This window comes from Companilactobacillus kimchii DSM 13961 = JCM 10707 (assembly GCF_001435445.1).
Taxonomy (GTDB): domain Bacteria; phylum Bacillota; class Bacilli; order Lactobacillales; family Lactobacillaceae; genus Companilactobacillus; species Companilactobacillus kimchii.
This window is the reverse complement of the sequence record NZ_AZDH01000017.1, coordinates 1-115343: the sequence shown is the minus strand read 5'-3', so window position 1 is coordinate 115343 and position 115343 is coordinate 1. Positions and strand designations below refer to the sequence as shown.

General features: G+C 34.0%; 120 protein-coding genes and 1 pseudogene. 32 read left to right on the top strand and 89 right to left on the bottom strand.

Annotation, left to right across the window (positions count from 1 at the left end):
• Positions 1-17: 17 nt before the first annotated feature.
• From FC97_RS07560 to FC97_RS07530, 7 genes are all read right to left on the bottom strand, one after another.
• Positions 18-2588 carry a glycoside hydrolase family 38 N-terminal domain-containing protein gene (locus tag FC97_RS07560; protein ID WP_054642150.1) on the bottom strand — a complete coding sequence of 857 codons (2571 nt, stop codon included), beginning with the start codon at positions 2586-2588 and terminating at the stop codon, positions 18-20.
• Complete coding sequence (locus FC97_RS07555) at positions 2588-3709, bottom strand: PTS fructose transporter subunit IIC (RefSeq protein ID WP_054642149.1); 1122 nt, start codon at positions 3707-3709, stop codon at positions 2588-2590. The genes FC97_RS07560 and FC97_RS07555 overlap by 1 nt, the downstream gene beginning before the upstream one ends.
• Positions 3710-3739: 30 nt before the next feature.
• The gene (locus tag FC97_RS07550; protein WP_054642148.1) at positions 3740-4057 is read right to left on the bottom strand and encodes a PTS fructose transporter subunit IIB; all 318 of its coding nucleotides are present in this window, start codon (positions 4055-4057) and stop codon (positions 3740-3742) included.
• Positions 4057-4521 (bottom strand): PTS sugar transporter subunit IIA, encoded by a 465-nt coding sequence (locus tag FC97_RS07545; RefSeq protein ID WP_054642147.1) that lies wholly within the window; start codon positions 4519-4521, stop codon positions 4057-4059. Before FC97_RS07545 ends, FC97_RS07550 begins: the two co-directional genes overlap by 1 nt.
• Positions 4522-4524: 3 nt before the next feature.
• Positions 4525-6441 carry a BglG family transcription antiterminator gene (locus tag FC97_RS07540; RefSeq protein WP_056968016.1) on the bottom strand — a complete coding sequence of 639 codons (1917 nt, stop codon included), beginning with the start codon at positions 6439-6441 and terminating at the stop codon, positions 4525-4527.
• 287 nt (positions 6442-6728) lie between these two features.
• A complete protein-coding gene (locus FC97_RS07535) occupies positions 6729-7547 on the bottom strand; it encodes a tyrosine-protein phosphatase (RefSeq protein WP_056968014.1) in 819 nt (272 codons plus the stop codon).
• Positions 7548-7550: 3 nt separating this feature from the next.
• Positions 7551-8825 carry a PTS sugar transporter subunit IIC gene (locus tag FC97_RS07530; protein WP_082397468.1) on the bottom strand — a complete coding sequence of 425 codons (1275 nt, stop codon included), beginning with the start codon at positions 8823-8825 and terminating at the stop codon, positions 7551-7553.
• Between the two features lie 245 nt (positions 8826-9070).
• Here FC97_RS07530 and FC97_RS07525 point away from each other — a divergent pair, with 245 nt between their 5' ends.
• Positions 9071-9844, top strand: coding sequence for a MurR/RpiR family transcriptional regulator (locus FC97_RS07525; RefSeq protein WP_056968012.1), 774 nt, complete (start codon positions 9071-9073; stop codon positions 9842-9844).
• A 57-nt stretch (positions 9845-9901) separates the two neighbouring features.
• Here the strand turns inward: FC97_RS07525 and glyS are convergent, their stop codons facing one another.
• From glyS to rpsU, 8 genes are all read right to left on the bottom strand, one after another.
• Complete coding sequence (gene glyS / locus FC97_RS07520; RefSeq protein ID WP_054642142.1) at positions 9902-11962, bottom strand: glycine--tRNA ligase subunit beta; 2061 nt, start codon at positions 11960-11962, stop codon at positions 9902-9904.
• Positions 11955-12863, bottom strand: a complete 909-nt coding sequence (gene glyQ / locus FC97_RS07515; RefSeq protein WP_034544297.1) for a glycine--tRNA ligase subunit alpha — start codon at positions 12861-12863, stop codon at positions 11955-11957. Before glyQ ends, glyS begins: the two co-directional genes overlap by 8 nt.
• Positions 12864-13090: 227 nt before the next feature.
• Positions 13091-13849, bottom strand: coding sequence for a DNA repair protein RecO (recO, locus tag FC97_RS07510; RefSeq protein ID WP_054642141.1), 759 nt, complete (start codon positions 13847-13849; stop codon positions 13091-13093).
• Positions 13849-14763: a GTPase Era gene (gene era, locus FC97_RS07505; RefSeq protein ID WP_054642140.1), complete on the bottom strand. Its 915-nt coding sequence runs from the start codon at positions 14761-14763 to the stop codon at positions 13849-13851. Before era ends, recO begins: the two co-directional genes overlap by 1 nt.
• Position 14764: 1 nt before the next feature.
• Positions 14765-15211 (bottom strand): cytidine deaminase, encoded by a 447-nt coding sequence (locus FC97_RS07500; RefSeq protein ID WP_304515790.1) that lies wholly within the window; start codon positions 15209-15211, stop codon positions 14765-14767.
• 95 nt (positions 15212-15306) lie between these two features.
• Positions 15307-15777: an rRNA maturation RNase YbeY gene (gene ybeY, locus FC97_RS07495; protein WP_054642139.1), complete on the bottom strand. Its 471-nt coding sequence runs from the start codon at positions 15775-15777 to the stop codon at positions 15307-15309.
• 15 nt (positions 15778-15792) lie between these two features.
• Positions 15793-16770 carry a PhoH family protein gene (locus tag FC97_RS07490; RefSeq protein WP_054642138.1) on the bottom strand — a complete coding sequence of 326 codons (978 nt, stop codon included), beginning with the start codon at positions 16768-16770 and terminating at the stop codon, positions 15793-15795.
• A 105-nt stretch (positions 16771-16875) separates the two neighbouring features.
• Positions 16876-17058: a 30S ribosomal protein S21 gene (gene rpsU, locus FC97_RS07485; RefSeq protein ID WP_010019742.1), complete on the bottom strand. Its 183-nt coding sequence runs from the start codon at positions 17056-17058 to the stop codon at positions 16876-16878.
• Positions 17059-17180: 122 nt separating this feature from the next.
• Here rpsU and FC97_RS07480 point away from each other — a divergent pair, with 122 nt between their 5' ends.
• On the top strand, positions 17181-18002 hold the full coding sequence (locus FC97_RS07480) for a pyruvate, water dikinase regulatory protein (protein WP_054642137.1): 822 nt from the start codon (positions 17181-17183) through the stop codon (positions 18000-18002).
• 19 nt (positions 18003-18021) lie between these two features.
• Here FC97_RS07480 and FC97_RS07475 read toward each other — a convergent pair whose 3' ends face one another.
• From FC97_RS07475 to hisS, 7 genes are all read right to left on the bottom strand, one after another.
• Positions 18022-18921 (bottom strand): deoxyribonuclease IV, encoded by a 900-nt coding sequence (locus FC97_RS07475; protein WP_056968010.1) that lies wholly within the window; start codon positions 18919-18921, stop codon positions 18022-18024.
• Positions 18922-19124: 203 nt separating this feature from the next.
• Positions 19125-21356 (bottom strand): BspA family leucine-rich repeat surface protein, encoded by a 2232-nt coding sequence (locus FC97_RS07470; RefSeq protein WP_158163555.1) that lies wholly within the window; start codon positions 21354-21356, stop codon positions 19125-19127.
• Between the two features lie 521 nt (positions 21357-21877).
• A complete protein-coding gene (locus FC97_RS07465) occupies positions 21878-22756 on the bottom strand; it encodes a YitT family protein (RefSeq protein WP_025086126.1) in 879 nt (292 codons plus the stop codon).
• Positions 22757-22822: 66 nt separating this feature from the next.
• The gene (msrA, locus tag FC97_RS07460; RefSeq protein WP_054642135.1) at positions 22823-23341 is read right to left on the bottom strand and encodes a peptide-methionine (S)-S-oxide reductase MsrA; all 519 of its coding nucleotides are present in this window, start codon (positions 23339-23341) and stop codon (positions 22823-22825) included.
• Positions 23341-23781, bottom strand: coding sequence for a peptide-methionine (R)-S-oxide reductase MsrB (gene msrB / locus FC97_RS07455; RefSeq protein WP_054642134.1), 441 nt, complete (start codon positions 23779-23781; stop codon positions 23341-23343). The genes msrA and msrB overlap by 1 nt, the downstream gene beginning before the upstream one ends.
• Positions 23782-24067: 286 nt before the next feature.
• Positions 24068-25837 (bottom strand): aspartate--tRNA ligase, encoded by a 1770-nt coding sequence (gene aspS, locus FC97_RS07450; protein ID WP_054642133.1) that lies wholly within the window; start codon positions 25835-25837, stop codon positions 24068-24070.
• Positions 25838-25839: 2 nt separating this feature from the next.
• Entirely contained in the window at positions 25840-27111 is a 1272-nt protein-coding gene (gene hisS, locus FC97_RS07445; RefSeq protein WP_054642132.1) for a histidine--tRNA ligase, read from the bottom strand.
• Between the two features lie 374 nt (positions 27112-27485).
• Between hisS and FC97_RS07440 the strand changes: the two genes are divergently transcribed.
• From FC97_RS07440 to FC97_RS07430, 3 genes are all read left to right on the top strand, one after another.
• Positions 27486-28778 (top strand): N-acetylmuramoyl-L-alanine amidase family protein, encoded by a 1293-nt coding sequence (locus FC97_RS07440; protein ID WP_056968008.1) that lies wholly within the window; start codon positions 27486-27488, stop codon positions 28776-28778.
• Positions 28779-28864: 86 nt separating this feature from the next.
• Positions 28865-29383: a histidine phosphatase family protein gene (locus tag FC97_RS13240; RefSeq protein ID WP_082397465.1), complete on the top strand. Its 519-nt coding sequence runs from the start codon at positions 28865-28867 to the stop codon at positions 29381-29383.
• Between the two features lie 64 nt (positions 29384-29447).
• Positions 29448-29750, top strand: coding sequence for a hypothetical protein (locus FC97_RS07430; protein WP_054642131.1), 303 nt, complete (start codon positions 29448-29450; stop codon positions 29748-29750).
• A 352-nt stretch (positions 29751-30102) separates the two neighbouring features.
• Here FC97_RS07430 and FC97_RS07425 read toward each other — a convergent pair whose 3' ends face one another.
• The 9 genes from FC97_RS07425 to FC97_RS13520 all read right to left on the bottom strand — a co-directional run bounded on the left by FC97_RS07425 (position 30103) and on the right by FC97_RS13520 (position 36732).
• The gene (locus FC97_RS07425) at positions 30103-30501 is read right to left on the bottom strand and encodes a hypothetical protein (protein WP_054642130.1); all 399 of its coding nucleotides are present in this window, start codon (positions 30499-30501) and stop codon (positions 30103-30105) included.
• Positions 30502-30517: 16 nt separating this feature from the next.
• Positions 30518-31141, bottom strand: a complete 624-nt coding sequence (locus FC97_RS07420) for an HAD-IA family hydrolase (RefSeq protein WP_054642129.1) — start codon at positions 31139-31141, stop codon at positions 30518-30520.
• A gap of 2 nt (positions 31142-31143) precedes the next feature.
• A complete protein-coding gene (gene dtd / locus FC97_RS07415; RefSeq protein WP_054642128.1) occupies positions 31144-31581 on the bottom strand; it encodes a D-aminoacyl-tRNA deacylase in 438 nt (145 codons plus the stop codon).
• The gene (locus tag FC97_RS07410) at positions 31582-33813 is read right to left on the bottom strand and encodes a RelA/SpoT family protein (RefSeq protein ID WP_056968006.1); all 2232 of its coding nucleotides are present in this window, start codon (positions 33811-33813) and stop codon (positions 31582-31584) included.
• 183 nt (positions 33814-33996) lie between these two features.
• Positions 33997-34338 carry a hypothetical protein gene (locus FC97_RS07405; RefSeq protein WP_054642127.1) on the bottom strand — a complete coding sequence of 114 codons (342 nt, stop codon included), beginning with the start codon at positions 34336-34338 and terminating at the stop codon, positions 33997-33999.
• 11 nt (positions 34339-34349) lie between these two features.
• Complete coding sequence (locus FC97_RS07400) at positions 34350-35099, bottom strand: RsmE family RNA methyltransferase (protein ID WP_054642126.1); 750 nt, start codon at positions 35097-35099, stop codon at positions 34350-34352.
• Positions 35080-35997, bottom strand: a complete 918-nt coding sequence (gene prmA, locus FC97_RS07395; protein ID WP_054642125.1) for a 50S ribosomal protein L11 methyltransferase — start codon at positions 35995-35997, stop codon at positions 35080-35082. Before prmA ends, FC97_RS07400 begins: the two co-directional genes overlap by 20 nt.
• A gap of 63 nt (positions 35998-36060) precedes the next feature.
• The gene (locus FC97_RS07390) at positions 36061-36462 is read right to left on the bottom strand and encodes a hypothetical protein (RefSeq protein WP_054642124.1); all 402 of its coding nucleotides are present in this window, start codon (positions 36460-36462) and stop codon (positions 36061-36063) included.
• Between the two features lie 99 nt (positions 36463-36561).
• Positions 36562-36732 carry a hypothetical protein gene (locus tag FC97_RS13520; RefSeq protein WP_167593942.1) on the bottom strand — a complete coding sequence of 57 codons (171 nt, stop codon included), beginning with the start codon at positions 36730-36732 and terminating at the stop codon, positions 36562-36564.
• A 156-nt stretch (positions 36733-36888) separates the two neighbouring features.
• Between FC97_RS13520 and FC97_RS07385 the strand changes: the two genes are divergently transcribed.
• Positions 36889-37395 carry an aminoacyl-tRNA deacylase gene (locus FC97_RS07385; RefSeq protein ID WP_054642123.1) on the top strand — a complete coding sequence of 169 codons (507 nt, stop codon included), beginning with the start codon at positions 36889-36891 and terminating at the stop codon, positions 37393-37395.
• A gap of 49 nt (positions 37396-37444) precedes the next feature.
• Here the strand turns inward: FC97_RS07385 and FC97_RS13785 are convergent, their stop codons facing one another.
• On the bottom strand, positions 37445-37576 hold the full coding sequence (locus tag FC97_RS13785) for a hypothetical protein (protein ID WP_087721244.1): 132 nt from the start codon (positions 37574-37576) through the stop codon (positions 37445-37447).
• A gap of 157 nt (positions 37577-37733) precedes the next feature.
• Between FC97_RS13785 and FC97_RS07380 the strand changes: the two genes are divergently transcribed.
• The gene (locus FC97_RS07380) at positions 37734-37913 is read left to right on the top strand and encodes a hypothetical protein (RefSeq protein ID WP_054642122.1); all 180 of its coding nucleotides are present in this window, start codon (positions 37734-37736) and stop codon (positions 37911-37913) included.
• Between the two features lie 68 nt (positions 37914-37981).
• Here FC97_RS07380 and FC97_RS13385 read toward each other — a convergent pair whose 3' ends face one another.
• A complete protein-coding gene (locus FC97_RS13385) occupies positions 37982-38155 on the bottom strand; it encodes a hypothetical protein (RefSeq protein WP_156314057.1) in 174 nt (57 codons plus the stop codon).
• A gap of 99 nt (positions 38156-38254) precedes the next feature.
• On the opposite strand from FC97_RS13385, the gene FC97_RS07375 reads away from it, so the two are divergent.
• On the top strand, positions 38255-39475 hold the full coding sequence (locus tag FC97_RS07375; RefSeq protein ID WP_054642121.1) for a M20/M25/M40 family metallo-hydrolase: 1221 nt from the start codon (positions 38255-38257) through the stop codon (positions 39473-39475).
• A 194-nt stretch (positions 39476-39669) separates the two neighbouring features.
• Positions 39670-39972: an ABC-2 transporter permease gene (locus FC97_RS07370; RefSeq protein ID WP_200958246.1), complete on the top strand. Its 303-nt coding sequence runs from the start codon at positions 39670-39672 to the stop codon at positions 39970-39972.
• Between the two features lie 84 nt (positions 39973-40056).
• Here the strand turns inward: FC97_RS07370 and FC97_RS07365 are convergent, their stop codons facing one another.
• Entirely contained in the window at positions 40057-40626 is a 570-nt protein-coding gene (locus FC97_RS07365; RefSeq protein WP_056968003.1) for an LOG family protein, read from the bottom strand.
• A gap of 82 nt (positions 40627-40708) precedes the next feature.
• Positions 40709-41224 carry a MarR family winged helix-turn-helix transcriptional regulator gene (locus FC97_RS07360; protein ID WP_054643732.1) on the bottom strand — a complete coding sequence of 172 codons (516 nt, stop codon included), beginning with the start codon at positions 41222-41224 and terminating at the stop codon, positions 40709-40711.
• Between the two features lie 148 nt (positions 41225-41372).
• Here FC97_RS07360 and FC97_RS07355 point away from each other — a divergent pair, with 148 nt between their 5' ends.
• On the top strand, positions 41373-42308 hold the full coding sequence (locus FC97_RS07355; RefSeq protein ID WP_054643731.1) for an ATP-binding cassette domain-containing protein: 936 nt from the start codon (positions 41373-41375) through the stop codon (positions 42306-42308).
• Between the two features lie 17 nt (positions 42309-42325).
• A complete protein-coding gene (locus tag FC97_RS07350) occupies positions 42326-43102 on the top strand; it encodes an ABC transporter permease (protein WP_054643730.1) in 777 nt (258 codons plus the stop codon).
• Between the two features lie 66 nt (positions 43103-43168).
• Here the strand turns inward: FC97_RS07350 and FC97_RS07345 are convergent, their stop codons facing one another.
• Positions 43169-45367, bottom strand: coding sequence for a Tex family protein (locus FC97_RS07345; protein WP_054643729.1), 2199 nt, complete (start codon positions 45365-45367; stop codon positions 43169-43171).
• A gap of 164 nt (positions 45368-45531) precedes the next feature.
• On the opposite strand from FC97_RS07345, the gene FC97_RS07340 reads away from it, so the two are divergent.
• The gene (locus FC97_RS07340; RefSeq protein WP_054643728.1) at positions 45532-46065 is read left to right on the top strand and encodes a GNAT family N-acetyltransferase; all 534 of its coding nucleotides are present in this window, start codon (positions 45532-45534) and stop codon (positions 46063-46065) included.
• Positions 46066-46253: 188 nt separating this feature from the next.
• Complete coding sequence (locus tag FC97_RS07335) at positions 46254-47024, top strand: hypothetical protein (RefSeq protein WP_054643727.1); 771 nt, start codon at positions 46254-46256, stop codon at positions 47022-47024.
• Positions 47025-47071: 47 nt separating this feature from the next.
• Here FC97_RS07335 and FC97_RS07330 read toward each other — a convergent pair whose 3' ends face one another.
• The 3 genes from FC97_RS07330 to FC97_RS07320 all read right to left on the bottom strand — a co-directional run bounded on the left by FC97_RS07330 (position 47072) and on the right by FC97_RS07320 (position 49540).
• The gene (locus FC97_RS07330) at positions 47072-48445 is read right to left on the bottom strand and encodes an MFS transporter (protein WP_054643726.1); all 1374 of its coding nucleotides are present in this window, start codon (positions 48443-48445) and stop codon (positions 47072-47074) included.
• Between the two features lie 174 nt (positions 48446-48619).
• A complete protein-coding gene (locus FC97_RS07325) occupies positions 48620-48916 on the bottom strand; it encodes an ArsR/SmtB family transcription factor (protein ID WP_054643725.1) in 297 nt (98 codons plus the stop codon).
• Between the two features lie 57 nt (positions 48917-48973).
• A complete protein-coding gene (locus FC97_RS07320) occupies positions 48974-49540 on the bottom strand; it encodes a winged helix-turn-helix domain-containing protein (RefSeq protein ID WP_054643724.1) in 567 nt (188 codons plus the stop codon).
• A gap of 113 nt (positions 49541-49653) precedes the next feature.
• Here FC97_RS07320 and FC97_RS07315 point away from each other — a divergent pair, with 113 nt between their 5' ends.
• Positions 49654-50877, top strand: a complete 1224-nt coding sequence (locus FC97_RS07315; protein ID WP_056968001.1) for an MFS transporter — start codon at positions 49654-49656, stop codon at positions 50875-50877.
• Between the two features lie 29 nt (positions 50878-50906).
• Here the strand turns inward: FC97_RS07315 and FC97_RS07310 are convergent, their stop codons facing one another.
• A complete protein-coding gene (locus FC97_RS07310) occupies positions 50907-51290 on the bottom strand; it encodes a VOC family protein (RefSeq protein WP_054643723.1) in 384 nt (127 codons plus the stop codon).
• A 114-nt stretch (positions 51291-51404) separates the two neighbouring features.
• Between FC97_RS07310 and FC97_RS07305 the strand changes: the two genes are divergently transcribed.
• The gene (locus tag FC97_RS07305) at positions 51405-52400 is read left to right on the top strand and encodes an ROK family protein (protein ID WP_054643722.1); all 996 of its coding nucleotides are present in this window, start codon (positions 51405-51407) and stop codon (positions 52398-52400) included.
• On the opposite strand, the gene FC97_RS07300 is transcribed toward FC97_RS07305, so the two are convergent.
• The 4 genes from FC97_RS07300 to FC97_RS07285 all read right to left on the bottom strand — a co-directional run bounded on the left by FC97_RS07300 (position 52397) and on the right by FC97_RS07285 (position 58072).
• Positions 52397-52711, bottom strand: coding sequence for a bacteriocin immunity family protein (locus FC97_RS07300; RefSeq protein WP_054643721.1), 315 nt, complete (start codon positions 52709-52711; stop codon positions 52397-52399). The genes FC97_RS07305 and FC97_RS07300 overlap by 4 nt on opposite strands.
• A gap of 108 nt (positions 52712-52819) precedes the next feature.
• Positions 52820-55021 (bottom strand): alpha-galactosidase, encoded by a 2202-nt coding sequence (locus FC97_RS07295; RefSeq protein WP_054643720.1) that lies wholly within the window; start codon positions 55019-55021, stop codon positions 52820-52822.
• Between the two features lie 10 nt (positions 55022-55031).
• Complete coding sequence (locus tag FC97_RS07290; RefSeq protein ID WP_054643719.1) at positions 55032-56549, bottom strand: glycoside hydrolase family 32 protein; 1518 nt, start codon at positions 56547-56549, stop codon at positions 55032-55034.
• Positions 56550-56566: 17 nt separating this feature from the next.
• Positions 56567-58072, bottom strand: a complete 1506-nt coding sequence (locus FC97_RS07285; RefSeq protein WP_054643718.1) for a PTS transporter subunit EIIC — start codon at positions 58070-58072, stop codon at positions 56567-56569.
• A 134-nt stretch (positions 58073-58206) separates the two neighbouring features.
• On the opposite strand from FC97_RS07285, the gene FC97_RS07280 reads away from it, so the two are divergent.
• On the top strand, positions 58207-59028 hold the full coding sequence (locus FC97_RS07280) for an AraC family transcriptional regulator (protein ID WP_056967997.1): 822 nt from the start codon (positions 58207-58209) through the stop codon (positions 59026-59028).
• Positions 59029-59135: 107 nt separating this feature from the next.
• Positions 59136-60305, top strand: a complete 1170-nt coding sequence (locus tag FC97_RS07275) for a CAP domain-containing protein (protein ID WP_054643717.1) — start codon at positions 59136-59138, stop codon at positions 60303-60305.
• 77 nt (positions 60306-60382) lie between these two features.
• On the opposite strand, the gene FC97_RS07270 is transcribed toward FC97_RS07275, so the two are convergent.
• The 6 genes from FC97_RS07270 to FC97_RS07245 all read right to left on the bottom strand — a co-directional run bounded on the left by FC97_RS07270 (position 60383) and on the right by FC97_RS07245 (position 65737).
• On the bottom strand, positions 60383-61213 hold the full coding sequence (locus FC97_RS07270; protein WP_056967995.1) for a metallophosphoesterase family protein: 831 nt from the start codon (positions 61211-61213) through the stop codon (positions 60383-60385).
• Between the two features lie 356 nt (positions 61214-61569).
• A complete protein-coding gene (locus FC97_RS07265; protein ID WP_054643716.1) occupies positions 61570-62085 on the bottom strand; it encodes a hypothetical protein in 516 nt (171 codons plus the stop codon).
• A 72-nt stretch (positions 62086-62157) separates the two neighbouring features.
• A complete protein-coding gene (locus tag FC97_RS07260; protein WP_054643715.1) occupies positions 62158-62799 on the bottom strand; it encodes an NAD(P)H-binding protein in 642 nt (213 codons plus the stop codon).
• Positions 62800-62916: 117 nt separating this feature from the next.
• Positions 62917-63894, bottom strand: coding sequence for a helix-turn-helix domain-containing protein (locus FC97_RS07255; RefSeq protein ID WP_054643714.1), 978 nt, complete (start codon positions 63892-63894; stop codon positions 62917-62919).
• Positions 63895-63915: 21 nt separating this feature from the next.
• A complete protein-coding gene (locus FC97_RS07250; protein WP_054643713.1) occupies positions 63916-64728 on the bottom strand; it encodes an oxidoreductase in 813 nt (270 codons plus the stop codon).
• Positions 64729-64861: 133 nt separating this feature from the next.
• Positions 64862-65737, bottom strand: a complete 876-nt coding sequence (locus tag FC97_RS07245) for a LysR family transcriptional regulator (protein WP_054643712.1) — start codon at positions 65735-65737, stop codon at positions 64862-64864.
• Between the two features lie 127 nt (positions 65738-65864).
• Between FC97_RS07245 and FC97_RS07240 the strand changes: the two genes are divergently transcribed.
• Entirely contained in the window at positions 65865-66608 is a 744-nt protein-coding gene (locus FC97_RS07240) for an SDR family oxidoreductase (protein ID WP_056967993.1), read from the top strand.
• 15 nt (positions 66609-66623) lie between these two features.
• A complete protein-coding gene (locus tag FC97_RS07235; protein ID WP_054643711.1) occupies positions 66624-67004 on the top strand; it encodes a DUF2255 family protein in 381 nt (126 codons plus the stop codon).
• Between the two features lie 37 nt (positions 67005-67041).
• On the opposite strand, the gene FC97_RS07230 is transcribed toward FC97_RS07235, so the two are convergent.
• On the bottom strand, positions 67042-67890 hold the full coding sequence (locus FC97_RS07230; RefSeq protein WP_054643710.1) for an NmrA family NAD(P)-binding protein: 849 nt from the start codon (positions 67888-67890) through the stop codon (positions 67042-67044).
• Positions 67891-68022: 132 nt separating this feature from the next.
• Between FC97_RS07230 and FC97_RS07225 the strand changes: the two genes are divergently transcribed.
• Positions 68023-68595, top strand: a complete 573-nt coding sequence (locus tag FC97_RS07225) for a TetR/AcrR family transcriptional regulator C-terminal domain-containing protein (protein ID WP_054643709.1) — start codon at positions 68023-68025, stop codon at positions 68593-68595.
• A gap of 19 nt (positions 68596-68614) precedes the next feature.
• Here the strand turns inward: FC97_RS07225 and FC97_RS07220 are convergent, their stop codons facing one another.
• From FC97_RS07220 to FC97_RS07205, 4 genes and pseudogenes are all read right to left on the bottom strand, one after another.
• Positions 68615-69634 carry a LacI family DNA-binding transcriptional regulator gene (locus FC97_RS07220; protein WP_054643708.1) on the bottom strand — a complete coding sequence of 340 codons (1020 nt, stop codon included), beginning with the start codon at positions 69632-69634 and terminating at the stop codon, positions 68615-68617.
• 73 nt (positions 69635-69707) lie between these two features.
• Positions 69708-71084 carry an SLC45 family MFS transporter gene (locus FC97_RS07215; protein ID WP_054643707.1) on the bottom strand — a complete coding sequence of 459 codons (1377 nt, stop codon included), beginning with the start codon at positions 71082-71084 and terminating at the stop codon, positions 69708-69710.
• Positions 71085-71104: 20 nt separating this feature from the next.
• Positions 71105-72781: pseudogene (locus FC97_RS07210) on the bottom strand (glycoside hydrolase family 13 protein).
• A gap of 223 nt (positions 72782-73004) precedes the next feature.
• Positions 73005-73370, bottom strand: coding sequence for a helix-turn-helix domain-containing protein (locus FC97_RS07205; protein WP_054643706.1), 366 nt, complete (start codon positions 73368-73370; stop codon positions 73005-73007).
• 319 nt (positions 73371-73689) lie between these two features.
• Between FC97_RS07205 and FC97_RS07200 the strand changes: the two genes are divergently transcribed.
• From FC97_RS07200 to FC97_RS07190, 3 genes are all read left to right on the top strand, one after another.
• Positions 73690-74826 carry a hypothetical protein gene (locus FC97_RS07200; RefSeq protein ID WP_054643705.1) on the top strand — a complete coding sequence of 379 codons (1137 nt, stop codon included), beginning with the start codon at positions 73690-73692 and terminating at the stop codon, positions 74824-74826.
• Between the two features lie 319 nt (positions 74827-75145).
• Positions 75146-76438, top strand: coding sequence for an SLAP domain-containing protein (locus FC97_RS07195; protein ID WP_054643704.1), 1293 nt, complete (start codon positions 75146-75148; stop codon positions 76436-76438).
• A 178-nt stretch (positions 76439-76616) separates the two neighbouring features.
• Positions 76617-77393, top strand: a complete 777-nt coding sequence (locus FC97_RS07190; protein ID WP_054643703.1) for a Cof-type HAD-IIB family hydrolase — start codon at positions 76617-76619, stop codon at positions 77391-77393.
• Here FC97_RS07190 and FC97_RS07185 read toward each other — a convergent pair.
• From FC97_RS07185 to FC97_RS07150, 9 genes are all read right to left on the bottom strand, one after another.
• The gene (locus tag FC97_RS07185; RefSeq protein ID WP_054643702.1) at positions 77390-77968 is read right to left on the bottom strand and encodes a helix-turn-helix domain-containing protein; all 579 of its coding nucleotides are present in this window, start codon (positions 77966-77968) and stop codon (positions 77390-77392) included. The genes FC97_RS07190 and FC97_RS07185 overlap by 4 nt on opposite strands.
• A gap of 162 nt (positions 77969-78130) precedes the next feature.
• Entirely contained in the window at positions 78131-78952 is an 822-nt protein-coding gene (locus FC97_RS07180) for a Cof-type HAD-IIB family hydrolase (protein WP_054643701.1), read from the bottom strand.
• A gap of 93 nt (positions 78953-79045) precedes the next feature.
• Positions 79046-80938, bottom strand: coding sequence for a M13 family metallopeptidase (locus FC97_RS07175; RefSeq protein ID WP_054643700.1), 1893 nt, complete (start codon positions 80936-80938; stop codon positions 79046-79048).
• Positions 80939-81270: 332 nt separating this feature from the next.
• Positions 81271-82440, bottom strand: coding sequence for a family 8 glycosyl hydrolase (locus FC97_RS07170; RefSeq protein ID WP_054643699.1), 1170 nt, complete (start codon positions 82438-82440; stop codon positions 81271-81273).
• Between the two features lie 15 nt (positions 82441-82455).
• On the bottom strand, positions 82456-83754 hold the full coding sequence (locus FC97_RS07165; protein ID WP_054643698.1) for a glycosyltransferase family 2 protein: 1299 nt from the start codon (positions 83752-83754) through the stop codon (positions 82456-82458).
• Positions 83744-83899 carry a hypothetical protein gene (locus FC97_RS13380; protein WP_156314119.1) on the bottom strand — a complete coding sequence of 52 codons (156 nt, stop codon included), beginning with the start codon at positions 83897-83899 and terminating at the stop codon, positions 83744-83746. Before FC97_RS13380 ends, FC97_RS07165 begins: the two co-directional genes overlap by 11 nt.
• An 11-nt stretch (positions 83900-83910) precedes the next feature.
• Complete coding sequence (locus FC97_RS07160) at positions 83911-84777, bottom strand: diguanylate cyclase domain-containing protein (RefSeq protein WP_082604733.1); 867 nt, start codon at positions 84775-84777, stop codon at positions 83911-83913.
• A gap of 222 nt (positions 84778-84999) precedes the next feature.
• Positions 85000-85236 (bottom strand): bacteriocin immunity protein, encoded by a 237-nt coding sequence (locus FC97_RS07155; RefSeq protein WP_143442703.1) that lies wholly within the window; start codon positions 85234-85236, stop codon positions 85000-85002.
• 96 nt (positions 85237-85332) lie between these two features.
• On the bottom strand, positions 85333-87036 hold the full coding sequence (locus tag FC97_RS07150) for an MFS transporter (RefSeq protein WP_054643694.1): 1704 nt from the start codon (positions 87034-87036) through the stop codon (positions 85333-85335).
• A 136-nt stretch (positions 87037-87172) separates the two neighbouring features.
• On the opposite strand from FC97_RS07150, the gene FC97_RS07145 reads away from it, so the two are divergent.
• Together FC97_RS07145 and FC97_RS07140 are read left to right on the top strand one after the other, a co-directional pair.
• Positions 87173-87499, top strand: coding sequence for a TetR/AcrR family transcriptional regulator (locus FC97_RS07145; RefSeq protein ID WP_054643693.1), 327 nt, complete (start codon positions 87173-87175; stop codon positions 87497-87499).
• Positions 87493-87735 carry a TetR-like C-terminal domain-containing protein gene (locus FC97_RS07140; RefSeq protein ID WP_054643692.1) on the top strand — a complete coding sequence of 81 codons (243 nt, stop codon included), beginning with the start codon at positions 87493-87495 and terminating at the stop codon, positions 87733-87735. The genes FC97_RS07145 and FC97_RS07140 overlap by 7 nt, the downstream gene beginning before the upstream one ends.
• A gap of 67 nt (positions 87736-87802) precedes the next feature.
• Here FC97_RS07140 and FC97_RS07135 read toward each other — a convergent pair whose 3' ends face one another.
• From FC97_RS07135 to FC97_RS07070, 14 genes are all read right to left on the bottom strand, one after another.
• A complete protein-coding gene (locus FC97_RS07135; RefSeq protein WP_054643691.1) occupies positions 87803-88525 on the bottom strand; it encodes a hypothetical protein in 723 nt (240 codons plus the stop codon).
• Between the two features lie 85 nt (positions 88526-88610).
• Positions 88611-89432, bottom strand: a complete 822-nt coding sequence (locus tag FC97_RS07130) for a Cof-type HAD-IIB family hydrolase (RefSeq protein WP_054643690.1) — start codon at positions 89430-89432, stop codon at positions 88611-88613.
• 128 nt (positions 89433-89560) lie between these two features.
• Positions 89561-90370 (bottom strand): aldo/keto reductase, encoded by an 810-nt coding sequence (locus tag FC97_RS07125; RefSeq protein WP_054643689.1) that lies wholly within the window; start codon positions 90368-90370, stop codon positions 89561-89563.
• Positions 90371-90457: 87 nt separating this feature from the next.
• On the bottom strand, positions 90458-91102 hold the full coding sequence (locus tag FC97_RS07120; protein WP_225868780.1) for a DUF2812 domain-containing protein: 645 nt from the start codon (positions 91100-91102) through the stop codon (positions 90458-90460).
• 9 nt (positions 91103-91111) lie between these two features.
• On the bottom strand, positions 91112-91420 hold the full coding sequence (locus tag FC97_RS07115) for a PadR family transcriptional regulator (RefSeq protein WP_054643688.1): 309 nt from the start codon (positions 91418-91420) through the stop codon (positions 91112-91114).
• Between the two features lie 99 nt (positions 91421-91519).
• A complete protein-coding gene (locus FC97_RS07110) occupies positions 91520-92008 on the bottom strand; it encodes a P-loop NTPase family protein (RefSeq protein ID WP_054643687.1) in 489 nt (162 codons plus the stop codon).
• Positions 92009-92020: 12 nt separating this feature from the next.
• Positions 92021-93598: a hypothetical protein gene (locus FC97_RS07105; protein ID WP_054643686.1), complete on the bottom strand. Its 1578-nt coding sequence runs from the start codon at positions 93596-93598 to the stop codon at positions 92021-92023.
• Positions 93591-94355, bottom strand: coding sequence for an ABC transporter ATP-binding protein (locus FC97_RS07100; protein WP_054643685.1), 765 nt, complete (start codon positions 94353-94355; stop codon positions 93591-93593). Before FC97_RS07100 ends, FC97_RS07105 begins: the two co-directional genes overlap by 8 nt.
• Before the next feature lie 201 nt (positions 94356-94556).
• Positions 94557-95126: a hypothetical protein gene (locus FC97_RS07095; protein WP_143442704.1), complete on the bottom strand. Its 570-nt coding sequence runs from the start codon at positions 95124-95126 to the stop codon at positions 94557-94559.
• 103 nt (positions 95127-95229) lie between these two features.
• A complete protein-coding gene (locus FC97_RS07090; protein ID WP_056968097.1) occupies positions 95230-95967 on the bottom strand; it encodes a LytR/AlgR family response regulator transcription factor in 738 nt (245 codons plus the stop codon).
• Between the two features lie 5 nt (positions 95968-95972).
• Positions 95973-97247: a GHKL domain-containing protein gene (locus tag FC97_RS07085; protein WP_054643682.1), complete on the bottom strand. Its 1275-nt coding sequence runs from the start codon at positions 97245-97247 to the stop codon at positions 95973-95975.
• A 37-nt stretch (positions 97248-97284) separates the two neighbouring features.
• Positions 97285-97725: a hypothetical protein gene (locus FC97_RS07080; RefSeq protein ID WP_054643681.1), complete on the bottom strand. Its 441-nt coding sequence runs from the start codon at positions 97723-97725 to the stop codon at positions 97285-97287.
• A 342-nt stretch (positions 97726-98067) separates the two neighbouring features.
• Positions 98068-98634, bottom strand: a complete 567-nt coding sequence (locus FC97_RS07075) for a hypothetical protein (RefSeq protein ID WP_054643680.1) — start codon at positions 98632-98634, stop codon at positions 98068-98070.
• 9 nt (positions 98635-98643) lie between these two features.
• Complete coding sequence (locus tag FC97_RS07070) at positions 98644-99060, bottom strand: cytidine deaminase family protein (RefSeq protein ID WP_054643679.1); 417 nt, start codon at positions 99058-99060, stop codon at positions 98644-98646.
• 175 nt (positions 99061-99235) lie between these two features.
• Between FC97_RS07070 and FC97_RS07065 the strand changes: the two genes are divergently transcribed.
• Complete coding sequence (locus FC97_RS07065) at positions 99236-100135, top strand: ATP-binding cassette domain-containing protein (protein ID WP_054643678.1); 900 nt, start codon at positions 99236-99238, stop codon at positions 100133-100135.
• A 2-nt stretch (positions 100136-100137) separates the two neighbouring features.
• Entirely contained in the window at positions 100138-100890 is a 753-nt protein-coding gene (locus FC97_RS07060) for an ABC transporter permease (RefSeq protein WP_054643677.1), read from the top strand.
• Positions 100891-100940: 50 nt separating this feature from the next.
• On the opposite strand, the gene asnB is transcribed toward FC97_RS07060, so the two are convergent.
• The 5 genes from asnB to FC97_RS07035 all read right to left on the bottom strand — a co-directional run bounded on the left by asnB (position 100941) and on the right by FC97_RS07035 (position 105763).
• The gene (gene asnB, locus FC97_RS07055; RefSeq protein WP_056967989.1) at positions 100941-102839 is read right to left on the bottom strand and encodes an asparagine synthase (glutamine-hydrolyzing); all 1899 of its coding nucleotides are present in this window, start codon (positions 102837-102839) and stop codon (positions 100941-100943) included.
• Positions 102840-102889: 50 nt separating this feature from the next.
• Positions 102890-103414 (bottom strand): SLAP domain-containing protein, encoded by a 525-nt coding sequence (locus FC97_RS07050; RefSeq protein ID WP_054643676.1) that lies wholly within the window; start codon positions 103412-103414, stop codon positions 102890-102892.
• 326 nt (positions 103415-103740) lie between these two features.
• The gene (locus FC97_RS07045) at positions 103741-104085 is read right to left on the bottom strand and encodes a hypothetical protein (protein WP_054643675.1); all 345 of its coding nucleotides are present in this window, start codon (positions 104083-104085) and stop codon (positions 103741-103743) included.
• A gap of 6 nt (positions 104086-104091) precedes the next feature.
• Positions 104092-104859 carry an ABC transporter permease gene (locus tag FC97_RS13375; RefSeq protein ID WP_143442705.1) on the bottom strand — a complete coding sequence of 256 codons (768 nt, stop codon included), beginning with the start codon at positions 104857-104859 and terminating at the stop codon, positions 104092-104094.
• Positions 104852-105763 (bottom strand): ABC transporter ATP-binding protein, encoded by a 912-nt coding sequence (locus FC97_RS07035; protein WP_054643674.1) that lies wholly within the window; start codon positions 105761-105763, stop codon positions 104852-104854. Before FC97_RS07035 ends, FC97_RS13375 begins: the two co-directional genes overlap by 8 nt.
• 142 nt (positions 105764-105905) lie before the next feature.
• Between FC97_RS07035 and FC97_RS07030 the strand changes: the two genes are divergently transcribed.
• Positions 105906-106577, top strand: a complete 672-nt coding sequence (locus FC97_RS07030; RefSeq protein WP_054643673.1) for a response regulator transcription factor — start codon at positions 105906-105908, stop codon at positions 106575-106577.
• Between the two features lie 13 nt (positions 106578-106590).
• Positions 106591-107484: a sensor histidine kinase gene (locus FC97_RS07025; protein ID WP_054643672.1), complete on the top strand. Its 894-nt coding sequence runs from the start codon at positions 106591-106593 to the stop codon at positions 107482-107484.
• A gap of 44 nt (positions 107485-107528) precedes the next feature.
• On the opposite strand, the gene FC97_RS07020 is transcribed toward FC97_RS07025, so the two are convergent.
• The 6 genes from FC97_RS07020 to FC97_RS06995 form a co-directional block, all read right to left on the bottom strand.
• Positions 107529-107834: a hypothetical protein gene (locus FC97_RS07020; protein WP_054643671.1), complete on the bottom strand. Its 306-nt coding sequence runs from the start codon at positions 107832-107834 to the stop codon at positions 107529-107531.
• Positions 107835-107852: 18 nt separating this feature from the next.
• Positions 107853-108818: a 2-hydroxyacid dehydrogenase family protein gene (locus FC97_RS07015; protein WP_054643670.1), complete on the bottom strand. Its 966-nt coding sequence runs from the start codon at positions 108816-108818 to the stop codon at positions 107853-107855.
• A gap of 86 nt (positions 108819-108904) precedes the next feature.
• Positions 108905-109792: an alpha/beta hydrolase gene (locus tag FC97_RS07010; RefSeq protein WP_054643669.1), complete on the bottom strand. Its 888-nt coding sequence runs from the start codon at positions 109790-109792 to the stop codon at positions 108905-108907.
• Between the two features lie 87 nt (positions 109793-109879).
• Positions 109880-110389: a VanZ family protein gene (locus FC97_RS07005; RefSeq protein ID WP_054643668.1), complete on the bottom strand. Its 510-nt coding sequence runs from the start codon at positions 110387-110389 to the stop codon at positions 109880-109882.
• A gap of 140 nt (positions 110390-110529) precedes the next feature.
• Positions 110530-111252, bottom strand: a complete 723-nt coding sequence (locus tag FC97_RS07000) for a GntR family transcriptional regulator (protein ID WP_054643667.1) — start codon at positions 111250-111252, stop codon at positions 110530-110532.
• Between the two features lie 17 nt (positions 111253-111269).
• Positions 111270-112511, bottom strand: a complete 1242-nt coding sequence (locus tag FC97_RS06995) for an alpha-L-fucosidase (protein ID WP_054643666.1) — start codon at positions 112509-112511, stop codon at positions 111270-111272.
• Positions 112512-112710: 199 nt separating this feature from the next.
• Here FC97_RS06995 and FC97_RS06990 point away from each other — a divergent pair, with 199 nt between their 5' ends.
• From FC97_RS06990 to FC97_RS06980, 3 genes are read left to right on the top strand one after another with little or no spacing between them, the layout of a single operon-like run.
• The gene (locus FC97_RS06990; protein WP_054643665.1) at positions 112711-113625 is read left to right on the top strand and encodes a PTS sugar transporter subunit IIAB; all 915 of its coding nucleotides are present in this window, start codon (positions 112711-112713) and stop codon (positions 113623-113625) included.
• A 6-nt stretch (positions 113626-113631) separates the two neighbouring features.
• Entirely contained in the window at positions 113632-114435 is an 804-nt protein-coding gene (locus tag FC97_RS06985) for a PTS mannose/fructose/sorbose/N-acetylgalactosamine transporter subunit IIC (protein ID WP_054643664.1), read from the top strand.
• Positions 114410-115228 carry a PTS system mannose/fructose/sorbose family transporter subunit IID gene (locus FC97_RS06980; protein ID WP_054643663.1) on the top strand — a complete coding sequence of 273 codons (819 nt, stop codon included), beginning with the start codon at positions 114410-114412 and terminating at the stop codon, positions 115226-115228. The genes FC97_RS06985 and FC97_RS06980 overlap by 26 nt, the downstream gene beginning before the upstream one ends.
• The last annotated feature ends 115 nt before the right edge of the window (positions 115229-115343 follow it).

Here is a 115343-nt window from a genome sequence, read left to right as displayed (position 1 = left end):
ACGATGGCTTAAATTATTTAAAATTTCATCTTAATAGAGATAACACTCATTGGTGCAATAACGATATCCCCATCAACTTTATGTTCAATGGCATTAACAATTTCATAATTTTCCCCGAAATATTTTGAATCTAGTTTTTGAAAATCATGACTTACATTCTCCAATCGAAGGATAAATCCATCTTGAGCGAAATAAGATGGATAAATCGAACTGACCAGATAATCATTTGGCAAATTTAACAATTCTAGATTCTTTAGATTTTTTTTCTTAACTATTGGAAATTGAATTTTATTATCAAGCCTATTATGAAATAAATTAAGCGTTTGTTCTTGATAATTAGGGACAGACAGATTATCACTATTTGTCATCTGCTGTATCTTAATTTCATCAAATTGGTCTAACACCAAACTAAAGTGTTCAGTAATTGATCCTAATAATTCCGCATCAGGTGTTTGTATCATTATATGTCCTTGCTTTGTCGTATCACCAGAAGCTCTACCAGGACGATAAGCTAAATCCGGTTTACCTAACTCATTAGTAGTTGCCATAATGGTCAGCCAAATAATATCTTTATCTTGTTGATACTCTGAAATGTCCTTGGAAATCACTGAGACACCTTTGTTACCATCTTTTAATGTGACATTACTATCGAATGGATAAATATTAACTGGTACTTCTGTCCAATCATTATTTTTCTGTTCAATAGCAGATCTTTCAATAAACCCAAATGGTACTGAAGCAATATTTGTTGACGATATCATGCCTGTTCTTATTCCAACTCGAACACGATGATCTAAAACTTTATTATCAAATGTAAATTTAAAACGAATACGATCATCGTCAGATAATAATGTGATATGTAGCTTGTAACTTACCGTCTCAAATTGGTTCTGATATTGTTTTTGTACTTGTGACTTAGGTAATTTTTTTACCCCTGATAAAATCATTTCAGAGAAATTATGATGTGTTTTGGTCGTACACTGATCAAATTTCAGCATAAACCTTTGACCATTTCTCAATGGTGAAAAATCATAAGTATCTCCATCATTGGCTACATCTTCAACTAAGATAGCATTCTTCCAAAAATGTTTCTTATTACTGATTTCTATTTGACCGTCCTCGTATTTAATAGAAATTTGTCCATTCCTTATGCTATTAACATTTGATATTTGAACACTATTTTCATTGTTATGTTCAACTAATTTGAACACTTTAAATCCTAGTGCAGGTAATTCTATTTTAACTAGAATATCTGAAATATAATATCCATTTTCTTTAATATAATGATCACCCGTCTCATCTTGTATCAAAATATTTTCACGTGGTTCTATAAATCTTTGAGAAATAATTTCGCTTAAATATCCCTCTAACTTAGGATCATTCGATATCGTTAACAGTTCTAGTTTTTTATAACCTTTAAACACATGTGTGGAAGGATTGAAAACCAGTACTTCGTCTTTATTTAAATCAATCTCTTTAGCAATCAAATTCTCAACGATATTAATGATATCATCGCTAATTTGCATGCCTTCTTTTAGACGATGCATAATATCTTGTTCAACGGAATCCGTCACGCTACCAGCCATACTATCATGTGCCTGACTTTCCAATAATTTCTTCCATGAACGAATTAATAGATTCTGACTGATATCCAATCCCATTGATCTAGCAATTACCAGCATAGGCTCAACTTTCTCAATCAATTCAGATTCAAGTTTTCTTGCAGCCAACTTAATGTTCATACGGCTCGAACTACTAGTACGATGAACTCTAGCCAAAACAGGATCAATGAACTCACCTACATAATTAGGTAAGTCATTTCGTTTAGAAATTTTTTCGGCAAAAGCCTGATAATCTGATATTTCATATTGATATTTTCCTAAGTCATTAATACGTTCAACTTTTTTTTGATAATCTTTAATTATATCTAATTGGTCATTACCTGATGGAATTAGGATATTATCTCCTTGTTCAATTTCACTGATAAACTCAACAGCATTATCCAATCTTTTATCAACATAATCATGATTATCATTCAAGAGCATTCCTGTACTATACCCTTGAGGCATATTAATTGCCGTGACGTGATTCTCTTTTCCTAAAGATTGCCAATTAAAATAATAGCCACCAATTCTCTTAGCATTTATTCCTCTCCAAAAAATGAAACTAGATAGACCTAATTGATTTAAAATAACTGGCATCTGTGAATTAAACCCGAAAGTATCCGGTAAATAACCAACTGATAAATATTTACCATATTTTTGTGAATCTAATATTCCAATCATTCCATTACGAAGTAAAGATTCACCTTTAATGTGCAATGCATCGGGTTGCGTAAACCAAGGTCCTATAATCAATTGATTATTTGCCACTAACTTTTTAATGCGATCCATCATTTCCGGACGAATCTCTAAATAATCATTTAAAATTGAAATTTGTCCATCTAAAGTAAAACTTGCACCTGGATGTTTTTCCAATTCAACAATAGCATCAGTAAACAACTTATCACTTAAAAAGATTGAATCTTCGGCGGAGAAATACCATTCTCTATCCCAGTGTGTATGGTTTACAATACTTACCTTTTTCATTAGCTCTCCCACTCTTCTTCAGAAAAGTCATTATCTTGATCTTCATCAATCTCAGTGGCAGAATTATCCTCTTCTACCACAGCATTCTTTCTAACAAGTAATGTTGCACCAGTAACAAAAGCTGATCCAACAAAGATTCCTAGAACATAAATTGGCCAATTATCAACGGCAAACCATCCATAAAAGCCACTAATAGGTGCTTTGTTGACTGCTCCTAATCCAACAGCTATGGCACTTCCTAAAGCTGAACCAACGACATTAATAGGAATAACCTTCAATGGTGATTCGATGGCAAAAGGAATGGCACCTTCACTAACACCAATCAATCCCATAATAAAGGATGCCTTTCCTGCTTCATTTAACTCTGGACTAAATTTTTTATTGTTAATAATGGTTGCCAATCCTAAACCAATAGGAGGAATAATAATTGCTACTTGAGCAGCCGTATTAGGATCATAGACACCACTAGTTAATAAAGCCATAGCGGTTGTAACAGCGGCTTTATTAACAGGGCCACCTAAGTCAAATCCAACCATACCACCAACAATAGCGGCAAGAAGAACCTTATTAACTCCGGTCATTGATTTTAACCAACTTGCTAAACCAGAATTCAAAGCAGCAAATGGTCCACCTACAACATACTGAATTAAAATCAAAGTAATTAAAGAACCCAAAACTGGTACTAGAAAAACTGGAACAACGGATTTCATAGCTTCTGGTAAATGAATATGGTCAAACATAAATTTAGCAGTATAACCTGCAATTAAACCAGAGGCTAGAGCCCCCAAGAATCCAGCATTCATATTGGCGACTAAAACACCAGCTATCATACCGGGTGCAATACCACCTTTATCGGCAATTGAATAAGAAATGAAACCAGAGATAATTGGAAACATTAATCCTAAGGCTAATCCACCCCATCCATCGTCTGTGTGTAAAAATTGAATAATTGCATTGGAATTTGTTGCCCATTTTTCATCCCAAATATTGGAAATACCGAAAGCTGAAGCACCAATTCTAGAAATAGCCATCAGAACAGCACCAGCAATAACAACAGGAATCATATAGGAAATCCCGGTCATAATATGTTTCTCTAATTCTTTCCAAAATGATTTACTCATTTTTAATACCCCCTTAAATTAACAATTCTATTATTTGTCAGCCAATGCTAAGGCATCCTTGATAACCTTTTTAGCATCCTTAATTGGATCACTGACATTGATATCTAAAATCTTTTTCCCAGCAAATCTTTCAGAATCACGTACCTTTGTATCCGTAGCAAAAATAACGGCCTCACCAATTTGAACATCTTTTTCATTTAAACGGTTACCAATTCCTGTGGCTCCTTGTGTCTCGACTTTAATAAGGACATCCATTTCTTTAGCAGCCTTACGAAGTGCCTTTTCTGCCATATATGTGTGAGCAATTCCTGTAGCACAGGCCGTAACAGCAATCAATTTTCTTTTCATTATTTTACAATCTCCTTATTTTGAAAAATATTAATTATGTCTTCTTTAGTTTTCGCAGTATCAAGAGCTTCTATGACATCGTCATCCATTAAGCGTTGTGCCAACATAGAAAGCACTCGTAAATGTTCTTTGGATTCCGATCCACCTGGTATCGATAGCATAAAAATAGTTGAAACATCTTTGCCATCTAATGCATCCCAATCTACTGGGTGATTCAACTTTGCAAAAGCAATTGACGATGTTTTAACAACATCTGACTTACCATGTGGAATAGCAATTCCTCCGCCAACTCCTGTCGTCCCAGTCTTTTCTCTTTCCATTACTGATTCAACATATTGATCAATGTCTGTAATAACGCCATCTTCCAAAAACATTTTGGCCATTTCTTTTATCACCGCATGTTTTGAGGCGGCTTCAATATTAAAGTTCATTTGATTTTTATTTAATAAATCTAAAATTTTCATTCTCTATTTCCCCTTCAACAAGTTAGATATACTCTTGCTACTACCACTTAAAATAATTTTTTTAATTAATTTTTCATTACTTAAAACATCCCAAAATCGATCATAAATTTCATCCAATTTAGCCTGGGGTACGTCCCCCTTAAAAGCAATAAAGAAAACAACACTAACTAACTGTTCACCCCATACTACTGGTTTTTCCAATTTCAATACCCCAATCTGTGATTCATTAACATATTTAGGATTAGCATGTGGCGTCGAAATATTTTTAAAGGATGTGAACGATAAATGCTCTCTCTTTATAGCACTTTCAATTGAACCTTTTTGTAAAACATTGTTCTTTTCTAATAGGTTACCAAGCATTCTAATTGCTTTTTCCCAAGAATCGACTTTCGAAATTAGTATGTTTCTTTCTGATATAAGACTATTAAACAAAAGGTTATCGTCCGTTAATTCACTCTTGTCATTGATTGCCATCCGAATTTTATTTTTCAATTCTTCAGTTGAAACTACTGGACTTACATAAATTGTTGGTATAACACCCTCATCTAATTCAATTGTGCTGATAATCAAATCAATATTCTTAGCGTCAAATTTCAAATATTCATTATAAGAAAGAATTTCTTTTACTTTTACATTGGAAAATTCACGTTTAATGCGAGCTGCCAATAATTGCGAAGTACCTAATCCCGTGCTGCAAACAATTACCGCTTGAATTATATTATTACTAGCACGTCTTCTTTCTAAGAAAGCCTCAAAGTGCAGTGCTAAATATGCTGTTTCATCATCATTAATCTTTGTATGATACTTTTGTTCATATAATTTCTTTAAATTGACGGCTGCTTCAAATGCATAACTATATTTTTGAATAATTGAATCTTTATAAGGATTTGTTATTGACACTCCTAATTTCCAACGGTTCAATGACGAATTTATATGTAGCAATAATCCTTCATATAATTGCTTGTCATACCCAAAGTCTTTCAAGTAACCGTGTAGTAAAGTGTTTTTACCCAAATCGGTTGCTATTTTATTGGTTCTTTTTTTACCAGCAGCTATTAAATGGAGTTGAATATAATATATTTCTTGCTTGGGAAACTTAACGTTTAATTTTTTCTCTAAATCTTTTGCAAGAACCTTAGATTCCACTAAATAGGTTTCTGAATGTCCCCAATGATCACTATTAATAAACTTTCCTAGTTTGATTCTTTCAATTGCTATTAATAAATGAACTAACAACGATTGATACTCATAGTCGTTTAAAATCATATTCTGTTTATTTGTAAAATTGCTTAATACCTTATCAACCTCAGTAATCATTTCTTTAGATATAGATAGCTTATTATCATTAATAATTCTCAAACTATGTTCATTGATAGTAGTCGTTGCATTAAATAATTGGCGAGAAATAACTTGTGTTAGAATTTTTCTACGTTGATTTTCGTTTAATTCTACCCTTATTCCTTTACCAGACTTCCTTTGAAGATTGATCCCTATTGATTTTAAGCGTAATTCAATATCATCAATATCTTCTAAAATAACTTGACGATTGACGTAATATTTATCCGATAAATCTTGAATAGTAATAAATTCGTCAGAATTAAGTAATTTACTAAAAACTAATTCTCTTCTTGTTTCTTTGTCTAAATATTGACTGTCCTTTTTTAAATCTATGCCAGTTAAAATTTTTAAAAGATTCCTATCACTACCCTTAATATAAATTCCAATTCTAGGTTTCTTAACTAGTTGAGCTTTGTATTGATCAATATAGTCACCGATAACTAGTAAGTCCTTATAAATGGTTTTGGTAGAAACATTTACTTTGCTAGACAACTCTTTAGCACTTAGAGGTAGATAGTCAGGTTCTCTTTTATTTTCAACTAGTATTAAAATCAATTGAATCTGTCTTTTATTTAGGTCCATATCTTTGCCTCCAATGACAATATAGCATTTATGTAATCGGTTCCATATACGTATTTCTTCCACATTAATGTGGAGCATATAGTATTAACCTTTTATTAGCTCGTATATTTGCTAAAATTTATATTCTTTCAGTATCACATGTTGCTTGTTTAAATGGCTATATATAAGAGCATGCCAAATGCATAGCAAAAAAGAGGCCATTTGATTTTGACATAAAATCAAATGGCCTCTTTTTTTAATTAAAAACAAACGCATTTAAAAACGACCTCCATTACTAATGAGTATTTTTAACGTAAATAAATGGATCTAAGATAACTAATTTTATCCTTGTCGAATCCCAATTCATTTTGAATATACTGAATCGGTGAAACTGATATTTTCTTCATTTCGTTAATACCGGCCTCAATAACTTCCTTTCGTGTCGACATAGCATTGGACAAATATTTTAATACGACAGGATCTTTAGTATATTTTCTGTACTCATTCATCCTACGTTTATTTCTATCTGCATTATATTTTGCCGTTAACATATAATCGCTAATCACATCATCTTCTGAAACACCTAAAGCAAGTAAAACCAAAGCTGAACCATAACCTGTTCTATCTTTCCCTCCACGACAATGCTGTAAAATGACATCATTATTCTCTTTTATATGTATTTCTAAAACTTGTCTATAAAGTTTTTGTGTTTCAGAATCTCTGACAAATCCGACCATGCTTTTCTTTAAACCATCTCCGGTTAAGTCCAATTTATTCTGCTTTTTCTTTTCAATTAATTTATCAATTTTTTTCTTATCTGATTTCAAATCTGCACTTGCTAAAGCTGCCGTCTCATCATCTGGAGAAAGGTCATAATATTTTACACCCTTGATTATTTTATCTGGTCGGTTCTTTCTTTCATTAAAGTTTCGGAAATCAATTACAGTAGTTAATCCATGGTCTTCAAACCACTTAATGTCAGAAATAGTGAGTTTATATAAATCGTCAGACCTAAAAAGACGATTTTTTTTGACATATTTTCCAGATTCCGTTTGATAACCACCTAAATCTCTAGTATTGAAAGTTCCCTGCAATGATATAAAATGCGTATTATTTTGTTCAATCATGTCCTACTCCTTTTCAGCTTGAGCAGCTTCTTGTTCTAAGCTTTGTCTATCAAGAATTTTAATAAACGGATAATAAAGAGCCATTGCAATCAATAATTGTAAAACTTGTAAGATGGCCGTACGCCAATCTCCCACAACTAACCCGGAGATTACTGGAATATTCCAAGGGAAGGTAATACCTGTCATACGTGGAATTAAATTTAATGATGTAGCTACGTATGCAAGTCCAACAGATATTACTGGTGACAATGTCATAGGAATAAACAGTATTGGATTAAGAACCATCGGGATACCAAACTTCATAGGTTCACTGATACCAAAGAATGCTGGAACAATGGCAACCTTACCAACCGATTTCATATGATGACTATGACACAAGAATAATAATAGAATTGCTAATGCAAAATGACGAGGTCCTTTCATAACGTCAATAAAGGTTTTAGTTAAAATATTAGGTAGTGCTTGTCCTGCTGTATAAGCTGCTAAATTCTGTAATTCAAGTGGTTGGTATAGAGTATAAATAATTGCTGAAGTAGCCATACTCCCGTGAATACCAAAGAACCATAAGAACTCTGAAAAGAATAGAATGAATAACAAGGCCCAAATTGAACCGCCTAAATGTTCCAGCGGAGTTTGTACGATTGTATAAATCAAATTATGAATATCTCCAAAAGAAGTGGCACGAAGCATTCCATTAATAACAAGTATAATTCCTGCAATTATCCATGCCGGTACTAGAGCTGTAAACGAATTGGATACTGCTGGAGGAACGCTATCTGGCATTTTAATTGTGATATGCTTTCTTTCCAGTAAACAATAAAACCAAGTTACACTAAGCGAAACAATCATTGCAACGAACATACCTTTAGAACCTAAGTATGAAAGATCTAAACCTACAATATCGTTTCCCTTAATCTTAATATTACTGATCGGTGTCAATAAGAAGAAACTCATGACAGATAATAGGATTGAATTAATCTTAGAACCGTTCAACTTTTTGGAAAACTCATAGGCTAAAGAAACCAACACATAAATTGATATGAGGTTTGTAGTCATCTGAACGCCCATTGAAAAGATTGAACCTAACCCAATTTTATTAACATAATCTTGATATCCAGGAAAACCTAGATTACCTAAAATTGCACAAACTGAGCCAACCATCGTAACTGGTAAAAGTCTAATCATCCCATTCGAAATAGCTGACAATAACTTATTAGAAGCAAATTTACCCATAGAACTTTGTACTTTATTAGTAAAAGACTCCATTTTCTTGCCCATATATTATATCCTCCCTAAAAGACATAATGAATTATTTCTTGATTACAAATTCAGAATATCACTACTCATTAGTGATGTAATCGATTACAATAGTTAGTAATGATTGTTCCGAATATATGATAATTTTCCAATTTGGAAAATATTTTATACATTTTTTACTGCATTAAACCAGGTACTTTGATTCATTTATTCGTACTTAACAAAATATATTCCATCTTGGAAAATAGATAAAAGGGATACTCTATATGGCTGTAAACAATTTTGATCAAAGAATAGTTAATTTAACCCACCCACTAACAGAGAACGAGAAGAATGTCATTGAATATATTCACCAGCATCAATCTGAAATAAATGGTCTTACGATTTCTGAATTGGCAAAGAAAATACACTATTCAAGTTCATTCATTTCTAAACTCGTCAAAAAGATTGGTTACACTGATTTTGCTGAGCTCAGATATGATTTAAAATCCAGTATCGAAGAAAAGGCTGATTCCCCTCAATATAGAGTTATAAATCAGCAAAAAATTGATATTTCTAAAACAAATAGTATGTTGATTCAAACAAGTTTTGATTCCATCAATCATTTATTAAAAAATTCTACAGCTATTTATGTCTACGGAACTGGACATAGTCAAGCTAACTATATGCGTGAATTATCAAGAAACTTAATGCTACTTGTTAACGTTCCCGTTATATTTCTTTCAGGACGAAGTGAATTCGAGTCCGTACAGCCTGTTATAAAATCCACCGACTGTATTTGGATAGCCTCTATTAGTGGTGAATCAAGAAATGTAATTGAAGGAACTAAACTATTATGTCTAAATCAGGTTCCTATCATTAGCATGACGCCTTTCTCTGACAACACTCTCGCCTCTTTAGCCACGTATAACTTATTTTATTACTCCACACCAATTCCAAATCCTATAAGAAATCGTGATGTAGTTTCTTATCTTTCATTAGGATATTGTATCGACTACGTAATTAGAGAATATATAGATTTTTTACAGAAACTAAAATAAAGCCACAATGTTCTTAATGAACACTGCGGCTTTATTTAGTTAATACATATTACATTTCTATTTTGTAACGATCTTAGAAAGATCACCAAGCTTAGCAATCAAGTTGTTAGCAATAACCAATTGTGTTAAACGGTTATTCTTAACCTTTTCATCCTTAGCCATGATCATATTCTCATCGAAGTATGAATCAATTGTTGGACGTAGAGCTGCTAATTGTTTGAATAGATCTTCAGCATTATCATCACTAACTTTAGCTACTTGTTCTTTTAACTTAGCTTCTGATGGGTTTTCAAACAATGAATCGTCAACTGTCAAATCGTCTGAATAACCAAACTTAGCTTTCTTAGATAAGTTAACAATTCTACCTAATGCTTCCATGACAACTTTGAAGTCATCATCAGAAATATGATTTTGTAGCACTTTGGCAACGTCAATCATAGCGATTGGATCAACATTTGAACCGCCGGCAACAGCATCGATAATATCTCCACGAACAGCTTGTTGTTTCAATAGTTGACGTACACGGTCGATCATGAAGTCATCAATATCTTTTTCATGCTTGCTTAAGTCTAATTTAGCAGGAACTGTTAAGTTAGCTTTTAAGTAATCTTGAAGATCATTCAAATTCAATGACCATTGATATTGGTTAAGAATTCTAACGATACCATAAGCTTGACGGCGCAATGCATATGGATCATTTGAACCACTAGGAATCAAATCAACTGCATAGAAAGTAACTAATGAGTCTAATTTATCAGCAATAGCTAAAGCTGCACCAACTTTACTTGCAGGCACTTCACCTTCGGCTGAAATTGGCATGTAGTGTTCACGAACGGCATGAGCAACAGCTTCTGTTTCGCCCATAATTTCAGCATACTTTTCACCCATAACACCTTGTAGCTCTGGGAATTCATCAACCATGCTTGTTACTAGATCAAACTTGTAAATATCACTAGCACGTAGCAAGTCTTTAGTTTCAGTTTCATCTAGTTTGAATAATTTAGCCAAATGTTCAGCAATTTGGTGAACACGAGCCATTTTTTCATACATTGTACCGATTTTAACGTGGAAGTTAACTGATTTAAGTTTTTCAACGTAGTCAGCAATTGTCTTCTTTTGATCTTCCTTAAAGAAGAAATCAGCATCTTCTAGACGAGCAACAAGGACCTTTTCATTACCACGAATAACATTTTCGATATGTTCTGTATTACCATTTCTAACACCGATAAAGTAAGGAGCCAATTTCCCACTTTGGTCACGTACGTAGAAGTATCTTTGGTTATCCTTCATTGAAGTGATTAGAACTTCTTCAGGGATTTCCAAATATTTCTTATCGAATGAGCCGTAGAAAGTTGTTGGGAATTCAACTAAATTATTAACCTCTTCCAATAGGTCGGCATCAACGTCAATGTCCCAACTATTGTCAGTAGCAATTTTACTGATTTGGTCAGAAATAATTTGTTTGCGTTCTTTAGCATCAACGATAACAGATTGTGATCTCAATTTTTCAACATAGTTCTTAGCATCATCGATTTCAACATCTTCACCTAAGAATCTGTGTCCACGAGTCATACGTCCAGAAGTGATATCAAGAATCTTAACTGGTACTTCTTCAGTATCAAGTAGAGATACCAACCAGTGAATTGGACGGATATATTCGAAATCATATGAACCCCAACGCATTCTTGTAGGGAATGTGATAGCTTTAATAACTTCATCCATATGGCTCAATACATCTTCAACTTTTTGACCATCTTCATGTTTTTGAATATAGGCATATTCAACACCTTTTAGTTCTTCAAAGAAGATATCATCTGGTGTCATACCTTGTCCACGAGCAAATCCTTGTGCAGCTTTTGTCCAATTACCATCAGCATCTTGGGCAATCTTTTTAGATGGACCTTTAGCTTTAACATCAATATCAGTTTGTTTATCAGCAATACCTTTAACTAGGATTGTCAATCTTCTAGGGGTAGAAAACTTTTCAATTGAATCAAAAGAAATACGATTTTCTTTAAGAAATTTCTCTGCCCTTTGAGCAAATTGATTAACACTCTTAGTTACAACATGGGCTGGCATTTCTTCCAATCCAATTTCTAATAAGTAATTTTTAGTCATTTTCGTTCTCCTTTGCTTGACTGTTTGCTAGAAGTGGGAAGCCACGTTTCTTTCTTTCCTCGACAAAGGCCTTAGCAACCTTATGAGCCATCTTTCTAATACGTGATAAGAAAGCAGCACGTTCAGTAACAGAAACAGCACCACGAGCATCTAACAAGTTAAATGTATGTGAACACTTCAAGATGTAATCATAAGCCGGATGAACCAAACCTAGATCCATCAAACGGTTAGCTTCTTTCTCATATTCATCAAAGAATTTGAAAAGCATATCTTGATTACTTTCTTCAAATGAGTATTTTGAATGTTCATATTCTGGCTCTTTAAAGATATCACCGTACAAAACGCCGTCGCCCCATTCAAGGTCATAAACGGAATTTACATCTTGAATATATGATGCTAGACGTTCAACACCATAAGTAATTTCACTAGTTGTTGGATGACATTGAAGTCCTCCGACTTGTTGGAAGTATGTAAATTGAGAAACTTCCATACCATCAAGCCAAACTTCCCAACCAACACCGGCACAACCCATTGATGGGTTCTCCCAGTTATCTTCAACGAAACGAATATCATGTTCTAGTGGTTCAATACCTAAAGCACGTAATGAATCTAAATAATATTCTTGAATGTTTTCTGGAGCTGGTTTCATAACTACTTGGAATTGATGATGTTGGTATAAACGGTTAGGATTTTCACCATAACGACCATCAGCTGGACGTCTTGATGGTTCAACGTAGGCAGCATTCCATGGTTCTGGTCCAATTGCACGTAAAAATGTGTATGGACTCATTGTTCCGGCACCTTTTTCTGTATCATATGCTTGCATTAACATGCAGCCCTTACTACCCCAAAATTTTTGAAGAGTAAGAATCATATCTTGTATATTTAACTTCTTAACCATGTTTTCTCCCTTCAGGCGAAGCACAAAAAAATCCCTTGCAGTGTACACTTAGGCACTTTCTGCAAGGGACGATTATTCGCGGTTCCACCCTAATTCAGGACAAAGTCCTGCTCTTTTATATTCAAATGAAAATTATACGCCATAAATCTTAGTCAGGGCTTCCACCATCCCCTGTCGCTGTTTTCACATTTACAAATATAACCATTTTCATAAAGATTGTCAATTGGCTAAAAGCGCCAACGCTTCATTTTGTCGATAAAAGTTTTACTTTTAGGATAATATCCAACTGTGCCTAAATAAATAGCATCAATCGCATGTTGAATCAAATCTTTATTATTTTCTTTGATTTCAATCTTGCCGACCTGATCCAAACTGATTTTGCTAAACAGACGCAAAAAGTAGATGATCCGTTTTGGAATATGTAAGCGATGAATATCGTTATCAAAGTGATTTGAACAAATCAATCCACCTAAAAGAACTGAAAAGTCAAAGACTCCTTCAGTTTCACCGCCAACTACACAAGCATCCATATTGGGTTTAACTCCAAAAGCATCCAATAGCTTCATTTGCATGATATTGACAATGATCTGTGCATCATAACCATTATCAATGTACAGCAAAGCCTTAAAAAGTTCTCGATACCATCTATCTGGTACGGGATCATCAATAAAGGCTTCATGGTACAAATCAAATAGAAAAGTAGCATAGGCATTCAATTCAATATCTTGTACGATTTCATCAAATTGTTTGATATTACTAGCTGAATTCAAGTACGACAGACCATCATCCCGAACTACACCTGAGTATTCACCATATGAAAAGGTAATCACCGAGCCTGATATTTTTGATTTAGAATTTTGTGTACTACGAACCAAAAAAGTTCTAAAACCATATTCTTTCGTCAGAATTGTGACCAAAGCATCCCGTTCTTTATAACGTTGACGTCGTACAACAATTCCAAAGAAATTAGTTGCCGTTTGATGCATTAATTATTCAAGTCCTTCAATGAATAACCAGCACTAGCTAAAAAGGCTGGATCATCACGCCAATTTTTCTTAACACGTACCCAAAGCTTCAAATTGATCTTCTCACCTAACAAATGTTCAATCTTAATACGTGAACCAATACCAATATTCTTCAACATAGAACCGCCACGCCCAATAACAATAGGTTTTTGACTATCACGTTCAACGTAAATATAAGCCTCAATTTGAAGTTTACCAGCAGCACTACGTTGATTCATCGATTCAACCACAACCGCAATTGAGTGAGGAATCTCATCACGTGTATCTTCCAAAATCTTTTCACGAATCAATTCACCGACAATAAAGTATTCTGGGTGATCAGTAATTTGGTCATCAGCATAATATTGTGGTCCAACTGGCAAAGCCTTTGTCAAAGAATCGATCAAATCATCAACATTGTTACCATTGGTTGCAGAAATTGGAATAACTTCAGCAAAGTCCATCAAATCTTTGTATTCGTCGATTTGTGGCATCATTTCATCGGGATTGATCAAATCGATCTTGTTTAGAATTAAGAAAACTGGAGCCTTAACTTTCTTTAATTCCTCAATGATAAATTTATCCCCAGGGCCAGCTTTTTCTCCGGCTTCTGTCATGAATAGTACGGCATCAACTTCTTTAAGAGCTGAAATAGCAGCTTTATCCATATATTGATCCAAATCATTATGTGGTTTATGAATTCCTGGTGTATCCAAGAAAATAATCTGACGTTCATCATCAGTAAAAATTCCTTGAATCTTGTTACGTGTTGTTTGTGCTTTAGGTGATGTAATAGCAATTTGTTCTTTAATAATACGATTCATAAATGTTGATTTACCAACATTTGGGCGTCCAATAATTGCTACAAAACCTGATTTATAATTTTTATTATCCATATTAATTCATATCCTCATCACTGAATGCTAGTGGCAAAATTTCTTTGAAAGTATATTTCTTATAATCATTACGATTATTAGCTAAGAAAACAATATCATCTGGTCCCATAAATTCACTCATCACTTGACGACAAGCTCCACAGGGTTTTGACATCTCTTTGGTCCCATTAGTAATTACAATTGCCTTAACCTTCTTAGCACCTTCAGAAACAGCCTTAAAGATAGCTGTTCTCTCGGCACAATTAGTTAAACCAAATGAAGCATTTTCGACGTTAACACCAGAATAAACTTTGTCGTTATCACAAAGAATTGCTGCGCCAACCTGATAATGAGAATAAGGAGCATAAGCATTTTGCATAGCCTTATCAGCAATATCAAATAGCTGCTGTTCGTTAATTTCCACTAGTTTCAGTCTCCTTTTTGTATTTCTACTATGTTTATAATACAAGAGATTAAGCAAACTAAAAAGTAAAAGCTCACTTATTTTTCAAAATAAAAAAATAAGAGCAGGCAATCAAAATACAATTACCCACTCTCCTAATTTTATTTTTCTAAACCATAAGCACCCAAAATCTTTTCTTGTAAACCAATCATGACTTTCTCGTCTTCTTTCTTGATATGGTCATAACCATTCAAGTGAAGAATTCCATGCACAATTGTATAACCCAACTCACGATCAAATGAATGTTCATAGTCTTTAGCATGTTCTGCTACAATCTCAGTACTAATGAACAAGTCACCTAAATCAACTGGTAAATCAGGAATTTGATTCTCTAGATAATCTAGTGAATCCTCACCATCATTAATGGCAAAACTAATAACATCAGTCGCACGATCAACATTACGATACTCTTTATTAATATCATGAATACCATCTTTAGTTACAAAATGAATCGATAGTTGTGTATTTTCCTTTAATTCCAATTGATTAAAAGTAAATTGAACAATATCTTTCACCCAATTTTCTCTATCCTTGTCGATCAAATTATCATCATTAAAAATTTCTAAGTCCATAATAATTCCCCAATATTATTTTTCTTTTTTATCTGAATCCTCATAAGCGTCAATAATTTCAGCAACAACCGGATGTCTCACAACATCAGCTGATGTGAAGTTAACAAATTCAATGTGTGGCAAATTCTTTAAAACTGATTGTGCTTGGATCAAGCCACTACGAGTGTGACCAGGCAAATCGATTTGAGAAATATCACCATTAACAATCATTTTAGAATCAAAACCTAAACGTGTTAAGAACATCTTCATTTGTTCTCTAGTAGTATTCTGAGCTTCATCCAGGATGACAAATGATTCATCCAGCGTACGACCTCTCATATAAGCCAAAGGTGCAACTTCAATCACGCCTCTTTCAAGTAAACGACTAGTATGATCGGATCCTAAAATGGCATACAAGGCATCGTAGATAGGTCTCATGTATGGATCAACTTTTTCTTTAAGATCACCTGGTAAAAAGCCTAAACTCTCTCCGGCTTCGACAGCGGGTCTAGTGAGGATGATTCTTTGAACCTTACCTTGTTTCAAAGCGGCCACAGCCATAACAACGGCTAAATAAGTTTTACCAGTACCAGCAGGTCCAATACCAAAAGTAATGTCATTATGATTAATGGCATTGACATATTGTCTCTGACCAAAATTACGTACACGAACTGGTTTACCACTGAAATCTTTGATTAACTCGTCTTTATATAAGTCACCAAAATAATCCAATGTACCACGTTCATCCATCTTTAGCCCACTTACAATATCGGCTGACCCTAGAGTTACACCACTGTTGATTAATTCCATGAATTTATTTAGAAGATTTACAGCATGCTTAACATTGTCCTCTGCACCCGTAACGTCTAAACGATCGCCAAACGCATGAATTTCAACATTTAATCCTTCTTCAATTAAATGCAAGTTACTGTCATTTACACCAAAAAGGCTGATTGCGTTTTGAGGATTTTTGATTTGAATGCTTTCTTTACTTTGTTCAACTTTTTCTGTCAATAAAAACGAACCTCCATCTTACCTTGAATGATATCACAAAGCTGAATTTTTTTGACAAAAAAAAGGTTAAAACAATTTAAATTGTCTTAACCTTAAAAGAAACTATTAACGACGTTTCTTGTTGCGCTTGCGAGCAGCCTCTGACTTTAACTTTCTCTTGACACTTGGCTTTTCGTAAAACTCACGTTTTCTATATTCTTGAAGTGTACCACTCTTTGAAACAGAACGTTTGAATCGACGAAGAGCATCATCAAGCGACTCGTTTTCACGAACGACGGTTTTTGCCATATGATAATCCCTCCTTCCGCATTCTAACGTAACTGTCTATTGCTCTTGCAGTTCATATGTTATTATAACAAAAAGAAGATAATGTTCAAATCTTTTTTTACATTTTTTTGGAGGAATTTATTATGAAAGAGAAATTAAACGTCTTCGTCCTATCTGATGGTGTCGGTGAAACGGCTCTGAGAGTTGCTAAAGCAGCATTTGCACAGTTCCCCAACATGGATACAACTTATACTAAATATCCATTCGTAAAAAATAATCCGCAGCTAGAGAACATCCTAAATTTGGCAAAAGAGAAGCAAGCGGTCATTCTACACACAATTGTCTCAACTGAAATTTGTAATGTCATCAATGAATTTTGTCAGGACAATCATCTAGTTTATTACGATATTTTAAATCCAATCATCGGTACTTTCTCCCAAATGGTTCATCAAAAGCCTTTGCGTAAAAAGGGACTTTTACATGAATTGGATAAAGATTACTTTGACATGATCTCTGCCATGGAATTCACTGTAACTAATGATGATGGTCAAAACCCCAAAGGTTTCTTAGAAGCTGATTTAGTTCTCTTGGGTATCTCCAGAACCTCTAAAACGCCTCTATCACTCTATCTCGCCAATAAAAACATCAAGGTAGCCAATTTACCAATAGGTCCCTCATTGGCTATTCCAGACGAATTATGGGCCGTTGATCCACATAAGATAGTTGGATTAACTAATGATATGAACGTTTTGCAAAAAATTCGTCGTCAAAGAATGATTGCTTATGGTTTAGATGCTAACACTACTTATTCTGAAGAAGATGAAATTCAAAAAGAATTAGACTACTCAAATAAGATTTATGAAAAATTAGGCTGTCCTGTGATCAATGTGGCTGATCGTTCAATTGAGGAAACAGCTGCTATTATCATGGAACAATTAAATTTCAATGGATATAAGAAGAGCTAACTCAATTGAGTTAGCTTTTTTAATTGTTTTGAATCAGTTTTTCTTTCATTTCTGGATCAAACTTACCTGCACGAAGCATTTCAATTTCTGGCTTGAAAGGTGCGATTCCTTTTTTGTCATTCTCATCTTTTTTAACATAAGGTGTTTCCATAATTTTAGGAACGTTCTCCAGTTGTGGATGATGAGCTACATAATTTAGAGCATCAAAACCAATTGTTCCAAAGCCAATATCTTCATGACGATCTTTATGTGAACCAAGTTCATTTTTAGAATCATTCAAATGAATTACCGATAATTTATCTAATCCAATAATATGATCAAATTCATTAAGAACGCCATCAAAATCATTTTTAACATCATAGCCCGCATCACTCATGTGACAAGTATCCATCGTCACTGATAATTTGCTGTTATTAGCACAATTATCAAAGATTTCAGCCAACTGTTCAAAACTTGTACCGACCTCTGTACCTTTACCAGCCATTGTCTCAATTGCAATGGAAACTTTTTGATTAGGATCAATCGCTTCATTCAGAGCTTGCCCAATTTGTTTAAGCGCAACATCTGGTCCCTGCTTCAAGTGTGCCCCTGGATGAAAGCTTAGCGCCTCAATCCCTAATGCATCAGCACGCTTTATTTCGTCATGCATAAAGGAAATTCCAAATTTAAGATTTTCCGGTTTTACTGTATTGCCCAAATTAACGATATATGGTGCATGACCAATAACATGGTCAATCCCATAAAGTTTTAATAAGCGTTGGCCTTCTGGAATATTCATTTCTGAAACATCTTTACGACGTGTGTTCTGCGGTGCACCTGTAAAAATCATCATTGCATTAGCGCCGTAACTATGGGCTTCTCTAGCAGAACCTGCTAACATTTTAGGTGCCTTCATGGCAACGTGTGAACCAATTATCATTTAAATTTCTCCCTCTTTAACAAATCAGATAAGTTAAATTCTATACCTTATTATTCTCGTATTAAAACACAAGCACCGAACCTAACACAAAAAATAATAACATTAAAAATGTTTCAGTTGAGGGCATCATTTCAGATTCAACAGAATAGAACATCATCGTAGGTTAAAGAATCAAAGATACTCAATTGCTATCAATAAGGATTTTAAATACTACTCGTAAGGGTCCAATCTAAGGTTGTCGAATAATTACCATTCAATGCATACTTATCATTATTCATATTTAGTAAAACACCATGATACCTATCCCACTTCAAATCATTGGTTCCCACACCAATTTTCCCATCATAAATTTCGGTTGGTTCTGATGAAAGAACATTATCATTACCAGTACCCTTAAAAATCAGTACATTATTTAAAGTTTTTGTATTATCAGAAACATCCGTCAGAGGCTTTTCCATTGAAACTGATAAAGATGACTGCATAGCCTCTTCTGGATAATTATCATTCGTGATCTCTATAGAAAATTCATTTATCTTTCGATAAACCAAGCCTGAATAACTTGAAACATTCCCAAACTCTATGTCGGGCACCTCCAAAAATATGTCAGTTTTAGGTTGCTGTTGCCAAACATAAGTGACGGCAGAACTTCCAGGTGAAGAGAATTTCTTCATAATTGCCTCATTAGTTATCAAATCACCGACCGGTACATGATCAGTACCTCCATTCACTTTATCGACCTCTTGCCATCTATCACTATCTGCTTTATAAGATGTACCCGAAATAGCCGTTCCTGAAACCGGCGCAGGAATTCCTGATGACGTTCGTAATACCACTTTTGGACCTAGCTCTATTTTCCAAAGGGAAGTATCATTAGTAAAAATATTATCAACATTACTATTTTCAGTTTCATTAGTTGAAACAACATCGGCAGCTTTAGTAGTATCAAAATTTGAAAGATCTAGTGTTTCCAAACTGGTCATCGAACTAAACATAGAATTAAAATCTTTTGCATTAGAAGTATCCCAATTTTCTATTGGCAAATCAGTTAATGTTTTTGCGTTATAAAAGGTTTTGGAAAAACTTGTAACTTTTGAAACATTCCAATTTTGCAAAGGGATTGTTGTTGCACCACTAAACCCCGAAAACATTGAACTCATACTGGTCAAGGAATTAGTATTCCAATTTTTCAAAAAATTCATATCAAATATTTCTGCGTCAGCAAACATATTATTCATTGATGTTACTTTGGAAGTATCCCAGTCGGCGATATTGAATTCACTAGTATCACTAAGATTGGTCCCTTTGAACATATAATTCATGCTAGTCACCGAGCTAGTATCAAAATCTCCAATTACCTTCTTTAAATTACTTGCACCGATAAAAAGATAATCCATTGACTTAATACTGGATGTATCATATTTAGACAAATCAATAGTCTTAAAACTCGTAAAACTAAACATTCCTGCCATATTGGTAACCTTATCGGTTACCAATGTTTGATACCCTTTTAAATTATCCTCATTTAATAAATGAGAGTTATAAAACATATACCCTGCATTGGAAAGGCTAGTTGTTTTCCATTTAGAAATATCCAGTCCCGTTAAATTAGAATTTCCTGAAAACATATAATTCATATCTTTGACATTAGAAACATCCCAATTTTCAAGAAAAGATAAATCAGTCTCTTTAGTATTACTAAACATACTACTCATACTAGTTACTTTTGATGTATTCCAATCAGCAATATTCTTCACTTTATCAATGTTATTATCACCTGAAAACATACCATCCATTTTGGTTACACTGGAAATATTCCAATTGCTTAAATCTAATGAATCAAAAACTGTATTTTTAAACAAATAATTCATTATATTCACTTTTGAAACATTCCAATTTTTAATCTCATCGGAATCACCCTTTGTGAAATCAACACCAGAAAATGTATAACTTAAGTTTGTTACATTAGAGGTATCAAACTTAGATATATCCATACTAGTCAGTGACTTATCATTTATAAATAAATAGCTCATATCTGTACATTTTGAGGTATTCCAAGTATTCAAACCACTGATTTGAGTTAGATTAGAGTCATTTCTAAAAAAGGCTTTTAAGGTAGTAGCGTTAGAAACATCCAAATTTGTAACGTCAATAGTTTTAACATTAGTCAATCCCGAGAATGGCCCATAATCCCCACTCGTACCTAAAATACTGACCCCTTTATCAACAGAAACACTAGTAATTGAACTAGCATATGAAATCCAGCTTCCTTGACCATCTGCTAAAACCCCAGCATGAATTGTTAATTTACCATCACCATCAATATCCCACGTACAAGTGCCATCTTTACCGCTACTAACAATAGTCGTCGTTAATGGTGTGAGTAATAAAGAAGTCGTACTTTTGTTAGTCGTCAAATCATTATTTATAGTCATCATTTTATGAATGCCAATTGTGGTATCCGCTTTGACTGTTTGATTATTATTTAAAAAAATTGTTGCTATTAAAAAAGTACTAATTAACACAAAAAACAATCGATAATTTACATTATAAATATTTATTTTCTTCCCAAAATAAAACATACAAATATCAATCCCTTCGTCATCAGAAGTATACAACATAAAGAATTATTAAATATCTCTTTTATAAAACATTTTGTAAGTGGCAAATATTTTATAAATTTCATTTGTATGCAGAAAATTTTCTACAAATCAAGATTGCATTGTATATTGATATATCAAGGATAGTTACAACAATATTATTTAATTAATAAAATATTTATTCTTAATCAATCTTTTTTTAATTACAGCGACAAGCAAAAAAGGCACTTTTAATACTAAAATCAATCAATATTATGACATTAACAGCAAATATAAAGTATTATTCTTAAGTCATATCGTCAAACATGGGCAAGTAATTTCGACAAAAAAAAAGACGAAACCAAACGGTTTTGTCCTTTTTAATATATATGAGCCTGGTAAAATCGTCCCATGACTTTGACAGTATCCGTGACACTGACAAACGCATGCGGATCTGAATTAATCATCGCAGTCTCTAAATCATGTAACTCAGCACGTGAGATAACTGTAAACAGAATCGTTTTCTCTTCATGTTTATAAGCACCCTCGGCATCATGCACGATCGTAATACCACGTCTCATTTCATTTTGAATTTGCGTAATAACATTCTTAGGTTTGGAAGTAACAATCATAACTTGAAGTTTTTGATCTTTATTATAGATCATATCGATAACTTGACCGTTAATAAAAATACTGACCGCACTATACAAAGCATGTACCCAACCAAACAAGAAACCAGCACAAGCAACGATAAAGATATTAAACATAATATTAATCGTTCCTACACTTTTACCAGTTTTCTTACGCAAAATAATTCCTAAGATATCAATTCCACCAGTTGAAATACCATTTCTTAATGCCATCCCCGTACCAAATCCATTAGCTACAGCACCAAAAATTGCACACACTAACGGATCAGCAGTGATTTTGATTGGCGGCAACAAATGCATCATCGTACTGGCCAAAGCTACCGCAATCACTGTAAAAACAGTAAACTTGTGATCAATTTTTCGCCAGGATAACACAAACAGTGGCGCATTCAATGCAAAATACATTACCGCCGTCGATAAATTAAACGGCAGCCATCGATGTGAAATTGTTGAAATCAGCTGAGCGGCACCAGTTACACCAGAACCATAAATTCCACCTGGTGTCCAAAACATGTTAACCGCAACCGACACAGCAATTGAATATAAAAATGCTACTGAAACTTTGGATAAGTATTGATGTCTTTCGATCAACTTATCTAATTCACCCATGCTAAAAGTTCTCCTAATTGTCTTAAGTTACCTAAACATATTAGCACAAATGATCAAACATTTAGATTATTTCTGATGTTTTTTAATAAATTCCCCACGACCGCCGCTTTCTTCAAGTTCATATCTTAAAGGATTCTTTTTGTAAAAGTCTTGGTGGTAGTCTTCAGCGTCATAAAATGGCTCAGCAGGAAGAATTTGCGTCACAATAGGATCATCGAATTCTCCAGATTTAGCTAAGTCTTCTTTAGATTTTTCAGCAACGACTTTTTGTTCTTCATTGGCATAATAAATTACTGGGCGGTAGTTGTCGCCACGATCCTGAAACTGACCCATAGCATCAGTTGGATCAGCGACTTGCCAGTATGTTTCAACTAATTGTTGATATGAAATAACATCGGCGTCATAAGTTATCTTAACAGCTTCAGTATGGCCCGTGGTACCAGTACATACTTGTTCATAAGTTGGATTAACGACATGACCACCAGTATAACCGGAAATAACAGAAATAATACCAGGTTGTTGGTCAAAAGGGCTAACCATACACCAGAAACAGCCCCCAGCAAAAATTGCAGTTTCTTTTTTCATTATTCTGCATCTCCCTCTTCGACGTATTTCTTATAGTCTGAGTATCCTTTTTCATCCATTTCTTCATATGGGATAAATTTCAAGGCTGCTGAATTAATACAGTATCTTAAGCCACCTAATTCTTGTGGTCCATCAGTGAAAACATGACCTAAATGAGAATCAGCATTTTCACTTCTTACTTCGGTTCTTTCTCTACTTAATCTAGTATCACGTTTTTCCTTTAATTTAGCAATTGGTTCACTAAATGAAGGCCAACCACAACCAGCATCATATTTTTTAGCTGATGAGAATAGAGGTTCACCACTTGCGATATCAACATAAATACCCTTTTGGTAAAAGTCATCGTACTTTCCACTAAATGGACGCTCTGTTGCTGCATTTTGAGTTACATCTAATTCCTCATTAGATAAACCCTCTAAATTTTTCTTATACTCTGCCATAAAAAACACTCCTTCTCTATTACTACAGGTTTAAGTATAAACATCAGAAATATTAAATCTAGAAATATGCTCAAAAGCATACTCCCACAATTGGTTAGATTGTTAAATTGTACACAATTTAAATAATTTTCTAATATTGTTCTAAGTTTACAACAATAAACTATTATATTGCAATGAAATATCTGGATATAAAAATATTATACTTTCATAGGCTTTTCATTTTCAGTTGAAAACAAATAACCGTGGTAATGATCATTTTAGATCATTACCACGGTTACTTTGCTCTCTAGTCTTTTTTACTTACTTCAATACCTAAATCATCCAATTGTTGTTTTGCAACTTCAAGTGGAGCGTGTGTCATTGGTTCTGTAGCATTTGAGTTCTTAGGGAAAGCAATAACATCTCTGATATTATCCTTACCTGAAAGAAGCATAGCAAATCTATCCAAACCAATAGCCAAACCACCATGTGGTGGACAACCATATTGTAAAGCATCTAGTAAGAAGCCAAATTGTTCATAGGCTTTTTCCTTAGTAAAGTTCAATGCTTTAAGCATCTTCTCTTGAATCTTGTAATCGTGAATACGGATTGATCCACCACCAAGTTCATAACCATTCAAGACAATATCATAACTTTGGGCATAAGCTTTATGAGGATCTTCACCATCATTTAGATAGTGAACATCTTCTTCATTTGGCATTGTGAATGGATGATGAGCAGCAGTCCAGCGTTGGATTCCTTCATCATATTCAAACAATGGCCAGTTAACAACCCAGATAAAGGCAAATTCATTTGGATCATACAAGTGTTGTTCCTTAGCAATTGCTTTTCTCAAATAACCTAAAGCGTCAGCAACAACTTTTTTCTTATCGGCAACAAATAGTACTAAGTCATTATTTTCAAGGCCTAGACGATCAACAAGAGCATCTTTGTGATCCTTGATAAACTTAGATACCCCACCTGTCATATCATCGTCATTGTACTTGAACCAAGCAAGTCCCTTAGCACCAAAACGCTTGATATATTCTTGATAACTTTCGATATTCTTACGTGAATATTTATCAGCGGCATTTTTAACAACGATAGCCTTAACTTGACCACCATTATCAATAGTATTCTTAAAGACTTTAAATTCAGTATCTTTCAAAACATCGTTTAAGTTTTGTAATTCCATACCAAAACGAACATCTGGTTTATCTGAACCATAACGATCCATAGCATCGTCCCAGTCAATTCTTGGGAATGGAGTTTTAACTTCAATACCTTTTTCATCCTTCATGACACGAGCAATAAGTCCTTCAGTAACGGTTTGAATTTCTTTCTTGTTCATGAATGAAGTTTCAATATCAATTTGTGTAAATTCTGGTTGACGATCACCACGAAGATCTTCATCACGGAAACAATGAGCCAATTGGAAGTAACGATCAAAACCACCGACCATCAACAATTGTTTGAACAATTGTGGTGATTGTGGAAGTGCAAAGAAACGTCCAGGGTAAACACGTGAAGGAACAAGATAATCACGAGCACCTTCTGGTGTTGATGGTGTTAGATTTGGTGTTTCAATGTCAATAAAACCATTGTCATATAGATATTCGTTAACTGAATGCTTGATTTGTGCACGAGTTCTGATTGCTTTTTGCATCTCAGGTCTACGTAAGTCAAGGTAACGATACTTTAACTTAGTTTCTTCAGATGAATCGATATCATCTTTAATTTCAAATGGTGGTGTCAATGATTTATTAAGAATTTCAACTTTTTCAACAACAACTTCAACCTTACCAGTTGTCATTTCATCATTTGTAGCACCCTCGCCACGAAGTCTAACTGTACCGATTACATTGATAACATATTCTGATCTCAATGTTTCAGCCACATCAAGTACGTCTTGATGATCAGTATTAAATACTAATTGAACAATTCCTTTATAATCTCGTAGATCGACGAATACTAATCCACCTAAATCACGACGACGTTGAACCCAACCGTCTAGAGAAACTTTTTGACCAACATACTTTTCAGTAATATTGCCACAATAATCTGTTCTTTCTTCCATATTTATCCCTCGATTTTTTTCAATTCTTCGGCTAAGTTTTCCAATGATACACTAACTTGTTCACCAGTTGCCATGTTTTTAACATTAGCTGTATCATTTTCTAACTCTGTATCACCAATAGTTACAGTGTATTTAGCATTCAAATTATTGGCCGTCTTGAATTGAGCTTTAATTTTTCTTTGTAGATAATCCTTATCCGCAACAAAACCTGCTCTACGCAAGTTAGAAAGAATCTTCACTGAAGCACGTTCAGCTTTTTCCCCAATTGTCACCAAGTAAACATCCAAAGTATTTTGACTTGGAATATCCTCATCCTTAAGTAACAACATTAAACGTTCCACACCAAGTCCAAATCCGATACCTGGTGTTTCTGGTCCACCAAGTTCTTCAACAAGACCATTGTAACGGCCACCAGCCAAAACAGTGATTTCTTTATTGTCGAATGCAGGATCAGTTACCATAAATTCAAAAATAGTATGGTTATAATAATCAAGTCCACGAACCATTGTTGAATCAACTTCGTAATTTATATTGAGATCATCTAACAATGATTGTAGATATTCAAAACGACTCTTAGAAGCATCATTCAAGTAATCTAAGATAGACGGTGCATTGGCAACAATTTTCTTGTCCTCTGCATCCTTACTGTCAAGGATACGTAATGGATTCTTTTCTAAACGAACCTTTGAGTCATCGCTCAATTGATCTTTGAATGGTGTGAAGTAGTCGACTAAAGCTTTATGATAAGCCGCACGTGATTCTGGATCTCCTAATGAGTTCAAAGCCACCTTCAAATTCTTAATTCCCAAACGATTTAGGAATTCTAGACCTACAGAAATAATTTCAGCATCTAATTCAGGAGAATCTGAGCCAAAGGCTTCAACGCCAATTTGATGAAATTGGCGTTGACGACCAGATTGTGGACGCTCATATCTGAACATTGGACCCTTGTACCAAACTTTATAAGGCTTGATGTGTTCTGGTCCATATAATTTATTTTCAACGTAAGCACGAACAACGCCTGCTGTTCCCTCAGGTCTCAAAGCAATATGTCTATCACCCTTATCTTTAAAGTCATACATTTCTTTTGAAACAATATCAGATGTATCACCTGACGAACGTTCAAAAACTTCATATGATTCAAAGATTGGTGTTCTGATTTCAGAAAAACGATACTTATTAAAAGTATCTTGAGCAACAGATTCTACATATTGCCATTTTTCTGATTCTCCAGGCAAGATGTCCATTGTCCCTTTTGGTTTTTGATAACGCATAAAATCCTCCTTAATAAAAAAACACCCCTGTCTAATTCAGACAAGGGTGCTTTTTTGCACGGTACCACCTAGTATTTTTGCTGCAGTTAACGCCTGCCAAACGATTAGAATCGTCACGCAATCAATTACTATCTGTTCTCAGCAGCCAGATTCTCTGTAAGGTAATTATCTGATTTCGAATATATTTATAAACTATCCGAAATAACCTTTAAAGTCAAGGCAGATTTAGAATTTATTGGGTATATGTGAAAATTTATCCCTTCTTTTACGAAGTTTTTCCAAAAAATTCACATTGTATCTTTCAAGTTAGCGCTTTTTTCAGTAATATATACATATAGTAGTATCGGTAAATAGACCACAAAGGAATCAGTTAAATGAAAAAAATAATTCAATTATTCATTAAGAACCGGATTCTTGTTGCTATTTTGTTATTACTTGCCTTATCGAGTTGGTCAACGGTTGCTTTAGCTAGTGCCAACTCAGTCGTCGTTCAATCGGACTCAGTTAATGTTCGTGTTGGACCCGGACTAGCCTATGCTAATATGGGTCAAGTCAAAAAAGGTGACAAACTAGCTATCCTAGCTGAAAAAAACAAATGGTATCAAGTAAGATTATCCGGAGATAAAATTGGCTGGATTGCCAGCTGGTTAATCGACAATACCGAAGTAAGCTCAGCCACTAATAAAGTGGGTATTGTCAAAGTACCGAACACGACTGTATTCAAAAATGCTGATGCAAATAGTAATGTTCTCGGAACGATTGAACAATCAGAGAAAGTAACTATCATGTATCAAGAACAAGATTGGACACAGATCCTGTATAACGGTACTGCTGGTTGGGTCAAATCCAACTTCATCCAAGGAACTCAGAAAACTTCTGGGTCCTCAAATACTTCTGACAACGATATTAAAACAGTAACTGTCACACAGCCAAATACTAAAGTTAGAATTGAACCAAATCAAAGCGGACGAGTTGTTAAATCTGTTAAAGTCGGTAAAAAATTTGATTACCTAAGTAAAGATGGTAAATGGTATAAAGTACGTGATTCTGATGGAACAGTTGGTTATGTTGCCAGTTGGGTTGTTACTATTTCAGGAACTAAGAGTGCCGTTAAGTCAGCTGCAACAAATATTTCTGAGGCCACAATTGTCTTAGATCCTGGTCACGGTGGCGACGACTCTGGTGCCGAATCAAAGAAAGATACATTTGAAAAGAACTTTACTCTCAAATATGCCAAGGCCATCAAACAACAACTTGAAAGGACTGGCGCTCGTGTTGTTATGACTCGTTCTGGTGATAATAGTAAGTCTCTTGGTGAACGTGCTCGTCTCTCTAGCAAGATTCAGGCTGATGCCTTTATCAGTCTGCATTTCGATTCCAGTGCTCAAGCTAATTCTGGTTCTGGTGTTACAACTTATTACTATAATCGCAATAAAGATGGTAAATTGGCCGATGACATTAATAGTCAATTGAAGGGCTTGTCTATTGGTAGTCGTGGTACAGCACAAAAAGATCTGTACGTTTTACATTACAATAGTCAACCTTCAATCTTAATTGAGTTAGGCTATATCAACTCAACCAGCGACTATAAGTACATTAATTCTGATAAATATCGTGAACAAGTAGCCCAAGATGTTACAAACGGTTTAAAAGAATATTTTAAATAATTAAAAAGAAAGCTCTTTCAATCTAATTAATGATTGAGAGAGTTTTTTTGGTATAGTAGAAGAAAACACCAAAGAAGATATTAAAAATGAAAATATACTTAATTCGTCACTCCGAACCAGACTTCTCTCAAGTCGACGCCGCAGGTTACACAGGGTTAGCACGTGATTTAACTAGATTGACACCTAACGGTATCAAAATTGCTGACAAAGCCGCTCAAAATCCCGCTTTTAATGAAATACAAATATTATTAATCTCCCCCTACACTCGCACAATGCAGACAGCACAGGAGATTCTTAAATATCATCAAATACCTAATCAAGTCGAACTATTGCTGCACGAATGGCGTCCTGATAAATCTGGTAAAATGGATGTCACTGAAGAACAATTAGCTTTAGCCTACAAAGATTATTTGAATGATACTCACAGGTCAGATTTGGATTTTGAAACACGTGATGAAGTCATGCAACGAGTCAATTCCGTTTTTAACCGCTATAAGGACAAATATTCTTGCATCGGTTGCGTTACTCATGGTGGCGTGATGACTCAATACACAGGTGATCGCATGACTCCTTTTTGCGGAATTTACGAAATTAATTACAAATAATTTATTTAATATATTTTTAATTTTGTTATAATACCTTTAATGAATTACTGAGGGGACCTTTTATATGCGTAATTTCAAAAACTTATTACCCAAAAAGAGCACTGCGGAACTGTACGATCAGGACGGCAAGTTGCCTAAATTATTTAGAACTTACAATAAGCGACAATATTTCGAACTATTTATTGGTTTGGCCACATTGATGATTCGAGGAGTTGGTATTTTATTCTTAATCGCTTCCCTGTTGGATCTTTATGTTTTTTCTTACGTACTCAATGTTCGAAATTTAGACACCGGCAAAACATTTCTCATGGATAAACCTGAATGGAAAAAATATCGACAACAATACAAAAAAATAGCCGAAGAATAAGGGGCATTTCTATATGAAAGTTTATTTGATTCGACATTCAGAAACGGATTTTTCACAGGTCGATAGTCATCACTATGTTGGCCTACGAAACTGGGCCAGAAATAATTGAACGTGTCAGTTCACTACTCGACAAATATAAAGATAAAGATAAATATGATTGCATTGGTTGTGTTTGATCAAGTTATTCGCTGGATGGCAGGTATGGATATGAACTCCAACATGCCATACTGTGGTATTTATCAACTAATGTAAAACAACAGCACCTATCTAGGATAAAACGTAGGCACAAGATTTTAATAATCATGTAACTACGTTCCCAAATAGATGCTGTATTTTTATTTCCAAAAACTATTTACTCGTCTGTACTAGTGTGAATGCAACTGCTCAAGACTAATCTGATTTCTTCCAGATCATCTTTCTTCAATTGATCAGCCTCTTTAATTTTTTTCATTAATTCTGACAATTGATTTCTTTCTGATTCATTATCTAAATCTAATTCACGTCCATTTTGACGTAAGAAGAAATCCAAGGCAACTAATGTTGTCTGTTGATTATATTTCTCAAAAATATCATCACAGATCATCGTACAAACCAAATGGGTTGCATAGAGTTCCAAATCGTTAAACTGATTCAAAAACTCAAGATTACTCTTTAATCTTTTTTCACTAAAAACAATCTCATCGCCAGATTCAATTTGTAAATGTAATGCCACAATTTGATCATACGTTAATTTTACTAATTCAGTATCCAAAAATATATCCTCATGTTTAAATAATTTTTTCAATCTCTAATAAATCGCTAACTCGATTCTCATAATCAAAATCAACTTCTTGATCATTGAGTAAGATAGTATGGGCGCCAACCCCTTTACCAAACTTAACATCAATTTCTCGATCGCCAACTATCCAAAGATCATCTTTAGATAAGCCATATTTTTCTATCAAATATTCCAGCATCTCTGGATTAGGCTTACGCTTATAACCATTTTCAACACTAATAATTTCCTTAAAGTAATGCTCAATTCCCAGTGACTTCGCTAAATCGTAAATAGATTGATCACGATGTGTCACAATAAATTGCATATAATGTTTTTCATCACAATACTCTAAAACGTTCTTGATATGAGGAACCAATGTGATTTTATCGTGATATTCCTTTTCATATCTATGATAGACACTATAGAACAAATCGACAGCTTGCTTAGGATCTTCTTGGTCCTTTAACAATTCAGCTACAAATTGACGAACTGAAGTCTTTTTTGATTCCTTAAAGATAGTATCTTTTGATAAACTAATATCGAAATTTTCTCGTAGTGATCTCTGTGTAGCAGATACGATTCCTGGGTAACTATTAGCAATCGTGTCATCAAAATCCCAAACAATACTTTTCATCTTTATCGCTCCATTAAAATAGTTACTGGTCCATCATTTGTGAGTGATACTTGCATATCAGCTCCAAACTCACCAGTTTCAACTTTTAGATCATAATCTCTCAAAGCTTGATTGAATTGATCGTACTTTTTGCTAGAAGTTTCAAAATTACCAGCTCCCGTAAAACTTGGTCGATTACCATGTTTGGTATCAGCGTACAAAGTAAATTGTGAGATCGATAAGATTGATCCTTGAACATCTTTTATCGACAAATTCATTTTATCATCTGTATCTGAAAAAATCCTCATATTGGCAATCTTACGTGCCACATACTCGATTGTTTCATCATTATCTTCATCAGCAAAAGCCACTAACAAACAAAATCCCTGATCAATTTGACCAAGGATTTTTTGATCTACAGTAACTTTAGCTTCAGAAACCCGTTGTATTACAACTTTCATCTAAGCTACCGTCCTCTTTATCTCATAAACATTTTGAATATTCTTTAATTTAGAAATGATATTATCCAAATGCTCTTTATTATTAACACCAATACTTACGTGAACAATCGCCATCTTCTCTTTATCTAAACGGCCAATAACATTATTCAACGTGTTTGTATTTGAATTGATAACTTGCAAGACTTCATTGATCAATCCATTACGATTAAAGGCATAAATATCCAATTCAGCCGTATAACGTTTTTCCTTAGTAACATTATCCCAACTAACATCAATGAAACGACTCTTAGCCTCTTCACTCTGAACGTTTGGACAATCAGCACGATGAATCGTCAAGCCACGCCCTTTAGTAATGTAACCGACAATATCGTCTCCAGGAATAGGACTGCAACATTTTGCTAAACGAATCAATAAATTATCAATTCCTTGAACAGAGATACTGTTATTGGCATTATTACGTTCTTTTTGAAGCTTGGGACTCTCAGTTTGTGGTTGTTTAGGTTTCTCATCAGTTTCAGTGATGACTTGATCTTCAAGTTCCTTCTTTTCAGCTTCACGTTTTTTCTCAGGATCTTCACTCAAAAGCTTGTGTACCACGTTAATTGGTGAAAGTTCACCATAACCAACTGCATTAAACAATTCGTCAGGTTCAGTATAGTTGAAAATCTTCATAGCAATTTCTAGATGCTTCTTATCAAGATACTTTTTACCAGATAAGGATCGATTCTTCAATTCTTCTTCAATTTGTTCGCGGCCTAGGACAATATTTTCTTCACGATCTTTGGTTCTAAAGTAACGTTTGATCTTATTTCTAGCACGAGAAGTGAAGACAACATTCACCCAATCACGACTTGGAGAAGAACTGGAATTAGTAAGCATTTCAACTATATCGCCATTCTTCAATTGATAATTTAAAGGCACCATTCTGCCATTGATTTTAGCACCAATTGAATGATTTCCGACTTCAGTGTGAACTTGATAGGCAAAATCCAAAGTAACCGCACCCTTTGGTAATTCAATAACTTCACCTTCCGGTGTGAACACATAAACGCGATCATTGAAAATTTCACCTTTAACCGACTTCATAAAGTCAGAAGCATTGTCGGAATTCTCCTGTAATTCAAGTATTTCACGGAAGACATCGATTTTTTGCTCATCGTCATCTAAGTGAACTCCTTCAAAATTACCTTCCTTATAAGCCCAGTGAGCCGCAACACCATATTCAGCAACTTGATGCATGGCAAAGGTTCTAATCTGAACTTCTAGTGGCTGTCCACCAGGTCCAATAATTGTGGTATGCAATGATTGATAACCATTAGCCTTAGGTACGGCAATATAGTCCTTAAAACGACCGGGAATTGGTTTCCACTTAGAATGAATTGAACCCAAAACGGCATAACAGTCTTTCACTGACTCGACTACGATTCGAATAGCTAACAAATCATATAATTCGGAAAATTGCTTATGCTTGTCACGCATCTTCTTATAAATAGAATAAATGTGCTTAGGACGACCATAAATATCATATTTAATATTCAGAGCGTCAACATTCTTCTTAATATAATCAATAGCCTCAGCGATATAAGCTTCACGTTGATCACGTTTACTATTCATCAAATGTACAATCCGGTAATATTGTTGCGGATTGATATAGTGAAGTGAAAGATCTTCTAATTCCCATTTGATCTTACTAATACCTAAACGATCAGCCAATGGAGCATAAATCTCCAAAGTTTCATTAGCAATGCGCCGTTGTTTATCGGGACGTAAAGCCTTAAGGGTTCTCATATTATGTAAGCGATCAGCCAATTTAACCATAATGACACGTAAGTCTTTGGCTGTTGCCAATAGCATCTTACGGTGATTTTCAGCTAAAAGTTCCTGATGTGAATGATATTTATATTTACTGATTTTAGTCACGCCATCAACAATAGTGGCTACTTGATCTCCAAATAACTCACGAACATCCCCCAAAGTGATATTCGTATCTTCAACAACATCATGCAGATATCCCGCAGCAACTGTATAAGGGTCCATTTTTAAAGAAGCCAAAATTTGAGCGACTTGTGTTGGGTGAATAATATATGGCTCACCAGTAGCACGTTTTTGTTCCTTATGAACATAGGCCGCAAAATTATAAGCCTTGTTAACAAACTCAACATGGTCATCATTCATATAACCACGACAAATATCTAAAACTTCTTCTGGCGTATAATCCTTAATTTTTTTCATTGAATTCACCCCGCTACAATAAAAAGCACTCAATGAGTGCTTTTTTAATTTATATATTATTATGAGTATTTTATAGTCAAATTACAAATCGTTTTACCGAAATATTGAAAATTACTATGAGTCCATTATATAACAATAGTCCACAATCATAAATTGTATGACTGTGGACTATTTAACTTGGAACTATTTTCGTTCATCTTCGAATAAGAAATATATCAAAATGCTTAATACTAAATATATTCCAGCTAAGAAATAGCCATATCTTCCATATTTTACAAAAACACTAATAACAAAAATCACTGGAAAGATGACTAAATTATAGAAAGATAATCCATATTTTCTTGAGAACCAACCAATAAAGCCAGCAAACAAAATATTAATGATAAAGAATAGCCAAATAATACGATTCGTTCTGCCTAAATGAAACAGATTAAATAAAATTGGCATAATAAAAACCAAAACAATAGAGATTAAAGTGATATAAGTCGTTTTCGACTTTTCAACCATTTTCCAAATATTTTTCACGTTCTATTTCCTCATTTTACTGTTAGTTCGTACTTATATGATAGCACTGATAGAAAGTACATGGGTGCTGTTTCCGCTCGCATAATTCTTGGTCCTAATCCTACTGACAAGAATCCTTGTTGATTCAAGAAATCAACTTCATCGGAAGCAAAACCACCTTCAGGACCAAAAGTACACATAATTGATTTTGGTTCTTTTTGTAAGGTTTGCGCTAAAAGACTGATTTCTCCTTGTTTAGCCGATTCTTCATAGGCAATTAAGTTGGTATCTTCTTTCATATCAACCAATTTATCTAACTTATCAAGATAAACTACTTCCGGAATAACCCTTCTTTTAGACTGTTGAGCAGCATTTTTAGCAATTTCTTGTAAGCGAACTAACTTCTTCTCAACCACATTACTCTTCCAATGCATAATCGAATACTTAGAATTGAAAAAGATAATTTTCTTAGAACCTAATTCAGTTGCTTTCTGAGTAATCCATTCAACCTTATCTTTTTTTGATAATGAACAAGCAATTGTTACTCCAATTGGTAATTCAGTAGTAGGGCGATCATCTTTTTTAACCTTTACCGTCAAATTAGAATTATCATTATCAACCGCCACAATAGTCGCTGCGAAGAGACTTTCAGTGTTATCTACTAAGTAGACTACATCACCGACTTTATGACGTAAAACTTTCACAATATGCTTATAACTTTCTATATCATCAATGACAAATTTATCTTGTCCAATTGTTTCTTTAACGAAGTATTGCTCCATCTTCTGCCTCGAATTCCTCTTTTCTTCTACAAATTAGAGTTGACCAACCTTTGAGATGGAAAACTTCTAATACGACAAATCCACGTTCTTCCATCTTTTCAGTAATTAACGCTTCTTTTTCATTAATAATACCAGATAAAACGACAAATCCGTTATCGTTTAAATGAGAATCAATTTGAGGAATAAATTGCAAGATGACATCGGCCAACATATTAGCGACAATCACATCAACTTTTCCATCAACACCATCCAACAATGAATTCTCAAAAACTTCGATATCTTCACATCCAGGATTCAACTGAATGTTTTCCTTTGCTGCCTTGACAGCAACTGGATCAAGATCGAACGCCTGAATATCTTTTACACCTAATTGACGAGCTTGGATTGATAAAATACCTGAACCGGTTCCGACATCATAAAGTGACTCGGCATCACCTAGAATCAATTCTAGAGCTTGCATACAAGAATACGTAGTTGGATGAGTTCCAGTTCCGAAGGATTTACCTGGATCCATAACAATAATATGTTCATCCGCATGTTTGGGTTGGTAATCAACCCAATTAGGAACGACCGTCAAATAACGACTGATCTTAACTGGATGATAATACTTTTCCCACTCATTTTGCCAACTACTGTCATCTAATTCACTGACAGAGACTTCAACACCATTGATATTAAAACCAAATTGCGTCAATTTATTAATTTGCTGTTGTAATTCATTAACAATTTTTTCATCATAACTATCTTTATCAAAATAAGAATTGATTTTTGTTTTTACATCTTTATTTTCATCATCAACCATTTCTGTTCCATTAGCGCCAACACGCATGAAAATTTCAGAAATAATTTCAGGATCGAAATCATTTGGTATTGCAACTGTTACTTTTTTCCAAATCATAATCTTCCTCCATTAGTAATAAGATTACTAAAATTTGCCCATAAAAAAAAGACGTTTAGCAGCTTAATTTGCTAAAAGTCCAATTGCATTCATAAATTCTATTTCTTTTTGATGAATTCTTTGTCTAGCCTGCTCTAATTTAACGTGATCAATTAAATTATGTTCTGTATCCAAACAATTTATAGCATCAATCACTTCTACCAAATAATCATTAAGTTTTTCAGTTAATTGACTATTTTCCAAGTTATATTTCGTAATATAGTCTTCACATAATTTAATAAAGCGATGAACATTTGAAATATAATTATCGGCCAAGCGAGAATACGTTTCGTAACGTAAAGCTTCCCCTCTTTCAATCACTTTCATTGTTTTGAAATGTTCTGTAAACACTTCTCGATACGTTAGAAAACGATCCAACAAAACATTTGTTTCTAATAAACGATTATTATTATTGATTACTCCCATAATTACACCTCACTTCGTTTTCAATATAATATCATATGTTTTTGTTTATGAAAAGCATTAGTTTTAATTAATAATAGTTTTTATAAAAAAAGAACAATCCTATTCCTGGGATTGTTCCTTTTTATCAACGACCTTCTTACGTAAGGATTCATTGTTTTTAAATAATTTTTGAGCCTCAGATAATTTTTTAGGACTATTCTTAATTTCTTGTGAAATTTTACTAAAATCATTTTCGGCAGGATCTTCTTGATGTTTTTTAAACAAACCCATTCTAATCGCTCCTTATCCTGTTGCTTAATTATATAACAATAGCTTTAAAATAAAACAATATTTTTATGCCAACCATTCTTGATTACTTTCAAAAAATGATAGCTTTGTTATTATATACTAAGTAAGAGTTAAGTTTTAGGGATTGGTGACGAAAAAATGAGTAAAAAGAAGAAAATACAAAAAACATTAGTAGAAAAGATTTTAGACAAGAAAAAGGTTGTTTATGAACCCATGACTTTTGAAACTGAAACTGACGGTGACACTCAGGAGTTAGTTACTGATAAAAGCAGTCGTGACGGTTATAAAATTTACAAAACCCTTGTTTTAACGGGAAATAAAACCGGTCCATTGGTTGGCATGTTACCATTAGATAAACATTTAAGTTATAAGAAGTTAGCTAAAATTTCCGGTAACAAAAAAGTTGGTATGGTTCCTCTTAAAGACTTGATTAAAACTAGTGGTTTTGAACATGGTGCTAACAGTCCTGTCGGTATCCGTTCACTCCACAATTACCCTATCTACTTCTCTAAAGAAGCTGACGAGGCTGAAAAGATCATCGTATCTGCGGGAAAAGTCGGTCAATCTTTACTAGTTGAACCTCACGATTTGGCTAAAGCTGTTGACGCTGAATTTGGTGACTTTGCAGTTGATAATCCGGAATAACAAAAAAGCCGAGATGAATATCATCTCGACTAGATAATTTATAAAATTATTATGCAGCTTTTTGTTTTAAATTAGCAATTGCTTTTTGAATGGTTGTACCGTTACCATAACGATTGCTATCATTAATATCAACTGCTGTGAATAATTGATCGTTTAGATCTAATAGAATTCTGTATTTCATAATTATTCACGCCTCCTTTATGTTCCGTGTTTCCTATAGAGGGTAGCGACTGTGGATTATAATACATGCTACAGAATTTAAAGTCAACCAAAGTGTCTCACTTGACTTTAAATCAATTATGAATAAGAATTGTCTTACAATAAAAAAGGAGAATTCAATGAACAATATTTGGAAGTATGTTTTAGGTTTCTTTATAGCCTTGCTACTATTTTCGTTTTTCATTCATATAATTTTGCCATTAGTCGTTATCCTGGCTATTGTTGGTGGAATTTACTATCTATACAAGAAACACCAAAGGGATAAATATACCCCTGAGGGACGTAAAAAAGTTAATTAAAAATACAATTTAAAAACGAACAAATCCCACTACAGTAGTCATGCAAAAGCTACTGTAGTGGGATCTTTTTATTTCTGCACTTTGTCGACATCCGATGTAGCCGCAATCAAAAGTAATACTGCACCTGCTACCGCCGCTGAGATCAAATTAGAATTGCTAAACCATTTAAAAATAAAGCCTAATACTGCAATAACTAATAGTAAAATTCCCAACCAAAGGTCTAATTTCATTAATAATTTCATTTAATACATCCCTTTTATTATTATTTTCAAATAAAGAATACTAAAATAGTAAGTGAAACATTTATTAAGAACATTATACATTATCTTGGAGGATTAAAAATGGACAAAGCACAAAGACTCAGTGTTCTAGATGACTTAATCAAATTAGAGACAGTCAATGACCGTGAGGAAATCGTTGCCAACTATCTCAAAGATTTATTCGAAAAACATGGTATCAAAGTTGAATTAAATAAATACGCTGATAATCGTTATAACTTAATTGCAACCATCAAAAATAATGACGGCCCTATCCTCGGCTTTACTGGTCATGAAGATGTTGTCGCAACAGTTGACGATAGCAAATGGAATTACGGACCTTTCAATCCAAAACATATTGATGGTAAAATTTTTGGCCGTGGTTCTTCTGATATGAAGAGTGGTTTAGCCGGTCTTGCCATCGCTTTGATTGAACTAAATGATGACCCTAATTTTAACGGAAATATCAAGTTCATTGCAACTGTTGGTGAAGAAGTTGGAGAAATTGGTTCCGAAAAACTTGCTAAGGAAGGCTATGCTGATGACTTAAGTGCACTTGTCGTTGGTGAACCAAGTAACTCTTCTTCTCGTCTCGTTATGGAACAATTAATTGACAACGGATTAGTTGAAACTAATGGTGCCAAACCCGAAACTAGAATTGCAGCCTTTTGTGCTCATAAAGGATCAGTTACATATAAAGTTGTTTCACATGGTAAAGCTGCTCACAGTTCAATGCCTGAAGTAGGAATCAATGCCTTAGATAATTTAATTACCTACTATAATAAACAAGCCGAATACTTCAAGAATCTAGTAGTTACTGAAGATGACGTGCTTGGTACAACTAAACCATCAGTAACTGTTATGAATGCCGGTAAACAAGAAAATACCATTCCTGATTATGCCGAAATGACAGTTAAAATCAGAACTATTCCTGAATACGGTAATGACAAGATCATTGCTGAATTAAAAGATATGATCGACAAAATGAACCAAGAAAATCCACGTATGAACCTCGAATTCCAATTGAAGAGTAGCAACTGGCCCGTTAAGACTGATATCAATTCAGACTTCATTCAATTAGTGCGTGATAGCTATAAAGATGTGCTCGGTGTCAACATTTTGACCGTAGGTGCACCTGGTGGCACTGATGCTTCTAAGTTTGTTCAAGCTAACCACGATTTGGATGTTGTTGTTGCCGGACCTGGTAATGAAAGTGCTCATCAAATTAATGAATTTGTCTTTGAAGACGACTATTTGCAATATATTGATATCTACAAGACTCTTACAAAAAAATATTTTGCTTAATACATTTAAGTGAAACAAATAATTAAAAGAATTGAAATTTTTTAGTGAAAGTGTACTTTATATTACAAAAACTACTAACCTATAAACTTTTGAAGGCTAGTAGTTTTTTTATCTAAATATTGAATAATTTACGAGTTAATTTCCAATTTAACTTATTTAGTGAGTTGATTCTTGGTTCATTATTATTTTAATCATTGATTTTTTGTTTAAGTACACTTCTAGGAGGTGTTGGTACTTGGTTGGTATCAATTATCTTAGTCACTCAAGTAGTTTCATCTGGAGGATTATATTCTGTGCAATTGGTTGGACATTTTGCTCAAATCATGAATCAATGGTTACCAATGACCTATCTCATCAATTCATTACGCTCAACCATTTCTACTAATTTAAATATTCAATTCGATATCCTAATAATGATAGCCATGATCATTGGATTTAACGCCCTATCAATTACCAAATTCCGATTTATAACGATTCATGAACCACTTGAAATTTAATGAACTCTAAAATAATAGGTCGCAAACTTAAAATTTTAAGTTTGCGACCTATTATCATTTTATCAATAAAGTTTCCTTCAAAGTTTATTTAGAATATTGACGAATTTTAGGTGGAATATAATTTTCCATAAACTCAAATATCTCTGTTAATGAATCTGAAAATAAGAGTTTACTACGATCACTCCGTGTTAAGTATCCATTTTGAACCATATTATCAAACATATCTCTCAGAGAATCATAGTATCCGGCTACATTATAAAATACACATGGATTATCGTTATCTCCTAACCTTGCCCAAGAAAATGCCTCTATAATTTCTTCTAGGGTTCCGGGACCTCCGGGTAATGCAATACACCCATCTGAATCGCTGAGCATAGTTTTCTTTCTAATACTCATATTATCAACCACTTTTAAATCAGTTAATCTATCTAATGAAGCACCACGATCAACAAGTTCTTGTGGCATTACACCATGAACCTTGCCACCGTTATCTAAAACTGTATTGGCTAAAAGTCCCATTAAACCAACACCGCCTCCACCGTAAACTAATTCTAAATTATGCTCTGCTAGATAAGTACCCAAACGAACTGTTGCATCCGTGTGGAGTGATTCATTTCCCTTTGATGCTCCACAATAAACAGCTATTCTTTTCATAAACTATTCTTCTCCCTTAGATTATGTTAATTAAGTGTTCCGTAATGTATTATTACCAATTTTGAATTAACGCTTTAAATCTTCAGTCATTTGTATGGATTTTAGTTAATACGTGATTCAACATAAGTTGATGATATTTGTTGTGCAAAGTTGAATCAGCATTTTTTATATCAAGATACATTTGTTCATTTATCTTGTCCAAAATATTATTTAACTGTGATAATTCTTCATCATTCAAGACTCTCAAATATTTTGGAATTACTTGCATTCTTTTCTCAATTTCTAATCGACCATTATCAGTCAAACTAACAATAGTTACGCGTTTATCGTCCACTGATTTCTTACGTGAAACCAAATCTCTCTTTTCAAGCTTTCGAACAAATTCAGCCATCGATTGTGGCGTCATATTAAGCCTATCCGCTAAAACCTTTTGTGGCAAATTATCGTCGTCTGACAATGCCAATAATATTTTCCCTTGACCTTGAAATAACATTTTATAATCATTTTTATGCTGCGCATCATCTTCAGCAATATTTTGTAACATACTGAATTCAACTAATTTGCCTGCTGTTTTTCCCTGATTAATTAAATTTGTCATCGTTATATATCCTCCACAGTCTTATTATACGTGAATAGTCATTTTAATTCAGGTCCTCCTGATTAAATCTCTTGATTTTTAGTCAGGTAGACCTTATAATCTGTTTTTGTTAGGTATACCTGATTATTATTCAAAAGAGGTCATCAAAATGCAAAATAATATTGCTATTAACGTAGAACACTTATCTAAAACGTTCAACAATCAAAAAGTAGTCGATGATGTTTCATTCACCGTTAAAAAGGGAGAAGTTTTTGGACTATTGGGTCCTAATGGAGCTGGTAAAACCACTATTCTCCGTATGATAACTACTTTATTAAAACCAACTACTGGTAATATAACTATTTTTGATCACGATATCAAAAAAGACAGTAAACTAGCACGGTCAACCTTTGGCGTAACAGGACAATATGCTGCTGTTGATGAAGATATTACTGCTAAAGAAAATTTACTAATCTTTTCTAGATTGAACGGATTGTCAAAAAAAGAAGCTCAAATACGGACAAAAGAATTGCTGAAAGAATTCTCACTTGAAAAAAGTGCTGACAAATCAATTAAAGAATTTTCTGGCGGTATGCGTCGCAGACTAGATTTAGCTATTAGTTTGATTACAAGGCCAGAAATAATTTTTCTAGATGAACCGACAACCGGGTTGGACCCACGGACTCGCACACAAATGTGGGACACAATTCGAAATTTAGTTAAACATGGATCGACAGTTTTTCTAACAACACAATATCTTGAAGAGGCAGATACTCTCGCTGATCGCATTGCAGTAATTGATCATGGTAAATTAATTCGAATTGGTACACCCGATAAATTGAAACACGAAATTGGCGAATCAAAAATGTCTTTAAAAATCATAAAAAATATTGATATCCTCCCTGCCGCCAAAATTCTTCAGAATGCATTAAATTCAAAACCACAGATAATTAACAATACTATTACTACGAGATTCAAAACTACTGAACAAATAATCGATGGACTTTCACAATTAAGCACCGATAAAATAAATGTTTCAAATTTAACCATTCAAGAACCATCCCTAGATGATGTCTTTATGGCACTAACAATTGGTAAAAATTAAATACGGAGAAAAATATAATGGAAATTAAAAAAAATCGTATTAGCACAATTCAAAATATTAATACTATGGCCTATCGTAATCTTCTAAAAACGCTGCATAATCCAGATCATCTAATGGACGTTCTAATCCAACCAGTTATGTTCATGATATTGTTTGGTTATTTATTCGGTGGAGCTATTGCTGGAGGGGTTCACGCATACTTACCAATAATTGTTCCCGGAATATTAATACAAACTATCCTATCTGCCGCCTCAGGTTCTGGCACACAAATCAAGGAAGACATGGAGACTGGGATTTTTGACCGTTTTAAAACATTACCTATCGCTCACATTGCCCCACTTGCTGGACAATTATTGGCAGATATTTTGCGATTAGTCCTTGCAATCATTGCTTCACTTACAACCGGATATCTCATGGGATGGCGACCAAATGTAGCGTTTGGATGGATTGTTGTCATCATATTAATCACTGTCTTTACTGGTTGGGCTATATCGTGGATCTATGCATTTATAGGGTTGATGGCAAAAAGTGCAACTATGGTAGAAAGCATTTCTTTGATGACAATGCTACTATTATCATTTCTATCAAACGCTTTTATACCAATCAATACTTTGCCTAAATTTTTACGGATAATCGCTAATTTAAATCCGATGACACATGTGATTACCGCTATTCGTCAAATTCTGGCAACAGGAACCTTTTCAAATACCGCATGGATTGTCCTTATATCCGATTTGGCTATTGTACTGATTTTTGCTTCTTTAACAGTTTGGGCATATAACCGACAAAACTAATATCAAATTAATCTAAAAATAAAGGACCAATGTTGGTCGATAAACCAGCATTGATCCTTTATTTTATTATTTTTGGTTTTCTTTACGCATAGTTAATTGAATTCGATTACGATCTTGATCAACGCTAAGAACCCAGACGGTAACAATATCACCAATTGTCACCACGGTACTAGGATCACTGACGAAATGATCAGACAATTGAGAAATATGAACTAGTCCGTCTTGCTTAACACCGATATCAACAAAAGCGCCAAAATCAATTACGTTACGAACGGTACCTTGAAGTTCCATCCCTGGTTTCAAGTCAGCCATGGTCAAAACATCTTGGCGTAACAATGGAGCGGGCATGCTATCACGCAAATCACGTCCCGGTTTACTCAAGCCAGCAATAATATCTGCTAAAGTTGATTCACCGATATCTAGCTTTTTGGCCCACTCTTTTTGATCCAATTTGCTTAACTTCTGTTGTAGCTCCGGTGTTCCAATAGAATCGATTGTTACATTGATACCTGACAACAATTTTCGAGTGGCAGCGTAACTTTCTGGATGAATATCCGTATTATCCAATGGATCACTACCGGCAATGATTCTTAAGAAGCCAACCGATTGTTGATAAGCTTTAGGTCCCAATCGAGGAACAGATTTCAAATCTTGACGTTTGGAAAATGAACCATTCTCATTTCTATAAGTCACAATATTTTTAGCAGTGGTTGCAGTCAATCCAGAAATATGGGTTAACAATTCAGGACTAGCCGTATTTAAGTTAACTCCTACTTGGTTAACGGCTGTTTCAACGACACGATCCAATTGTTCATCCAATTCTTTTTCAGGCACATCGTGTTGATATTGGCCAACACCAATAGCCTTCGGATCGACTTTTATCAATTCGGCCAATGGATCTTGTAAGCGACGTCCAATACTGACAGCCGAACGTTCTTCAACATGTAAATTAGCAAATTCTTTTCGAGCATTAGCACTCGCAGAATAGACTGAGGCTCCTGCTTCGTTAACAATCACATAGTAAACTGGATGATCCAAAGTCTTCAGAATTTCACTGACAAACTCTTCAGATTCACGACTGGCTGTTCCATTACCGATAGCAATCATCTCTACATGATATTTTTCCAATAGTTTTTTGAATTCTGGTCCAGCTTCGGCACGTTGTTTACTACTAGCAGGTTTGTGTGGATAGATAACCTGTTTAGTCAAAAAGCGACCGTTTGCATCCATAATTGCCAATTTACAGCCTGTTCGATAGGCTGGATCAAATCCCATAACTACTTTTCCTTTTAAAGGTGCCTGCATCAAAAGGTGGTACAAGTTGTTACCAAATACTTGAATAGCATGTTTATCAGCCTTATCGGATATTTGGCGACGGAGTTCGCGTTCAATCGATGGACCAATGAAACGCTTATAAGCATCAGCAAAGGCTACTTCAACTTTTTCTACTGCTGGTCCTTTATGACGTCTGACTAAATGTGAATCTCCATAATGCAAGATTGAAGTATCATCAACTGTTATTCCTACTGTTAAAATCTTCTCACGTTCACCACGATTTATTGCTAAAACACGATACGGTGGAACATGTTTCAAAGCTTGCGTGAATTCATAATAAGTTTCATAAACCTGTTGTTCATCTTTATCCTTAGCACCTCGTTTGAGTTTACTAGTTAGTTCTCCGTGAGCCCATGTATAACCACGAATCCATTCACGGAAGTCAGCTCGTTCACTGAAATCTTCGGCCAAGATCTCGTTAACTCCATCCCAAACTGATGTCAGATCGGGTAAATCTTTATCTGTAGAAATAAAAGTTTTTGCTTTGGCATCAAGGCCCCGTTCAGGAAAAGTCATTAACCACTTAGCCAATGGTTCCAATCCTGCCTCACGAGCTATAGTAGCCTTAGTACGGCGCTTCTGTTTATATGGAAGATACAAATCTTCGACTTGTTGTAAAACCGTAGCTTGTTCTAATTGCTGTTTCAAACTAGGTGTTAACTTACCTTGCTCTTGAATCAATTTCAAAACATCATCACGACGTTGATTTAACTTCATTAATCGATGAGCTTCATCTTCAATATTACGGATAGCGACTTCATCCAAAGTCCCTGTTCGTTCCTTACGATAACGAGCAATAAAAGGTACTGTATTACCCTCATCCAAAAGTGTTAGAACTGCTTGAATTTGTTGCACACGATACTGATTTAGTTGTTGGTGAACTGGTTTGGCCAGATCAACCATATTATTTTCTTCTTGTTTTGTTGCCATGTGATCCTCCATTGTTGTAACTACTTGGATTAAACGCGTCTTCAATTATACCATGGTCAATTCAAAATCCAGTTGCTTACCTACACCTAAAATTTCATCGAAATATCGTCAAGAAAAATTAAAGTGATAAAATTAAATTATCTTATTTATACGGAGGGCCAAAAATGAGCTCAATTTATATCAAACGTGCACAAATTACAGATTTAAACGAAATAATGAATATTATTAGTCAAGCTCAAGTAATGTTAAAAGCAGATGGCAGTCCTCAATGGCAAAGTGGTTATCCTGATACCACCACTTTAAAAAATGACATTATGGCTCAACAATGTTGGGTCTTAATGGTTGATAACAAAATTGCTGGTACAGCAACCTTAATTGTTGCTGATGATCCTAACTACCGTGAAATTACTGATGGTCAATGGGAAAACAATACTGACCCTTACGCAACTATTCATCGTATCGCTATCAGTAGTGATTTTGTTGGTCAACACTTAGGTAAAATTTTTATTTCTAATCTTATCAGTCAATCTTATCAAAATGGCATTCATAACTTTAGAATCGATACTCACAAATTAAACAAGAGAATGCAACACTTGGCTACTAGTACCGGTTACGTTCATCGTGGAAAAATTTATGTTAGTGAACCCGCTGCTAATCATGAGGACAATGCTCGCTTGGCTTTTGAATTGAATCTATAAATTTGTATAAAAATAGGATGTAAATTTGAACTTAATCAAACTTACATCCTATTTGTTTTGTATTGTTTTCAAAGTCCAATACAAATATCTTTATATATAACCTAACGAATAAAAATTTTTACCTTTTTTTGTTGCTAGAGGTTTTTACCTAAGTAATACTTTAAATATTATTACTTAAGGAGAAATACATGAAAAAATCTTTGCTACTAATTATGCTTCTAGCAATCATCTTTCCACTTAGTGCTTGCTCAAGTAAAAGAACCAAAGTATCAGAACCACAAAAGTTATCTGAAAGCCAACAGATAGCGGTCAATTCAAAGAAATGGGATCAGCAAACTAAGGACCTAGCCGTAGTTCATAATTCACAATATTCTGACGACTACGCCGGTAGTGTTCATTCAGTCGCCGACTTTAAGAAAGTTAATTCAGAAACTTGGGTTATCAAGGCAAAGGTACTCAATTTAGGCAAAGTTATTAATAAAAAACACTCTGCTTCAGAATTACCACCAGTTTTTACACGTGGTGAAGTCAAAGTAGATCAAGTGATCGGTGGTAGTAACAAGCTGAACAAAAAAATAATCAATCTTGTCTTCTGGGGTGGTATAACTTCTAAAGATAATAGTTTTTCATTTACAGACAAGGGAATTAAGAAATTCGATCATCCCGTATTAGTACAGGACGATAACGCCCCCTTACCTAAAATTGGTTCCGAAATTATTCTTGCCATTCAAAGTGTTGATTGGCCATACTATTCTAGCTATGAACATTTGGATGAAAATAGTTTTAAAGAAGACACCACTTTCCAACCGGTCATGACTAACATTCATTTCTGGGTCAAAGAACCTGGTGCTAAAGAATTTGTTTTGAATAATTCTTTGATTAAGAATAAACAAGATGCATCCCCAATCATCATTGAAAAAAGTATGACTGATGAAATAAATCAAGAATATAATAATTAATATCTATAACAAAACTTCCGGGCCAGTATACTCGGAAGTTTTTTATTTCAATTATTATCCTTGACCCAAAGCGAGAATAGAATACCCATAAGTGACATCAAACCAGCACACATCATGGCGGCACGAAAACCATTGGTAAATGAACTAACATCTATAGTATTGCCAAATCTATAAAATACAATTACTGAAACAGTGGTTCCTACGGCACCACCCATCAAACGGAAAACATTATAAATTCCCGATGCTTTACCAATAGATGTAGGATCAACTGCTCCTAAAACAGATTTTTGTAAGGCTGGTCCTGCCATTGAGAGTCCTATACCAGCCAACGCCAACGGAATTATCATGATTAAATATGAGCTCCGTTCAGTAACCAAAATTGAAAGTAATAAGTATCCTATTCCTTGCAAGATAAGTCCCAAAGTTGCTATCAGTTTTTCTCCAAATTTATCTACTGTTTTACCAGCAAAAGGGGCTACCACAACTAAAGCTCCAGTCCAGGGTAAAATTTCTAATCCCGCATTTAGAGAATTGGCCCGACCGACAACCTGAAGAAATTGTGGTAAGAAAAATACCACGCCATACATTGCTGCATACAACATAAGAGTTGCCACGTTCCCACCAGTAAACACCTTTGAACGAAAATATTTTAAAGGAATCATCGGTTTAGATTCATTTTTTTGACGAATGATAACCCAACTTTCTAAGACTAAACTTAAAATACCAACCAACACTGATATAATTTTTGAACTGGCAGCAGTTATTTCTGACAAGGACCAGATAATACCAGCTAAAGCGAAAATGACTAATAAGGAGTCCACTAGTCCAATTTTGTCACTATTACCGATACTTTCTGGCAATATTCGTTTTGATAAATAAATTGCGACTATTCCAATAGGAACATTGATCCAAAAAATCCATTGCCAAGCTAGTTTGGCGACAATCAAGCCACCCAATGATGGTCCAACGATTAGTGCTAAACCTCCAATTCCACTCCAAATTCCCAATGCTTTACCACGCTCTGAAGCTGACAATGCATGGGTTAAAATTGCCATAGACATCGGCGTCATGACTGAGGCACCGATTCCCTCAATTATTCGAGCAATAATCAACACAGTAATATTATTAGATAATGCACAAAAAACTGAACCTAAAGTGAAGATGAAAATACCGATATTATAAATTTTTCGGCGACCAATTCTTTCACCCAGAGAAACACCAACCAGCAATACAGCACCAATTGTTATATTGTAGGCGTTCAAAGCCCACTGCAAGGTATTCACTGAAATATGAAAATCTGTTCTAATTGCAGTTGAAGCTGTCGTGACGATCATTGAATCCATCATCGACATGAAAAATCCTAGTGACGTTAATATTAAAATCCAGGTGGAACTAACTTTTTTATCCGCGGTTGCTTCCATTTGAATCTCCTCTGTTCAGTATTTTAAAATAGTTCAAATATTTTTGAACTATTAAACATTATCATTCAGTAAAATCTGTGACAATAAAAACTGCATAAAAAAAAGACGTCGTTAAAACGTCATTTTTTGAATAATTCAAAGATACCAATGGGTTCAACCATTTAGGATAAATATTTAAATATTCTGATAGAAATCAGTCACATATTTATCAAACGTACTTTCGTTCAAAGTAACATATTTTTCACGAGCTTCCCATCGCGTGTTAATTAGCCCTGCAGATTCCAATAACTTGAAATGATACGAGCCAGAAGTCTTACTGATATTGACCGCTTTTCCAACTTCACCACAGGCTATCTCGTGATCAGTATGTTTTAGATATTCAATAATTTCTAAACGAATCGGATCAGCTAGAGCTTTAAAGATTTTGACCTGTTTCTCATCTATTTGTTTTCTCAATTTAGTATTTACCATATTGTTATTTTACTTGAGATTTAATTAACAATTCAATATGTTGACTCAAAATTTTGTCTACCATTTTTCCAATTGAATCTTAACGTGACGTTTATTTTTTGAATCGGGATTAGGGTCATTTTTTTCGGCGTTATTTAATACCTTGAATAAATCTGACATGACCTTCTTTTCACCTTCTGGAGATAAATCTATTTCCCCATGCGCTGAAGTAGTATTGTCTTCATCGTTTCCATTGTTAATTGTTTCCCTCAAGGCACTAATGAATTCATGATGTTGCAACATTACTAATTGAAGTGTTTGTTCAGCGTGCTCTTTGATCCAATCATCTGAGAAATTTAAAACATTATCATCGTCATCCGCAATATATTTTGTTTTTTGATTTAAAAACAAACTAGAGTAATAATTCTCAGTTAAATTCTTGATCTTTTCTTGTTTAACGATTTTTAAAAGATCAGCATCCATCATCTTGTTCAATGTGTAATATAGCTGATTATTGGGGATTTTAGTGGCCTTTGAAATTTGTTTGGGAGTTAGTCCCTCTTCGACTTTAGTGGCTTTCAAGATTTTGCCAACTTTGTCGTCGACCATTAATTTGGCAAATTGATCTACTGTGACTTTGGACATTATTTTCACCTCTTTATCAGCATAAATGTTTGACAAATTGAAATCAAACAATTAAAATTCATTTATCATTTAAATTAATTTAAACGTAAATAATTTTATACGGACGTGATAATATGAAAAATTTAGTTAGGAATCAAGCTTTTATGACCTTAACTGGTGCTGACTTTTTTGAAACTATCGGTACTAGCCTATTCAATATTATTTTACTAACCTATGCACGTGGCTTTGCTAACGCCAGTATCATGGTTTCCATTGTTTCAGTTGCGACGGTTATGCCTGGCGTTCTCGGCATTATCACTGGGCAAATTGCCGACCGAACTTCCAATAAAAGAGTCTGGTTAGCCAGTACCAAGTTTATTCAAGCAGGACTCTATATACTTTTAGCTCAATTAATTAATCAAAAGCAAGTCTTTCTACTAATGATTATTATCTTAATCAATATTTTTTCAGATATCATCGGTATGTACAGCAATGGTTTACGTATGCCAATTATTCAAACTAAGATCGATCGTGAATCTCAAGAAGAAGCCATGGGTATCACTCAAGGTATCCTGACCATTATGCAGACTGTCGGTCAAGCTGTTGGTGTCAGTCTATTAGCTTTAACGAATAACTATCAACTAGCCGGTTATATCAACGCCTTAACCTTTTTGGTCGCCGGTATAATTCTAATTTGGGGTTACGATTCTCTCAAGGTCGAACAAGTTAAACATAAAGCACCTTCCATTCACAAACTCTTGGCTCAAATGAAACAGGCTCTCGAAAAAAGTTCTGACACTAACGCATGGGCTTTACTGGGAAGTATTTTCTTTATAAATGCTGTCGGTTCTAGTCTAGATGCCGTTATTAATCTTTATCTAGTAGATCAAGGAGATAAATTACCTCTACCCTTCAGTGTTAGCGTGCTGATTATCAATACCGTTCTTGTAGCTGGGACAATTCTAGGAAGCGTTCTACATTCTGGATGGTTCAAAAATTTGTCTTTCAAGTCTGTTATGATCACTTGTATCATAGCTTGGGGATTATTCTATATTAACCTCTTAAGCTTAAAAAGTTTTATCGCCATTATTATTCCTGTGGCTATTGGTGGCTTCTGTATGGGTCAAGCTAATCCCAAATTAACTGCGGCATTACTAAAAACTGCCGATGAAGAAATTATTGGTAGTTTAACCGGCTTAATGAATACAGTCTCAATTATTTCAATGCCCTTAGGCGCCATCGGTATCGTTCTAATTTACAATCTGATCAATCCGGCCTCAGCCTATATCGTATCAATGATATTATTAGCTCTATCAGCTGCCTGTCTTTTTCTACCTAAAAAAGGAAACGAGAATTAATCTCATTTCCTTTTTTTCATACCATTATTTTAAACCGTCAATTCAATTTGATTTCCTTCAGGATCGAGAACGACACTTTCATAATAACCATCGCCGGTTACTCTTGGTCCACTCAAATGAGTATAGCCATCTGCTTCAATTTGTGCAGACACTTCATCGACCCTTTCTTTTGATCCTAGTGACATAGCAAGGTGCATATAGCCCAATGGGTATCCGTCCAATTTTTCTTGATTCAAATCCTCACGAGTACATACTTCCAGTCTAGCTCCGTCAACGAATGTTAAAAATCGTGAAGAAAAAGTTGTTTTAACATTATGATATTTTTCAGAAGCTGTTGCTCCAAAATATTTCTCATAGAATGAAACTGTTTTTTCCAAATCATTAACGAAAAGTCCAACATGTTCAATTTTCATACTATTACTCCCCAGAAGGCTTTTTAATTAACTTTATAAACTAGGTTTACTAAGTTGCAAAATTAATATACCATTGGTGTATAGAATTGTCTAGGAAACCAAGGAGAAAAATTCATGAATAAAAATATTCCTGAACTTATGCGGGAAAGAAATTTTAATATTATTATTCAAACTATCATTCAAAATGGATCTCTTTCATCAAAAAAAATAGCCGATAGCACCGGTTTAAGTGTCGTCAGCGTTAATAAACTTATTAAAATACTTACAGAAAAAGAAATTATCATTAGTAGTTCGCAGAAAGTTTCAACTGGTGGTAGACGTGCAATACAATATACTATTAATAGCAAAAATTTTAACTTATTAACCATTCGTATCTTAGAAGTAAAGCAGAGAATGATAGCAAAATTGGAAATCATCAATTTAAATGGAGACACTATTTCTAATAATAATTTACAAGTAGAAATTGTACATCCCGAAGATCTATTACAATCGATCGAAAAGATGTTACAGGAACAAAAAATAATACCAGAATTAATTATCATTGGAACCTCCGGTGTAGAGTCAACTCAAAAAATGATTCTGAGCGACGTACCCGGATTATCCGAAGTAAATTTGGAACAGTATCTTTTTGAGCACACTAATATTACCGCCAAAGTAATTAATGACGTTAACGCTATGGTACTTGGCATCCTTAAAAATAATCAAGAAGACAATATCGTCGGAATTTACTATCCCAAAAACTATGCTCCGGGAGTTGGCTTATTAATCTCCGGTAATCTTGTTTTAGGTAAATCAGGGGCAGCTGGAGAAATATCTTTGGGACCATCCTACAAAAATACTCACTACCCAATGAAACAAGATGTTTTCGAAAAATATTTATTAAATGATCTTCAAACCATGATTGCTTTGTTAGATCCCGATAGAATAGTGGTCTTCGCTCCAGATAGAAAAATTGATAAGAATAAACTATTAAAGGTTTTGCATGGTCGAATTCATCAGATATCAGAAACCACAATTGATTTTGATAAGAACATTGATCAAGCCTATCGAAACGGCTTAATAAATTACGGTAGAGAAAAGATTTTTGAAAAAATAATTAAAAATATCTAATAGAATCTCATCATACTAAAGTAAATATCAAGCTCTGAGGGATCATATTTTCCCTTATTATTTTTACACGAATAATACAAATCAACTGCAGATTTAGGAAGACTCTTTTTTTGAGTTCTCAAATAGAAAACATAACTGTTTATATTAACACTGTATCCGGCCGAAACCAGATTAACGTCACTAGTCTTATCCAAAACTTTGGCACATTTCAAAATCAATTTAGCTAGATAATAGTCTGCTTTAACCTTAGGATCAGCATATGTTTGACTCAGTTGGTCCATTAGAATTGTAACCTCTTTACCTTGTTCCATATTCTCCTCTTTGCATATCTTTCATTTATCATCAAAAGCCTACTATACCTATCAATTTGCTGCAATAATATACAACAAAAAATTCGATATAACTTCATATCGGATCTTTTATTTTGCCTTAATTTCAAATAACTTAGTGTCAAAGTCGCACATTTCACTGCTATTAAATGAATATTCTAACGGCAAACCAATATTCATTAATTCATCACCATACAAACAGTATGCATCATTTATCGAATATCTAATTTCATCGTTTAAACCGTAAAGTTTAACCTGATCGTATCCCATATTTGGATGACTTAATCCTTTAAAATAACAAACTAAAGCTCGATTTTTATCTTGAGAAACAATCATCCATGCATCGGTACTATTTAAATGCGTTCTTAAACGGTAAAAATCACCCATAGCAATTAAATCTGCATATCTCTTTTGAAGCTTGATTTGTCCTTTAACTATTTCTAATTCTGATTCCGACAAATCCAATAGATTCAATTCATACCCAAACGTTCCAAATAAAGCAATATTACCACGAGTTTCTAAGGGAGTTCGACGGCCAGTTTGTTGATTAGGTGACACAGAAACATGCGTCCCAATAGTCGATAGAGGATAGATATATGATTCACCTTTTTGAATTTTCCATCTTTCATAGGCATCTGTGTCATCACTACCCCAAGTCTGTGGTGCATAATAAAGCATCCCTAAGTCAAATCGACCGCCACCACTGGCACAAGATTCAAAGAGAATGTCAGGGTATTTTTCTGTTAATCTTTCATATAAAGCATAAACCCCTAAAATATAACGATGATAAAATTCACCTTGCTGATTTTCAGATAAATGTTGTGAATATGGCTCTGTAATATTACGATTCATATCCCATTTAATATAATCAATCCTCGTCGTTGAAAGAATTTTATCCATTTGCTTATAAATATTTTCAACCACTGCGGGATTACTGAAATCTAAAAGATATTGATTACGACCTTGAGTACGAGCTTTATTTTTAGTTCCAATAATCCAATCTGGATGTTGTTTAAAAATCGGTGTATCTTCAGAAACTGATTCTGGTTCAAACCATAGTCCAAAATTCATACCTAATTTATGAATTCTATTGGAAAGACCATCTAATCCATGTGGTAGTTTCTTATAGTTAACACGCCAATCTCCCAATGATCCTTTTTCACTGTTGCGTTCTGCAAACCAACCATCATCTAATACGAACAAATCACAACCAACCTGAGAAGCTTTTTTAGCTAAATTTAGAATTTTCTTTTCGTCAAAATCAAAATAAGTAGCCTCCCAATTATTTATTAATATTGGATTCTTTCGCTTGCGCCACTTAGGAGCAATCAAATGATTTCTAACTAAATCATGGAAAGTTTGACTCATTTTATTAAATCCTTGATTGGAAAATACTAAAAGTGTCTGTGGCGTAACGAAGCTTTTACCTGGAAATAATTTCCAAGAAAAATGATCATCGTTGATTCCTGCCGTAATTCTGACAATATCATATGCATCCAATTCAATAGTTTCTTTGTGATTCCCGCTATAAATAGTTGATATACCGTAAACATCCCCACTACTCTGTGTAGTTTCAGCATTAGCTAACGCAATAAACGGATCATGTACATGACCACTAGCACCACGTCCACTATTAATTTCTTTGATTCCAGGATTCACAGGTTCACGATTAACGTGTTTTTCACGAGCCCAAATACCATTTAAAGTAACTAGATCATAATCATTATTTGGTATATCCAAGGCCATACTTTTCAAATTTTTAATAACATGAGCTCGATCATCATTATTGATAATTTCAATATTTCTAATCAGACTAGCATTGACATTATCAATCGTATAATTCAATTTCATTTCTAAGCCACTATATTCGTCTTTTAAAGTAATAATTAACGTTTGACAATCATCGTTTGAATATCTGACATGTGGCATACCACTAATATTCGGTACACCATCAATGATTTCATAATTAATATATTCAAAATTGGAAATTGTATCACCATCTGGATAACCTATTTCAAACGCAGGTAAACGATAATCACCAATCCCATACTCTGGGTACTCTTGCAACAATCGTGATAAAGAGGAGTGCTGGTCACCTGCAATTAAGTTTTCACCCCATGCTTTATCCGACTGAATGACATTCTTCACCGTCTCGTGATATTCAATATGTTGACCAAAATAAAGGTGCTCTAGTTTATTAATTTTCGGTGAAACTCTAAAGATATAACTTATCTCTTTATTATGTAAATGAAATATTTTTTGGCTTTTGTCAACATGAATTAAATCAACCATAAAATCACTCCTATTTGCTCATTTCATATATATTTCCCGTAATATCAGTAGTTCCACCAACACTATTTAAGAATAAATATGATTGGGATTTCTTTGGAAAAGCCCTAGAAGTGAAGACTTCCTCGCCACCATTAACAAACAATTCAACTGAGGATGTATCTGTGTATATCCGTATGTTAACTCTATTGCCTACATTATAATCAAGTGTTCTTGTTGTTCCATAAGAAATCGAAATATCCTTACCAGCCATAGAACGATCGAGTACAATCTCACCTTTTTTCTTATTTAGAATGATTCTAAATCGTCGTTGATCATCCTCATCAGCAAATAAATCAATTATAAAAGCATTAGATGTCTTGAAATCAATTGAAAAATCACATTCATTAGCAGTCTGACGCAATTTTTTTCGATAGACATTATCTGTTAATGTTTGCTTAATGATCCGTTCATTTGTTCTGCAAGTATCAAGTTCTCTAACAGGGATTTGATATAATTTATTATTTTTAATTTTCAGCTCTTTAGGAACTGTCATACATCCTGAATAATGAAATTTTTCAGTGGGATAACTAGTTTCTGGCAAACCCATCCATGAAATCAAGATTCTCCGTCCATCTGGAGAAAACATTGTTTGACTAGCATAAAGATCGAATCCATGATCTAACTCTTTTAAATTCTCTGCATTGAATTCAGTGTCTGGAAATGACACCTTATCTCCCATCAAATAACAGGTTTGATAAATATTCTGATACTTATTTCCCTCACTTTTCAATCCTTGTGGACAAAACACTAATACACCTTCATTTTCTAGTTCAAAATAGTCAGGACATTCCCACATATAGCCTAAAGAAGTATATTTAGTATCTAACTCTCCTAATAAATTCCAATCTTTGAAGTCTTTACTGTGAATAATTAGTGCAGTTCCTGTTAGATTAGTTCTCTGAACTCCCAAGATGGCATAATACTCCCCGTCCTTTTTCCAAACCTTTGGATCTCTAAAATGTGCTGTATATCCTGAAATAGCACCTTTTATTATGGGAGTACTACTACGATGTACCATATTGTTTTTATCCATATAAGCAGTAACTTGATATGGAATTCTTAACCAATTATTTTGTGTATCCGTATTAATCCAAGTATTACCAGTATAAAACATTAATAACTTATCACCTTCAGATATAGCACTACCCGAATAAGTTCCATATCGATCATATCTTGTATCACTTTCAATAGCTGCACCTAAATCTTGCCAATGAACCAAATCATCAGAAATCAGATGCTTCCACCCATGCTGTGTATAGTGTGGCCTTTGGGAATATGCTAAAGGACTCCATTGATAAAAAAGATGATATTTACCATTAAAGTAGGAAAATCCATTAGGATCACCCAAGCTACCTGATTCACTCTCCACATGATATTTTTGACGATAAGGGCTAGAACTAGTTATAATTCGTTCATTATTAATTATTTCTTTAGGAACATCAGTTAGATGATCTACCATATTCTTAAATTCTTTAATCCTATTTGTCATAGTCATTTAACCTCGTATTAATCAACGCTAACTTGTTTTGAAACAACTGATTTAGTTTTATTTGTCACTTTGGCTTTAGACTCAAATGTTGAAAACTTAGCAACTACTAACGATGCCAAGAAACCAACGGCAATTCCAACCAGATTGGTCAAAATGTAGTTCACATACCCATTATTTTGAGGAGCAGCAATGGCAATACCAGGTAATCCCGTTGTACCAAAGGAAACCGCTGTTAATTTAGTCAAATAGATATAAGCACCTGCAGCGGCCCCACCAATACAACCACCGATTAATGGATATTTGTGTTTAATATTGATACCAAATAGTGCTGGTTCTGAAATACCAAAGAGAATGGAGAAAAATGCCGAAATAGAAATTTCACGTGATTTAGCATTCTTACGATTTAAGAATAAGAAAGCTAAAACACCACCACCTTGTCCCATCAATGCGCCAGAAAACAATGGATTTAGAAAATCATGTTGAGTAGTAGAAATTAATTGTGTTTCAATAGCACCAAACATATTATGCAAACCAGTGATTACGATTAACTGTTGAATACCACCAAAAATTATATAACCAAAGATTCCTAGTGATTGTGACATCCAAACCAAGGCGTTAGTGATCCATGTTGATAATGTAACACCGATAGGTCCAACAATCATGAATAGAATAAATGATGAAATTAAAATAGTTAACATTGGTGAAAGTACGAATTGAATTACACCTGGTAACTTCTTTTGAAAGAGGTTATCTAGCTTAGCAATAACCCAACCCATAATTAAGGCCACAATTATTTGACCACCAAAATTAGTTAAAGATAACTTCCAACCAAAAATATTAGCAATTACAGCCTTAGCAGCACCCGTTTGAACATCGGACATAGCTGGTAAAGAAGCTGACATCATGACGGCACCAATTGCTAAGCCCAATACGGGTCTACCACCATATCTTTTAGTCGCTGAATAAACTACGATCAAAGGTAACATGGCGAAAATACCAGAAGATCCCAAATTAACAATTGTGCTAATTCCTGAAATGCCAGGAAACATTTGAACAAGTGATTGTGATCCAAAAATTTTCTGAGTTAATAAATTATTCAAACCTATTAAGATACCGCCTGCTAAAATACCTGGTAAAATTTCGGTAAAGACTCCCGTTAAATCATCAATAAACCTTTGAAAAAAGCCTTTTTGTTCTTCCTTATTATTAGATTCAGATTTTGCTGGTTCAGGACTACCAGAATCAACTGAATAATACTTTATGCCTGTATGTTGAATAAAAACATCAGTCACTTTATCAACTAATCCAGCTCCAAAAATGATCTGTAATTGATTCTTATTAATATTGACACCCTTCACCAATTCAATATTATTTAAAGTATCTTTATCAACTTTACTGACATCCTTTAAAGCAATTCTTAATCTTGTGGCACAGTGAAATGCTTCAATGGCATTGTCTTTTCCACCAATTGCCGGAAGAATTTCATCAGAAATTTTCTCGTATAATTTACGATCATTCTTCATAGTTATTTCCTCTCTATCCCAAAAGTTATTATTTCGTTATTTAACTTACAAATTCATTCTATAACCGGAGTAACCGTTTTCAAATGGTATAATGTTGATATCGTATGTCGAAATGTTGAATGGAGTTATTTATAATGAAGAAAAATTTTGTCTTTAGTAATGAACAATATAATCCCTACTTATATCTAACCTCTGGTGGTTATGAAGCAACAACTCCTTCACATCAATATGGACCACTAGGACGATCAGGTTATATGTTGCATTATATTTCCAACGGTAAAGGCACTTTCATCAGCGACAATATTACTTACCACATGAAAAAAGGCGACTTTATGTATATTGAACCAAAAAAAACTGTGACCATGATTGCCGATAAAAATGATCCATGGTCCTTTTATTGGATTCGCTTTACCGGTGACCTAATCAAACAATATATGTCACGAATCAACATTTCTTATCAAGATCCAGTTTTTTCAATTAACGACACCCCGATCGTTCCTCAGAAAATTGTCGAAATAGTTAATTATTCTCAAGACCCACATCGGAGCGATTTTATCTACAATGCCAAATTGCTAGAAATATTAGACTCCCTGCACAATATCTTACCCAATGTTTCTTCCAACCAATCTTCTTCATCGGAAGTTATCTACACCAAAGCCTTATACTATATTCGCAATAATTACGAATCGACTATCTCAATTAATGATGTCGTTGACTATCTGACAGTCGACCGAACCTATTTATACAAACTTTTTAAACAGAACATGAACATCGGACCAAAGGAATATTTAACTAAATATCGATTAAAAAAGGCTTCTGAACTACTCAAAGTTTCTAACGAATCTATTACTTTCATTGCTCAATCATGTGGATTTCCGAGTTATCAACGTTTTGCAAGAGTGTTTCATAAATATATAGGTTATTCTCCATCAGAATATCAAAAAAAATTCCTATAATTTTTTAATTACTTGTCAAACTTATCTGTTTTAATTAATGGAAGTAATATAGAATGTTCATTATAATTAATGTGTCATGATCTATGAGAAACGGGGGAAATATTATTATGTTTTCTAAAGTAAAAAAAACAGCAATCCTAATTGCCGCAAGTGCCCTTCTAACTACAAGTTTAGGTGGAACGGTTGTCTTTGCTGATACTGCCTCTAATACTACCGATGACTCAGCTTTAACTAAGACAAATTCTGATGCAACAGCTGACACATCATCTACGTCAACAACTACTAAAACGCAGGCTGGTTACGAAAACATTGATCTTGCTTCCGTTAAACTTGCTATGCTAAATGAACTCAATCGACTCAGATCTCAAAACAATTTGAAACCACTAACTTCGGTCGATATTCTTAACAACTATGCCCAAGCTAGAACTGACTCTTTCATCACTTCTGGCGGTGTCGATGATCATTCTAACTGGCATTCAGCAAACATGTATCCTTACAATTACACTGCTGAAGAAAATATTGCTCAGATGCCCTTCTCTATGATTGGATCAACTGATCCCCTAATTATTGCCGAAAAAATCACTGATGAATTTTACAGTGAAACATACGATTCCACTCCTGATTTTGGTCATAGAAAGAATATGCTTAATCCATACATAAGTTATGTCGGAATCGGTGTCAGTGTATCAAATACCGGCATGATCTATTTTTCCCAAGAAATGGGCAATGATCAAGAATCATATAGTAAATATGATCCCACCGATGTCAAAGATTACTATATGACTAAGTATAACGACTACGCCAATCCTTCTAAATACGATTTAGCTGATACTGACCGTAAAGGTGCCGACTATACTCAACGAAAAGACTATGTTACCGCTGACATGCGTGGTGGCGTGACGACTAAGAATTACGTTACTCCTGTTTATGACCGTTATGGAAATAAAAATAAGGATTTAGAGCTTGCACCAAATTCGGATTGGATTTCCGATATTGTCGCTACTATCAATGGTAAAAAATACTATCATGTTAGTACCAATGGTTTTGTTTCAGCCGCTGATGTTTTACCATGGGCTAAATTCCTATATGGTTCAAGTGTTACAGCAACTACTGATGCTAAGGTTTACGACAATAATGGTAACTTCACAGGTAAGATCGTACCTAAAGACAGTAAATGGATCATGGATAGACGAGCCGTTAATCCCAAAACGAAGGTAAAAATGTATCATATTGCTACTAATGCCTGGCTTCAAGAAAATCAAGTAAATGTTAATTAAAGATACCTTCGGGTATCTTTTTTTTACAAAAAAATAGTCATATCTAGTTTCCACTAAACACGACTGTCCTAACTTAATTACTTTTCAAAGAAATTACGAACTTCCCTTTTATAATGATATTTGGAGTTAACCTTTTTTAACAATTTTTGATCATGTGTTACCGTAAAACCAGTTTTACGAAGATGCTCATACAGATTAATATATGGAAGATTGTTCATCTGCGCTAATTCTATTTCTTTATCAATATCATAATCAACTTTTCTAAAATCTACTGTTATCCTACTATCATCGTCAACTGTTAAAATCACATAACACGCCCTTTGATCTGCCATTAATTTTGGATATGGGCTGTATGGCTGTCCAGTTGCCCCAGGGTTTATGATCAACTGACCCTTACTCGAAGTACGCATTACTTGTTGATGTGTATGTCCATACAATAAAATATCTTTATTTCCAGCTAAGTGATCAAAATTAATCTGTTTTTCAGCTGGAAATAAATCATGACCTGTTGAACGATCCGATCGATTATGTGACAATCCAAAATTTAATCCATTAACGGTTATTGTCGTTGAAATCGGTCTTTGAATTAGTTCTTTATAATGCTTGGGACTTAATTTGTTAATTAAGTATTCTGTTAATCTTGATAAATAAACTTCTGAAGGATCATCAAAATCAGCCTCACCATTCACAATACTATTAATTTCTTGTTCCCAATTTCCCTGTAACCAAACTGCTGGATGCAAAGATGCCACCGTTTCATAAAGCTGTTCTGCTCCAGGACCAGGCAAGAATAGATCTCCTAAAAACCAATAATCCGTCACTTCATACTGCCTAGCATCCTTTAAAACAGCGTCTAAAGCAGACATATTGCCATGAACATCGGAAAAAACTGCAATTTTGTGTAACATTATTAACATCCCCTAAGCCCATAAATTACTGTAGTTTATATATGAATAATAATTATTATTGTAGTCTTCTTTATTTATCAATACTACGAAGAGGTTATCAAAATAATATCCTTTTCGTAAATATATTATATGACTTGAGAATTAAGGCTAAAATTATAGTTTCATGCACCGATGTCGTTCTAACTACATCAATTTTTAATATCTTCATTTCATAAGAAACAGACTAAAAATAACGAACCTGCCTCTTATTTTTCTAAGCGTATACCTCTTGAATTGTATAAATAGAAGAAAAAGAAAACTCCATCAAACAAAAAAACGTTCAAATATTAGATATAAATCCAATATCTGAACGCTTCCTATAAAACAATTGTTAAAGCTATACCAAGCATTATCATAACAAGTGCGCGATATCTACTAGCAATTTCAGATTCTTTAATCATTTTTAATCTTTCTTCAACAAATTGATCCGAAAAATTTTTCAAAACGAGCTGATACAAATCAATTTGATTCCGAGCATACAATCTATATGTGTACAAGTAAACCAAAGAAAATACTATTATCAAAATGGCAGCTATCCTTGTCAAAGAATAATCGTAGTAATTATACACTACATAAAGCCCAGCCATTCCTACTACAACAGAGCAAATAAGTAACAGATAAGAATATATCCAAATATACATACTCCGTTTCATACGTTTGTATTCTTGTGGATATTCCTCCATTATATCGGCAATCCAGCGATATAGCTTTGGGCCATTAACTGTTTTATTATACTTACGAATTTGCTTAATTTCAGGTAAAGCTTTAAAAATAAAAATTATAATACTGACCAATAACAACATAGTAGATATAATTACTTTCAGCTTTAACATGGAAAATACTCTCCTAACTTTCTATGTACGAGTAATGTTACACCATAATGTACATTTCAAGATAGGCTTTAATTACATCCAACTAGGTTTATCGCCATCAGTATTTGGTTTATTCAAACCGACACTTGCTCGCAGGTCTTGACGTGGATTATTGATTAATTTCAGTACAAAATCGGCCACACTGGCACGTGAAACTTCTGTTCCCTTGAACGATTGATCTTGGGTTGTTTCTTCATAATCAATTTCATCATTATCGGTTAACCATGCTGGACGGACTTCAGTATAGTAAAGGTTTGATTGTTCCAAAAGAGTAGCTGACTCTCTAAATCCTGGTAAAAATGCCGCAATAGCCTGTTCATTCCATTCACCAAATTTACCTGGCACTTCATGATGAGCGCCTAAAGCACTAATGAAAATTAAGCGCTTCTTTCCCTCTTCTTCCATTGCAGCCAAAATACTTTTAGTTTGAGCACCCAAATCAGTTCCTCCAACATTTGAATAGATAATATCGGCTGGCTTCATAGCATTTGCTAAAGCTTGTGTTTTGAGAACATCCCCATCCACAATTGTTACTCTGTCATTTTCTTGATATTGACTCAATCTTTCAGCTTTCCTCAAAAAAAGAATCAAATTATTCTCTGTTTCCTTTAAAATGCGTTCAATTAATATTCTAGCAGTACCACCATTGGCACCAATAATCATTACTGTACTCATATATTTATTCCTGCTTTCTGATTAGCTTACTAGAATATTTTATGTTCACTTATAAAAGATGTCTAATACCTCTATCTAATATGTATCTATGCTTAAAAAGCATATCATTTATTTTAATTACTTAAGCAGTATTTTTTCTCGATAAATCGACGGACTCTTACCATACCAGTTCTTAAAAGCTCGTGAGAAGGACTCCGGATCAGAGTATCCCAATAAATAACTTATATCGATCAATGTTAAAGTTTCATCCTTCATTAAAGGGTTAACTAAACTTTGCCGAGCATACTTTACTTGTTCATTGAAAGAGGTTTTTAATGTTTTCAAATTTCGTTGTAAAGTTCGTTTACTAATATTTAAATTCTTCGATACTTCATCTATCCCAAAATCACCACTAGGAATTCTTTTTATCAAAAGCGCCTGTATATTTTCTTCCAATGATTTATCACTTTTTACTTCTAACTTCTTGCGATCCAATTCCGGACGTATAAATGTCCACATAACATTATTTGAAGATAAAAAGGGTTGAGCTAAGTCATTATTGTCAAATATAATTTCGTTCTCCATTAATTTTTCCGGAGCCATTTTTAAAACATCAACTATATCCGTTCCATAGTCATACTTGCTCCCCACTTTAATGGGCACGATCGTCTTCGAGGTACCCGTTCTCAATAGATTGAGTATCAAAAGTTGTTCTAGCATGACAGTAAAACGGGGCAATTCTAACTGTAAATCGATCCCCGAAATATGAATAGAGGTATTTTTTTCATTAGTCGTGATTGTTAGTTTCACTGGGCCTATTAGAAATTTATATTCAGCAAGCCGTTTTATAGCTTCTAACCCATTTTGGGCTGTCATTGCTGCAAAAAACGATGGCATAAAAGTATTCATTTTTTCTATTTGAGATAAATAGATAATATTTTGATCAGATGTTTTACTATCCAATACATCCAATAAACGCCAATATTCACTATTATTAAGCTCAATAGTTTCCTTCCACAGAATCTTATTGATCCCCGCCTCCTGCAATATATCATTAATATTGAGACCCATTTTATTCATAAAGGTCTGAAATTGATTAGAAATACTCAGTTTCATTGATCGAACAGCTCCTATCTATTAACTAGCATGCTTCATTATAAAATCAAAAATTGTTGTTGGTAAGATTGTTTTGGCAAATACCAACGGTTTAGCTCCAAAGCCGATAAGATATCTAGTTTTGGGATGGTCTGAACTAACTGCTCTTAAAATAGTTTTGGAAACCACTTTAGGATTAGACATCATATTAGATGAGTATTGTTTTCTCATTCCTGCAGCAGCTTTGTTGGCCTGTTCTTCATAGGCACCATCTTGAGCAGATTTTTGTAGTTTATCAGCCGCAATGAAACCCCAATTGGTTTTGATACCACCGGGTTCAATAATGGAAACTTTAATTCCAAATTCTTTAGTTTCCATTCTTAATGCGTCACTAAAAGCCTCTACAGCATACTTAGTAGCGTGATACCAAGCTCCCATATAACTAACTAAACGTCCTCCCATGGAAGAAGTATTAATGATTCGTCCCTCATGTTGTTTTCTCATATATGGTAATACTAATTTGGTTAATTGTGCCATTCCGAATAAGTTAACATCAAATTGTCGCTTGGCTTCTTCAATTGAGACATCCTCAACTGCTCCATAAGAACCATAACCAGCATTATTGATTAAAACATCAATACGTCCTTCTTCTTTGATAATAGTTTTAACAGCATTCTTAATAGATTCTTCATCAGTGATATCCAATTCCAGTGGACGGACATTATATTTTTTCAATTCATTTAACTTGTCTAATCTACGAGCTGCACCATATACGATATTATCTTGTAATGCTAATAACTCTGCTGTTTGATAACCAATCCCACTACTTGCTCCTGTAATTAAAATAACTGACATCTGTCTGCCTCCATGTCTCAATTTATGTACCCTATAATACCGACAAATGACGTCAATCTTAATGACATAAAATGACATGTACTTAGCTTATCGTGCCAAAAAAAACTGCTAGATTTTCAAATCTGCAGTTTTTTTATTTATTAATATCACTAGATATTTGTTTCAAAAAAGCTTCGGCAGCCTGAGAAAGTTTTCGTCCTTTTTGCCAAACTAAATTAGTACTTGCTGTTCGACGAGGTTTCAACGGTACAAAAATTAAATCGGATTGATTAGTATTAATAATTCCATCAACACATAGAGCGTAACCTACTCCAGCCGAAACCAGTAATGATGCGTTATAAAGCAAATTATAAGTTGCTACAATATTGAACTTCTTAGTGCTCTCACCATACCAATCCTTTAAGGCATCTAAAAAACCATTCTGCTGAGTAACAATCATGTCACGATTCTCCAAATCATCCAACGTTAGATGATCTTTATCGGCTAAATCAGAAGTACGTGGCATTAAAACTCCCCAACGACTTTCACCCAATAAGTGAATGAATTCATAATCCTTTTTTGAAGCCGGATCTACTACAATACCAAAGTCAAAGTTTCCTGAATCTAAATTTCTTCTAACATCATTAGCATTCGTACTAACAATATTAATTTTAATATGTGGATACTTATCTCTTAAAGCTTTGATTGACTGAGCTACACTAATGAAGCTTTTTGTTTCAGCACTACCGATAACGATTGATCCGGTAATATCCTGACCTATTTGCATATTATCGAGTGTTTTATCAGCCAAGGCTAAAATTTGATTCACCTGATTAGAAAAATATTCACCCTCACTAGTCAATTCGATTGAGCGTCCACCTCTTTTTATCAAAGTTACGCCTACTTCATCCTCCAAATCCTTCAATTGTCTAGAAATGGTTGGTTGAGAAACATGTAATTTTTCAGCAGCTCTACTAAAATTTAACTCTGTCGCTACCGCTTGGAAATAACGTAAAACTCGTAATTCCATTTTCATTTCTCCTTACTATTACAATATTGTATGGTTTTAGATACATTATAAGTATTAGACATTGCCTAATTCAAGACCTATTCTAATACACGTAAACAAATTGATTAACTCAAGGGGAAATATAAATATGATCAAAGATAAAGTCGTTATTATTACAGGTGCCTCAAGTGGTATTGGTGCTGCCACCGCTATGTTACTAGCCCAAAAGGGTGCTAAACTAGTTTTAGGTGCCCGTCGTGAGGAAAAATTACAACAAATCGTTAATAAAATTAAAGAAAATGGTGGCGAAGCAATTTATCGTATCACCGACGTTACCAACCCTGATGACAGCAAGCAATTAGTTAAAACTGCTAAAGACACCTTTGGTAAAGTTGATGTTATTTTCTTGAACGCCGGCTTAATGCCAAGTTCAGAAATTGATAAATTAAAAACTGACGAATGGAACAAAACCGTCGACGTTAATATCAAAGGAATTCTCAATGGTATTGCTGCCGTCCTTCCTACTTTCAAGGAACAAAATGGTGGTCATATCATTACCACTTCTTCAGTTGCCGGTTTGAAACCATATCCTGGTGTTGGCGTCTACGGTGCTACTAAGCATGCCGTTCGTGATTTAATGGAGGTTTTACGAATGGAATCTGCCCAAGAAAATAGCAATATTAGAACGGCTACAATCTATCCAGCTGCTATTCATACTGAATTATTGAGTACCATCACTGATCCTGACGCTGCTAAAGCAATGCAAGCCAACTATGATAAATATCAAATTGGACCTGATCGTGTTGCTAATGTTGTTGCCTTTGCTATTGACCAACCAGAAGATACTAATGTTAGTGAGTTTACCGTTGGCCCAACAAACCAACCTTGGTAATTAGGTGAAATTATGATGAGTGAAAACAAATGGACATTAGAACAACTCCAAAATTTTGCCAAAGCTGATGATTTTAGAGTTTCTCCATTCTACAGTGACGGTAAAACTTATGGAACGCCAACTTGGATATGGTCAGTCGTTGTTGACCATAAATTATTTATCCGTGCTTGGAATGGACAGAATTCACGTTGGTATCGTTCCGCTATTCAACAACAGGGTGGCCGAATTTTCTTAGATGGTTCTAATCATGAAGTAGTTTTCAAGAAGTTACATGATGACAGAATCAATGAATTAGTAGATCAAGGTTATCATGACAAATATCAAAATAGTCCCTACTTACCTCCAATGATTCAAGCAGGACCTCGCAGTACTACAATTGAAGTCATACCAAAATAAAGATTCCTCTAGATAAAATAAAGTCTAGAGGAGTTTTTTATTTATTGATTAATTCTTTAATTGCCGATGGCAAATCTGTTAACGGATGATCCAATACTTTTTCAAAGTCCAAGATATTGGCCTCATCTTCACCATTGTTACCTTTAAGAGTATATTCTTGATAAGCTTCTGAAACTGAAGCCCACTGTGTGGAAATACCAGCATTCTCTAATTTTGGAATAAAATTATTAACTGAGATCTCTTTAATATCTAACTTTGTATTCAAAGCCTCTTGAGTGGCTAAAGCTATTTGATGATAAGTTCTAGGTTCACCAGCTAAATCGAGTACTTCTCCATAATTTCCGTCAGCAATAACTTTAGCTCCAGCTTCGGCATACTCTCTCTTTAAGGCAAAAGACAACTTGCCCTTCTTAGCCAAATATGGAAATTGCTTTGTTTTAGCAGCATAATCGAATAAGGCTTGATTTAATTCTGTATACCAACTATTTCGTAAAAAAGTATGAGGAATACCTGATTCTTTAATCCAATTTTCCGTTTGTTTATGAATAGTTTCTAATCCAAATTTTGAATACTCAGGATGAGAAATACTTGTATAAGCAATATATTTTACGTGGTTGACTTGAGCCGCTTGAACAACATTTTGTTGGATGTTAGGTCTGGAAACTGATACAAAAAGTAGCCGATCGATTCCTTTAAGCGCATCAATCATAGAATTAGCGTCTGTGTAATCACCAATTCTGATATTAACACCTTTAGCTTTTAACGCCTCACCCTTAGTCGTACTTCTAACCAATCCAAACAAATTAGCCTCTGGTGCAAATTTCTTCAAGTAATCGATGGCATAATTACCATATTCACCACTTGCTCCGGTTATCATAATATTCATAGTAATTTCTCCTTCTTACTTTTGACATGTTGATAATACTAACGGCATGTCTAAGACATTTCATTATACAAAAGTGTTAAAATGTATAAAAATTAGATGTAATTACACTTTTATATAAATAGAGGGCTAAATATGACACTTAAAGATCAAACCAAATTGTTGTTTGCTAAAGAATTAGAGACAATGTTAAAGACCATCCCTATGGATAAAATCCGAATTGTCGATCTCTGCAAAAGATGTGACACCATTCCTCAAACTTTTTATTATCATTTTCATGATAAATATGAATTAGTGGCCTGGATTTTTCTATACGATTTTTCTTTAATCTATGGCGATAAGAAACCAGAATATTCAATTACCAGTATCAAAAGAAACCTAATTCAAATGGAAAAGCGAAAAACTTTTTACCAACGAACTTATACCGATCACTCTCAAAACTCGATAAATCAATATATACAGAAATTCAATATAGCTTCGGCTAAAGCAGCAGTGGAAAATTTTTATCAAACTAAATTAACATCTGAGCAGGAATATGCTATTAAGTACCATTCTTACGGTAGTATGGGATTATTCAATGAGTGGCTTAATAATTTGTCTTCTATTACTATAGAAGAGTTAGCCACTTTCCAATATCAACACACGCCTGAATTTTTGAAAGTAGCTTATCAAAATTATTCTTTTAGAAATTCAAAGATTTTCAAATAACACAAAAAGAGAATCTCACTTAAAAATATGTGAGATTCTCTTTTTGTGTAGTACTCTGCCGTTCTTCTATACGTGTTGGAATCATCTGTTGAAGATTAACCAACTTCTTATGCTTCTTTATATCTTCAATCCTTTGTACTCCACTCTTGCCCATTTCAAAGAAATTTTGAGAAATACTTGTCAATTGTGGCTGTACGATTCTACACATTTCTGTACCATCGATACTTACGATAGATAAATCTCCAGGAACATTCAATCCTAAATTTCTAGCTTTATTCAATAGGCCAATCGCCACCATATCACTGACAGCAACAATACCAGTCAAGTCGGTATCTTTTCCATATTGATCCATCGCCTTTTCACCAGATAAATAACTGTAGTCACCGGTTTGTATCCAATCTTCTTGGAAGACAATTCCCGCTTCATCTAAAGCTTTTTTATATCCTTGTAGCCTTAAACGTCCAGTATAAGGAAATTTATCAATTCCAGCTAGGCCAATTTTTCGATGACCTTTATCAATCAGCAATTTTGTTGCTTTATAACCAACTTCTTCATCATCCGAACTGATGAAGGGTCTGTTGTCATCAAAAGCCATTGACAAAAAACAATACGGAATTTGAGATTCCTTCAACAATTTAAGATTATCTTCTCCAAGCGCTATCGAAAGCAACAATATTCCCATCACAGGTCTTTCGATAACTGTTAATAAAGCTCTTTTTTGTTCATCAGAGTCAGCACTTCCGGCATAAACTACTATCAAATCGTAACCATGCTTTAGTGCCTCTTCTTGGATTCCATCAATTATTTCTCCGGCAAAATTAGTTTTTACAGAACTAACTACTGCTGCAATCACATTACTTTCTCTTTTCACCAGTTCAACAGCTGCTTGATTCTTCTTATATCCTAATTCTTCCGCAGCCTTTTTAACTTTCTCAGCTGTCAAAGAATTATAATACTTAGTCTTATTAGACAAAACCCGAGAGACAGTGGACGGTGCTACTCCGACTTTATTTGCAATATCTTTTATTGTCGCTGACATTCATCCACCCTCCTTGTATTTGCTTACAATAATATTTTAATCGTTTATTTTACTTTTGAATAGTGAATTTTTACTATTTACCTTCATGGACAATAGCTACTGAAAAGCCACCAATTACCATGGCTACAAATCCAATAATCATCATCATACTTTGGCTACTACCAACCATTGGGAAGATAATGAAACTTGCTAATGAACCAATAATTTGTGGTAGACAAACCGCAATATTGAATAACCCTAAGTATGATCCATTATTCTTACCATCTAATGATGTTGTCAACATAGTAAATGGCAATGTATTAATAGTAAAGTTACCTATTCCATATAGTGCAAAAGCAATCAATGCAATCCACTGACTATGTGTAGTAGCAACAATAATGATACTAATGGCGTCAGCAAACAATCCTACTGAATACCATAGTTTACGTTGATTAGCTTTAGTTTTGGCATAAAATAATCCCCAAATCAAAGCTGCAACACTATAAAAGGCTGTCATAACACCATACCAGTTACCAGCTGCCTGGAAACCGGCTGATGCTGGATTAGTTGTGTGCCAAATATTATTGGCCATTGCTCCTGTTGCGTAAGTCCAAGTATACATGATACCAATCCAACTAAATAATTGAACTATTGATAATTCCCAAAATGCTCTTGGAGCTTTCTTCAATAGTTTCCATAAGCTGGGTGTAACTTTTTGTGCATCTGATTTAATTTTATGATACTTAGCGTATGTTTCAGGATTATATTCTTTAACATTGAGAATTGTTACTACACTAGTAATCAATAACATAGCAGCGCCAATCAAATATGCCCAAATAACAGTTAATGGAACTTGTCCCTTGGCTGCTGTATTTGCAATACCCATCTTTGTGAGAATAAATGGTAACAAAGCTGCTAAGATACCACCGGCATAACTAAAAATTTGTTGCCAAGACCAAGCCAAATTCTTTTGATCTTCATTAACCATATCTCCGGCTAACATTTTGTACGGTGCTAAACAAACATTACTGAACAAATCCATTAATGCAATTGCTATAGCTGCATAAACTAAAGCTGTCATAGAACCATAGCCAAATCCAAACGAACCGGTAAATGGTAGTAATACCATAACAACCACCGTGATTGGAGCACCTACAATTAAATAAGGAATTCTTCTACCCCAACGTGTCCAAGTACTATCAGAATATTTACCCAATAATGGTTGAACAAACATTCCTAATAGTGGTGGCAATAGGAAGAACCATCCCAGATTATTGGGATTAACTCCTATTGTTTGAGTAATTCTACTCATTTGTGAACCTTGCAATGTAAACGCCATATTGACACCAATACAACCGAAAGTCATTGCAAGAATTGTTTTCATTGGTAACTTTGGCAAAGCATTATCAAAGCCCAACGATTTTTCTTTTTTCTTAGCTGAAGTTGCCTCTACTTTTTCCGTTGACTCCATGTCTAGTTCCTTCTAACTTATTAAAATTGATAAACTTTTGCTTCATATGGACGTAATGTATCACCCTGAGAATCAGCGTAATTGCTAATCAGAATCTTGGCGTCCTCTGGAACGTCATAATGCCTTTCTAATCCTTTATCCGTATAATTCAGCACTACCAACAATGTCGTATCATCATCTTTTCTGGTGTAGGCATAAACATCAGGATCATCTTGATTGTCCTTAACCAAGGCATAACTACCATCAACCATGACAGGTAATTCATGGCGTAATTTTATTATCCTTTGATAATAATAGAAAATTGAATCCGGATCAGCCAAAGCTTTCTTTACATTAATTTCTTTATATTGCTTATTAACGTGTTCCCATGGTGTGCCGTCTGAGAATCCAGCATTGCTGCTGTCATCCCATTGCATTGGAGTTCTAGCATTATCACGACTGTGCATTCCCATATACTTCAACATCGTTTTTCCATCTAGGAGATGTTGTTCATCGACTATTTGGTGATAAGCATTGATACTATCAAGATCCACATAATCACTTAATTTATCAAAGTAAGCATTCGTCATTCCAATTTCTTCACCTTCAAATACGAAAGGAGTTCCCTGTTGGAAATGAAGCATTGTTGCTAACATCTTGGCACTTAAAACACGTTTTTCTTCAGTACTATCGTCACCAAACCGTGAAACAACTCTTGGTTGATCGTGATTATTCCAATATAACGAATTCTAAGCTTTACCAGCCAATGCTGTTTGCCATTTCGTCAAATTCTCACGAAGATCAGTAAGTGATGTCTTCTTATCAGACCAACGTCCTAGTGCTGGATTTGAACTGCTATCTAAGCCCACATGTTCAAATTGAAAAACCATATCCAATTCTTTGCCATCTAGATTGGAATATTTTTTAGCCTCATCTGTTGTAACCGCTGGTGCTTCACCAACTGTAACCATCTTATGTTTGCTCATGACATTTCGATTCATTTCTTGTAGAAATTCGTGAATTCGATGTCCGTTGGCAACGACTGGTTCCGGATTTCCATATAATTCATCAGGTGCTTTCTTAACATCAGGTAATCCTTCTGGCTTAGAAATGTAATTGATAACATCCATTCTGAAACCATCCACCCCTTTATCTGCCCACCAATTCATCATGTCATAAACGGAATGACGAACATTTTTGTTTTCCCAATTCAAATCAGGTTGTTGTGGAGCAAATAAATGTAAGTAATACTGACCAGTTTGTTCATCATATTTCCATGCTGGTCCTGTAAAGAATGAGCCCCAATTATTTGGTGCTTTTCCATCTTTACCATCACGCCAAATATAATAATCACGATATGGATTATCTTTACCTTTTCGGGATTCTTGGAACCATTTATGTTCATCTGATGTATGATTGACAACTAAATCCATCATAATTTTCAAGCCTAATTTGTGAGCTTTGCTGAGTAAATTATCAAAGTCTTCCATATTACCAAAATCAGGATTAATTGCTCTATAATCTGAAATATCATAACCATTGTCAACTTGAGGTGATTTATAAATGGGACTCAACCACACAATGTCGACACCTAGCTTTTTAATATAATCTAATCGTTTAGTAATACCTGGTAAATCTCCAATTCCATCGCCGTTACTATCTTGATAACTAGCTGGGTATACTTGATATACAACTGCATTTTGCCACCATTTATTCAAAATCAATCATCCTCGCTTTAATTATTTTAGCAAAGCAAACGTTTGCGTAATTCAATGTAAGCCCTTGCAGATATTTTGTCAAGCAAACGTTTGCGTAAAAAGATAATTTTTAAAACTAAAATAGCCCACGGTGCTTAGCCGTGAGCCATTATTTATTTTATAAAAATAATTTTGTCCAGTGATCTGAATTCAATAGAATTACTCATATCACGTTACACATGAATCAATGTATAAACATTACTCCCCAGAATAGAACAATGGCTAACAAAACAATCACCCAAGGATTCTTCGACAAAAAATCCCAAAAATTCATTTTGCCATATTTTCTGACATATCTATTATGAATCGGATCGAACGTGAATTCATTTGGATCAATCTTTGAATTCTCTTTTTTTCCTAGAACCAAAGCATCTAAGCTAACATTAAATATACCGGATAACTTAACTAAGTTATTCATATCAGGTGTCGACTCACCTGACTCCCACTTTGAAATAGCTTGTCTAGTCACATACAATTTACCGGCCAACTCATCTTGGGTAATTCCACGATCAGTTCTATATTTCTTTAATTGACTTGAAAACTCAATCATCTTCAATCCCACCCTTTGAACAAATTTCATCTTTATAATTATATTTTCGTATAGCATTTAACTATAAACAAGCAACAAATTAGTCATATTTGCGTTTAAAAATCATTAACTAGCGCAACTTTAGTTTGCGGAACTAATTATTAAAGCCGATGAATTGAACTTTAATGGCTTGCTTTCTAAGTTGCACCATGCATAACGTCGTTACAATATCATTTATCTAATTTAAAAAAATATATCCATATTAATTTATATCAAATTGACCCTGTCATCATTCTTATAGTAAAGCGATAATAATTATAATAAATTATTAGGAGTCTCTATGCGTAAATTAAGTCTATTCATTTTAACCTTTATTTTACTTCTTATTTCTGGATGTAGTATTGCTAAACATAAGTCCACTTCCTACGATATTAAGGCAAATACTCAAAAGATCATCAACTCTGATTCCAAAACTTGGATTTTCAATGAAGCCATTAATTCTAAACAAACCAAATTCGGAGTTTCCAGCAAAATAGATACATCTGCCATAACCAAAGCCAACGATCTAGATTTGTGGACTACTTCAAAAGGCAAATTCAAATCTATTGCTACAGGGTATAAACAAGCATCTTTCTCAGAATGGAAGAAACTATCACGTAAACATTACATGAAATCATACCAAAAAAAGCTTCACTATATGTCAGTCAAACAAGTTAACGAAGCTTTGAAAGCTCTAGGTGCTAAATTTGAAATCAATAAGATGACTGATCTTATTTTTCTAAAACCTGAAATTGGTGATTTAACGCTAAATCAAGCGTTTGTTGCTAAAGGCCACAAACTATATGCCATTGACATTCAGTACATGGATGTTGAGCAAACCACCACTATTGAACGTGGTAAATCTTTTGTTGACACTCAAAACAAAAAATCAGCTAAACATTTAGACGTAAGCAGTCTTAATGGAACTTGGATTGCTCCCGAAACAACGACTAGTGCCAATGATTCTGGGAAAATTTTAGTAAAGGATGGTTACCTTTATCAACATCGTTATGATAGTTTTGAACGTTCAGCCATTCAAGATTTGAGTAAATACTCATTGATATCTTTGAATCAAAACTCAACTTATGCCTTACAAAAAAGAGAAGCCGCTCAAGCTGGGTATCAATTATCACGTGACACTGTTGCTAGTGGTGATAGTCTTGGATATTTATACCTCTTCACTAATAAAAAAGAATTACTTCGAATCGGCGCTGGTCAAGCAACAAAATATCAAAAAACAAGTGACACTATTTCTTCAACTGACCTACCACAGAACCAAGTCGATATTTTCACTAAAGTTGATACTGCCAATCCTAAAAATGCTGCTTCAACTATAACTACTAAAGCAGGTCCCTCTATTGTCAGTATTAGTTCCAGTATTAAATATTTAACTGATTCTGAGGCCGGTCAAATTATCAACGAGCAAGTAGCCCAATAATGTTCAAAGGACACATAATCTATTTACAGGTTATGTGTCCTTTTTGTCTAGCTACTGTTTATGATATGAAAAGTATCGTTTACGACAAAATGACATTAATTACCTACTCGTTGCATAAAATATACATGGAAAGGGTGATTAATGGAACTGGATTTAATTGACCTCTAAATTAGCATTTATTGTCTAAGAATTATTAAAGAAATAAAAAATTCATCGCTATTTAGCCATATTTCGACTAAAATCATAGACATAAAAGGCAAGCTATGAGGTCACCTATTTATTTTTTAAATTACATTTTTCATATTAAGGGGATACAGAAATGAATAAGAAAAGAATCATTTTAGCTTCAACACTAGCTGTTTTAGTAGCACCAACAGTTTTAGGAAACATTTCAAATAATACAACCACTCCAGTTCAAGCCGCCACAACCACTACAGACAATACCATTAAAAATCCAATTGGTACTGTTGATTATGGTGGTGCCTACACCGTTGACGCCAACGGTAAGCAAACAAGTCTCTTCCTTTCCGGTAAATCATCTTGGAAATTAGGCAAATCTGTTCTTATCAATGGACAAAGATACTACGAAGTCGCTACTAACAATTACATTAGTTCCGAACATATTACTCTTACTGATGGTATGCCTGTTGTAAATCCAACTATGGTTAAGCCAGCTGTTGATAATCAAATCGGTACTTTGAGCTATGCCGTTAAATTAGTTGACGCACAAGGAAATCCAACTGGTAGAACCTTACCTGCTGGATCCTCTTGGCAATTAGGCAACATGTACAATATTGGCATGAATACCTACTACCAAGTTGGAAATAACGAATATGCACTTGAAAGCGGTATTAAAACAAGTATTGCTAAACCTGCTAACAATCAAAGCAACACTAACACAAATACTAATACAAGCGTATCGAGTCAAGTTGGTACTGTAACTTACCCTGCACAAATTGTAGACGAAACTGGTCATCTATCCGGAGTAACTCTACCTGTCGGTTCTTCTTGGAAGTTAGGCAAAGTTATCGGTATTGGTATGAATAACTATTATCAAGTTGCTACTAATGAATACGTACCTGTTAAAAACATTCAGGTCAAAGGTACTTCAAATACCGTTGGACAAAGTACCCCTGTAAATACAACTATCAATTTGTACAGTGCTTCATACATTCTTGATGATAATGGTAATAATACTGGTAAAATCCTACCAGCTGGCTCTTCATGGCATACTGATCAGAAAAAGACAATGAATCACTATATCTATTATCGTGTTGCAACTAATCAATGGGTAACTAACGGTGGCTATGAAGGCAGTTCCAATAGTATCTTCTCCAACGGTCCTATTGCCATTACTCTCAATAAAGATATTACACTGTATGACACTTCAACTAATTCATTAACTAGAACACTTCCAAAAGGTAGTTCTTGGAGAATTAACCGCTCCGTTCAAAATAGTAATGGTCAATACTTCGTTCAAGTTTCAACTAACGAATGGATCCCCTTCAGTGATGGATCAATCCAAGATTATGCTGGTGGTAATACAATTGTAAGTGGCATAAAGTATGCTGCCGCGATTGAACCAACTTTTGCTACTGACGTAATTAAATAGTTTTTAACACATTTTAAAAAACAACACCTTTTTAGAAAACTCAATACATTCTATATGTATTAAGCAATCCGAATAGATGTTGTTTTTTATTTTGAACTGAAATAAATGTCCTCGGTATCATTTTTCCTATATGTTAAGATATTACGAGTACACAAATAAAAATTAAGTTGGTGATCTTTTGCAAACAAATTACAAAGGAACCGTATTTTTTGATCTAGACGGAACCCTACTAAATAACCAATCTCAAGTCGAGAATTCAGTTGCTTCTGCTGTTCGTCAGTTAAAGGAAAATGATTATTTACCTGTTATCTGTACCGGACGTGCACCTATTGAAATTGAAGCAGCCACAAGTGCCACTGGTATTAATACTTATGTTACCTTAAATGGCGCCTTGGTCGAGTCTCAAGGTAAAACTATTTATAGCAATGATATTAAACCAGATGTGATCAAAAATATAATGGATATGGCTCATAAAAATGGCGATTCCCTCTTTATGCATGCACACACTAGAAACTCTTTGAGTGCTCAAACGCCATTTATTAAAGAGTTCTTTCATGCACTAAAACTAGAAATCCCTGAAATTGATCCTAATTTCTACAAGAAAGACGCTATTCCAATGTTCGTTGTCATTACTGATGATGACGGTAAAAAATATCAAAAAGAATTTCCAGAACTTCAAATCTATAATACTGGCTACCATTCACTCGATACAGTTGCCAAAGGTGTCTCTAAAATGAGCGGTATCAAACACTTACTTGAAGAATTAAATATGAAAGATAAACCAGTCTATGCTTTTGGTGATGGTGCTAATGATATTCCAATGATTGAATTTGCTGACTATGGTATTGCAATGGCAAATGGTATTGATGAAGTTAAAGACATCGCGACTTACATTACTACTGAAAACGTTAATGGTGGTATCGTGAATGGTTTAAAACACTTCAATCTGATCTAATTCATAATCAATTTTGTAATAATTAGAGCAACTAATGCCAACATCAAAGTAATAATTGCTGATCCAACTATCATTAGGAGTTGCTCTTTCCAATAACCCTTTTGACTTTTTAATCCGTCTTCAGGATTAAGATTCTTATTCTCCATAAAGGCTACAATTTCTTTAAAAGTCTTAATATTATGCCTTTTCTTGATTAACTCCACTTTAATAGAAGCTCCGATACCGATTGCCAAGAAAACAACCGTTATACCAAAACCCCACCATGACAAGGCATAGGTCAATGGAATTCCAACCACTACTCCTAAAATTAGAAAGATTAGCATGACGCCCGTCCAAACATCCATAGTATGATTATCGATTTCTTTTCGCATAACTCCGACATCCCCTTTTACAAGTTCATCTACAGAGATACGGAATAATGTACTCAAAATAAGTAAATTCTCAATATCAGGATAATTCTTGCCATTTTCCCAATTAGAAATTGTTTGCCGAGAAACATAAATCTTATCAGCTAATTCTTCTTGAGAAAAGTTAAAATGCCTTCGATACTTTCTGATTTGCTCATGTACTTTCATTATACCTACCTCCTCAGTTATTAGATTAACTTGTCGAGATCTATCCCACCATCAAAGTCATTTGACATCGACCATTTTATAGACATAACGGCGTTATATTATTTTAACCGAAACTAAAAAATAGGGCTAGGGATTTTTTCAATTCCTAGCTCTATTTTTCGATTACAAAACAAATTTATTAATAATCTCAGCCAAGGCATCATGATTATTGTCAGCCTCTGTTATATACTTAGCAGCTTCTTTGACACTATCAATTCCGTTAGCAACACTAACTGGCAAACCAACAGCTTTAAGCATTGGTAAATCGTTACTATTATCACCTGCAGCAATAATTTCTTCTGGCTTAATGCCTAATAATTCACCTAGTTGAACCGAAGCACTACCTTTGTCGATTCCTGCTGGGTTAAATTCAACATAACGATCAGATGAATAGGTTACAGCTAAATTCTTAGGATCAACTTTTGCTTCAACATCAGCACGCATTTGTTTACGTTCAGACATTGTTGGTAAAGCCATGATAACTTTCATAATGTTGGCATCTTTGAATTGGTCAAAATTAGCATCCTTCATCTCTTGGAAACTAACACCACGATTTCTCAAATAAGCCGAATCTTCAGGAACTGGATTATAAATGTAAAGTGTATCTTGCGTATATACGTGTGTAGCGGCCTTTTCATTGGCTGCTCCCGCTTCAAAAACAGCTTTAGCAATTTCAAATGGCATCGCATTAATAGCTATAGGACGATTATCCTTATTTTCCAAAATCAGTCCACCATTATAGGAAATTGAATATTGGTTAGGTTGATTTCTTAAGTGCATTGTTTCTAAATCGTTTTGGAAAGAAGTATAGCTTCGACCTGAATTGGGTACAAAGTAAACTCCCTTGGCTGTAGCAGCTTGAATAGCTTCTGCATTCTTAGTGGACAAACTACCATCATCATTCATTAAAGTTTCGTCTAAATCACAAACAATCATTTTATACATATTTTTAAATCCCTCTCAGTTATAAGCTTACCTATTCACTCTATCGAAGTAAGTAAATAAAAGCAAACGCTTTCCTAAAAAATGAGAGTCAACTTACCAAATATTCAAACGTTGTGTCTTATCTAGCCACATACCATCCGTTTTCTTAATATCAAAAGCCTTATATAAATCATCCATTTCTTGTGCAATAATATTGCAACGTAAAGGAGCTGGTGAATGTACATCTACCGACAAAAGCATTTCATTAATTTGTTTAGTCGACTTGATTCGCCAATTAAGCGCCCAGTTAACAAAAAACACTTTACAATTAAATTTAGGCTCTGACTTGGCTACTTCTAAAGCACAAGCTAATCCCCCAACATCAGCAATATTCTCACTTACCACCAAAGACCCATCAACCTTTTTACCCATGTATGAAATTCCGTCAAATTGGTCAATCATCTTCTGGGTCAAGCTTTGAAAATTTTCATAATCTTTGGGAGTCCACCAATTCTTCATATTTCCTAATTCATCAAATTTAGCACCGTTATTATCAAATGCATGTGAAATTTCATGTGCTATCACTGAACCAATCCCACCATAATTTTGACTAACGGTCTGTTTTAAACCGTAAAATGGTCGTTGAAGTATAGCTGCCGGAAACGTTATATCATTAGCTGAAGGATTATAACTAGCATTAACTTCATAACCAGATATGTTCCATTTTGATCTATCAAATGGTTTATGATATTGTTCAAACATATTTTTAACTTCTAGGATCCTTATATGACGGACATTTTCATATAATGACTTTTCAGTATCAATAACAAATCTATTGTAAAGCAAATCAAGTTTTTCCGGATAACCTATTTTAATAATCATCTTGTCCAATTTCAAAATGGCATTTTTTTTAGTAATCTCACTCAACCATTTATTCTGTGTTAATCTCTTCTTATATGTATCAATTATCTTCTTAACCATATTAAGAACGTCTTTTTTAGCATCCTCACCAAAATGTTTTTTCCCATAATAAATACCAATTGGTTCACTAAAAAGACTAGTAGTAAGACGGCAGGCATATTTCTCACGCTTCTCCACACCGCTAATTCCCATCAATTGGCTTTTATATCGGCTGACAATCTGACGACTAGGTTCATCAATTAGATCAGCATTCTTCATTAGAAAACTAACTAACATCCATGCCTTGATTTCATCAAACGTACTATCATTAACTAATTCATTTAAATGATCAAAATATCTTGGTTCTCCAATAATCACCTGTTTTGGTTCATCACCAATTAAGCTTTTAACCATTGATTGCAAGTCCATGTAATTAGATTTTTTACCAAAATCTACAAAAGAGATGGGATTATAAATTCTAGAATAGTCTGCCCATTCTTCTGAACTTTTAACCATTGGCACCAATCTACGATCAAACCTCAAGGCCGCCTCAACCGTTTGAGAAATAAAGATGGTATCGTACCCTAACTTAGTTAGCAAATCCCTAGCCGTTTGAGAATAAAAATTCAGCAATTGCTTACCCGTTAAATTATTAGCACTATAATAGGATTTATCTGGCAAAATCAACTTGGCCCCTGCAACATAAAGCGCCTTCTGAGAATTGTCCTTCATATTCTCATGGACTTCTGCAATTAAGGGTAGAGGAAAGTCATTTTCAAAATAAAACTTTAATTCATCATTCAAATTTTTCAATTCATGCATATTGATTATTTTGTCTAAATCATTTTTAATGGCAGTAGATCCTTTTAATTCTAGTGCCATATCGTATAGTTTAACTGCTTGAAGTATAACTTTATTCTGAATAGTTTCATTTCCTGATATGAAGTCATTAAGATCACTTCTTAACTTTTTTTCAACATCAAAAAACAAATTAGGAAAAGTACCCACACGTGGATAATCCTTAGGTATAACTGCCTTTCTTAACCAATGACCATTGACCGCTAAATACAAATCATCTTTAAGGCTAGTTGATTCGGTACTAATCATGTTACCGGCTCCTCCAATTATATTGCTCCTTAACACCTGATTCACCTTCACTTAAACTAATTTTGTTATATTATATCATCAATTTAGGAATAAAATAGTGTGAAATTAGGAATAATCAAATTTAGTTAACTTTTTTCTAATGATAATCATTAGTCAAAGTAGCAAAATAAATCATAATTGGTCTACCTGAAAAAGTATAAAATAAAATATAATAATTTCTGTTTAAAAGAAGCCTATCATAGCAACCATCTACGATGATTATTATGATAGGCTTCTTCTTTTTCTCAATTGGTCTAGTTCTTTTATTTTTTGCTAAAATTTATTTAGAATATTTATTTATTTTGTCCAATACTGCCACTAGTTAGCAACATTATCATCTGAATAGTAGCGGGATAATAATTATTTGTTGGAATTTCGGCGGTTAAATCCTTTGTATAATTATGTTTCAATTTCTGATCAGAGAGTACTTGAGCTGCATAAGCCACTGGAGCTGTAAAAGCAATATTAGTATAATCTTCAACCGCTTTACCATCTAAGGTATAAACTGCTGTAATTCTCTTCTTTGACGCAAAGAAATCACACATTTTTTGAGCGATACCTTTACTTGTCTGACTATGATTCAATTGATAGTCATATGCTACTCGCCAAGGTATTCGACAAGCATTAAATCCATATTGGGCATCATATTGAGATGCCACTTGATTAGCTTTAACACTACCTAATTTCAATTGCTTACCTTTGATTGTAACAAAATCAGCCATTAACCCAGTCTTATGTTGATCACTTAATTCCTTCAAGGCTTTCTGACTGTTTTGAGCTACCTTAGTCCAGCTACCATCTTTGGTATAACTAGCAAACTTACGAAAATAAGCTGTCATCAAATCAGACGTTCTTACCAAATTAGCTGATTCACTAGCAGTCGCCCAATTACCAACCCGTGGCAAGTTTGTTGTTGGATTAATTTCGTGTTTTTTAATGGCATTCAATAATCGGTTAGCCAACTGATTATATTTCAAATCACCTTTACTGCCCCACTTCTCATCTGCCAAAATCAAAGCGTAAGCAATATCCAAATCTCCATCAGTCGCACTAGTCTGCTCAGCCTTAGTACTAACCATTTTGCCATTCTTTTGATTCTGACGCCATGACATCAAAGGGTTATCAGCACTAATTCGATGTGCTAAGTAATAACGAGTTAACTGATCAAATGATTTTTGGCTGCCAAAGCCTTGTTTAGCCGCCATAACGGTGATCAACATCCCATAACCTTGAGCCTCAGAAAGAGTCTGTACTTTATTGCCAGTATTGGTCTTAACGTATCTTTGTTGACCAGAACCTTTTAAATAGGCTTTCTTCCAAGTGTGATAGCGGGACTTAATAGTCGCTGTACTGACATTTGAGGTACTCTGCGGTGACTGGGTATTATAGATGGCCGTTCCAATTGCAAAAGCAACTAAAATGATTAGTCCACTAAGTAACCACTGATACTTATGTTTCTTCAAATTACTCTTCCCCCATTAAAATCTTTGCGTTTTATACCACTGCGTGTGCCGTTTACCCGTTATCTTATCTCGTAAAATGGCCCAAAAGGCCGCAATCGAAACAATAATGAATAACTGTGCGTAGGTAAAGTACGAAACTAGAGTATAGAAAAAGTTCTGAACCGTTTCTTGCCCATAATCACTTGCTAAGGCAATATTCATCTGCAACAAATACAGGAAGAACATCATCAGCCAATTAACCATGAACAGAACTGACAACGGTGTGCCTAGTGATACTAATTGATGGACCTGCGGAAAGACACTCTGCACTCCCGCCAAAATCAGATTCAAAATAAAAATTGTATTTGAAATAATAATTGCAGCGTTGAACCAGAAAAAGGTACAGACATAATAGAAGACTTCCAACTTAATTCGCCAAGACGTGCGATCAAAGAGATGTTTTAAATTATCTAGAATAACTTCATAGTTACCACGAGCCCAACGTTTACGCTGGTTATAATAAGCAAACAGTGTTTCAGGTTCTTGTTGAAATGCCTCAGCCCGATGTGCCAGAGCAATCAACTTTCCCGAACGCATCAAACTAAATGAAATAGCAGTATCTTCAGTCAAAGCACCATTATTCCAACCACCAATTGATTGAACAATTTCCTTATTAATTATGAAATTAGTTCCTGGTATTCGACCGATTTTAAAGAGTTGCCAGAGACCAGTATGTTGAATACGTTGCGTATTGACAATTTCCAAATTAATACAACGAGTCAAAAAATTTTGCTGATAATTACGCGTTTTATTACGACCAAATGCTGCCGCGTAACGTTCAGGATTTTCTAAAACCTTTTGAACCAGAAAATAGAGAGCATTCTTTTCCGGTGCCGCATCAGCATCATAAACACCTAAATACTCGCCTGTCGACACTTTTAAAGCATCATTCAGAACTCCGGCTTTCCCACCAGTACCCGTTCTTTCAATAACTCGAAAGTTATGGTTCTTAAATTCCTTAATCTGTTTCAATTCACGAACTCTATCAGCTGTATGGTCATTACAATTATCGGCATAAACTAATAATTCAAATCGATCAAGCGGATAGTTCAAACGTAAAATAGATTGCACTGTATCCTGAATCACCAATTCCTCATTATGAGCAGGTACGACTAAAGTTACCTTTGGATAACGTTTTAATGGTGGTAAATTATCAATATTAGTGTGCTGTAAATGTTTAAAAATAAAAATTACCCCACCACTTAAAGTAACTACGGTCATAAAAATCGACAACCAAATGGTAATTATTGCGATGACATATAAATTATCGATCATGCTGTTTATCCTCCGTATTAAAACGACGGATAGTTAACTTAAAGATTTGCCACCAACAGATTGACAAGACGACAATGACAATTCCAAAAATAATTGTGACTACTAAACTAAACGAAAAGAGCCAATTTAAGCTTCCTAAGACCATCTAATTCTCCCTCAGAGATATTCTTTAACGATATCCGTTTCTGCACTACGTTCCAACTGTGTCAACGTATCCTCAACATTACGATTCTTAACTCTATCCTGACTAGAATAAGTTATTTGTCCCATTCTTAACACCAAAGCATTTCTAGCCAATCCAAACTCTTCAGCGATATCATCAATGTGACTCTTAATTTTTTTCTTCATAATTGGTGCATTATTAGCTCCCAACATTGGTGATAGAATAACAAATCTACCGGCACCAATGTAATATAAATGATCAACTGTAAATAACATTCCATTCAAATGCTCAGCGGTTGCCCGTAACAAACGATTAAACTTTTGATTACCCAAGAAATTAACAATATTTTCGAGAAAATCGATTTTGACCATCGTTAAGGTAAACCGATAATCTTCTTCATGATAGAAGACTAGTTTCAACTCTCTAGCTACAGCAATGTTCAGGGCCCGGGCATTCAAAGCGCCCGTAATCACTTCCAAGTCAGGTTTCTCCTGTTGCAATTGAGCCAGCTCGGCTGCCAAGGCTTTCCGTTTTAATAATTGATGGTCTAGCAGATACATTAAATAGGTAGTTAATGGTGTAATTGTCAATAAAGCGACTGCTGGCCACAAGTACAACTCCCTAGTATAGGGAATCATTAACATTAATCCCCCTGCACACATGCTAACAAAAGACAGAACACTTCCTAATATAATGTAGGTCGTTCGTCCTAAAAGCAATCCCAAAATGAATACTAAAGATACAATCAGAAAGTTCAGCCACGACCCATCAATGACACTCAAATACAATAGAGTGTACTGATAAATTAATATCAAGAGCATCCCCACAAAGACCATATTGTCGACTGATTTAAACTTCATTCACTCATCCTCATTTATAGAAATATTCAGCAATTGACTCCAATCAATCTAGTTAACAATAATTTTTAAGTATTGTCAAAGTGATTTTTGCTGTATTCAGGAAAAATCAACCTATTAAAAATAACTTTAATTTTCTATTTTTTGAACCATTTTATTTATTATAAAACAAAGGCCAGCCACAATAATAGTTTTGTGGCTGGCTTATTAATTTATCCGTACCTGTTAAATTCTTTCGAACCAAATTAGACCTGCTTGTGTAGCACTCCATTCAATGTCCTCACACTTAGAATTGATTCTTCTTGATTCATAGTACAAATCAATCAAAGATTTAGGAAAGCCATTACTATCTTTCATATATTCATTAGCAATGTATTTACATATTAATGAAGATACTTGACCAATATTATGTTGTTTTTTTAATTCATTAATAAATTGACCAAGTGTTTTTTTCAATTTCATTCGTTTTTCAACTTCGAGACTATTGCAAATGACAATAATTACACTAATTGGACTTTTGATTATTTTTAAAAATAAAACAATTACCAATTAATCCCTTTATTCATATTGCTTTTCTTTGAAGATAAATATAGCTAAGAATCCGCATACAACAAAGGGTAATTCCCATTTATATAACTTTAAAAATGCATCTGTTAGTTGATTATGAACATGCCGCTTCACATCCTTAAAGATACCCTTCAATTCATGGTTGATAACTTTAACTTTATCCTGTGTGGCTACTAAAACCTTTTGATACAATTGTTGCCTAATTTCCGTTGGCAAAATTATACCGGTATTGGATTTAGCACTGATAATGAGTTTGGTTTGAGCTTTTGCCATTTTAACTGTTTGATCAGTACTTATTTGTGGTTGTTTGATACTTTGCGAATTAATTTGACTAGTATTATCATTTCCTTTTACTTTGGTAATCATCTTATTCTGTACTGTCTTAGGTAACTTAGAATTCTCTATTCTATCAGTTGCATAAGAATGAACATTTTGTTTGGCTGAATCAATATTGCCATCCAATAATGATAAAAAGAGTGCAATACCAATAATTACACCAATATTTCTAACAACATTCAATACATTTTGTGCTGCAGTCAATTCTGTTCCTTCCAAGCGACCTACTGCAATCGACATAGCAGGTCCAGCTATTGAACCAATTCCTAACCCCAATAGAATATCAACTAAATAAAGTTGATTGTAATTATTCTCTAAATTTAAATGACCCATAAAATATACTGAAATACTTAAAATAATAATACCGAATCCTACTAATATTCTGCTGTTAACTTTTCCCACTAATTTGGTTGCAATCGGTGTCGAAAACAATAATGTAATTGACATAGGAGTAATCAACAACGCGGCATGAAGTTCTGAGACACCAATTACTTTAGTTAAAAATGTTGGAATGATGCCAATATAACTTGCCAAGACAATAAAAGTAATCATTATTACTATATTGGCTCCGACATAATTTCGATTTCTAAATAATTCTAGAGGAACAATTGGATCACTGCTATGTTGCTCATGATAAAGGAAGATCACAAGTAGTAATAAAGATGAAACTAAACAGCCAATTGTTCCCAAACTGAGCCAGCCCCAGTTTCTACCTTCTACCAAAGATAAAGTCAACAAGAACAAGGTTCCAGCAATCAAGACTGTCCCACCAAAATCAATTTTAATTTTCTTAACAACTTCATTTCTCATTGAAAGTAGCAATAAATTCATTATTAAAACAATTACTACTAGTGGAATATTGATTAAAAAGACCCAATGCCAACCAAAATATTGAGAAATGAAACCACCAATTGTAGGTCCAAGGGCGGCACCTAAAGCCTGCGTTGCGGCAAAGATAGCAATTATTTTATTACGTTTATCCTTCTCAACTTGTCTAAAACCTAAAATCATTCCTGACGGTAACATAACTGCCGCACCAATACTTTGAATTGAACGCCCTATTAATAAAACATTCAAAGATGAAGCCAAACCACTGATCATTGATCCAATAGCAAATACTATTAAAGCTGTATTTAGCAATTTAACATGTCCAATAATATCTCCAATTCGACCAAACGGAATCAAAAAAGAAGCAAATAAGATTGTATAGATATTAATGGCCCAAGATAAGTCCGTCAAAGATACATGTAATCCCGATTGAATTTCCGGAATAGCGATATTCATGATATTTGTATCCAAAATTACCAAAAAACCTATAACCGATAGAGTTAAGATAATTAATCTCTTTTTTATTGTCATAATTTTCACCTTCAAGTTTTTATACTGTAACTCGTGTATTTTTCTGATACACTTGTTTCAACAAGGACATTATTAAACATTTCGACTTGTAAATATATCTAAATCGCCTAATTTTAATGGATTGGAAGTTAGTGTAATGATTAGAGACACAAATGGTAAAAATGTAACAAGAATGCAATTACAGACTAAAATTTGGATTAAGGATGCACTTATGCAATTATTGAAGGAATACTCATTTGATGAAATAACCGTCAAACAGATCGTCCTAACTGCTAAAATATCTCGACCAACCTTCTATCGTAATTATTCATCTAAGAGAGAGGTTCTTGATGATACCATTTCCGATATCATGTTGGACTATAAGGAAAAATTTAATCAGAGAAATATTAATGATCTATACGGCTTATTAGTTTATTGTTTCCATATTTTGACAGTAATCATGACTACATCAGCATTATGGTAGGTGCACATTTAACTGGTTACTTATCTGATAAACTGACACGTCAATTTGCTGACGGAATTCAAGATGATACCCGTAATTGGCGACAATGGCAAACTCCACTTCAAAAACAAATTGGTGTTCACTTTGTTTTTTATGGTTTTCTAAATGTCGTTATTTATTGGATCGCCACTGGTCGTAAAGAATCACCTGAAACTATGGCTCAACAAACAATCGAAATAATTAAAAATTTGGCATAAAAAAACTGATAAGAACACGACGTATATGTGTTCTTATCAGTTTTTTGAAACAAGAATATATTCAATTCTAATCATTATATTTCTGATTTAGTTCATCAGTTAAATTTTTAATACTTTTAGCCATCTTGGGACTAGCCTTTAACTCTGCTTCAGCTTTCGGATTATTTAAGTGATATTGCTTGTCCTTGGAATCCTTGATCCAGTAATTAAAGGCCGGCATACCCAAATTATAAGTATTTGTGTTTGCCAAATTATTCTTCTTGATGGTCTTCATATAAATTGTTGGTTCAGTCTTCTCGATTGTTGTGATTCCACCAATTATTTTAGAGCCGACTGTAGGAAGTGGTGCCTCGTTATATTGAACCAAAATATCATGATTTGTCTCTCGAGTCTGGTTCTGACTCTTGTACCAGCTGTTAGTAGTGGTAATTCCTCCATTCATCACTAACACGATTTTTTTACCCTGAAGTGACTTCTTACCACTGATCACTTTATCAACATGAACCGTTACCTTAGTGTAAGCACCGTTGTTGAGGTTATCTATTTTGGACATATCGTAAACTGTTCCTTGAATAACTGACTCATTAACTTTTTTCAATTCTTTCATTGTCCTTGCAATGTAACCACGGTCATTGCCATACTTGTCAGTTTTGACGACTTCCAAATCAGAAATTGCCTTGTTCCATTTACTAGTATTCCCCTTTATAGCGGCGTCTTCAGACATATTACCGCATGCAGCTAAAGGCAAAATAAATATTAAAGCTATTAAAGCAATCAGTATTTTTTTCATTTTATCATCCATCCCTGAGCGATATTATCTCATGTTCTGCAAGGATGGAGTAGCTCGAATTCTTTATAAAAAATTAACGAGGATATTATATCAATTTACTTAAAATATTCAGAACACCTTCGTCATTATTGGAATCTGTAAAATGAGTGACTTGAGCTTTAACTGAATCAACGGCATTATCCATCGCGTAACCATAAGGAGTCAACTTCAGCATTGCCAGATCATTTTCATTATCACCAAAAGTCATAATTTCATCATCAGCAATATTGTATTTCTCTTGTAATTCATGCAAGCCGGCTGCCTTATTAACTGTACTCTCACTAATTAATTCAGTGTTATAACCGGACGTTTGACTCGATAATTCAGCCGGTAATGATCGACGAAGATTACTCATTGCAACATCGAAATCCACATGTTCATCGAAAGTTATACCGATACTGGTAATTTGATCTTGCAAGCGTTGCGGTGTCACTGTTGCCAAATCAGTAACTCGTTTTAAATGATTATAGTAATGATACGTTAAATCATAAATTGGTTGAGAAATTGACTGATCTACATAAGCTGATTTCACGCCAACTACTAAGTGTTCAACGATATCCTTTTTATCAAATTGCTGGTTGATGACATTCAAAGTAGAGGTTACCGCCTCTTCTGGCATAGCACGAATCAAAAGTGGTTGATTGTTACTATAAACGGCCGCTCCATTTTGAGAAACAAAATCCATTTCATCTTTAAACTCCGCAAACTGGTCCTGCAGACGTTGATATTGCGAACCACTGGCCGCTACTACCCGAATATCTTTGGCACGTAACTGCTCCAATATTTCACTGAAACGTTGATGATTATACGTATTCTTATCGTTTAAAAAGGTTCCATCCATGTCGAATGCTACTAATTTGATTGCCATAATTTCTCTACCTCACTGTAAAAATCATCTTTCAATAATATCACAAAATAAATAACCCTCAAACGATTTACAAATTTTTCAATTCGTATAACGTTTGAGAGTTTTATTAATTTAGATGAATTTTTACTTTAGTTATCGTAGTTAAGATGTTCATCTTTATCTAAACCATTGATAGCCTTAATTTCATCAGCTGTAAGCTCAAAATCAAAGATATCGAAGTTTTCCTTTACACGACTAACCTTTGATGACTTAGGGAAAATAACATATCCAGTATCAATGTGCCAACGTAAAACGACTTGAGCAGCTGTCTTATTGTGGGCCTTAGCAATCTCATTGATTGTTGGATCTTCAAGAATGAAATGACCATGTCCGATTGGTGAGTAACCTTCGTTAACAATGCCATTGTCTTCATCAAATTTACCCAATTCAACTTGTGTCTTGTAAGGGTGACGTTCAATTTGGTTAACCATAGGTTTAACTTTTGCCATTGCAAAGACTTCTTTAAGTTGTTTCTCAGAGAAGTTTGATACACCGATAGCCTTAACTTTACCTTGATCATAAAGTGCTTCTAAGGCCTTCCAAGTATCCAATGTCAAATTGAAATCCTCTTCATTTGGCCAGTGAATCAAGTAAAGATCTAGATAATCCATTTGCAAATCTTTAAGTGTTTGTTCAAAAGCAGCCAATGTCTTGTCATAGCCTTGGTCAGCGTTCCAAACCTTTGATGTGATGAAAAGATCCTCTCTCTTAACGCCAGCATCCTTAAAGGCTTTACCAATAGCAGCTTCATTGCCATAAATATGGGCACAGTCAAAATGACGGTAACCGGCATCCAAAGCACCTTGGATAGCTGCTGGAATATCAGCATTATCAATACGATAAGTTCCAAATCCTAACATAGGGATAGAAACTCCATTACTTAATGTTTTAAATTGCATATTAAATTCCTCCTACCTTTAATTAAACTACATTTGTATACGCTTTTTCAAAGATACTAACTTATCCATTCATATTTTTACATCAATTTACTTATTATTAACTGCACTGTCTCTAACATCATTACCATTTACAATTGCCTTTAAAATATAATAGATGCCCATAGCCAAAAAGAATAAGAAAAAGACTGATCGTAACAAAGCAAATGGTGTTTCAAATAAAAAAGCCTTCCAAAATGTACTTCCTTGCATATTCCACAGGCCCGGTGTTAAATACCAGCTTTTAAGGTCAAATAAATTCCTCCAACTGAAATATCCTGCTTGTATAAAAACAAAAAGATCGGTAAAAAATAAAATTGCATAAGTTATCGCAAAATTCATAAATCGCTTTCGTGGTAGATTTTTAGACTCTGGATCTGAAAAAATGTCTCTCGGTGATTGAGCATCTTTTTGTTGAAAATACTGTGCCCCACCATGACGACTTCCATACACCAACTTCCAGCCACTATCTGAAAATATTGTTACATAGTCTAAATATTTACTAGTACTCATATTTTCATTGTGAAAGTCGATACGCGTATATGGATTAAAGTCATCTTTTGAATTTAAATTTTCAAATGTATAAATATGTAAAAAAGGATTGACCTTAACTAAACGATAGCCTGTCTCCTGAACCAAATTAATCCATTTTTCTTCTGTATTTAAAGATAGAAATAATTTAAATTTTCTCATCATAATTGACCTCTAATATCCAAATTTGTTTGCTACTTTAACCAGCTGTTGCATTCTTTGTGTTTCCAATCCCAAAATATTCTTGCCATCTTCAGTTATTTGATAAACTCGACGACGTTTGTCCTGACTGGGAACTTCTTTAATCCATCGTAGTTTTAACAAATTCTCAATAGCACCATACATAGTTCCGGCGGCTATTTTGACATCCCCATTACTTAGTCGATCAATCTCTTGAATTGCACCATATCCATGCAGTGGTTGATTTAAGACTAAGAGAATGTAATAAACCGTTTCAGTTAAGGGTAAGTTTTTATTTCTCATAGGAGAAGCTCCTTTTAATATACAGTTCAACTTTATATTTTTAAACTATATACAGTGTAACTGTATATTCCATTTATGGCAACAAAAAACCACATTTTCTCAAATGTGGTCTAAGTAATTATTAGCTTCGGCACGCGACTTAAAGATAACCACGTTTACCTTATCCTTATACTTATTGATTGATGTATAAATTTGTGGCAATTCATCTTGAGCAAAATTTTCAATAAATTGCTTGAACTCAGGATCAAAGCTAGTCTCTGTCCAGGGCAAATCCTCACGAGTTTTACCAACACGAGACTCGGCCCCAGCCAAACAAACGTCAACTGGATAATCCAAAAGAAAAACGGTATCGCAATATTTTAAACGTTGCTCAATTGTACGTTGATAATTTCCATCGATAATCCAGCTATCTTTTTGCAGAATCTGTTGTAAAGTAGCATCAAATTCAGCTTTAGTATGAGTCGTCTGATCTGACTTATGCCACAACATATCTAAATAATACAATGGCAATCCAGTTCTATCACGTAATTTCCTTGCAAAGGTACTCTTACCAGCACCTGGACTACCAATGACGATTGCTCTCAACATTAGACTTACTTCCTATTCAAATTTTTGCCAAAATTTCTGACGATAATGCTCTACCACTATAAATGATAAAGCAATTATTAGAAAGGCCGCTGTCCCATTAACTACAAGTGCCGGTTTACCAGTACCAATTAAAAAGCTATAAAATATTATGACACCAATACTAAGGATCATGACGATTAACATCTTCAAAACAATTGCCATATTTCCGCCACCACGATTAAATAATTCTGTAACATTGGTCCAATTCGTTATGCGTAAACGGTAATCACGACTGAAATAGTACAAGCTGACTAAATAAGTTCCCCAGATAGTACTGAAAATCATGGATAAAGACAAATAAAGATTCAATTTCCATACAATTATCATCACTATGATCAATGCCAGATTAATTACTATTTGAAAAATAAATCCTAAAAGAAATTTACGCTTTAAATACTGTTTCATTGATATTGGCAATGAACTGACAAATTCTAAGCTACCTCGATCTAAAGAAATCATATTAGCAACTACTGCCGTTGAATTAGTTGTGAAAACACTAAAGGCTAATCCACCAACAAAGAAAACTCCCACCCATTTCAAAGGTAAATTATTAGGAATTTGTGTAAATGCAAAACTGATGATAAAAATCAAAGGTAGCGCAACTGAATTAACAAGCACCTGCAATAACATATTCGATTCTTTCAATACTTGACGATTATAAGCATCCAAAATAGCATTGAGACTCTTTCGCTCAACGTGCTTACGTTTACCAGAACCAGACAACATCTGCGTATTAATGCTTGTCAATTGACTACCTAAATGAGGTAAGATAGAACGTTTCAAAATAAAGCCTAGGATCAGCAGCAAAATGATCAAACCTGTCCAATTCAACAAACTTATTACTGAAATTGGCTCTACAAAAGTTTTAAAAAGTGGCAACATGATTGGATTGATGGCTTGATGCTTCCCTGCCATGTAATCACTATTATTTACCAAAAGAATTCCGGCCATAGCAATTACTAAAGTAATCACCATTAAACCATTCATAACCATTTTCTGATGTTTACGGAAGATACTAGTTTTAGTTAAAGCAAAGACAATAATCGCACAAGCAAATAAAATTATTGTCAAAATGATGCAGAAGGCTACTAAAGATAACAAAAGTGCCATTGGGATCATAATTCCCGCATGCCATGCTGTTGAAAAGAACGCTATGAACAGTGGGAAAATAAACGGTATAACATTCATGGCAACTACAGTCACCTTACTGAGAAAAATCTCTTTTTGTTTAAAAGGCAACGGCAAATAATTGTTCAAATCTTTACCAGCAAAGAAAACACTGTATATACCGGAAATACTTTGAGAAACAGCTAGCAGAACAAATAAGACAACATAATAAGTGAACATATTAGGATATTCAGCTAAATTAATTGGCAACATTACTGTTCCATAAATGAGGAAAAATATCAGTCCATTAAGCAAAAACTGCATTTTCAATTTATTTGTTAGCTCAGCACCACTCTTACCTTTTCTACGCAAACGGTCCGTTACTTGAGGGTTCAACAGTCTCAAGTTAACAGCCAGCAAATTCTTGAACTGATCCTTATTCATGAGTATCACCTTCAATATCATCAACTAGACCATCACCATTTTGTCGACCTGCCATTTTCAAGTAGATTTCTTCAAGCGACTCATCGTTATTCTGATCCAAAAGATTCTGTACTGAACCGTTATAGATTAAAACACCCTTTTTCAAGATTGCTAGTTCATCACACAATTGTTGTGCCGTATCTAAATTATGAGTTGAAAAGATAACTGTTTTACCTTTGGCCGCATGTTTCTTCATCAATTGTTTCAAATCATAGGCTGCTTGAGGATCCAAACCCTGCATTGGCTCATCCAAAATCCAAATATCCGGATCAGGCAATAAAGCTCCAATTATAATTGTCTTTTGACGCATACCGTGAGAAAAACTAGCCAGTGTTTCATCAACATGCTCAGACATATTAAATAAAGTTACTAATTCTTGACGTCTCTGTTGTACATCAGCTATCGACAAACTATAAGCTGACGTTAAAAGATCCCAATATTCCGCTGCTGTTAGTTGCAAGAAAATATCCGGAGTATCAGGAACATAAGCAATTTTTCCTTTAATTTTCTGACGATGATTTTGTAAATCCAGACCGTCAACTTTAATTGATCCACTAGTTGGTTCAATAATACTGACTAAATTTTTGATTGTTGTCGACTTACCAGCACCATTGTGGCCCAGAAATCCAAAAATCTCTCCTGATTTAATTTTGAGATTCAAATGCTCTAAAGCTTTCTTATCTCCATAATTCTTACTTAAATCCTCAATTTCAATCATTAATTAATCTCCCGTCGAGTAATCTCTTAATCTAATAAGTATAACAATCTCCATTTTCTCAATATAGACAATTAGTAATTTATTCTTTAAAAAATTTATCAATACAAATTGACAAGAAGTATCTTTTCCTGTATTGCATTATTCATCCAATACAATTAACAAAAAACCATAGGACAATTAAATCGTTCTATGATTTTCTATTTAGTTCTCTTGTCTTACTAGTTCAACATCTTGGTGGGTTTCTTTTTTAATCATTTCAATCATTTTTGCAATATCAGTCGTATTGGAAACAGAACTAGACAAATCTAGATCAACTTCGTGTCCATTTTTTAGCTTTACCGTCAGGTAATAATCGGATGGGAAACGATCCAAAACAGTATCCGGACTATAGGCAAGGAACGCACCACTTTCCTTTACCATAGAGGGTGCTTTAATTCCCGCTGTTACTACTAATTGGACGGCCTTAATTTCAGAATAGCTAATAAAATTTTCTTCGTTCTTCTTGGGTACAAGTATCGCCGCTACTTTTTGCTCTGTACTGACTAGATCATTGTATTTAATTCCCCGTTTACTGATTTCCCAATAACCATAGGTCTTAGTTAAATTTAAAGTGCAGATCATGATCATCACTATTAAAGATAAAATCCCTAAGAGAAGGCTGATTGATACATTGTTGAACATCAAAAAAATTGCATAACCGATAAGGATGCTTGAAGCTAAACAAATCAGTAACGGTATGTAATTGATTCTCTTACCAAAACTAATCTTCAAAACCATCATCCCCTTTTAAATTAAGTATACGCCCTTTTGGGTAAGCGCTTACCGTTGCCTTATAAAAAAACTTCAGTTGATCATAAAAAGATCAACTGAAGTTTTACTTTTTTAATTTAACTAAAGTTCTGGTACCTAGCACTGAACAGAGAACCTTTTCACCATCTATCATTGTAGCCTCACGCGTATGTTTATTGACTGATTCAACATTATCAACGTTAACCACATAAGATTTATGACATCTAAAGAAGGATTCATTCTCATCTTCAATTCTCTTAATCATACTGTAAAATTCAAATTGTCCGTCTTTCAAATGAACAATTACTTTATGTGGTACAGGTGAACTCTCAAAGAACAAAATATCACTGACTTTAATTGATCGAACCAATTCACCTGTCTTAATCTGAAAGTATTCCTCATTATCTGAAGCACTCATCTCAAATTGCTTATTACAGAGATTAATGTCTTCGATGATTCGTCCTTGAATCTTTTCCGGATAATCTTTCAAAATAAAATCCAAAGCTTCAATTTGATATTTAAAAGTTAAAAAAACCATTTCTGAATGATTCGTGATGAAAACAATTTTACCTTCAATATCAATTTTTCTGATTTTCGAGGCTAATTCGATTCCATTAATATTGTTTTCACCAAGGTCAATATCAATAAAATACAGGCTCTTATCAATTTCATTATTATTCAAATAATCTAAAATCTCACTAGGATCACCTGTCGCAATTTGAACCTTCATATCGAGATTTTCAATTAGGAGATAATTCTCAATATATTCAACAACTTGATTCAACTGTTTGGGATCATCCTCGCAAACATAGACATCAATCACTCTCATCATCCTTTCGTACTAATTGTTATCTTTTGTAAAAAGTAATTATTTAACTTCATTGTTTCTAGTGTTGCTCGGTTATTTCGATTAATTATCTCAGTCAGATTTTTCAAACCAAAACCACGCTTCGAACCTTTCGAAGAAAATCCGGCCTCTTTCATCTTCCAAACTGGAATATCATTTTTCCTTAATGAATTCTGCACAATGATTACAATTTCTGTTTCACTTTTGATTAAACCAACTTGAATTGTCCCATGTTCCTGATTCCTAGTTTCCTCGATAGCATTATCCATGATGATACCCATTGCTAATGCCAGATCTAAGGAATCCATATAAAAATCCTTAATTTCATTCTTGGCCTCAAACGATACTTTTATACCATCCAACTGTGCAGCATAAAGCTTATTAAAGACAACACCTTTAATTTCTTTATTACCAATACGACCAATGTCTTCAAATTTATACTTCTCTTGATTCAGATCCACTGAAATGGGCTTGATAGAAGTATTGTAATATTTCTTTAATCCTTCCAAATCATCAGTCCTTAGGTATTCTTCGAAAGACAATAAGGTGTTTTGATATTCATGTCTGAATTTTCTTAATTCATTATAATGCTGTTCTATTTGAATCAAATAACGATTAGTACTTTCACTCCGAGCCTTTTGTTCGCGTAATTCCAAATCTTTATTTATTGCTTTGGTTCGAGCTATGTGAACGACCACAAACATAATAGCGAATAATAAAATAATCGCAGAATTATAAATAATATTTTGTAAATTATTTTCCTGCATGACTTCAGTAACAGTAATCAAGAATATCATTATGATTAATATAATGGATGTGAAAATCATCTCTGTACTAGAAAGCCGATAATCTCTTTGTAAATTGTGTTCTAGATCACTTCTTAGAAAAAAGTATAGCCCTACAGCTAAGATTATCCCCAGCATTAATATTGAAGAGTTAAGGATCCAACTATTTTCATCTAATTTCATTATTCGAAAAATAATATCAACTAAATGATCTATCAAAATCTCAATACAATAAATTATGGCAGCTATTGCTATAGAAACCTTAAAACTTTTAGTTAATAGTAATAAATAAATTAAAAAAGCAATCAGACCTCCAATTATTACTGCTAATTGACCAAACTTCGTCATACCCAGCGTTACACCTAAATTCATTATAAAGAAAAGTAAATCCACACGTTTAAAACGTAAATCTCTAATGAGAATCTTGGTATACATAGTGAACATAAATAGCTGAATAAAAATTATTACCATAAAAACCTCCTATCTGATAAAAAAGTTCAGTATAACATTACTTATTTTCTACCATTCTTGAAAATCCTGATGAATATTCTTTAACTGAGAAATCATATGGATTAATTAAATCACAGTTATTTAGTTTAATAATCATCGAGCTAATAATTTTAACATCAAATTTAGATTGAATTTCTACAATTATTTTATATTCATGCTTATTACTTAATTTATACACATTCCGTAAATTAATGCGACAATTTTGCCAATTAAAAGGTTCATCTTTTTCATTGATGGCCTTTTTTGCTATTTTTGTAAATTGTCTTTTTTGATATTTATTAAGTCGATGAATTTTTTCATTCTCTAATATTATCGTTTCATTAGTAGAATTGTAATACGGTGCTGAATGATAATTTTGATATAGCTTAGGAATCCCTACAACTCCCATAATTATTAAAATACAGATGATCCAAATTATTCTTGCTACTTTATTATTCATTATAATCTCCTAAAAAAATCTCGACCAATTTTACAATCGGTCGAGATCTTCAGTTGCGCGTCAATAAATACCACTGTGAATAGTTTAGTTGTTAGAGGTTTTATTTACGTATTTTAGATGAACCATTAATTCAAAGCTATAATTACTGATTCCACCCTAGGCAATATTCAATTCGAATGAGTCCATCATAAAACACGTGTATCGAGAAAATAAAATATTTATTTCAGCACTTCTTCGACTGATGAGAGGTAAGGGGGTTCCCATCAATCTACGTTTATATTCTACAAAACCATGAAAATTATGGCTGCTTTTATCCTAAAAGCTATAAATCTCATCATTATCTCAAAAACATTTTGATTCAAAAAGTTTGATACCATCGTTTATATACTGATAAATATCGTTTTTATTGAATACTTTTAAGGATTCATTCTTTACCACAGTGAAATCTGATTTAAATTCAGCAACTAATAATGGTAAATCAGTATCTTCAATTTCTTTAACATTGGTAACGATTGGGAAAGATAAGTTTGGTTCAGACAGACTATATCTTAGAATCAAATCATGATTTAATACTGTGAAATCAGCATAATACTTCTCTAATAATTCTGCTTTAGGATAACTTTTGTTGTTAAGAATATATTTTTTAAAGACTGTTTCTAACCACAATTTGTCCCCTAATAAATGTAAATAATATCCTAATTGAAATTGTGTTAGGTTTGGACCATATTCTTCAAAAAAAGATTCAGGACAAATATTTCTTTTCCCATGAATAAAATGTGTCAATGCTTTGGAAGCTTTAGAATTCTTATTAACATCAGGTGCAATACTACCTAATAAAAATTCTTGATTGTATCCATGTTTGTCGGCCAATACTTTTGCCATTGAGTAATGCATAATTCTTGATCCCATTGTTTGCCTCTATTTTGTCTTAATACTCCCCCACCAATTGGGGAACAATTCTCCTAATGTAGTAGTTTCTCTTTTATCATAGTTAACCATAATTTCTGTGTCTTTATTATTACTAGAAAATTCCATCAAAGTTTCACGGCAAGTTCCACATGGTAATCCATCCAATCCTGATGGTGGCGTATCTCTAAACGCAATGATTCGTTTAACTTCCATTTCACCACTATCTTGCAACATGTTCAAAAGAGCGACTCTTTCTGCACAAAGATTGATCGTACCACAAGCCATTTCAATGCAATAGCCTGTATAAATTTTCCCGGATTTACTTTCTAAAGCGCAGACGACGTTATTTGCATAAACAAAATCATTCAATTCAGCTGGTTTATACAATGGTTTCGCTGCTAAATATAATTTTTCCCAGATATCCATAAAAATGCTCCTTTAAATAATATGAATATAAGTATATCATCATTTTAATTTATTATTAATTTTATTAGTTAAAAACTAATTATGATTTAATTGTCAATTTTTGTTGAAATTTCATAGTTATTGCTTTACTGTATTAGTGTACTGGTACAGGCAAACAATAAGGGAGAGGATTTCTTTGAATACAACACTTTTAAAAATCCAAAATTTAAACAAAGCATTTGGCAACAAGAAGGTATTGAACAATATTAATTTCACAGTCCAACAAGGTCATATTATAGGCTTAATTGGTGCCAATGGTGCTGGTAAAACAACTATTATGAAAGCAATTTTAGGTATCTTGCCTTTCGACGGTAAAATCACTATTAACGATAAGGCTGTTTCCATACGACAACATCAACCACTACAATCAGTTGGTGCTTTGATTGAATATCCAGGTCTCTATCCTTACCTAACTGGTCGAGAACAGCTTAGACTCTTCTCCACCGGTAAAGATCGGGAACAGAAAGTTAACAATATCATCAGCAAATTGAGAATGGATCACTTTGCTGATCAAAAGACTAAAGGTTACTCACTCGGTATGAAGCAAAAACTTGGTGTTGGTTTGGCACTCCTAAACAACCCACAGTTTGTCATTCTAGATGAACCGATGAATGGTCTCGATCCTAAGGCTACAAAAGACTTACGTGATCTAATCGTTCAAGAAAAACAGAATGGTGTTACTTTCCTAATTTCTAGTCACATTCTTAGTGAATTGCAACGCATCGCTGACGATGTAATTGTTATCAATCATGGTGAAATCGTTACTTCAACGACTATGGACAATCTTTTAGCTGCCAACAAGAAGTTCTACTTAATTGAAACCGACAACAATGAAATGGCCTCCGACTTATTATTAAGAAATAATTACCAAGTTGAAAATAAAACAGCCTTGGAAATTCCTATTACCGATAAGTTTTCAATTAATGATCTTTTACAGCTATTATTGTCCAACAACATCACAATTAACGATATTAAACAACAAGATGGAGACCTCGAAGAATCGCTCTTGAAGGTCTTAGATAGTGAAGGTAAATAAGCATGAGAACATTGATTAGACAAGAATCTTACAAACTTATGAAACAACGTAGCACACAAATATTTTTAATTGGATTATTTCTTTTTCAACTACTAGTCGTCTTTTGTTCCAAAAAGTACCCTAAGTTCTTAAGTGATAAAGATGCCTTTCTTAACAATTACATGGCTATTATCCTAATTACATTCTTCATCATCGCCATCTGTAGTACAGTCATTACCAAAGAACGACAATTTGGGACTTTGCGTTCTCTGCTCTATCGGAAGTTTTCATACATTCAAATCATCACTAGTAAAATAATCACATTATTAACTTTCACTATTTTACTTTTTGTAGGTAACTCATTGATCAGTTTAGTATTCAAATTTGTCTTTGCTAATAAACTTGAATTAACTCATAAAATTTGGAAAGCTTGGTTACTAACTAATCTCAACAACTTTCTAACATTATTATTCTTAATGAGTCTAGTTGTTCTATTAGGAACCTTGCTCAATAGTTCTAATCTTGCATTAATGATTGGTATCATTGGTTACTTCGTCATCAACGTCTTCAATCAAATGTTACTTGCATTAATTGCTAAATTCGATTGGCTTAAATGGAATCCTTTAAACATGATGAATCTTGGTGAACAAATTCAAAGTCATGGTTTTCATCAAATGACTCAACTATCGTTAACACAGATTTCCATCGGTTATGCCATCTATATTGCAATCTTTATTATTCTAGCCATTTACAGTTTTTGTAAAAAATCCGTATAAGAAAAGTCTAGTAAATTTGGAAATAATTCCATCTTTACTAGACTTTTTGTTTACGCTTGAAGTAATACTTGTGGATCAACATCGGGCTTCTTACCACCATCGATAAAGAAAACTTTGTACCAAATTAAGAAAGTATAAATCGTCCATACTTTACGACGATCATCGTTCTTTCCTTCATGACAATCATCCAACATTTTTATAATTAGTGACTGGTCAAAGAATTTTTTAGCAAAATCAGTTGAGAACAATTTACGAAATTCTAGGTATACATCATCTGTTTTGATCCAATCCCTAATCGGAACTGGGAACCCTAATTTTTCCCGCTTAGCCCATTCTTTAGGCAAATTTCTTTCAGCGGCCACTCGCAAAGCATATTTACTATCTTTACTATTTAACAGATGCTTAGTAGGAATCTTCGCCGCTATCTCTGCCATTTCTGTATCTAAGAATGGTACTCGTAATTCAGTTGAATTAGCCATACTCATTCGATCGGCCTTCAAAAGAATATCCTTAGCCATAAATTGATGTAAATCTAAATATTGCATCTTCTTGACTTCATCTTCAGATTGACTGACTTTTTGATAACTCTTCATTACTATTTCTGAAACTGACTCTGAATCTTGATACTCAGACTTCAATAACTGTTTAGCTTCAATTTCACTGAAAACTTTAGCTTGTCCAATAAAGAACTCTTCTGCTTTAGCGGTTGATTCATATAAGTGCAATCGACCTGGAAAATTAGGGAGGTGCTTTAATCCTCGTGCTAGATTGTATCTTATTCCTTTTGGCAACTTCTTTAAATTTTCTCCTAAAGCTCGAACTATTTTGGAATGTGAGTGATAACCGTAGTTAGCATAACCAGCAAATAATTCATCAGCTCCCTCACCAGAAAGAATCACTGTCACATCTTTACTAGCCAATTTAGTCAAAAAGTACAGTGGAACACAAGAAGGATTAGCTTCTGGCTCATCCATATGATATTGAATTAACGGTATCGCCTTGATAGCTTCTTCTCTGGTCACTATCCCTCTAGTATTTTCCAGACCTAACTTGGAGGCCAAAGCTGAAGCAGCACTACCTTCTTCATAGGTATTCGTATCAAAATCGATAGAATAGGTATGCTGTGGTTTAAAGATAGCTGTCACATAACTGGAATCGACTCCACTAGATAATAATGAACCCACTGGCACGTCACTAACAGAATGTTTTTTAACCGAATCATGCATAGCTTGGTCAATTTGATCTACAGCATCCTCTAAAGATAAATTCTCTTCAGAAAATTTCATATCCCAATACTTAACAATCTTTAATTGACCATTCTTAAATATAAAATAGTGACCTTCAGGGATTCGATAAACATTTTTAAAGAAAGTTTCGTCAGTCGCTGAATATTGGAAAGTTAAAAATGGCTTCAATGATCTTTCGTTGAATTCTTTTTTAAAGTTAGGATGATGCAAAAAGGCTTTGATTTCAGAAGCAAATAGAAAAGTACCGTTATGGTTGTAGTAGTACAAAGGTTTAATTCCAAAAAAGTCCCTTGCACCAGTGATCTCACCTGATTCAAAATCATAAATGATAAAAACGAACATACCACGAATTCGTTTTAATAACTCGTCGATACCCCACTCTTCAAATCCATGCACCAATACTTCTGTATCTGTAGAAGTACTAAAAACATGTCCTAAAGATTCTAATTTTTCTCGTAATTCCACATAATTATAAATCTCACCGTTAAAAACAACGGCCTTTGTTTTATCTTCATTGTAGATTGGTTGCATCCCATTATTAACATCAATGATACTCAAACGTCTAAAACCAATCGCTACATTCTTGTCTTGAAGTGTCCCCGCACTGTTGGGTCCACGATGTCTAATTGCTTCCATCATTGAATTCAAAACTGGTTTTTTATCGGCAATCTTGCCATCGACAAAGCCAACAATTCCACACATAATTTTTCTCCCTAATCATTCAAACAAATATTATTTTAAAATCCAAAAATTTAATCTACTGCTACAAAGTCACCCGTTTGAACATACTCATTCGTTGCTACTCTTACATAGGAAATTCCATTGATCGTTATGAATCGATCAGTATGCCAAACTGTATTAGGTGCTAAAGAACGTGAAATTCTAACACCACTTCTGTTATAAAGATCTGCTGGTGCTTTAGTGCTGATTTTGATATTACCTGAATCATTCTTGTAAAGAACAACTTGCTCACCCTTTACAAATTCATTATTCCCCACACGATAGTAAATATTCCCATCAACTGTATTTTGAATATCGACACGCCATGAAGTACCTTCTCCTAATAAACGTGGAAATTGCTTACCATTAACGTCATACAGTGGAATAGATTTTTCATTTACCGTTACGCCACTAGCAAACCCAGTAATTGATGATTGAGCGTTTTTTGACGGTATAAAAGAACTAGTACTATCGGCCGAAACCGTGTTAATGCTTGTCATAACGATTGATAATGCTGCTACAACTAAACCTAGAGACATAAATCTTTTAGTTCCCATTATGTTTATTCCTTCCACTTCCATCATTAATGCTTAGAACTTATCAATAACTTCACAATAAAGAAAGGCATTTTTCCAAGTTTATTAGGCTCATTTATTTGACGAAATTGAATAGTTTAAAAATTTCCAACAGAATTAATTATATTTATTAATGCTTAAATATAATTTTTCGGCATTTCATTGTCATATCAACAAAGATCAACATTCGAATCTATATCATGTTCAATAACTGTGAGATATAAGATAACAAAATAAATATGTCTGTTCATACTAAAAAGGCAACCACATTATATTAAATATGTGATTGCTTTTATTCGTAATATTCATCAATCGTTTCTAATCAATGATAATGAAATACCGTGCTTTTGAGGAACTAGTTTATAATCTGTTGCTTCCATTCTCATATCATAACTTCCCCGATATTGACCATTCTTAATAGTTAATACATCATCATCATTAACTTTATATTTGTAAATTTGTTGATGTAGACCATTTCTCAATTTCATCTTTGATTTCGTAAATTTTGCTACGCCTTGTTTATTGCCATTTTGCTTTACAACCCAACTGAATCTTTCCAAAACTTGGGCAGTAGTCAGTTCGTGAGGACTTTTAATAATCCAAATTCCCACAACAGCAATGATTACTAATCCAATAAGGTATTTCTTCTTCATGTCGAATTACATCTCCTTATTTCTGATCACTACTACTGACAACACGATAGTAACTAAAAGTACTAACAAACTAATCGAAATGTAATTCCACAACTGATTATTAGGAATCAACCCTAAGCTAATCTTCATTGCAACACTGAAGAAATCAAAGTACTTTAACCAACTCCAATTAGCAATGTTATGTAATGTCGTTACCAAAATTGGACAGATCACAATAAAAATCGAACCAGTCACGATTGAAGATGTTAAAAGTAATACCAAGATAGCTAATCCAAAAATTACACTAATGAAAAAGGCAATTACTAAGGAGGTCTTAAAAACCGTTGCCAACAATTTTGACCAGCTTGTACCTACAGAACGGGACAATAACATCCCTGTAACAATACTAGTAAAAAAATAGACTAGACTTAATACGAAAATATTGATCAACATGACCAAATATTTAGAAATAATAAATTGTGTTCGCGTTATCCCTGAAACCAACGTATTTTTATACGTCTTTTGACTAAATTCATAACCAACTGTCATAACAAAAATACCGATAAAAGCGTATACCAGAAGACTTGATGATAAGGTGCTGGCATTAATACCATCTTTTAATGTCCAAAGCTTTGATGAATCCAGCTTTGCCATTGAATCAGTCGTGACCATGATTCCACCAACAATATTTTTACTAGTAATAACGGCTGAATACCCAATAGCAAAGAGTAGTGTCAAATAGATTCCCAAAGTGTGACTTAAACGATAGAAGTCAGTTCTTAATTGATTAAGCATTCTTAATCCCTCCTATCAAATTCGTATAATAATCCTCTAATGATTTCTCTTCCTTAGTCAAACTGATAACCGAGATACCATTTTCAACCAATTCACGATTTAGTTTGGAAGGATCAATACCTAATGAATGGATCAAGATATTTTTATCATCAACCACTGTGAATTTTTCCATAAACTTTTGATCAATCACTTGTGCTGCTTTTGAAACATCATCGACCGTTAAAACAAGACCAGATTGATTAGCCTTATCCAACTCCTCTTTGGTAATTTCTTTAATCAATTGCCCATTATAGATAAAGCCGAATCGTGTCGACACTTGATATAACTCCGTCAAAATATGACTGGAAATCAGAATCGTGATTTGCTTTTCCTGATTTAATTTCTTTAATAGTTTTCTAAATTCAATAATTCCTGATGGATCAAGTCCATTAATTGGTTCATCTAAAATCAACAAATCAGGCTCTGGTAAAATAGCTATTGCTAATCCTAAGCGCTGTCTTTGACCAAGTGACAAATTCTTAGCCTCCGTATGAACTTTTTCCGTCAAACCAACGAATTTAATTATTTCTGTAATCTTCTTAGAGTCATTGATACCACGCTGTATGGCAACTAATTTCAAATTTTCTTGAACTGTCAACTTGCCAAAAGCAGCTGGAGTCTCAATAACGGCTCCCACATGTTTAAGTGCTTGCTGATTAATTCTTTGATCAAATAGCTTAATTTCACCAACTTTGAGTGGCGATAATTGTGTGATCAAACGCATAATAGTGGTTTTTCCGGCACCATTGGAACCAATCAGACCGTAAATATCACCTTTTTGTAAGTTGAAACTCACATTGTCGATGGCTTTATAACGGCCAAATGACTTGCTGATATTATTCACTGATAGAATTGTTTTCGTCATAACAATCCCTCCTCTTCAATTAATATAGTAGAAAACATTACTTAATTTGAGATATAAATAAACCTTAATTAATTATTAATTCTAAAGAAACCAACTTTTTTATACGATAAAATTAAGATAACAAACAATTAGGGGTTAAAGTATGCATTCAAAAATATTAATAATTGAGGATAACGAAGACATTCAGGCACTTTTATTCGACGTTCTATCAAATGATTATTTGATTTATAAATCTCTTGACGGTGTCAGTGGAATTAATGAATTCAAAAATATTCAACCAGATTTAGTTATTTTGGATTTGATGTTGCCTCAGATCAATGGTGAAAGTGTTTTGAAAGTCATTCGTGATCAATCACAAGTTCCCATCATCGTCTTGACCGCTATTCAGAGCAAAGAAAAAACCGTCGCTTTACTTAACGACGGCGCTAATGATTATTTGACTAAACCATTTGATATAGCAGAATTACAGGCTCGAATTTCAGTACAATTACGTAATCAGGCCCAATCTGAAGACAATCATTTATTATCCTATGACAATATTATCTTAAACGATCAAACTCACGAAGTGACTGCCAATGATCAACCTTTGGTACTATCTAAAAAGGAATTCAACTTACTACAAATTCTCTTGTCTCATCCCCATCAGGTCTATGAAAAAAGCCAGTTGTTTCAAATGGTTTGGCATGAAGAATATTTTGAAAGTTCCGACAACACTTTAAATGTTCATATTAGCAACTTACGTCATAAACTAACCGAAGCCACCAATAATAATTATATTGTTTCCATCTGGGGTATCGGTATTCGATTTGTCTGAGGAGGGTGTCTTCATGATTATATTTTTAACTGTTATCTGTCTTATTCTAATTTTGATTCTTAGTCTTATTTTGCATGATATTAAGCGGATTACTAAGGATTTGAATTACATCAATAAAAACGATACTAATGGTGAAGTTACGACCGGAACTAGTTTGCCTATTATTAAAAAATTAGCCCAAGCTTGTAATTTCAATCTTAATGAGACCCACCAATTGAAAGAAAAACAAGCAATTCAAAATAGACAATTCAACCAAATGCTGACTAACTTAACCCACGACATCAAAACACCGCTAACTGTTTCAATTGGCTACGTCCAGTTATTAACACAACAGAGTACTGGTAAAAATCAACGTGATCTAGTTCGAGTTCAAGGCAATCTTGACTCGGTCAACTACTACCTACACTACTTAATGGATTTTAATTTAATCCGAGAGAAGAGTAAAAATCTCAGTGTCACTCAATTTAATTTATCTGACACTTTGCAAAAAGAGTTGTTCAACTATTATGACCAACTAACAGCCAAACATATCAATGCTCAAATAGAGATTGCCCCCAAAGTCATTGTGAATAGTGATGAAATGATGTTCAAACGAATCTTTCAAAATCTTATCGGTAATATTCTGAAATACGCTTCAAATGATATGGATGTTACTTTGAAAAATGAAGATGGTATCGTGAAACTCTCATTTGAAAATCAAACCAACGAAAATATTCACGATAGTAATCAATTACTCAATCGTTTTTACACGGCTGACAATTCTCGTACCAATCACAGTGTCGGTCTAGGATTGAGTATTGTGCAATCCCTTGTTACAACACTTGGCGGCAGGGTTAACTTGGAAACCGATCATAATAAATTCAAAGTTATTTTGATTTTTAAACATTTACAAACACAAAAAAGCTAGGTAATTCTATATTGAATTTACCTAGCTCTTATTATGAAACGATTTTAAATGTAACCATAGCTTTTCAATATATCAGCGGATACTTTATCAGCCGGTTTGTACCCTTGAGCCACCATATCTTTCACATAAAGACGATTGTAAAAGAAAGCGAAAACAAGAGTTACTAAAAAGGCACCACCACCCCAGGTGAATGAACCAAAAAGTATTTCTGCCAAAACTAGAATGGCAGCCCACTTAAAATCAGAGCGAAAAACTGGTGTCCAGAATCCGAAAAACATTTCAGTCCAAGAGAAACCTACTTTAACGGTTAACTGTTTTTGACTACTTTCATTTATCAAATTAGCAAACATGGCTTTCCCTCCATCACTTTATAGTCCATTAACAATATACTTAATTGGTTGCCCAGAAGCAGCTGCAATAACATTTTTGGCAACAATTGTCGCCATAGCATCGCGTGCTTCAACTGTAGCATTGCCTAAATGTGGTGTAAGCAAAACATTTTGCATCTGTTTCAATTCATCAGATACCTCTGGCTCATGTTCGTAAACGTCTAGAGCTGCACCTGCAATAACGTGTTCCTTCAATGCTTTCGTCAGTGCCACTTCATCAATAATTGGGCCACGAGCAGCATTGATCAACAGAGCACTAGACTTCATTTGGGAAAACTCTTTAGTACTTAATAAATGCTTTGTATGTTCATTGAGTGGTAAATGTAGCGTCACAACATCGGACTTTTCTAAAAGCTCTTCTTGGGAAACGAACTTAGCTCCCAATTCAACTTCACGACTAACAGGGAGACGATGGCGTTGAGTATAGAGAATTGGCATATCAAAAGCATGCATTCTCTTAGCAACAGCTTGTCCAATTTGACCTAATCCAATAATTCCTAAGGTCTTGCCTTGTAACTCATGACCCAAGAAAAATAGCGGTGCCCAACCATTGAAACCAGTGGTTCTCATCAGATGATCACCCTCAGCAATTCGATGCATCAAACCGATAATTAATCCAGTAGTAGATTCAGCTGTTGAAACAGTTGAGACGATTGGTGTATTGGTTACCGGTATGCCTAACTCCTTCGCATACGCTGTATCGATATTATTCGTTCCGGCACCAAAGTTAGCAATTAACTTTAACTTAGGAGCGTGATCCAACACATCACGATCGACTGCTGTTGACAGCGGTGTAATCAAAAAGTCGCTGTCAGCAATATGTTGTTTTAATGTTGTTACGTCAATTAGCTTATCATCAGTATACATATCAATTGTTAAGTCAGTTGCATTTAGTAAGGCTGCTGCTTTATCTGGAATTTTTCCAGCAATAAAAACTTTTGCCATTATTTGAACCTCCATCATATAAATAACTCTTTATTTCAGTATGATATACGATAATTTCTCTGACAAGTTTTTACTACCGAACAAGCCTATTTGACCAAATATTTCTTAAAGAATGCCATTTCATCGTCATTAGCTTGCTTAGCAATCGTATCCCTTTGATTGATTAAGAAAACGTGTTCACGCGGATTCTTTTCGTCACCATACATTTTAAAAACATGTGGGACTTTTTTAGCTGTCAAGAAGCCGTCGAATTTGACAGAATTGTTACGAATAAAATCATAATTAGCAGTACAAATATATGCTGGTAAAAAATTAGATTGAATATACTCTTCTGTATTGATTTGATCACGCTTGCTATTTAAAAGCTCTGGTGTGAAGTAAGCTCCCACTACATCTGTGACCGTTCCTGGATCATACATAAAATTAGCCGAACTATTTAAAGCTACGGCACGGAAATGCAGATCAGTTAATTCATAGTTAAACATCTGACGATATTTTTCGTTGGTCAAAATAGTAGTATACTGTTCAGCCATTTGCCCACCGGCACTATCTCCTATTAGGAAAACATTATTAGTGTCGAGACCATATTCGGCCGCATGATCGGCCACCCAATGAATATAGCGGTCAACATCATCCAATTCTTCTGGGAAAACCACGTCTGGTGCCAAACGATAATTAGGATTTACGAATGCAAACCCTCGTTGGGCCCAATTCAATCCGTAAAATTGATAAGTTTCTTTAGTACCGTAACACCAGCCACCACCGTGAATATTTATAATGGTAGGAATTGGTCCTTCAACATTTTCTGGTAAGTAAAGGTCTAATAAATTCCACTTCGGATCTGGTCCATAAGCTATATCGTCAACACGTTTAACACCTTCAACTTCAGTTGGAAGTCCTTCATCACGTTTGTCATCGTTAGCCTTAGCTCCCTTTCTAAAATCCATTATTGCGTCAATTATTTTTTGCTCCATTTTTGTAAGCGCCCCCATTTACTTAAAATTCTAGCATAAAAAAACAATCAATAGATTAATTCTGTCGATATTAACCTATTAATTGTTTTATTTAGTTGCGACAACTGTCTTTTTATTAGTGATATATTCGTAAACTAACATCAAGATAGCACCAACGACGATACCTAAAGCATTTGCTAGGACATCATTGATATCACTAGTCCGATTAATCAAGAACATATGTGATAAGTAATACTGGGACGTTTCAATTCCGCCACCAATCATGAACCCAGTGAAGGCCATTGAAAGTATCGACACATGTGGGAAAATTTTTCTAATTAAGAATCCTAATGGAACTGTCAAAATAATGTTTTCTGCAAAACCGATATCAATTATATCAAGCTGATGCAGATTTACCCGTCCAGTTCCCGCCGACATCACATAAACTGATGTTCCATCGAATGAAATTGGTGTAAAGAGAATCATTCCTAGAAAAGTTAAATAAACTAAGCTTATTAGATAGAAATGACGCTTCTCGAATTCCTTAACATTATGATTGATGATTAAACCACTGATTATCGAAATAGTTAATATTATTAGTAAAGGTATAAAACGCATAACCAACACTCCTTTCATAATTTGTCATTTGCTAATTGATACTTATACTTTAAAACTTGTTTATTTAAGCAAACTTAAAATTGATTGACGAAATTATGAAGTTATTGTGTTTATTTCTAATTTAATCAGAATAGTTATTTTTAAATATTTCCACCAAAAACCGATTCAGTTTCCATACCCCAAAATTCTGGTAATTTATAAGTATATGCATACTCTAGAATAGAACTATCCACGGTAGGTAAATAAGTTAATCTTTCCTGATATACGTATAAATTATTTGTCCTATTAAAATAATTTAAAATATTGGAATCTTTCACTTTACTAATAGTTGTTTTTTGAGTATACGGCAACTTATAGGGATCAAGACCAACATCTTCCTTAATTCTGCTATAAACAGAGTCAAAGTTACTATCATCATCTAATTTGTTCTTATCAATATAATCCAAGCGAATATTACTTACAGAATATTGAGATGTTTTTTCTCCAATACATCTTATCCTTGTTACTTTTAAATACTTGTCGCTTGAATGAAGCCCCATTTTTTTTAATACTGTCTTGTCATCTTTGATTTCAACATTTAAAACCTTAACTCCTTCTGAATGACCATTAGACATATTTAGATCAGTGTAAAGGACGACACTTTTATGATTTTCCTTTGCAACAAAAGTACCCTTCCCTGTGATTCTAGTAACTTTATTTTGTTGTTGTAAAACATTTAATACTTTTACGGCCGTGGTTGAGCTTACATTAAATCGGCTACAAATTTCAGATTCACTGTAAAATTTGTCTCCCTGATGTAATTTTCCACCACCTAATTCTTCGTTTAAGACATCTATTATTTCTTTATACTTAGGTACTGACATTTACCGAGATTTTCTCCTTAATCTTCAAAGTCAACCTTGGCAACACGGACTATCAAATCAGTCCCATACCTGAAACCGGTTGCGTTAACAGTAAGCATATCATTATTTTGCAAAAAGTTTAATTGTTCATTGTTATCCAACCAGGTTATTTTCTTTATCTTCTTATCAATTCCAACGAATGAGCGTGGATTTGTACCTTCACCACCCAAAACTACATTACTATTTCCAGTGACCTTAATATCATAAATGAATAAATAATCGTTTGCACCATCACTTAACACAAAATCCCTTAGTCCTTCCGCAGCTTTTATTTGCGTTGGTTTTGCACTATAAATGGCTTGACCATAAAACTTCATCCAAAGACCAATCATTTTCATATATTCCTGAGATATAATTGGAATTTCCCCGGTACCTGTAAGACCTATATTTACTAATACGTTTGCACCAACTTTTTTCCCATGACAAATGGTTTCAATCATTTCCCTTGGAGATTTATAATCAATATCATTAGTGGCGATACCCCAGTGTTTATTTAAAGTAATTGACATTTCTCCTGCAACATATTTTTGGCTTTTTTCTCCATGATTAATTGTGTCAGGAATTCCACGCTCATAAGTCACAGCATCAATTTCTGGATTAATGACTTTCCCCATATTCTTTAATCCAGTGTTATTGATAATAATCGCTTCTGGTTGATATTTACGAATAGTTCCATACAATTCATCAAGATGCCAATCGGCATCTTTTTTATTCCAATTACCATCAAACCAAAGACCACCAATCTTGCCATAATTCTTGCATAATAACTCTACTGATCTTTGTAAATACTTTAAATATTTATTGAAGTCATCTTTATACAAGGGGTTATGCCAATCATAGGATGCCATGTAAAAAAATGGATTAATATCGTATTTATGACAGGCATCAACATATTCTTTGATTAAATCTCTTTTTGCTGGACTATGCATTACATCAAAATCACTTAACCCTTTTGTATCATAAAGGAAAAATCCTTCGTGGTGCTTTGTAGTCAAAACAATGTACTTAGCACCCATATTTTTAGCTTTTTTAACAATTGACTCCGCATTAAAATCTTTTGCAGTAAATGTATTTATTAATTCTTCATATTTTCTTTGATCAATGTCATGAATGAATTCTGTCCACTCTCCTTGTTCCATTTGAGAATAAAGCCCCCAATGAATAAACAGTCCAAGTCCCATATGTTCATAATTTTTAATTCTCTCTACAGGCATACTCATCATTACAAACTCCTTTTTGGATATTTGCCATTAGGATAACACATTAGGTTATATTTATTCAAATAACGTTTTTCAGTGGAAATCATTGATGTATAGGGGTTAATTGTATTTTCAAAATGTAATTGTATTCGCTTACTTAATGTGTTAAGCTGATTTTGAAATTAAGTTAACACATTAAACATGTCGGAGGTGAATCTTTATGTATGTATTAGCTAGTCATGGTAATTATTCAAAAGAAACTCTGAGTAGCTGTGAAATGATTACTGGTAAGTTAAATGATTTCCAAATAGTATCTTTTAAAGATCCAATGGGAATTGATGATGTAGTAACAAAATATCAAGAATTATATGAAAAAAATAATGATGATTTCTTCTACATCATTTGTGATATCAAAAGTGGAACACCAGCTAACTCCGCTTTAATTTTTAAGGAAACACACAAAGACGTTAGAGTATTCTCGGGACTTTCTTTTGGATTAGTTTTATCAATTGCAACAGGTACTCCTATTGAAAATGCTCTTGAAGAAAATAAAAAATTTTTGGTAGAAATCGATCCATCAGATTCACATAAAGCAACTACTAAGAAACAGATAGCAAAAAAAGAATCGCCTAAGAAGATGCCTGGTAAAGATCCAATTATCAATGTCAGAATTGACGCTCGATTGATACATGGTCAAGTCGCTACCATGTGGACTAGTAGCTTATCCGCTAGCCGAATTATGGTAATTGACGATAGTATTGTGAAAAGCAACGTTCAAAAAATGACTTTGAAAACAGCTGTTCCAGGTGGTGTGCATTTAAGTATTTTAACTACTGATGGTGCAGCAAGACGGATAAAAGAAAATCAATACGCTGGACAAAGGGTATTCATCATCGTTAGGAATCCTGCCGTGTTAAGTAAATTAACAGATGATGGAGTTAAGTTGAAAGAAATAAACGTTGGAAATATTTCAATGAAACAAGGTGCTCGACAAGTTGCTAAGAGTGTCGCTGTTACAGAAGAAGATGTAAAAACCTTTAACGATTTAAATAGTAAAGGAATCAATTTATATCATCAAATGGTGCCGAATGATAAAAAGCAAAATTTCATGACATTATTGGATAAAGGAGAATAAATTATTATGAGTATTGCTTGGTGGCAAATATTATTACTAACTTGTTTATCATTTTGGATGATTATCGATCAAATTACTGTTGGTATCTTATGTAATTATCCATTATTAATTGGATTTGTTTCGGGTATTATAATGGGCGACTTAAAAACTGGACTAGTTGTAGGTGCTACGCTTCAATTAATGGTCTTAGGAGTTGGTACTTATGGCGGTGCAAGTATGCCTGACTTTATGACCGGTGCCATCATTGGTACCGCCTACGCGGTTATGACAGGTAAAGGAGTCAACTTTGCCATTGGATTAGCCGTTCCTGTTGGGCTATTAATGGTTCAGCTTGATGTGTTAGCAAGGTTCACAAATACCTTCTTCTTACATAAAGTCGATAAATATATTGACGAAAATGACACAACAAATGTAGCAAAAAATATCATCTATGGTGTATTCCCTTGGGGACTATCCAGATCAATCCCTGTGTTTGTTATGTTGATTGTTGGTAATAGTGTTGTAACTAAAATTGTTAATGCTATCCCTACTTGGCTATCAAATGGATTAAATGTAGCTGGTGGTATTCTACCAGTCGTCGGTATTGCCATTTTATTGAGATTTTTACCAACAAGGAAATTTATTTCCTACTTAATAATAGGCTTTATTGCAGCTTCATATCTCAAAATTCCAATGCTTGGAGTTGCTCTTCTAGGTCTAGCGTTAGCTATTATGCATTACAAACAAGGTAGTAATAGTAATAATTCAAACTCAGATAATACTACACGTGAGGAGGAAACTGAAAATGAACTCGGTGAATACGAAAACTAATAAAGTCATTACAAAAAAAGACTTATTCAGAGCTAACTGGCGTTGGCTTTGGTCAAGTCAAATTTGTTGGAATTATGAAAGAATGATGTCTACTGGTTACCTATATACCATGCTCCCAACACTAAAAAAACTTTATTCAAAAGATAACGATCGTGTAGAAATGATGAAGATGCACAACCAATTCTTTAATACCAATGCCTACGTTGGTGGTTTCATCATTGGTATGGATATGGCTATTGAGGAAAAAGAAGGAATAAAAGCGAAAGATACGATTGCTGGATTAAAGACTGGCTTAATGGGGCCTTTTGCAGGTGTTGGTGATACTATTTTCGGGGTTATTCTTCCCACCATTTTTGGATCAATTGGTGCTTATATGGGACTTCACGGAAATCCAATTGGCGCAATTATTTGGCTTTTAGTTAATTTTGCCGTATTATTCTTAAGATTTTCATTATTACCATTAGGTTATTCTCAAGGTGAAAAATTAATTTACGCTGCCGGTGACAAACTAAACAAAATTACCGATTCAGCAATCTTGCTCGGTGTTACTGTTGTTGGTGCATTGATTCCAACCGTGGTATCAGTTAAAGTTCCCTTAGTTTTCAAAACTGGTAAGGTTGTTCTTAAAGCTCAATCTATTTTGAATCAAATTATGCCTTCTCTTGTACCCGTCATTTTAGTGGCAATTTGTTATTGGCTACTAGGTAAAAAGAAAATGAATTCAACAAGACTAATCGTTTCTGTTTTAATTGTTGGAATTATTCTTGGCGGATTAGGTATTTTAAGTAAGTAACTTCTTGAACATTAACTATTATTTTCCATCATTAATAATAAAAAAGAGCCTGATCAATCTGAAGTGCAATAAAAAAGTTAGACATTTTTATAGGTTTTAAAAAATCATGGATTGT

Coding starts and splice junctions, on each gene's coding strand:
- FC97_RS07560 (WP_054642150.1), bottom strand. CDS start 2,588: ATGAAAAAGGTAAGTATTGTAAACCATACACACTGGGATAGAGAATGG.
- FC97_RS07555 (WP_054642149.1), bottom strand. CDS start 3,709: ATGAGTAAATCATTTTGGAAAGAATTAGAGAAACATATTATGACCGGG.
- FC97_RS07550 (WP_054642148.1), bottom strand. CDS start 4,057: ATGAAAAGAAAATTGATTGCTGTTACGGCCTGTGCTACAGGAATTGCT.
- FC97_RS07545 (WP_054642147.1), bottom strand. CDS start 4,521: ATGAAAATTTTAGATTTATTAAATAAAAATCAAATGAACTTTAATATT.
- FC97_RS07540 (WP_056968016.1), bottom strand. CDS start 6,441: ATGGACCTAAATAAAAGACAGATTCAATTGATTTTAATACTAGTTGAA.
- FC97_RS07535 (WP_056968014.1), bottom strand. CDS start 7,547: ATGATTGAACAAAATAATACGCATTTTATATCATTGCAGGGAACTTTC.
- FC97_RS07530 (WP_082397468.1), bottom strand. CDS start 8,825: ATGGGCAAGAAAATGGAGTCTTTTACTAATAAAGTACAAAGTTCTATG.
- FC97_RS07525 (WP_056968012.1), top strand. CDS start 9,071: ATGGCTGTAAACAATTTTGATCAAAGAATAGTTAATTTAACCCACCCA.
- glyS (WP_054642142.1), bottom strand. CDS start 11,962: ATGACTAAAAATTACTTATTAGAAATTGGATTGGAAGAAATGCCAGCC.
- glyQ (WP_034544297.1), bottom strand. CDS start 12,863: ATGGTTAAGAAGTTAAATATACAAGATATGATTCTTACTCTTCAAAAA.
- recO (WP_054642141.1), bottom strand. CDS start 13,849: ATGCATCAAACGGCAACTAATTTCTTTGGAATTGTTGTACGACGTCAA.
- era (WP_054642140.1), bottom strand. CDS start 14,763: ATGGATAATAAAAATTATAAATCAGGTTTTGTAGCAATTATTGGACGC.
- ybeY (WP_054642139.1), bottom strand. CDS start 15,777: ATGGACTTAGAAATTTTTAATGATGATAATTTGATCGACAAGGATAGA.
- rpsU (WP_010019742.1), bottom strand. CDS start 17,058: ATGGCAAAAACCGTCGTTCGTGAAAACGAGTCGCTTGATGATGCTCTT.
- FC97_RS07480 (WP_054642137.1), top strand. CDS start 17,181: ATGAAAGAGAAATTAAACGTCTTCGTCCTATCTGATGGTGTCGGTGAA.
- FC97_RS07475 (WP_056968010.1), bottom strand. CDS start 18,921: ATGATAATTGGTTCACACGTTGCCATGAAGGCACCTAAAATGTTAGCA.
- FC97_RS07470 (WP_158163555.1), bottom strand. CDS start 21,356: ATGATGACTATAAATAATGATTTGACGACTAACAAAAGTACGACTTCT.
- FC97_RS07465 (WP_025086126.1), bottom strand. CDS start 22,756: ATGGGTGAATTAGATAAGTTGATCGAAAGACATCAATACTTATCCAAA.
- msrA (WP_054642135.1), bottom strand. CDS start 23,341: ATGAAAAAAGAAACTGCAATTTTTGCTGGGGGCTGTTTCTGGTGTATG.
- msrB (WP_054642134.1), bottom strand. CDS start 23,781: ATGGCAGAGTATAAGAAAAATTTAGAGGGTTTATCTAATGAGGAATTA.
- aspS (WP_054642133.1), bottom strand. CDS start 25,837: ATGGAAGAAAGAACAGATTATTGTGGCAATATTACTGAAAAGTATGTT.
- hisS (WP_054642132.1), bottom strand. CDS start 27,111: ATGCGTTATCAAAAACCAAAAGGGACAATGGACATCTTGCCTGGAGAA.
- FC97_RS07440 (WP_056968008.1), top strand. CDS start 27,486: ATGAAAAAAATAATTCAATTATTCATTAAGAACCGGATTCTTGTTGCT.
- FC97_RS13240 (WP_082397465.1), top strand. CDS start 28,865: ATGAAAATATACTTAATTCGTCACTCCGAACCAGACTTCTCTCAAGTC.
- FC97_RS07430 (WP_054642131.1), top strand. CDS start 29,448: ATGCGTAATTTCAAAAACTTATTACCCAAAAAGAGCACTGCGGAACTG.
- FC97_RS07420 (WP_054642129.1), bottom strand. CDS start 31,141: ATGAAAAGTATTGTTTGGGATTTTGATGACACGATTGCTAATAGTTAC.
- dtd (WP_054642128.1), bottom strand. CDS start 31,581: ATGAAAGTTGTAATACAACGGGTTTCTGAAGCTAAAGTTACTGTAGAT.
- FC97_RS07410 (WP_056968006.1), bottom strand. CDS start 33,813: ATGAAAAAAATTAAGGATTATACGCCAGAAGAAGTTTTAGATATTTGT.
- FC97_RS07400 (WP_054642126.1), bottom strand. CDS start 35,099: ATGGAGCAATACTTCGTTAAAGAAACAATTGGACAAGATAAATTTGTC.
- prmA (WP_054642125.1), bottom strand. CDS start 35,997: ATGATTTGGAAAAAAGTAACAGTTGCAATACCAAATGATTTCGATCCT.
- FC97_RS07390 (WP_054642124.1), bottom strand. CDS start 36,462: ATGGGAGTAATCAATAATAATAATCGTTTATTAGAAACAAATGTTTTG.
- FC97_RS13520 (WP_167593942.1), bottom strand. CDS start 36,732: ATGGGTTTGTTTAAAAAACATCAAGAAGATCCTGCCGAAAATGATTTT.
- FC97_RS07385 (WP_054642123.1), top strand. CDS start 36,889: ATGAGTAAAAAGAAGAAAATACAAAAAACATTAGTAGAAAAGATTTTA.
- FC97_RS13785 (WP_087721244.1), bottom strand. CDS start 37,576: ATGAAATACAGAATTCTATTAGATCTAAACGATCAATTATTCACAGCA.
- FC97_RS07380 (WP_054642122.1), top strand. CDS start 37,734: ATGAACAATATTTGGAAGTATGTTTTAGGTTTCTTTATAGCCTTGCTA.
- FC97_RS13385 (WP_156314057.1), bottom strand. CDS start 38,155: ATGAAATTATTAATGAAATTAGACCTTTGGTTGGGAATTTTACTATTA.
- FC97_RS07375 (WP_054642121.1), top strand. CDS start 38,255: ATGGACAAAGCACAAAGACTCAGTGTTCTAGATGACTTAATCAAATTA.
- FC97_RS07365 (WP_056968003.1), bottom strand. CDS start 40,626: ATGAAAAGAATAGCTGTTTATTGTGGAGCATCAAAGGGAAATGAATCA.
- FC97_RS07360 (WP_054643732.1), bottom strand. CDS start 41,224: ATGACAAATTTAATTAATCAGGGAAAAACAGCAGGCAAATTAGTTGAA.
- FC97_RS07355 (WP_054643731.1), top strand. CDS start 41,373: ATGCAAAATAATATTGCTATTAACGTAGAACACTTATCTAAAACGTTC.
- FC97_RS07350 (WP_054643730.1), top strand. CDS start 42,326: ATGGAAATTAAAAAAAATCGTATTAGCACAATTCAAAATATTAATACT.
- FC97_RS07345 (WP_054643729.1), bottom strand. CDS start 45,367: ATGGCAACAAAACAAGAAGAAAATAATATGGTTGATCTGGCCAAACCA.
- FC97_RS07340 (WP_054643728.1), top strand. CDS start 45,532: ATGAGCTCAATTTATATCAAACGTGCACAAATTACAGATTTAAACGAA.
- FC97_RS07335 (WP_054643727.1), top strand. CDS start 46,254: ATGAAAAAATCTTTGCTACTAATTATGCTTCTAGCAATCATCTTTCCA.
- FC97_RS07330 (WP_054643726.1), bottom strand. CDS start 48,445: ATGGAAGCAACCGCGGATAAAAAAGTTAGTTCCACCTGGATTTTAATA.
- FC97_RS07325 (WP_054643725.1), bottom strand. CDS start 48,916: ATGGTAAATACTAAATTGAGAAAACAAATAGATGAGAAACAGGTCAAA.
- FC97_RS07320 (WP_054643724.1), bottom strand. CDS start 49,540: ATGTCCAAAGTCACAGTAGATCAATTTGCCAAATTAATGGTCGACGAC.
- FC97_RS07315 (WP_056968001.1), top strand. CDS start 49,654: ATGAAAAATTTAGTTAGGAATCAAGCTTTTATGACCTTAACTGGTGCT.
- FC97_RS07310 (WP_054643723.1), bottom strand. CDS start 51,290: ATGAAAATTGAACATGTTGGACTTTTCGTTAATGATTTGGAAAAAACA.
- FC97_RS07305 (WP_054643722.1), top strand. CDS start 51,405: ATGAATAAAAATATTCCTGAACTTATGCGGGAAAGAAATTTTAATATT.
- FC97_RS07300 (WP_054643721.1), bottom strand. CDS start 52,711: ATGGAACAAGGTAAAGAGGTTACAATTCTAATGGACCAACTGAGTCAA.
- FC97_RS07295 (WP_054643720.1), bottom strand. CDS start 55,021: ATGGTTGATTTAATTCATGTTGACAAAAGCCAAAAAATATTTCATTTA.
- FC97_RS07290 (WP_054643719.1), bottom strand. CDS start 56,549: ATGACAAATAGGATTAAAGAATTTAAGAATATGGTAGATCATCTAACT.
- FC97_RS07285 (WP_054643718.1), bottom strand. CDS start 58,072: ATGAAGAATGATCGTAAATTATACGAGAAAATTTCTGATGAAATTCTT.
- FC97_RS07280 (WP_056967997.1), top strand. CDS start 58,207: ATGAAGAAAAATTTTGTCTTTAGTAATGAACAATATAATCCCTACTTA.
- FC97_RS07275 (WP_054643717.1), top strand. CDS start 59,136: ATGTTTTCTAAAGTAAAAAAAACAGCAATCCTAATTGCCGCAAGTGCC.
- FC97_RS07270 (WP_056967995.1), bottom strand. CDS start 61,213: ATGTTACACAAAATTGCAGTTTTTTCCGATGTTCATGGCAATATGTCT.
- FC97_RS07265 (WP_054643716.1), bottom strand. CDS start 62,085: ATGTTAAAGCTGAAAGTAATTATATCTACTATGTTGTTATTGGTCAGT.
- FC97_RS07260 (WP_054643715.1), bottom strand. CDS start 62,799: ATGAGTACAGTAATGATTATTGGTGCCAATGGTGGTACTGCTAGAATA.
- FC97_RS07255 (WP_054643714.1), bottom strand. CDS start 63,894: ATGAAACTGAGTATTTCTAATCAATTTCAGACCTTTATGAATAAAATG.
- FC97_RS07250 (WP_054643713.1), bottom strand. CDS start 64,728: ATGTCAGTTATTTTAATTACAGGAGCAAGTAGTGGGATTGGTTATCAA.
- FC97_RS07245 (WP_054643712.1), bottom strand. CDS start 65,737: ATGGAATTACGAGTTTTACGTTATTTCCAAGCGGTAGCGACAGAGTTA.
- FC97_RS07240 (WP_056967993.1), top strand. CDS start 65,865: ATGATCAAAGATAAAGTCGTTATTATTACAGGTGCCTCAAGTGGTATT.
- FC97_RS07235 (WP_054643711.1), top strand. CDS start 66,624: ATGAGTGAAAACAAATGGACATTAGAACAACTCCAAAATTTTGCCAAA.
- FC97_RS07230 (WP_054643710.1), bottom strand. CDS start 67,890: ATGAATATTATGATAACCGGAGCAAGTGGTGAATATGGTAATTATGCC.
- FC97_RS07225 (WP_054643709.1), top strand. CDS start 68,023: ATGACACTTAAAGATCAAACCAAATTGTTGTTTGCTAAAGAATTAGAG.
- FC97_RS07220 (WP_054643708.1), bottom strand. CDS start 69,634: ATGTCAGCGACAATAAAAGATATTGCAAATAAAGTCGGAGTAGCACCG.
- FC97_RS07215 (WP_054643707.1), bottom strand. CDS start 71,084: ATGGAGTCAACGGAAAAAGTAGAGGCAACTTCAGCTAAGAAAAAAGAA.
- FC97_RS07205 (WP_054643706.1), bottom strand. CDS start 73,370: ATGATTGAGTTTTCAAGTCAATTAAAGAAATATAGAACTGATCGTGGA.
- FC97_RS07200 (WP_054643705.1), top strand. CDS start 73,690: ATGCGTAAATTAAGTCTATTCATTTTAACCTTTATTTTACTTCTTATT.
- FC97_RS07195 (WP_054643704.1), top strand. CDS start 75,146: ATGAATAAGAAAAGAATCATTTTAGCTTCAACACTAGCTGTTTTAGTA.
- FC97_RS07185 (WP_054643702.1), bottom strand. CDS start 77,968: ATGAAAGTACATGAGCAAATCAGAAAGTATCGAAGGCATTTTAACTTT.
- FC97_RS07180 (WP_054643701.1), bottom strand. CDS start 78,952: ATGTATAAAATGATTGTTTGTGATTTAGACGAAACTTTAATGAATGAT.
- FC97_RS07175 (WP_054643700.1), bottom strand. CDS start 80,938: ATGATTAGTACCGAATCAACTAGCCTTAAAGATGATTTGTATTTAGCG.
- FC97_RS07165 (WP_054643698.1), bottom strand. CDS start 83,754: ATGATCGATAATTTATATGTCATCGCAATAATTACCATTTGGTTGTCG.
- FC97_RS13380 (WP_156314119.1), bottom strand. CDS start 83,899: ATGGTCTTAGGAAGCTTAAATTGGCTCTTTTCGTTTAGTTTAGTAGTC.
- FC97_RS07160 (WP_082604733.1), bottom strand. CDS start 84,777: ATGAAGTTTAAATCAGTCGACAATATGGTCTTTGTGGGGATGCTCTTG.
- FC97_RS07155 (WP_143442703.1), bottom strand. CDS start 85,236: ATGAAATTGAAAAAAACACTTGGTCAATTTATTAATGAATTAAAAAAA.
- FC97_RS07150 (WP_054643694.1), bottom strand. CDS start 87,036: ATGACAATAAAAAAGAGATTAATTATCTTAACTCTATCGGTTATAGGT.
- FC97_RS07145 (WP_054643693.1), top strand. CDS start 87,173: ATGATTAGAGACACAAATGGTAAAAATGTAACAAGAATGCAATTACAG.
- FC97_RS07140 (WP_054643692.1), top strand. CDS start 87,493: ATGGTAGGTGCACATTTAACTGGTTACTTATCTGATAAACTGACACGT.
- FC97_RS07135 (WP_054643691.1), bottom strand. CDS start 88,525: ATGAAAAAAATACTGATTGCTTTAATAGCTTTAATATTTATTTTGCCT.
- FC97_RS07130 (WP_054643690.1), bottom strand. CDS start 89,432: ATGGCAATCAAATTAGTAGCATTCGACATGGATGGAACCTTTTTAAAC.
- FC97_RS07125 (WP_054643689.1), bottom strand. CDS start 90,370: ATGCAATTTAAAACATTAAGTAATGGAGTTTCTATCCCTATGTTAGGA.
- FC97_RS07120 (WP_225868780.1), bottom strand. CDS start 91,102: ATGATGAGAAAATTTAAATTATTTCTATCTTTAAATACAGAAGAAAAA.
- FC97_RS07115 (WP_054643688.1), bottom strand. CDS start 91,420: ATGAGAAATAAAAACTTACCCTTAACTGAAACGGTTTATTACATTCTC.
- FC97_RS07110 (WP_054643687.1), bottom strand. CDS start 92,008: ATGTTGAGAGCAATCGTCATTGGTAGTCCAGGTGCTGGTAAGAGTACC.
- FC97_RS07105 (WP_054643686.1), bottom strand. CDS start 93,598: ATGAATAAGGATCAGTTCAAGAATTTGCTGGCTGTTAACTTGAGACTG.
- FC97_RS07100 (WP_054643685.1), bottom strand. CDS start 94,355: ATGATTGAAATTGAGGATTTAAGTAAGAATTATGGAGATAAGAAAGCT.
- FC97_RS07085 (WP_054643682.1), bottom strand. CDS start 97,247: ATGGTAATAATTTTTATTCAGCTATTTATGTTCACTATGTATACCAAG.
- FC97_RS07080 (WP_054643681.1), bottom strand. CDS start 97,725: ATGAATAATAAAGTAGCAAGAATAATTTGGATCATCTGTATTTTAATA.
- FC97_RS07075 (WP_054643680.1), bottom strand. CDS start 98,634: ATGGGATCAAGAATTATGCATTACTCAATGGCAAAAGTATTGGCCGAC.
- FC97_RS07070 (WP_054643679.1), bottom strand. CDS start 99,060: ATGGATATCTGGGAAAAATTATATTTAGCAGCGAAACCATTGTATAAA.
- FC97_RS07060 (WP_054643677.1), top strand. CDS start 100,138: ATGAGAACATTGATTAGACAAGAATCTTACAAACTTATGAAACAACGT.
- asnB (WP_056967989.1), bottom strand. CDS start 102,839: ATGTGTGGAATTGTTGGCTTTGTCGATGGCAAGATTGCCGATAAAAAA.
- FC97_RS07050 (WP_054643676.1), bottom strand. CDS start 103,414: ATGGGAACTAAAAGATTTATGTCTCTAGGTTTAGTTGTAGCAGCATTA.
- FC97_RS07045 (WP_054643675.1), bottom strand. CDS start 104,085: ATGAAGAAGAAATACCTTATTGGATTAGTAATCATTGCTGTTGTGGGA.
- FC97_RS13375 (WP_143442705.1), bottom strand. CDS start 104,859: ATGCTTAATCAATTAAGAACTGACTTCTATCGTTTAAGTCACACTTTG.
- FC97_RS07035 (WP_054643674.1), bottom strand. CDS start 105,763: ATGACGAAAACAATTCTATCAGTGAATAATATCAGCAAGTCATTTGGC.
- FC97_RS07030 (WP_054643673.1), top strand. CDS start 105,906: ATGCATTCAAAAATATTAATAATTGAGGATAACGAAGACATTCAGGCA.
- FC97_RS07025 (WP_054643672.1), top strand. CDS start 106,591: ATGATTATATTTTTAACTGTTATCTGTCTTATTCTAATTTTGATTCTT.
- FC97_RS07020 (WP_054643671.1), bottom strand. CDS start 107,834: ATGTTTGCTAATTTGATAAATGAAAGTAGTCAAAAACAGTTAACCGTT.
- FC97_RS07015 (WP_054643670.1), bottom strand. CDS start 108,818: ATGGCAAAAGTTTTTATTGCTGGAAAAATTCCAGATAAAGCAGCAGCC.
- FC97_RS07010 (WP_054643669.1), bottom strand. CDS start 109,792: ATGGAGCAAAAAATAATTGACGCAATAATGGATTTTAGAAAGGGAGCT.
- FC97_RS07005 (WP_054643668.1), bottom strand. CDS start 110,389: ATGCGTTTTATACCTTTACTAATAATATTAACTATTTCGATAATCAGT.
- FC97_RS07000 (WP_054643667.1), bottom strand. CDS start 111,252: ATGTCAGTACCTAAGTATAAAGAAATAATAGATGTCTTAAACGAAGAA.
- FC97_RS06995 (WP_054643666.1), bottom strand. CDS start 112,511: ATGAGTATGCCTGTAGAGAGAATTAAAAATTATGAACATATGGGACTT.
- FC97_RS06990 (WP_054643665.1), top strand. CDS start 112,711: ATGTATGTATTAGCTAGTCATGGTAATTATTCAAAAGAAACTCTGAGT.
- FC97_RS06985 (WP_054643664.1), top strand. CDS start 113,632: ATGAGTATTGCTTGGTGGCAAATATTATTACTAACTTGTTTATCATTT.
- FC97_RS06980 (WP_054643663.1), top strand. CDS start 114,410: ATGAACTCGGTGAATACGAAAACTAATAAAGTCATTACAAAAAAAGAC.